The organism is Streptomyces sp. H27-H1 (assembly GCF_026627445.1).
Lineage (GTDB): Bacteria > Actinomycetota > Actinomycetes > Streptomycetales > Streptomycetaceae > Streptomyces.
The window spans coordinates 1-113,416 of the sequence record NZ_JAPNLJ010000015.1; the positions used below are offsets into that span (position 1 = coordinate 1).

The 113,416-nt window shown below is 72.4% G+C and carries 98 protein-coding genes and 5 pseudogenes (1 of these 103 cut by a window edge); 55 read left to right on the forward strand and 48 right to left on the reverse strand.

What is annotated here, in order from left to right; genetic code table 11:
* Positions 1 to 145: 145 nt before the first annotated feature.
* Together OTB20_RS17975 and OTB20_RS17980 are read left to right on the forward strand one after the other, a co-directional pair.
* Positions 146 to 1,870 (forward strand): family 43 glycosylhydrolase, encoded by a 1,725-nt coding sequence (locus OTB20_RS17975; protein ID WP_267818698.1) that lies wholly within the window; start codon positions 146 to 148, stop codon positions 1,868 to 1,870.
* 312 nt (positions 1,871 to 2,182) lie between these two features.
* A complete protein-coding gene (locus OTB20_RS17980) occupies positions 2,183 to 3,268 on the forward strand; it encodes a hypothetical protein (RefSeq protein ID WP_267818699.1) in 1,086 nt (361 codons plus the stop codon).
* A gap of 474 nt (positions 3,269 to 3,742) precedes the next feature.
* Here OTB20_RS17980 and OTB20_RS17985 read toward each other — a convergent pair whose 3' ends face one another.
* Positions 3,743 to 4,651, reverse strand: a complete 909-nt coding sequence (locus OTB20_RS17985) for a hypothetical protein (RefSeq protein WP_267818701.1) — start codon at positions 4,649 to 4,651, stop codon at positions 3,743 to 3,745.
* A gap of 196 nt (positions 4,652 to 4,847) precedes the next feature.
* On the reverse strand, positions 4,848 to 6,251 hold the full coding sequence (locus OTB20_RS17990; RefSeq protein WP_267818703.1) for a glycoside hydrolase family 43 protein: 1,404 nt from the start codon (positions 6,249 to 6,251) through the stop codon (positions 4,848 to 4,850).
* A 655-nt stretch (positions 6,252 to 6,906) separates the two neighbouring features.
* On the opposite strand from OTB20_RS17990, the gene OTB20_RS17995 reads away from it, so the two are divergent.
* Positions 6,907 to 7,665 (forward strand): transposase family protein, encoded by a 759-nt coding sequence (locus OTB20_RS17995; protein ID WP_267818704.1) that lies wholly within the window; start codon positions 6,907 to 6,909, stop codon positions 7,663 to 7,665.
* On the opposite strand, the gene OTB20_RS18000 is transcribed toward OTB20_RS17995, so the two are convergent.
* Entirely contained in the window at positions 7,599 to 10,787 is a 3,189-nt protein-coding gene (locus tag OTB20_RS18000; RefSeq protein WP_267818706.1) for a DUF3376 domain-containing protein, read from the reverse strand. The two genes, OTB20_RS17995 and OTB20_RS18000, sit on opposite strands and share 67 nt — an antisense overlap.
* A 20-nt stretch (positions 10,788 to 10,807) precedes the next feature.
* A complete protein-coding gene (locus OTB20_RS18005) occupies positions 10,808 to 10,951 on the reverse strand; it encodes a hypothetical protein (protein ID WP_267818708.1) in 144 nt (47 codons plus the stop codon).
* A gap of 185 nt (positions 10,952 to 11,136) precedes the next feature.
* Between OTB20_RS18005 and OTB20_RS18010 the strand changes: the two are divergent.
* A pseudogene (locus OTB20_RS18010) lies at positions 11,137 to 11,583 on the forward strand (glycoside hydrolase family 16 protein); the annotation flags it as partial.
* 271 nt (positions 11,584 to 11,854) lie between these two features.
* On the opposite strand, the gene OTB20_RS18020 reads toward OTB20_RS18010, so the two are convergent.
* Positions 11,855 to 12,235, reverse strand: coding sequence for a nuclear transport factor 2 family protein (locus tag OTB20_RS18020; RefSeq protein ID WP_267818709.1), 381 nt, complete (start codon positions 12,233 to 12,235; stop codon positions 11,855 to 11,857).
* A 334-nt stretch (positions 12,236 to 12,569) separates the two neighbouring features.
* Positions 12,570 to 13,478, reverse strand: a complete 909-nt coding sequence (locus tag OTB20_RS18025; protein ID WP_267818711.1) for a LysR family transcriptional regulator — start codon at positions 13,476 to 13,478, stop codon at positions 12,570 to 12,572.
* Between the two features lie 98 nt (positions 13,479 to 13,576).
* On the opposite strand from OTB20_RS18025, the gene OTB20_RS18030 reads away from it, so the two are divergent.
* Complete coding sequence (locus OTB20_RS18030; RefSeq protein ID WP_267818713.1) at positions 13,577 to 13,942, forward strand: YybH family protein; 366 nt, start codon at positions 13,577 to 13,579, stop codon at positions 13,940 to 13,942.
* 38 nt (positions 13,943 to 13,980) lie between these two features.
* Here the strand turns inward: OTB20_RS18030 and OTB20_RS18035 are convergent, their stop codons facing one another.
* The 4 genes from OTB20_RS18035 to OTB20_RS18050 are packed head-to-tail and all read right to left on the reverse strand — an operon-like array spanning position 13,981 to position 18,258.
* Positions 13,981 to 15,267 (reverse strand): ATP-grasp domain-containing protein, encoded by a 1,287-nt coding sequence (locus tag OTB20_RS18035; protein WP_267818714.1) that lies wholly within the window; start codon positions 15,265 to 15,267, stop codon positions 13,981 to 13,983.
* The gene (locus OTB20_RS18040; protein ID WP_267818716.1) at positions 15,264 to 16,355 is read right to left on the reverse strand and encodes a DMT family transporter; all 1,092 of its coding nucleotides are present in this window, start codon (positions 16,353 to 16,355) and stop codon (positions 15,264 to 15,266) included. Before OTB20_RS18040 ends, OTB20_RS18035 begins: the two co-directional genes overlap by 4 nt.
* Positions 16,349 to 17,638 (reverse strand): DUF6421 family protein, encoded by a 1,290-nt coding sequence (locus tag OTB20_RS18045; protein WP_267818718.1) that lies wholly within the window; start codon positions 17,636 to 17,638, stop codon positions 16,349 to 16,351. The genes OTB20_RS18040 and OTB20_RS18045 overlap by 7 nt, the downstream gene beginning before the upstream one ends.
* Positions 17,635 to 18,258: a bacilysin biosynthesis protein BacA gene (locus OTB20_RS18050; protein WP_267818720.1), complete on the reverse strand. Its 624-nt coding sequence runs from the start codon at positions 18,256 to 18,258 to the stop codon at positions 17,635 to 17,637. The genes OTB20_RS18045 and OTB20_RS18050 overlap by 4 nt, the downstream gene beginning before the upstream one ends.
* A gap of 289 nt (positions 18,259 to 18,547) precedes the next feature.
* Between OTB20_RS18050 and OTB20_RS18055 the strand changes: the two genes are divergently transcribed.
* The 3 genes from OTB20_RS18055 to OTB20_RS18065 all read left to right on the forward strand — a co-directional run bounded on the left by OTB20_RS18055 (position 18,548) and on the right by OTB20_RS18065 (position 21,851).
* Positions 18,548 to 20,110 carry an adenosine deaminase family protein gene (locus OTB20_RS18055; RefSeq protein WP_267818981.1) on the forward strand — a complete coding sequence of 521 codons (1,563 nt, stop codon included), beginning with the start codon at positions 18,548 to 18,550 and terminating at the stop codon, positions 20,108 to 20,110.
* Positions 20,111 to 20,668: 558 nt separating this feature from the next.
* Positions 20,669 to 21,094: a hypothetical protein gene (locus OTB20_RS18060; protein WP_267818722.1), complete on the forward strand. Its 426-nt coding sequence runs from the start codon at positions 20,669 to 20,671 to the stop codon at positions 21,092 to 21,094.
* 178 nt (positions 21,095 to 21,272) lie between these two features.
* Positions 21,273 to 21,851, forward strand: coding sequence for a DM13 domain-containing protein (locus OTB20_RS18065; RefSeq protein WP_267818723.1), 579 nt, complete (start codon positions 21,273 to 21,275; stop codon positions 21,849 to 21,851).
* 77 nt (positions 21,852 to 21,928) lie between these two features.
* Here OTB20_RS18065 and OTB20_RS18070 read toward each other — a convergent pair whose 3' ends face one another.
* Positions 21,929 to 23,140, reverse strand: coding sequence for an MFS transporter (locus tag OTB20_RS18070; RefSeq protein WP_267818724.1), 1,212 nt, complete (start codon positions 23,138 to 23,140; stop codon positions 21,929 to 21,931).
* Between the two features lie 71 nt (positions 23,141 to 23,211).
* On the opposite strand from OTB20_RS18070, the gene OTB20_RS18075 reads away from it, so the two are divergent.
* The 4 genes from OTB20_RS18075 (at position 23,212) to OTB20_RS18090 (ending at position 26,635) form a co-directional block, all read left to right on the forward strand.
* Complete coding sequence (locus tag OTB20_RS18075) at positions 23,212 to 23,970, forward strand: DeoR/GlpR family DNA-binding transcription regulator (RefSeq protein ID WP_267818725.1); 759 nt, start codon at positions 23,212 to 23,214, stop codon at positions 23,968 to 23,970.
* Positions 23,971 to 23,978: 8 nt separating this feature from the next.
* Positions 23,979 to 24,572, forward strand: a complete 594-nt coding sequence (locus tag OTB20_RS18080) for an HAD family hydrolase (protein ID WP_267818726.1) — start codon at positions 23,979 to 23,981, stop codon at positions 24,570 to 24,572.
* A gap of 248 nt (positions 24,573 to 24,820) precedes the next feature.
* Entirely contained in the window at positions 24,821 to 25,954 is a 1,134-nt protein-coding gene (locus OTB20_RS18085; protein WP_267818728.1) for an FAD-dependent oxidoreductase, read from the forward strand.
* 24 nt (positions 25,955 to 25,978) lie between these two features.
* Positions 25,979 to 26,635: an amidohydrolase family protein gene (locus tag OTB20_RS18090; protein WP_267818730.1), complete on the forward strand. Its 657-nt coding sequence runs from the start codon at positions 25,979 to 25,981 to the stop codon at positions 26,633 to 26,635.
* A 1-nt stretch (position 26,636) separates the two neighbouring features.
* On the opposite strand, the gene OTB20_RS18095 is transcribed toward OTB20_RS18090, so the two are convergent.
* The 5 genes and pseudogenes from OTB20_RS18095 to OTB20_RS18115 form a co-directional block, all read right to left on the reverse strand.
* A complete protein-coding gene (locus OTB20_RS18095) occupies positions 26,637 to 27,245 on the reverse strand; it encodes a hypothetical protein (protein ID WP_267818732.1) in 609 nt (202 codons plus the stop codon).
* A gap of 151 nt (positions 27,246 to 27,396) precedes the next feature.
* Positions 27,397 to 27,962 (reverse strand): annotated as a pseudogene (locus tag OTB20_RS18100) (GNAT family N-acetyltransferase).
* 32 nt (positions 27,963 to 27,994) lie between these two features.
* Positions 27,995 to 28,429, reverse strand: a complete 435-nt coding sequence (locus OTB20_RS18105) for a VOC family protein (protein ID WP_267818734.1) — start codon at positions 28,427 to 28,429, stop codon at positions 27,995 to 27,997.
* A gap of 190 nt (positions 28,430 to 28,619) precedes the next feature.
* Positions 28,620 to 29,432: a hypothetical protein gene (locus OTB20_RS18110; RefSeq protein WP_267818736.1), complete on the reverse strand. Its 813-nt coding sequence runs from the start codon at positions 29,430 to 29,432 to the stop codon at positions 28,620 to 28,622.
* An 82-nt stretch (positions 29,433 to 29,514) separates the two neighbouring features.
* Entirely contained in the window at positions 29,515 to 30,255 is a 741-nt protein-coding gene (locus tag OTB20_RS18115; RefSeq protein ID WP_267818738.1) for an SDR family oxidoreductase, read from the reverse strand.
* Positions 30,256 to 30,597: 342 nt separating this feature from the next.
* On the opposite strand from OTB20_RS18115, the gene OTB20_RS18120 reads away from it, so the two are divergent.
* From OTB20_RS18120 to OTB20_RS18130, 3 genes are read left to right on the forward strand one after another with little or no spacing between them, the layout of a single operon-like run.
* A complete protein-coding gene (locus OTB20_RS18120) occupies positions 30,598 to 31,506 on the forward strand; it encodes an oxygenase MpaB family protein (protein WP_267818740.1) in 909 nt (302 codons plus the stop codon).
* Positions 31,507 to 31,533: 27 nt separating this feature from the next.
* Positions 31,534 to 33,747 (forward strand): serine/threonine-protein kinase, encoded by a 2,214-nt coding sequence (locus OTB20_RS18125; protein WP_267818741.1) that lies wholly within the window; start codon positions 31,534 to 31,536, stop codon positions 33,745 to 33,747.
* Positions 33,744 to 35,315 carry a phytoene desaturase family protein gene (locus OTB20_RS18130; protein ID WP_267818742.1) on the forward strand — a complete coding sequence of 524 codons (1,572 nt, stop codon included), beginning with the start codon at positions 33,744 to 33,746 and terminating at the stop codon, positions 35,313 to 35,315. The genes OTB20_RS18125 and OTB20_RS18130 overlap by 4 nt, the downstream gene beginning before the upstream one ends.
* 20 nt (positions 35,316 to 35,335) lie before the next feature.
* Here OTB20_RS18130 and OTB20_RS18135 read toward each other — a convergent pair whose 3' ends face one another.
* Positions 35,336 to 35,779 carry a nitroreductase family deazaflavin-dependent oxidoreductase gene (locus tag OTB20_RS18135; RefSeq protein ID WP_267818743.1) on the reverse strand — a complete coding sequence of 148 codons (444 nt, stop codon included), beginning with the start codon at positions 35,777 to 35,779 and terminating at the stop codon, positions 35,336 to 35,338.
* A gap of 82 nt (positions 35,780 to 35,861) precedes the next feature.
* Positions 35,862 to 37,016 carry an FAD-dependent monooxygenase gene (locus OTB20_RS18140; RefSeq protein ID WP_267818744.1) on the reverse strand — a complete coding sequence of 385 codons (1,155 nt, stop codon included), beginning with the start codon at positions 37,014 to 37,016 and terminating at the stop codon, positions 35,862 to 35,864.
* An 86-nt stretch (positions 37,017 to 37,102) separates the two neighbouring features.
* Between OTB20_RS18140 and OTB20_RS18145 the strand changes: the two genes are divergently transcribed.
* Complete coding sequence (locus OTB20_RS18145) at positions 37,103 to 37,693, forward strand: TetR/AcrR family transcriptional regulator (RefSeq protein WP_267818745.1); 591 nt, start codon at positions 37,103 to 37,105, stop codon at positions 37,691 to 37,693.
* A 62-nt stretch (positions 37,694 to 37,755) separates the two neighbouring features.
* Here OTB20_RS18145 and OTB20_RS18150 read toward each other — a convergent pair whose 3' ends face one another.
* Positions 37,756 to 39,750 (reverse strand): serine hydrolase, encoded by a 1,995-nt coding sequence (locus OTB20_RS18150; RefSeq protein ID WP_267818747.1) that lies wholly within the window; start codon positions 39,748 to 39,750, stop codon positions 37,756 to 37,758.
* Positions 39,751 to 39,898: 148 nt separating this feature from the next.
* Here OTB20_RS18150 and OTB20_RS18155 point away from each other — a divergent pair, with 148 nt between their 5' ends.
* The 3 genes from OTB20_RS18155 (at position 39,899) to OTB20_RS18165 (ending at position 43,884) form a co-directional block, all read left to right on the forward strand.
* Positions 39,899 to 41,029, forward strand: coding sequence for an NAD(P)H-dependent flavin oxidoreductase (locus OTB20_RS18155; protein ID WP_267818749.1), 1,131 nt, complete (start codon positions 39,899 to 39,901; stop codon positions 41,027 to 41,029).
* The gene (locus tag OTB20_RS18160) at positions 41,026 to 42,579 is read left to right on the forward strand and encodes an acyl-CoA synthetase (RefSeq protein ID WP_267818751.1); all 1,554 of its coding nucleotides are present in this window, start codon (positions 41,026 to 41,028) and stop codon (positions 42,577 to 42,579) included. The genes OTB20_RS18155 and OTB20_RS18160 overlap by 4 nt, the downstream gene beginning before the upstream one ends.
* A gap of 165 nt (positions 42,580 to 42,744) precedes the next feature.
* Positions 42,745 to 43,884, forward strand: coding sequence for a calcium:proton antiporter (locus OTB20_RS18165; protein ID WP_267818753.1), 1,140 nt, complete (start codon positions 42,745 to 42,747; stop codon positions 43,882 to 43,884).
* Between the two features lie 85 nt (positions 43,885 to 43,969).
* Here OTB20_RS18165 and OTB20_RS18170 read toward each other — a convergent pair whose 3' ends face one another.
* Positions 43,970 to 46,480 (reverse strand): penicillin acylase family protein, encoded by a 2,511-nt coding sequence (locus tag OTB20_RS18170; RefSeq protein WP_267818755.1) that lies wholly within the window; start codon positions 46,478 to 46,480, stop codon positions 43,970 to 43,972.
* A 191-nt stretch (positions 46,481 to 46,671) separates the two neighbouring features.
* On the opposite strand from OTB20_RS18170, the gene OTB20_RS18175 reads away from it, so the two are divergent.
* Entirely contained in the window at positions 46,672 to 48,183 is a 1,512-nt protein-coding gene (locus OTB20_RS18175) for a fatty acyl-CoA synthetase (RefSeq protein ID WP_267818757.1), read from the forward strand.
* Between the two features lie 37 nt (positions 48,184 to 48,220).
* Here OTB20_RS18175 and OTB20_RS18180 read toward each other — a convergent pair whose 3' ends face one another.
* The 3 genes from OTB20_RS18180 to paaK all read right to left on the reverse strand — a co-directional run bounded on the left by OTB20_RS18180 (position 48,221) and on the right by paaK (position 51,148).
* Complete coding sequence (locus tag OTB20_RS18180; RefSeq protein WP_267818758.1) at positions 48,221 to 48,745, reverse strand: GNAT family N-acetyltransferase; 525 nt, start codon at positions 48,743 to 48,745, stop codon at positions 48,221 to 48,223.
* 72 nt (positions 48,746 to 48,817) lie between these two features.
* Positions 48,818 to 49,648 (reverse strand): YhjD/YihY/BrkB family envelope integrity protein, encoded by an 831-nt coding sequence (locus tag OTB20_RS18185; RefSeq protein ID WP_267818760.1) that lies wholly within the window; start codon positions 49,646 to 49,648, stop codon positions 48,818 to 48,820.
* 165 nt (positions 49,649 to 49,813) lie between these two features.
* Positions 49,814 to 51,148, reverse strand: a complete 1,335-nt coding sequence (gene paaK, locus OTB20_RS18190; RefSeq protein WP_267818762.1) for a phenylacetate--CoA ligase PaaK — start codon at positions 51,146 to 51,148, stop codon at positions 49,814 to 49,816.
* Positions 51,149 to 51,268: 120 nt separating this feature from the next.
* On the opposite strand from paaK, the gene OTB20_RS18195 reads away from it, so the two are divergent.
* Positions 51,269 to 52,147, forward strand: coding sequence for an alpha/beta fold hydrolase (locus tag OTB20_RS18195; RefSeq protein ID WP_267818764.1), 879 nt, complete (start codon positions 51,269 to 51,271; stop codon positions 52,145 to 52,147).
* Between the two features lie 98 nt (positions 52,148 to 52,245).
* On the opposite strand, the gene OTB20_RS18200 is transcribed toward OTB20_RS18195, so the two are convergent.
* Positions 52,246 to 53,874, reverse strand: coding sequence for an acyl-CoA synthetase (locus OTB20_RS18200; RefSeq protein WP_267818766.1), 1,629 nt, complete (start codon positions 53,872 to 53,874; stop codon positions 52,246 to 52,248).
* Positions 53,875 to 54,048: 174 nt separating this feature from the next.
* Here OTB20_RS18200 and OTB20_RS18205 point away from each other — a divergent pair, with 174 nt between their 5' ends.
* The 10 genes from OTB20_RS18205 (at position 54,049) to OTB20_RS18250 (ending at position 63,384) form a co-directional block, all read left to right on the forward strand.
* Positions 54,049 to 54,849, forward strand: a complete 801-nt coding sequence (locus OTB20_RS18205) for a crotonase/enoyl-CoA hydratase family protein (RefSeq protein WP_267818768.1) — start codon at positions 54,049 to 54,051, stop codon at positions 54,847 to 54,849.
* 212 nt (positions 54,850 to 55,061) lie between these two features.
* Positions 55,062 to 56,030, forward strand: coding sequence for a Zn-ribbon domain-containing OB-fold protein (locus tag OTB20_RS18210; protein WP_267818770.1), 969 nt, complete (start codon positions 55,062 to 55,064; stop codon positions 56,028 to 56,030).
* Positions 56,030 to 57,088 (forward strand): thiolase domain-containing protein, encoded by a 1,059-nt coding sequence (locus OTB20_RS18215; RefSeq protein ID WP_267818771.1) that lies wholly within the window; start codon positions 56,030 to 56,032, stop codon positions 57,086 to 57,088. The genes OTB20_RS18210 and OTB20_RS18215 overlap by 1 nt, the downstream gene beginning before the upstream one ends.
* Positions 57,085 to 58,260, forward strand: a complete 1,176-nt coding sequence (locus OTB20_RS18220; RefSeq protein WP_267818772.1) for a thiolase domain-containing protein — start codon at positions 57,085 to 57,087, stop codon at positions 58,258 to 58,260. The genes OTB20_RS18215 and OTB20_RS18220 overlap by 4 nt, the downstream gene beginning before the upstream one ends.
* Before the next feature lie 152 nt (positions 58,261 to 58,412).
* The gene (locus OTB20_RS18225) at positions 58,413 to 58,652 is read left to right on the forward strand and encodes a DUF397 domain-containing protein (protein ID WP_267818773.1); all 240 of its coding nucleotides are present in this window, start codon (positions 58,413 to 58,415) and stop codon (positions 58,650 to 58,652) included.
* Between the two features lie 215 nt (positions 58,653 to 58,867).
* Positions 58,868 to 59,020, forward strand: a complete 153-nt coding sequence (locus OTB20_RS18230) for a hypothetical protein (protein WP_267818774.1) — start codon at positions 58,868 to 58,870, stop codon at positions 59,018 to 59,020.
* Positions 59,010 to 59,480, forward strand: a complete 471-nt coding sequence (locus tag OTB20_RS18235) for a hypothetical protein (protein ID WP_267818775.1) — start codon at positions 59,010 to 59,012, stop codon at positions 59,478 to 59,480. Before OTB20_RS18230 ends, OTB20_RS18235 begins: the two co-directional genes overlap by 11 nt.
* 48 nt (positions 59,481 to 59,528) lie before the next feature.
* On the forward strand, positions 59,529 to 59,945 hold the full coding sequence (locus OTB20_RS18240) for an ACT domain-containing protein (protein ID WP_267818777.1): 417 nt from the start codon (positions 59,529 to 59,531) through the stop codon (positions 59,943 to 59,945).
* Positions 59,946 to 60,100: 155 nt separating this feature from the next.
* On the forward strand, positions 60,101 to 62,779 hold the full coding sequence (locus OTB20_RS18245; RefSeq protein ID WP_267818779.1) for an ATP-binding protein: 2,679 nt from the start codon (positions 60,101 to 60,103) through the stop codon (positions 62,777 to 62,779).
* A gap of 104 nt (positions 62,780 to 62,883) precedes the next feature.
* Positions 62,884 to 63,384 carry a hypothetical protein gene (locus tag OTB20_RS18250; protein WP_267755649.1) on the forward strand — a complete coding sequence of 167 codons (501 nt, stop codon included), beginning with the start codon at positions 62,884 to 62,886 and terminating at the stop codon, positions 63,382 to 63,384.
* Positions 63,385 to 63,433: 49 nt separating this feature from the next.
* Here OTB20_RS18250 and kstD read toward each other — a convergent pair whose 3' ends face one another.
* The 7 genes from kstD to OTB20_RS18285 form a co-directional block, all read right to left on the reverse strand.
* Complete coding sequence (kstD, locus tag OTB20_RS18255; RefSeq protein ID WP_267818780.1) at positions 63,434 to 65,248, reverse strand: 3-oxosteroid 1-dehydrogenase; 1,815 nt, start codon at positions 65,246 to 65,248, stop codon at positions 63,434 to 63,436.
* A 238-nt stretch (positions 65,249 to 65,486) separates the two neighbouring features.
* Entirely contained in the window at positions 65,487 to 66,917 is a 1,431-nt protein-coding gene (locus OTB20_RS18260; RefSeq protein ID WP_267818782.1) for a pyridine nucleotide-disulfide oxidoreductase, read from the reverse strand.
* Positions 66,914 to 68,122, reverse strand: a complete 1,209-nt coding sequence (locus OTB20_RS18265; protein ID WP_267818784.1) for an MAB_1171c family putative transporter — start codon at positions 68,120 to 68,122, stop codon at positions 66,914 to 66,916. Before OTB20_RS18265 ends, OTB20_RS18260 begins: the two co-directional genes overlap by 4 nt.
* Before the next feature lie 34 nt (positions 68,123 to 68,156).
* Positions 68,157 to 69,308: an MAB_1171c family putative transporter gene (locus tag OTB20_RS18270; protein WP_267818785.1), complete on the reverse strand. Its 1,152-nt coding sequence runs from the start codon at positions 69,306 to 69,308 to the stop codon at positions 68,157 to 68,159.
* The gene (locus OTB20_RS18275) at positions 69,308 to 69,895 is read right to left on the reverse strand and encodes a toxin-antitoxin system, toxin component (RefSeq protein ID WP_267818787.1); all 588 of its coding nucleotides are present in this window, start codon (positions 69,893 to 69,895) and stop codon (positions 69,308 to 69,310) included. The genes OTB20_RS18270 and OTB20_RS18275 overlap by 1 nt, the downstream gene beginning before the upstream one ends.
* 113 nt (positions 69,896 to 70,008) lie before the next feature.
* Positions 70,009 to 70,335, reverse strand: a complete 327-nt coding sequence (locus OTB20_RS18280) for a hypothetical protein (RefSeq protein ID WP_267818789.1) — start codon at positions 70,333 to 70,335, stop codon at positions 70,009 to 70,011.
* A gap of 383 nt (positions 70,336 to 70,718) precedes the next feature.
* On the reverse strand, positions 70,719 to 71,843 hold the full coding sequence (locus OTB20_RS18285) for an aminoglycoside phosphotransferase family protein (protein ID WP_267818791.1): 1,125 nt from the start codon (positions 71,841 to 71,843) through the stop codon (positions 70,719 to 70,721).
* A 230-nt stretch (positions 71,844 to 72,073) separates the two neighbouring features.
* On the opposite strand from OTB20_RS18285, the gene OTB20_RS18290 reads away from it, so the two are divergent.
* A complete protein-coding gene (locus OTB20_RS18290) occupies positions 72,074 to 73,555 on the forward strand; it encodes a hypothetical protein (protein ID WP_267818793.1) in 1,482 nt (493 codons plus the stop codon).
* Positions 73,556 to 73,705: 150 nt separating this feature from the next.
* Here the strand turns inward: OTB20_RS18290 and OTB20_RS18295 are convergent, their stop codons facing one another.
* Positions 73,706 to 75,127, reverse strand: coding sequence for a PP2C family protein-serine/threonine phosphatase (locus OTB20_RS18295; RefSeq protein ID WP_267818795.1), 1,422 nt, complete (start codon positions 75,125 to 75,127; stop codon positions 73,706 to 73,708).
* Positions 75,128 to 75,786: 659 nt separating this feature from the next.
* Between OTB20_RS18295 and OTB20_RS18300 the strand changes: the two genes are divergently transcribed.
* The 3 genes from OTB20_RS18300 (at position 75,787) to OTB20_RS18310 (ending at position 80,557) form a co-directional block, all read left to right on the forward strand.
* Positions 75,787 to 78,021 (forward strand): xanthine dehydrogenase family protein molybdopterin-binding subunit, encoded by a 2,235-nt coding sequence (locus tag OTB20_RS18300; RefSeq protein ID WP_267818797.1) that lies wholly within the window; start codon positions 75,787 to 75,789, stop codon positions 78,019 to 78,021.
* A gap of 15 nt (positions 78,022 to 78,036) precedes the next feature.
* The gene (locus OTB20_RS18305) at positions 78,037 to 78,492 is read left to right on the forward strand and encodes a (2Fe-2S)-binding protein (protein ID WP_267818799.1); all 456 of its coding nucleotides are present in this window, start codon (positions 78,037 to 78,039) and stop codon (positions 78,490 to 78,492) included.
* A 67-nt stretch (positions 78,493 to 78,559) separates the two neighbouring features.
* Positions 78,560 to 80,557 carry an APC family permease gene (locus OTB20_RS18310; protein WP_267818801.1) on the forward strand — a complete coding sequence of 666 codons (1,998 nt, stop codon included), beginning with the start codon at positions 78,560 to 78,562 and terminating at the stop codon, positions 80,555 to 80,557.
* A gap of 70 nt (positions 80,558 to 80,627) precedes the next feature.
* Here OTB20_RS18310 and OTB20_RS42460 read toward each other — a convergent pair.
* Positions 80,628 to 81,698: pseudogene (locus OTB20_RS42460) on the reverse strand (PucR family transcriptional regulator); the annotation flags it as partial.
* 142 nt (positions 81,699 to 81,840) lie between these two features.
* On the opposite strand from OTB20_RS42460, the gene OTB20_RS18320 reads away from it, so the two are divergent.
* The 9 genes and pseudogenes from OTB20_RS18320 (at position 81,841) to OTB20_RS18360 (ending at position 87,866) form a co-directional block, all read left to right on the forward strand.
* Positions 81,841 to 82,404, forward strand: a complete 564-nt coding sequence (locus OTB20_RS18320; protein ID WP_267818803.1) for a TetR/AcrR family transcriptional regulator — start codon at positions 81,841 to 81,843, stop codon at positions 82,402 to 82,404.
* Between the two features lie 72 nt (positions 82,405 to 82,476).
* Entirely contained in the window at positions 82,477 to 83,103 is a 627-nt protein-coding gene (locus tag OTB20_RS18325; RefSeq protein ID WP_267818805.1) for a DUF6461 domain-containing protein, read from the forward strand.
* Between the two features lie 135 nt (positions 83,104 to 83,238).
* Positions 83,239 to 84,192 carry a DUF4304 domain-containing protein gene (locus tag OTB20_RS18330; protein ID WP_267818807.1) on the forward strand — a complete coding sequence of 318 codons (954 nt, stop codon included), beginning with the start codon at positions 83,239 to 83,241 and terminating at the stop codon, positions 84,190 to 84,192.
* Positions 84,193 to 84,555: 363 nt separating this feature from the next.
* Positions 84,556 to 84,810, forward strand: a pseudogene (locus OTB20_RS42805) (helix-turn-helix domain-containing protein); the annotation flags it as partial.
* Between the two features lie 235 nt (positions 84,811 to 85,045).
* The gene (locus OTB20_RS18340; RefSeq protein WP_267818811.1) at positions 85,046 to 85,444 is read left to right on the forward strand and encodes a hypothetical protein; all 399 of its coding nucleotides are present in this window, start codon (positions 85,046 to 85,048) and stop codon (positions 85,442 to 85,444) included.
* Positions 85,441 to 86,214, forward strand: coding sequence for a transcriptional regulator (locus tag OTB20_RS18345; protein ID WP_267818813.1), 774 nt, complete (start codon positions 85,441 to 85,443; stop codon positions 86,212 to 86,214). Before OTB20_RS18340 ends, OTB20_RS18345 begins: the two co-directional genes overlap by 4 nt.
* Before the next feature lie 71 nt (positions 86,215 to 86,285).
* Positions 86,286 to 86,732: a roadblock/LC7 domain-containing protein gene (locus OTB20_RS18350; protein WP_267818815.1), complete on the forward strand. Its 447-nt coding sequence runs from the start codon at positions 86,286 to 86,288 to the stop codon at positions 86,730 to 86,732.
* A gap of 85 nt (positions 86,733 to 86,817) precedes the next feature.
* Entirely contained in the window at positions 86,818 to 87,192 is a 375-nt protein-coding gene (locus OTB20_RS18355; protein WP_267818816.1) for a hypothetical protein, read from the forward strand.
* A 191-nt stretch (positions 87,193 to 87,383) separates the two neighbouring features.
* Positions 87,384 to 87,866, forward strand: coding sequence for a VOC family protein (locus tag OTB20_RS18360; protein ID WP_267757680.1), 483 nt, complete (start codon positions 87,384 to 87,386; stop codon positions 87,864 to 87,866).
* A 26-nt stretch (positions 87,867 to 87,892) separates the two neighbouring features.
* Here OTB20_RS18360 and OTB20_RS18365 read toward each other — a convergent pair whose 3' ends face one another.
* Positions 87,893 to 88,624, reverse strand: a complete 732-nt coding sequence (locus tag OTB20_RS18365) for an SIR2 family NAD-dependent protein deacylase (protein ID WP_267818817.1) — start codon at positions 88,622 to 88,624, stop codon at positions 87,893 to 87,895.
* Positions 88,625 to 88,671: 47 nt separating this feature from the next.
* On the reverse strand, positions 88,672 to 89,460 hold the full coding sequence (locus tag OTB20_RS18370; protein WP_267818818.1) for an aminoglycoside N(3)-acetyltransferase: 789 nt from the start codon (positions 89,458 to 89,460) through the stop codon (positions 88,672 to 88,674).
* Positions 89,461 to 89,502: 42 nt separating this feature from the next.
* Between OTB20_RS18370 and OTB20_RS18375 the strand changes: the two genes are divergently transcribed.
* Complete coding sequence (locus tag OTB20_RS18375) at positions 89,503 to 90,369, forward strand: GNAT family N-acetyltransferase (protein ID WP_267818820.1); 867 nt, start codon at positions 89,503 to 89,505, stop codon at positions 90,367 to 90,369.
* Here OTB20_RS18375 and OTB20_RS18380 read toward each other — a convergent pair whose 3' ends face one another.
* From OTB20_RS18380 to OTB20_RS18390, 3 genes are all read right to left on the reverse strand, one after another.
* Positions 90,370 to 90,813 carry a subtilase-type protease inhibitor gene (locus OTB20_RS18380; RefSeq protein WP_267818822.1) on the reverse strand — a complete coding sequence of 148 codons (444 nt, stop codon included), beginning with the start codon at positions 90,811 to 90,813 and terminating at the stop codon, positions 90,370 to 90,372.
* A 184-nt stretch (positions 90,814 to 90,997) separates the two neighbouring features.
* On the reverse strand, positions 90,998 to 91,456 hold the full coding sequence (locus tag OTB20_RS18385; protein ID WP_267818823.1) for a Crp/Fnr family transcriptional regulator: 459 nt from the start codon (positions 91,454 to 91,456) through the stop codon (positions 90,998 to 91,000).
* A 163-nt stretch (positions 91,457 to 91,619) separates the two neighbouring features.
* Positions 91,620 to 91,922, reverse strand: a complete 303-nt coding sequence (locus OTB20_RS18390; protein ID WP_267818825.1) for a hypothetical protein — start codon at positions 91,920 to 91,922, stop codon at positions 91,620 to 91,622.
* Positions 91,923 to 92,308: 386 nt separating this feature from the next.
* Here OTB20_RS18390 and OTB20_RS18395 point away from each other — a divergent pair, with 386 nt between their 5' ends.
* Together OTB20_RS18395 and OTB20_RS42810 are read left to right on the forward strand one after the other, a co-directional pair.
* Positions 92,309 to 95,041 carry a LamG-like jellyroll fold domain-containing protein gene (locus OTB20_RS18395; protein WP_267818826.1) on the forward strand — a complete coding sequence of 911 codons (2,733 nt, stop codon included), beginning with the start codon at positions 92,309 to 92,311 and terminating at the stop codon, positions 95,039 to 95,041.
* A 152-nt stretch (positions 95,042 to 95,193) separates the two neighbouring features.
* Positions 95,194 to 95,477: pseudogene (locus OTB20_RS42810) on the forward strand (heavy metal translocating P-type ATPase); the annotation flags it as partial.
* On the opposite strand, the gene OTB20_RS18400 reads toward OTB20_RS42810, so the two are convergent.
* On the reverse strand, positions 95,465 to 95,911 hold the full coding sequence (locus tag OTB20_RS18400) for a DUF3224 domain-containing protein (RefSeq protein WP_267818827.1): 447 nt from the start codon (positions 95,909 to 95,911) through the stop codon (positions 95,465 to 95,467). The pseudogene OTB20_RS42810 and the gene OTB20_RS18400 overlap by 13 nt on opposite strands.
* A 143-nt stretch (positions 95,912 to 96,054) precedes the next feature.
* On the opposite strand from OTB20_RS18400, the gene OTB20_RS18405 reads away from it, so the two are divergent.
* Positions 96,055 to 97,110, forward strand: coding sequence for a helix-turn-helix transcriptional regulator (locus OTB20_RS18405; RefSeq protein WP_267818983.1), 1,056 nt, complete (start codon positions 96,055 to 96,057; stop codon positions 97,108 to 97,110).
* A gap of 37 nt (positions 97,111 to 97,147) precedes the next feature.
* Here OTB20_RS18405 and OTB20_RS18410 read toward each other — a convergent pair whose 3' ends face one another.
* Both OTB20_RS18410 and OTB20_RS18415 read right to left on the reverse strand, forming a co-directional pair.
* Complete coding sequence (locus tag OTB20_RS18410) at positions 97,148 to 97,549, reverse strand: S26 family signal peptidase (protein ID WP_267818829.1); 402 nt, start codon at positions 97,547 to 97,549, stop codon at positions 97,148 to 97,150.
* A 55-nt stretch (positions 97,550 to 97,604) separates the two neighbouring features.
* Positions 97,605 to 98,108, reverse strand: a complete 504-nt coding sequence (locus OTB20_RS18415; protein WP_267818830.1) for a hypothetical protein — start codon at positions 98,106 to 98,108, stop codon at positions 97,605 to 97,607.
* A 74-nt stretch (positions 98,109 to 98,182) separates the two neighbouring features.
* On the opposite strand from OTB20_RS18415, the gene OTB20_RS18420 reads away from it, so the two are divergent.
* Complete coding sequence (locus OTB20_RS18420) at positions 98,183 to 98,524, forward strand: hypothetical protein (RefSeq protein WP_267818832.1); 342 nt, start codon at positions 98,183 to 98,185, stop codon at positions 98,522 to 98,524.
* Here OTB20_RS18420 and OTB20_RS18425 read toward each other — a convergent pair.
* From OTB20_RS18425 to OTB20_RS18435, 3 genes are all read right to left on the reverse strand, one after another.
* Entirely contained in the window at positions 98,491 to 99,036 is a 546-nt protein-coding gene (locus OTB20_RS18425) for an adenylate kinase (RefSeq protein ID WP_267818833.1), read from the reverse strand. The two genes, OTB20_RS18420 and OTB20_RS18425, sit on opposite strands and share 34 nt — an antisense overlap.
* 44 nt (positions 99,037 to 99,080) lie before the next feature.
* Positions 99,081 to 99,917, reverse strand: a complete 837-nt coding sequence (locus OTB20_RS18430) for a MerR family transcriptional regulator (RefSeq protein WP_267818834.1) — start codon at positions 99,915 to 99,917, stop codon at positions 99,081 to 99,083.
* A 73-nt stretch (positions 99,918 to 99,990) separates the two neighbouring features.
* Positions 99,991 to 100,566 (reverse strand): hypothetical protein, encoded by a 576-nt coding sequence (locus OTB20_RS18435; protein WP_267818836.1) that lies wholly within the window; start codon positions 100,564 to 100,566, stop codon positions 99,991 to 99,993.
* An 843-nt stretch (positions 100,567 to 101,409) separates the two neighbouring features.
* Between OTB20_RS18435 and OTB20_RS18440 the strand changes: the two genes are divergently transcribed.
* Positions 101,410 to 102,639: an MFS transporter gene (locus tag OTB20_RS18440; protein WP_267818837.1), complete on the forward strand. Its 1,230-nt coding sequence runs from the start codon at positions 101,410 to 101,412 to the stop codon at positions 102,637 to 102,639.
* A gap of 878 nt (positions 102,640 to 103,517) precedes the next feature.
* Here OTB20_RS18440 and OTB20_RS18445 read toward each other — a convergent pair.
* Complete coding sequence (locus OTB20_RS18445) at positions 103,518 to 103,676, reverse strand: hypothetical protein (RefSeq protein WP_267818838.1); 159 nt, start codon at positions 103,674 to 103,676, stop codon at positions 103,518 to 103,520.
* On the opposite strand from OTB20_RS18445, the gene OTB20_RS18450 reads away from it, so the two are divergent.
* Positions 103,675 to 104,295 carry a peptidoglycan-binding domain-containing protein gene (locus OTB20_RS18450; RefSeq protein ID WP_267818839.1) on the forward strand — a complete coding sequence of 207 codons (621 nt, stop codon included), beginning with the start codon at positions 103,675 to 103,677 and terminating at the stop codon, positions 104,293 to 104,295. The two genes, OTB20_RS18445 and OTB20_RS18450, sit on opposite strands and share 2 nt — an antisense overlap.
* 47 nt (positions 104,296 to 104,342) lie before the next feature.
* On the opposite strand, the gene OTB20_RS18455 is transcribed toward OTB20_RS18450, so the two are convergent.
* Complete coding sequence (locus OTB20_RS18455; protein ID WP_267818841.1) at positions 104,343 to 105,086, reverse strand: SDR family NAD(P)-dependent oxidoreductase; 744 nt, start codon at positions 105,084 to 105,086, stop codon at positions 104,343 to 104,345.
* Between the two features lie 190 nt (positions 105,087 to 105,276).
* Between OTB20_RS18455 and OTB20_RS18460 the strand changes: the two genes are divergently transcribed.
* The 4 genes from OTB20_RS18460 to OTB20_RS18475 all read left to right on the forward strand — a co-directional run bounded on the left by OTB20_RS18460 (position 105,277) and on the right by OTB20_RS18475 (position 111,926).
* Positions 105,277 to 106,356 (forward strand): RNA ligase (ATP), encoded by a 1,080-nt coding sequence (locus tag OTB20_RS18460; RefSeq protein ID WP_267818843.1) that lies wholly within the window; start codon positions 105,277 to 105,279, stop codon positions 106,354 to 106,356.
* Positions 106,357 to 107,112: 756 nt separating this feature from the next.
* On the forward strand, positions 107,113 to 107,661 hold the full coding sequence (locus tag OTB20_RS18465; RefSeq protein WP_267818845.1) for an HD domain-containing protein: 549 nt from the start codon (positions 107,113 to 107,115) through the stop codon (positions 107,659 to 107,661).
* A gap of 651 nt (positions 107,662 to 108,312) precedes the next feature.
* The gene (locus OTB20_RS18470) at positions 108,313 to 110,856 is read left to right on the forward strand and encodes a glycoside hydrolase family 3 C-terminal domain-containing protein (RefSeq protein WP_420716436.1); all 2,544 of its coding nucleotides are present in this window, start codon (positions 108,313 to 108,315) and stop codon (positions 110,854 to 110,856) included.
* Between the two features lie 23 nt (positions 110,857 to 110,879).
* Positions 110,880 to 111,926, forward strand: coding sequence for a LacI family DNA-binding transcriptional regulator (locus tag OTB20_RS18475; protein WP_267818847.1), 1,047 nt, complete (start codon positions 110,880 to 110,882; stop codon positions 111,924 to 111,926).
* Between the two features lie 246 nt (positions 111,927 to 112,172).
* On the opposite strand, the gene OTB20_RS18480 is transcribed toward OTB20_RS18475, so the two are convergent.
* Entirely contained in the window at positions 112,173 to 112,688 is a 516-nt protein-coding gene (locus OTB20_RS18480; RefSeq protein ID WP_267818848.1) for a putative immunity protein, read from the reverse strand.
* A 109-nt stretch (positions 112,689 to 112,797) separates the two neighbouring features.
* Positions 112,798 to 113,416 carry the 3' portion of an ROK family transcriptional regulator gene (locus OTB20_RS18485; protein ID WP_267818849.1) on the reverse strand. The gene runs 710 nt beyond the window's last position, so only the last 619 of its 1,329 coding nucleotides appear in the window; its start codon lies off the right edge, out of view; its stop codon occupies positions 112,798 to 112,800.

Genomic DNA, 113,416 nt, shown 5'->3' on the forward strand with positions numbered 1-113,416 from the left:
CAGCCATGATGGCAGTACAGGCACAGGTCTCCCCGGTGATCACAGAGCGTCGCAACTCCATGATCGCCAAGACTTGTGCCTGCTCTGCTACCGAGATGGCGCCACCGCGCCTATCTGCGCGGCCTCTAAGGCAGACAATCCGGTCGTGCAGCACGTCTACACCGCCGACCCTGCCCCGCTGGTGCACAACGGGCGGGTCTACCTCTACACCGGGCACGACGAGGACGGCTCCTCCTCCTTCGTGATGAAGGACTGGCGGGTGTGGTCCTCCGACGACATGGTCAACTGGACCGACCACGGCTCACCGCTCAGCCTGAACACCTTCAGCTGGGCGGGCGCCAACGCGTGGGCGGGCCAGGCCGTCGAACGGGACGGCAAGTTCTACTGGTACGTGCCGGTGTCGGTCCGGGCGACCGGCCAATTCGCCATCGGCGTGGCGGTGTCGGACAGCCCCACCGGCCCATTCCGGGACGCCCTCGGCCACCCGCTGGTGGAGAACAGCGAGATCGACCCGACCGTCTTCATCGACGACGACGGTCAGGCCTACCTGTACTGGGGTAACCCGAACCTGTGGTACGTCAAGCTGAACGCGGACATGACGTCCTACGCAGGCAGCCCCGCCAGAATTCCGCTCACCACCGAGGGCTTCGGATCCCGCACCGACAACCCCGACCGTCCCACGCTGTACGAAGAAGCACCCTGGGTCTATAAGCGGAACGGCCTGTACTACATGGTGTATGCGGCCAAGTGCTGCGCGGAGTTCATCGCCTACTCCACGGCACCCAGCCCGACCGGACCGTGGACCTACCGTGGAACAGTCATGCCCGCCCAAGGAACCAGCTTCACCAACCACGCGGGCATCGTGGACTTTCAGGGCAACTCGTATTTCTTCTACCACAACGGCGCTCTGCCGGGCGGCGGCGGCTTCACCCGGTCGGTCGCGGTGGAGAAGTTCAGCTACAACGCCGACGGCACCATTCCAACGATGAATATGACGACGGCCGGGGCGCCGCAGTCCGGCACGCTCGATCCTTATGTCCGGCAGGAAGCCGAGACCATCGCGTGGGGCAGCGGCATCGAAACCGAACCCTCCAGCGAGGGCGGGATGAACGTCAGCTGGATTGAAAACGGTGATTACATCAAGGTCAAGGGCGTGGCATTCGGCACCGGTGCCGGCTCGTTCACCGCCAGGGTGGCCTCAGGCACCAGCGGCGGCCGAGTCGAGCTGCACCTGGACAGTCCTACTGGGCCAACGGTCGGGACATGCACCGTGTCGGGCACCGGAGGCTGGCAGACCTGGAGCACGGTCTCGTGCCCTGTCACCGGTGCGACCGGGACCCACGATCTGTACCTGCGCTTCGCCGGCGACAGCGGGTACCTGTTCAACATGAACTGGTGGCAGTTCACCACCGGCCGGCCCGCCTTCTCGTCAACCGCCGTCGCCCAGCACAGCGGGTACTGCCTGGACGACCCCAACCAAAGCACCGCCGACGGCACTCAGTACCGGCAGTACACCTGCGGCGCCGGTGAGGAACAGCGGTTCGACTTCCGCCCGGTGCTAGGGGTGGCGGACACCTACTCCCTGGTGAACCACCACAGCGGCAAGTGCCTCGACATCCGCGGTGTCTCCACCGCCGACGGCGCGGCGGTCCACCAGTGGACCTGCCACGGCGGCACGAGCCAGCAGTTCACGCTGCGGCGGGTCGCCGCCAACGACTACCAGCTCGTCGCGGTGCACAGCGGCAAGTGCGTGGACGTCAGCGGGATCTCCACCGCCGTCGGAGCACTGGTCCACCAATGGACCTGTGACTCCGCCAGCGCCCTGGCCACCAAGAAGAACCAGGTCTGGCGCCTGAGCGGCAAGAGCTAGAAGCTGGCCGCGGTAGCCGCCGAGCTGGGTCTCACCTCGAACGAGATGAACAAGATGCTCTTCGGGCTCACCATCACGATGGTCCACGGCGGTGGTCAGCATTCCGCCACAGAGCCGCGGCGTGCCTTGTCGCTGGTGCCCTGACCGACAGTCTCGGAGTTCATCGCTGCTCAGGGGGCCGTCTGAGGGGTGCCACAGCAGGAATTCGGTGCTGCGGCAACCGGCCTCGACGTGGAGTGCCAGGAAGCCTTTGACCTGCAGTGATGGGCTGAACGTCGATTCCGCCGCTGGCTTCGCAGCAGGACCCTCGATGTGGCCAAGCGGTGGTACCAAGCGAACATCGTCCCCCGCCGGGTGGCGTCGGCACAGCGAAGTACCCAAAGGCTGCTGGCGCCCATAGGGCAGGCTTTCCCCGCCCTGTTCGCGGCGAGGGCGGACAGCGAAAGGTGGCTGGCCGGCCAGTGGACGATGCGCTGGTTCTACTCCGCTCAGGTGATGGGCCCGGCCCTGCTCGCCTGGGTGGCTGCAGTCACGTTGTTCATCTGGAACGTGCGAGCACTGGAACCCGTCTGGCGATCGATGCGCAGCGGGTACTCGGCGATGAGGTGGATAGTCGGCAAGGTCGTGGGATTGCCCGAGATGGTCCGCTCATGGGAGAACGCAACGGACGTGTTCCACGGGATACGCCCAGTACTCGTCGCCGCCTTTGCATTGATGGTCTGGCCCGTTCTTCGGCGGGCTGGCATCGCCCTTGCCGACCTCATCGCACTTTCGCCCGCGGACCAAGGTCAAGGGTCGGTGGCAGAGGCGAAGTTCAGCAACTACGCGTCAGGTTGGCCCGTGGCTGCCCTGATGCTGTGCGTCTCGGAGTGCGGTAGAGCGCTCAAGAGGTGGCAGGAAGGCCCGCCAACGGCTCCGCCGCCCGTCATATCACTGGCTTCCGTTGAGCGAGTGGTATGGAGTGCCCATCTGGCGCGATACAAGGACGCCCGGCTACGACGACCGCAGAGGAAGCTGCTCCAGGACCATGCCGCACAGGTCGTTGGAGCACTGCGTGCTGCCGAGGCGCAGCAGCACATCGACCCCGAGACCGCACTGCGAACCCTCTCGGATTTGCTGTTGACCATCGCGGAACGATACGCGGAGGGGCGGTTGGGCGTACTCCTTGATGAAGAGCAGATCAACGATGCGGCACCCATCGTCCCGCACGCGGGCCTGCGGTTCACTGCGGTGGGTCTCGTGGTGGTTGCGGTGGTTGCGGGAGCGGTGTTCGCCGGTGTACCAGAGCCAGCGATTGTTGCGTTGCTCCCTCTGTCGGTTCTCGGCGGAGCAATGTTCCTTAATCGCGGCAAGGCCCCCACCCCGTCTGAACTGACTCATCTGCTGATTCCCAGGTAGCCGTAGTGTCCGGATCGCCGAAGAGCGCGCCGCCAAACGGTGTGGCGGGCTTGGTCGATAGGGCCCGGGGCCAGCCCATCGCTTCCCGTCACGGTGGCACCACCTCTTCATCCGCTGTGTGACGCGGGGTGCCTGCGGGAGTGCGGGCACCACCGCGGACCCAGCAGGCCGCCGCCCAAGGGGCGGCAAAAGGAGGCGCCGTGGACCGGACATGTGAACGTGTTGAGTGCGCTCGCGACCGGCCAACGCCGCCGGACCGGAGCGAAGAGCAACGGCCACCCTGCCCTGGGCTGGCCGTCTGGTACCCCCGTTCGCCATCTGCGACGGCATGGGCGACGAGACCGCGACGCTCACCCGACTGAAGTGCAGCACAGGGCGGCGGTCTCATCGAGCCGGGAACATAGTTCTTGAACAGAGCCCGCGTGGCGGTGCACCGGATAGTTGGGTGTGCACCACCTACCGCATGGTTGTCGGCTACTGCGGCTGGCCATGTTCCACATGTGAGGTGGACGGTGTCTGCCGGACAGCGTCGGCTAGGGCGTCCGTCACTCTGCCGCGCAATTGCTTCCTGTCCTGATCGGTGCGCAACCGCATCCGACCATAACGAGTCAGGTGTGGATCAAGGTGGTTGCGGACGAGCCGGTAGAGATCGGCGTGGCGGCGCGCGAGCTCCTCGCGGGCGTCGCGCGCGGCAGCGGTGAGGAGCGCCTTCTCGGGATGAAGGTGCTCCGCGATGCTGATGACGTCCTGAACGGCATACCGCAGGCGTCGGTTCTCGCCGTAGCGCTGGAACAGATTCGCCGGCAATCGACGTCGGCCCATCAACTCCCGCACTTCGCGAAGCGACTGCAGACGCAGTTCCTGCCAGGCCAGCGGCAGAAGGCCATGAGTGGATGGACTGAGCGCCCCAGGAGCGACCTCGGCCTGGAGAGACTTCAGGTGGCGTTGCCAGCGATGCAAGAGGGGAGGGTGGCACAGAGCGTCATCGCGGTCGGACTGATGGCTGGCGTCGTCGAGGACGTGAAGTCGGAACTCGTCTTCACTCATCGTGTGCATGCTCAGAGCTCTGCCATGGAGGGGAGCTTGCAGCAGACCGCGTGCCGCGGCGCGCTCGATGGCGGCATGCCTTGTCCGGATGGCCGTTGATGCATCGGGCGACAGTCCTGCGATCTCCGACCGCTCATTGAACAGTTGACGGAACTGAGGATCGAGGTGCTGGGCCAGCCAGAGCAGCGCTTGCTCGCGTGGATCATCTGTGGCGGGTGGAACGGGCAGGATCCCGGCAGCGGTTAGTTCGTCTCTGCGCCGCCGCTGGAACTCCTTCCTGGCCTCGCACACCCGCTGTGCGACGACGGTGTGCTGCCAGTGGAGGTACTCAGCCATTCCCGGCAGTTGGTTCAGATCGTTCGGCCGTAACGGCGGCACCGCCGCGTCCGAGCCAGATCCGTTGCGGACCGTGGGCGACCGCAGGCGCATGGCCGCAAACGCGGAACGGCGGGACGGGTGGGCCCCGTCCCGCCGTTCCGTCACACCCGGGGCTGAACGCGGTCCGTCGGCCGGACGGCGCAGGGCGCGCCGGTCAGTAGCCGACGCGGAACGTCGCGTCCTGCCGTTCGGTCGCCGTCGAGATCGGGTCGATGCGCAGGACGTAGTTGGAGTGCCGGAGGTAACGCGTCGGGAAGTTGTGCGAGCGGAAGGAGGACCAGCTGGAGTCCGCCAGGCCGGCCGTGCGGTGGAAGGTAGCGTCCGCCGCGAAGGTCGACGTGCCGTCGTTGACGTCGAGTCGCAGCTCGTAGTTGTAGTGCCGCAGGTAGCGGGTGGGGTTGTTGACGGACTGGAAGGACACGGCGGAGCTGTCGGCGAGGCCCGGGACCAGCTTCCACAGGGAGTCGGTGTACGGGTTGAACGGGTACGGGTCGATGCGGCCGACGCTGTCGGCGTGGCGGACGTAACGGTCCGGGAAGTTGTAGGACTTGAGCCGGTTCCAGCCCGGTGCACCCCACTTGGCGAGCAGGTTGTCGTACTCGGCGGCGGTGATGGTCGTGATGCCGCAGTGCTTGGAGTTGAGCGGCTGGGTGTAGGTCTTCTGGTCGAGGGCGGTCCAGGTGCCGGACGCGAGGTCGGACGTCTCCCAGGCGTAGAAGACGCCGTTGGGGGTGTAGGAGTCGCCCCACAAGTACCAGGTGTTCGAGGCCAGCGACTTCACGATGGTCGGGGCCTCGGTGCCACCGTGGAAGGTCGGGGTACCAAAGACGGTGAAGCTGCCCGGAGTGAGCGACGTGGACTTGGTACCGAGGAGCTTTCCCTGCCCGTTGTCCTTGAAGTACATGTAGTTGACGCCGCCGACACCGACGGTCACGTTGGCGTCGATGGCGTCGTAGCCGGGGTCGAAGAAGACCTGCGGGGCGGAGGCCGTGATGAAGTCGCTGGTGTAGTTCACCATGATCACGTTGTGACCGCTGGCGTTGGCCGCCGAGTAGAGGACCGCGTACTGGCCGCGCCCCGCGTCCCAGAACGACTCCGGCGCCCAGCTGTGGGTGGCCATGTCGTGCAGCTTCAGGCGCCGGTAGCCGGTGAAGGTGCGCAGGTCGACCGAGTCCCAGACGTGGATGTACTGGCTGTTGTAGCCCCAGTCGGTGCCCTTGAGATCGGTGGCGAGCACGACGAAGGTGCCGTCCTGCCTGCGCAGGATGAACGGGTCGCGCAGGCCGAGGGCGCCCGCCGTGGGGATCGCGACGGGGTTGTTCTGGTTCAGCGGCGTCCACTCCAGCGCGTCGCGGCTGACCGCGAGGTGGAGGCCGTAGTCGGTGCCGGCGCCGAGGTCGTTCGACTCGGTGAAGTAGCACATCACGTACGCCGAGTCGGCCGCGTGGGCGGCGCCCGCGCCGAAGCTCAGGATTCCGGTCATCGCCAAGGGAGTGGCGGCGGCCAGGCCGAGAATGGTGCGACGGGACGGCTGCGCCGGGTGGGGTGCTGCGCTCATCTGGACTCCATGGGGCGTGCGGGCACGGGAGAAACGGCTCGGTCGTTCGGGAGAGTGTTAACGCTAACACTCGGTCGGACAAGAGAGCTGACACGCCGTTATCCGATCGTGACCAGATGTCGGTACCGACCCTCTGCCGGTGCAGCGTGAGCCCTCCCCCGCTTCCGGTGGCCTGCCTCCACCTGGAGTTCGGCCACCCGGCCGGACGTGCCGCCCAGTCGGGCGATCTCCGGCGGCAGGGCGGCGACCTGCGGCTCCAGCCGCTTGATCAGCTGCTGCGGGGTTCGGGCTGGCCAGTTCGGCACGCAGGCCGAACCCGGTGTCCAGGCCGTACCCAGGCCTGCGGCACGGCGAGGCCGACCGGGGCGGCATTGCTACGAGCAGCGGCTTCCCCGCCCCGAGACTGCTTCGTCCAGGACGTTCTCATCCACTGAACCGTGATCTCCAAAGCACCTACCTCCGCGCCGAAGGACACGGAGACGAAGGAGCGGACGTCATCCCGCCTCGACGCGGCGGCAGGTGCTGCTACTTCTCAGGCTCTGGCACGAGTTCTGTGGTCGCTCACGTTGCGTGATTGTTGATCTTCTTGGCTGTACTCATGAGGTTGCCTGCAAATCGTCGGACGTCGTCATGCTGTCGCTGACACTTCTGGCCCGTGAACGAGGTATTGGTCCGGCTGGAGGCGTTGCTGCTTCCAGCGGTCGCGGACGTGGGGGTGCTGTCGGTCGACATGGATAGCGTGGTCATTCGGGTCGAGGTGAGGTCCACATCTGTTGGGGCGTCATGCCCGGGCTGCGGAGTCTGGTCGAGTCGGCTTCACGGCTCCTACTTTCGCTCTCCCATGGACACGCCGAGCGCGGGCCAGCGAGTGCAGTTGCGTCTGCATGTCCGCCGGTTCATCTGCGCTGGCGCATCGTGCGAGCGGCGGACCTTCGCCGAGCAGGTGCCGGGCCTGACGCGTCGACACAGCCGATGGACGGAGCGATTGCGGGCGGCGCTGGCCAGCATCGGCCTGGCGCTGGCCGGCCGGGCCGGCGCCAGGCCGGCAGGCACCCTCGGGGTCTCGATCAGCCGCAGTGCCGTGTTGCGACTCATCCACGCACTTCCCGAACCACAACCGCCGTCTCCGCGGGTGGTTGGCGTCGACGAGTACGCGATGCGCAAGGGCCGCGTCTACGGAACCGTGCTGATCGATATTGAGACGCGGCGGCCGGTGGACCTGCTGCCGGACCTGACCAGCGGAAACGCGCCCGCCACTATCGGAAAGACAACGGCTTCTAGGTCGGATGAGCCGCTCGTTGTGGTGACGAGCCTCGTGACCTGCGCTGTACTAATCGGCGCGGAGCGCTACGTCGAGCGCGGCCTCGGGTACAGCCAGGGGAGGACGAAGGTGACCCAGAAGAGTGCGGCGTAGAGGGCGAGAGCGGCCCACCACCCGCCGGTCTCCACCCGGCCGAGCTGTACGAGGCCGGCGAGGACTCCCGCGATCAGGGCGGCCGGCGGGAGCAACAACCACCGGTCCGTGCCGACATACAGCATGGCCGCGGCGGCGAGGGCGAAAGCGGCGCCGATGATCAGTGCGCGCTGCCAATTGCCGACGCCGGGGGTGTCCAGGTCACGCAACTGCCATAGGGCGATCGGCGGGCCGGCCACGAGCACGAACGCGGGGATCCGCGGCCAGAGCGGTCCGATGCGCTGCCGGACGAGTCCCACCAAGGCGATCAAGGCGTAGAGACAGACCGGGATGTGTCCGGGGAGCGAGGACCACTGCCCGGCGCTGAAGGCGATGCCGATCCACATCAGCACGGCAGCCCCGAGGGCGTAGGCGGGTGCCACCATCCCGAACAGGGGCGGGACGTAGACCAGCGGCTTCAGCGCTCCGAGCAGTCCCTGCACCAGGTGGGCCTTGGCCTTGCCGGTGGGCTGGAGCGCCGGCCAGGCGAGGAGACCGGTCCGCAGTGCCGCCCGGCGCGGGTCCCGCGCCCGGATCAGCTGGCCGACTTCCTCGGAGCCGATCTCCCCGAAGGACTCCATGGCCTTTTCGAAGGCCTCAGGTGTGCTCAGGGGTGGCGGGTCCGGCAGCTGGTCGGGCGGCCGGTTGCCGCCCTTGAAGCCCTTGCTGTGCAGTTGGGCGATGAACGGAAGCTCCTCGTCGAGGATCTCGCGCTGACGGACGGCGGTGAGTACGTTCCGTACCCGATCCCAGCGCTCCACGCCCGGGCTGGATATGACGTCCTGTGCCCAGAGGTCCATGAAATGCGGTCCGGGTGCCATCTCGGCGGTGATCTGCTCCCCGAGCGCCGTGAGGTCCGTGGGATCCCCGAATGCGGCCTGCAGGCGCTCGTCGGTGGCGACGACGGAGACGAGGGAGGCGGCCGTGTCGAGCCGGCCCCAGGTCCAGTCGCTCATCCGCCAGCGGGCGCTGAGGAACGCGGCGAAGTTGTTGAGCTGATTGCCGCTGAGCTTGGCCCTGACCAGTTCCTTCGGGGAGTCCGGGGCCACCTGCGGCAGCACGGTGCGGGTGGCCCAGCTGGTGTTGGAGGCCGAGACGGTGTGGAAGCGGATGTCCGGGGCCTCGGCCAGCGGATCCGGGCGCAGGGGGCCGAGCAGCACTTCGGCGAACGCCAGCGCGTCGGCCGTCGTCGGGAAGGTCCCGGGGGCGGCGGCCTCATGGAGGGCCTCGTAGCCGGGGACTTCGAGGGGCAGGTGCACACCGATGTCGTCGGCCAGGGCGGCCAGGCACTCCCACAGCCCCTCGTAGACATCGTCGGGCAGATCCCCGGTACCGGTGATGGGGGCACCGGGGAAGGTGCCGGTGGTGACGGCCTGGGCCAGGTTCACCGCCCAGGTCTCCCACTGGGCCGGCTCCGCGCCGGGCAGGGGAATCGAGGGCATGAGGGCGTTCAGCCGGAGCGTGGCCTCGTCGAACGGAGCGGTGGCGTCGGGAGGGATCAGCCCTAGGGACAGCGCGGTCCCGTACGTGCTGAGGAGCAGGCGGTCCCGTGCGGCAATCAGCGTTGCGACGGCGAAGCGGAACGCGTACAGCTTGCTCCGCCAGGCCGCCACCGACTCGGCGTCCACCGGTTCGCCCAGGGTCTCGTACCCCTGCACCCAGTCCATGAGCAGCCGGACCGTACGGGCCAGCGGCAGGGGCGAGCGTCCCGGCTTGGGAAGCAGGCCGAGGCCGTCGGGCAGCACCAGACTGCTCGACGTGTCGAGCAGGCGCTTGAAAAGGGATGCGGAGCCGTCACCGGCGCTCTCGTCCAGCCGCTCCAGCGGACCCGGCCCCGCCGGCAGCGGCAACGCGTCCGGGCCGGTCACCTCCGCCGGATCCTCCAGAAGCCGGATCAGCCGCGTCGCCTCGGCGCCACCGACCGTGGGGCGGTAGGTGTCCAGCCGGGCCAGTGCGGTGGCCTGCAGATTGCCGAGGTCCGGAGGCAGCAGCCGGGTGACGCCCCGTTTCTGCGGCGCCGTGGCTTCGGCGGCCCGGAGTTCGAGCGCGTCGTCGCGCAGGGACTCGGAACCGGCCTTCACGGACAGGGACTTCGCGGCCATCCGCAGCAGCCGGGTGACGCGTCGGCTGGTCCCCTTCTCGGGAGGCGGCGGGAAGGGCGGCACGGGCTGCAGGAACAGCAGCCACCGGTCGGCGTTGTGGGTCAGCGGTGCCCCCGCGATGGCCCGTACGGCCCAGGCGACGGGGATGTTGTCCAGCAGCCCGCCGTCCATGAGTTCGGTGCAGCCGGTCAGGTTCTCGTCCGGGTAGCCGGTCTCACTGCTGACGCCGCGCATGTCCACCCGCGGCGTTTCCTCGACTGGCTGCAATCCGGTGCCGACGAACACCCTCCCCGGTTCGAAGGCTCCCGGGAACGAGGACGAGGTGCGCGCGGCGTACGCCAGCCGGTCCAAGGCTGTTTCCCGGGCCGTGGCATCGGAGGGGAAGTCGGTCAGCGCGCCGCGGTGCCGGAACCGGAAGTAGGCCTGGGAGCGCCCGACCAGCAGTGGCCGGCCAAGGGTGGGCCGCACCCAGTCCCGGCGGGGCCGCAGCCGGGTCGCGGTCAGGATCAGGCGGAGGAAGGCGGGGGGCTGCCATCCCGCCTCGGCCTCCCCGATGAGCTTGGCCAGCGCACTGCGCAGCTCTTTGTAGAAGACCTCGTCCCCGCGCATCAGCGAGGCCGGCACGTGGAAGGGGGTGGAGCGGCGCAGCAGCCCTTCGAGGTCGCCCAGGCGCAGCCACACGTCCCGCACGCCGCGGCCGAAGGGCATCCCGTACACGAGGTGGCAGGCGAGCAACGCGCCGTTGAGCCCCCCGGCGCTGGTCCCGACGAGGACGTCGATGTCGACGTCCTCGTAACCGCACGAGTCCAGCAGCCCCGCGTAGACGCCCGCCTCGGGGGCGGGCTCCTGCCCCGCCGCCGCCCGGAGCGCCGCGGTCTCGCAACAGGCCCCGCCCATCCATACGGCGAGACTGACCCCGCCGCGCATGGCGAGAGCCAGCCGCAGCCCGGAGCTGAGCGGAACCGACAGCTCATCCGTCATGCCTTCAGCTTGACCCCAGATCAGGCGTGGCGCACGCGGTCGGCCGCCACTTCGCGGGTGCGGACGACGGAGGAGCGGGAGTTCCGTATCAGGCCGGAGAGTTCGCACCCCGGTTCCAGGGCGTGGAGCAGGCGCCGACGGCCCCGCTCGCGCTCCAGCAGCACCAAGTCGTCGTGCCGGCGCGGCAGTAGACCGAGCGTAGATCGAGCGCTTCGGCACGCCACTTCAGCGCCGAGAGGGTCTCGCCGTAGCTGCTTGAGAGCGCTCTCGACCTCTTGACCGGGGCGGGTCGCGGGGGGTTCACTCCTCCCAGGCTCAGGTCCGGACCAATACTGGAATAGAGGCGCCGATGCCCACCCCCTCACCCCGCCGTGCCTTACGGCTGGCGGCGTTACTCACCGCCGCACTGGCCATCACCCTCGGCTTGGGACCGGCCGTCTCGGCCGTGCCGGTGGAGCCCCGCCCGGCGGCCGCTGCCGCCGTCACCTTCGAGGACACCTTCGACGGCCCGGCCGGGGCCGCGGTGAACTCCGGCAAGTGGAACGTCGAGACCGGGGACAACGTCAACAACCACGAACGCCAGTGGTACACGCCCGGCGCCTCGAACGCCGCGCTCGACGGAGCCGGCAACCTGGTGATCACCGCCCGCCGCGAGAATCCGGGCAACTACCAGTGCTGGTACGGCCGGTGCGAGTACACGTCCGCCCGGCTGAACACCTCCGGCCGGTTCACCCAGACCTACGGGCACGTCGAGGCCCGGATGAAGGTGCCGCGGGGGCAGGGCATGTGGCAGGCCGCCGCGACCTCGGACACGCGGACCGCGTCGAATCCGCATTCCACGAACAACTCCTTTGCCGCGGAGGTCAGTTGCTGACGCATCAGCCGCTTCTTGCGCTCACGCAGCCCTTCGCCGCCGGTGCCCCCGCCCCGGGGGGAGTCCGGCGTGCCCCAGTGTCGAACTGCTCGACACCGTGCGGACCGTGGCGGCGGTCCTCGCTTCGCCACCTTCCTGGCCAGGGCCGCCGCCCGGTGGGCGGCCGTCCCCGGCGCGAAGGCCATGCCGCCGGTCAGAACATGCCGTTGGGGTTGGCGGAGGCCTCCGGCACCTCCTGGATGACGTCCCAGTGCTCGACGACCTTGCCGTCCTCCAGGCGGAAGAAGTCCGCGAGGGCCCGGCCCGGCTTCCCGGGTTCCAGGATCAGGTGCGAGTGGGTGACGACCATGTCGCCTTCGGCCAGTACGCGCTTGATGTCGAGCCGCAGCCGCGGGTACTCGCCGCGCAGCCAGCGCACGAAGCCAGTGAAGGCCTCGGGGCCGTCCTCGGCGTCGGGGTTGTGCTGTACGTACCGGGGGCCGAAGTGGTCGGCGATCGCCTTCTCGGGGTCGCCGCCGAAGGCCGTCTCGTAGTAGTCCACGACGACCTGCTTGTTGCGCTCAAGATCCGACACGAGTGATGTCCTTTACCGGGAGGGGGGAGCTCCGGGTTCCTGGAGGACTCGAGGGGAGAGCACGCGTAGCGGCCGGCCAGGAACCCAGGACGGCTCGACTGGGTTGCCTGGGTTGCCCACGCGTCCGAAAGGCTGCCTGGGCTGGCATGCCGACGCTGCTACGACTTTCTCTTGGCCGTCCCCGGCCTGTGAGGGGCGGCGGGGGACGGGAGCGGGATCAACCGCTACGGAGCGGCGATTTCCTGCTGCTCACCCAGGATGGCACGGCCCAGCCGATCCCCGGCGCCGCCGAACGGCCCGGCCGCACCGGACCGAAGTCCCCCCTCGGCGGCTGTCAGTGCGACGGCCGTCCGGCGGGTGGTGCCGTCGAGCCGAAGGCCCGCCGGCTGTGCACAAGCAGCTCACGCACCGCGGGGGCGTGCGTGCTCCTCCAGATCAGGGCGAGCAGGGCGGGTGTTTCGACATCGTCGATGGTGCGGTAGGTGAGCCGGCCGTGATGGCTCGCGGCCATCGAGGCGCTGAGAATGGCGACCCCGAGTCCGCGGGCGGCGAGGTCGGCAATGGCATCCGCGGCGCTGGCTTGCAACGCGATCGCGGGTCGCAGGCCCTGTGCGGCGCAAGCACGGTCGAACACCGTGCGCAGGCCGGTCCCGGGCGGCATGCACACGATGGGGTGAGCGACCACGTCGCGCAGGGCAACCTGCCGCTGCTTCGCCAAGACATGTCCGGCCGGAACTGCCACGACGAGCCGCTCACTGATGATCGTCAGAGCCTCCAGCCCGTCGGGGGTGGCGGTCGCGGTCCCGACGAGAGCCAGATCGAGCGCGCTGGAGCGCACTCCTTCGACGAGCCGGTCGGAATTGTCCTCCAACAGGGAGATCTCCACCCCGGGATGCGCCCGGTGGAACACGGAGAGTGCGTCGAACAGCGGTGTGATGGTGCAGCCGATGACCATCCCGACCGTGAGCCGACCCCGGATCAGATCGGCTACCTCACCCACCGCTTGGCCGACGGCCCCAGCCGCGGCGAGCGCCGCGCGGGCGTGTTCGAGCGCGGCCTTTCCGGCAACGGTAAGGGTTGCAGTGCGCGCCGACCGGTCGAACAGCTCGGCACCGAGTTCGCGTTCCAGCTGGCGGATCTGAGCACTGACGCCGGACTGGCTGATGTGCACCCGCTCGGCAGCCCGGGTGAAGTTCTGTTCTTCGGCGACCGCGACGAAGTATTCCAGCTGCCTCAAGTCCATGACTGGAAATTCTAGCTCCCAGCAGATTCATCTATTGGACTTCTGGCTATCGGGCGACCAGGCTGGGAATCACCGAAACCCGACGTCAGGAGGAACCCATGCCGGAGTACGAGAAGGCCATGCGCCCCGAAGACATCACCCGCTTGTTCGTCGAACGGTCCAACGCCGGTGACGCGGCCGGTGTCGCCGCGCTCTACGAAGAGGACGCGGTGATGGCCTACCCGCCCGGCGAGCGGACGGTGGGCCGGGAAGCGATCCGCGAGCTATGGGAGAAGGTGCTGGCCAACCGCCCCCGCTTCGAGCCGGAACAGCCACTGCCGACGCTGATCAGCGGCGACATCGCCCTCACTTCGACCCCGCCGAAGGACGGGGCCGGCGCCCGGGCGCAGGTCGTCCGGCGCCGGCCCGACGGAAGTTGGCTGCGCCTGCTCGACCAGCCCGAGTTCGTCCCGCCCACCCGCTGAACCGCGATCCCGGAGCCGGCCGTCGAAGGGAGCGGCGCTCACGAGGCGTCCTGCGGGCCCGGCCCGGGCGCGTAGTCGATGCGGACGGCCACCTCCAGATGGGCGTGGAACCCTTCCGCCTCCGACAGATCCGCGTGCCGGGACAGGACGAACGCCGGATAGCCGGTGAAGTCCGGGTACGGGCGGACCAGGTCACCGGGGACGAGCATCTGCACCACGTGGTCCACGCGCGCGTCGGCCCGCAGTGCGTCGATGCCGTGGACGGCCGTGATCGTGCCGTGCCCGCCGCACGGCACGATGTAGTTGGCGGCGGCCGCGACGGGCTCAGTGAGCCCCGCCTCGACGGCGCGGGCGGGCGGCAGTCCCGCCGCGAGGCGCAGTGCCTGCCCGGCGAAGTCGATGCCGGTGACCGCCTCGGCGATGTAGTGGGAGACGCCGGAGCCCCCGATCCGCGCCCCCATCTCCAGCAGGTACGGGTCGCGACCACCGCGCAGACGCAGCTCGGTGTGGGTGGGGCCGACGGCGACGCCGAGTGCGGCGTGGGCGGCGGTTACCTCGCGTACGATCTCGGCGCGGACGGCCTCGGGCAGCTCGGCCGGGGCCCGGTAGACGCTCTCCTCGAAGTACGGGCCCTGCGGGTCGCCCTTGAACCCGATCGCGAGGATCTGGACCCGGCCCTCGTGGACGAGGGACTCCACGGCGAACTCGGGACCGTCGAGGTACTCCTCCACGAGCAGGCCCGCGCCGCCGTCCGCGATGCCGGCGGACACCCTGCGCACCTCCGCCACGATCGCCCCGATGGTGGCGGGGGAGTCCGCCCGGGTCACTCCGAGGCTCGACATGCCGAGGGCGGGTTTGACCACGACCGGGTAGGCCAGGCCGGCGGCCGCCACGCTCTGGACCGGGTCGTCCGCCGGGTCCAGGCGTACGAACAGCGGCACGTTGAGCCCGGCCGCCGCGAGCCGCTCACGGGTCACCCGCTTGTCCTGAGTACCCCGTGCGACGTCCAGTCCGATGCCGGGCAGCCCGAGGAGCTCTGCCACCTGCGCGGCGAAGGGCACGAGGGGGTCGTAGAGGGTGACGATCCCGTCGAAGGGAGTGGCCGCGTGCCGCTTGCGGAGGGTCTCCAGCGCGTGGGCCGGGTCCGCGACCGGGTCGAGCGCGAGCAGCTCCACGACGGCCGGGGGCAGCCGGTCCGGGTCCACCTCCTCGTCGGGCCGGGGCACGAGGACCAGGTCGATGCCGGCGCGGGCGGCGCTCTCGAAGAGCCAGGGCAGGCCGACGCGCTGGTAGAGCAGGACGAGGACGGGACGGGAGGCGGTCACAGGTGGTTCCTCGGCGGGAGGGCCTCCGCGGGGGCGGAGGAGGGGCGGTCGGGACGGCCGCAAGCGGCAGATCGTTCGGCGGACTGCTGGAGTCCGGTGGACTCCGGGAACTCGGTGGACCCCAACAGTGCGGCGGACTCCGCGGTTTCGGTGGCGGGGAGGCGCCGGGGGGCGCCCACGGTGAGCCACACGCCGGCGGCGGAAGCGGCGATGAGCAGGACGGGGAGCGGGCCCGGCGCGCGGGCCGACCCCAGCGCCCATTCCCCGAGCCGCACCAGGAAGGGCACGGCCAGCCCCAGAGCAGAGGTGAACAGCGGGCCCTTGCGCAGGATCAGCTCGTGGGAGATGAGGAAGACCGGGGCGGTGAGCACCGCGCCGAGCACGGCGACCCCGCCCCAGTCGGCCGCGGAGATCGCCCCGAGCGGTACGAACACCACGGCCGTGAGACCGAGCATGAGCGTGGCGGCCCCGGTGACGGCCGGCAGGGCCGCGAGCGCGGGCACATCGGACATGCGCTGCCGGTAGACGTAGCCGTACAGGGCGTAGGCGAGGGTGCCTCCGAAGGCGAGGGTGCCCCCGGTGAGCAGGGTCCCGCCGCCCGTGCCCCCGCCTCCGCCGCCCGCCGTTCCGTCGGCGAGGAGGAATCCCACCGTGCCGGCGCCGGCGAGCACCGTGCCGGCCACCTTGCGGCGCGAGGAGGGCTCGCGGAAGGCGAAGTAGCCGATGACGAAGGTGACGCAGGGCAGCAGCGAGACGATCAGCCCGACCCGGGAGGCGCCCACGTACCGGGTGCCGAGCAGGGTTCCCGTGTAATAGGCGAAGAACCCCAGGAATGCCAGGACCGCTACGGTACGGGGCCTGGCCGCGGCGGTACGTACTCCCGTGCGGCCGCGCGGGGTCAGCGCGGCGATCAGCACGATGACGCCGAAGGCCGCGGCGGTCCGCCCCGCCGCCACCGCCAGCGGGGGAACTCCGGCCACCAGGTGCCCGGAGAGCAGCCAGCCCGTGGCGAGCAGGACCACCATGCACACCGCGAGGACGGGCACCACCAGGTGGCCGCCGCGGCCGGGCGCGGTCGGGCTCACCACTGGGCCCGGGTGAAGTCCAGCGGCGGCAGCCGGTCGAGCCGGCTCTTGGCGCGGCGCAGCACGAGCTGGTCCGCGGTGAAGGAGTACCGCTGCTTCGGCTCGCCCTCGGGGAGGTAGCGGCGGACCAGCTCCTTGGCGGCCGCGCGGTAGCCGTCCTCGTCGGTGACCTCGGCCTCCAGCTTCTCCACGGTGGTCACGAAGGCGCGCAGTGCCTCCAGGGCCCGTACGCGGTCCAGGCGCAGCAAGCCGGCGTCCGCGGGGGAGCCGACGAGGGCGCCGTGTTCGCGGAACCAGGAGTAGAGGAAGACACCGGTGCCGGAGTCGAAGTTGCGGGTGGCGTCCTCGGCCTGCGGGTAACGGAACACCCGCTCCAGCAGGATCATGTCGATCTGCTCGTCGGCGAAGGGGACGAGCGCGCTGTCGGCACAGGCGAGCACGGTTTTCGCGTCGACCTTGATCTCCTCCAGCAGGCCGACGAACCAGTTCATCTTGAGGGAGATGTTCTCGTCGAACGGCCACAGGCCCTGGTAGTGCATCGAGTCGTGGAGGTAGCCCCAGATGGCGCGCGCCTCGAAGCACGCGTCGGCGGCGAGGCCGGTGGAGGCCCGCGGCAGGGAGTCCGGAGTCAGCACGGCCTCGGCGGCGGGCAGTGCGTACGTCTCGTGGATCCTGCGCATCTTGTTGTAGAAGAACATGGCGTACGGCTGGTCGGTCACCTTGTCGTGCGCCGCCACGTTCTCCGGGAAGAAGACGAGGCAGGACCCGAGGGTGAATCCGGCGCTGCCGGTGACCAGGACGAGGGACTGGCAGTTGTTCTTCGGGTGCGGGAAGTCCCCCGCCATGGCCGCGAGGGCGGCGGGCTCCTTGCGCAGGGCGAGGAAGCAGTCGAGCCGTTTGCCCGCGGGCGGGGCGCTGTTGGTGCTCTGGAGCGGGGCGAGGAAGAAGACGACCTCTCCGTCGGCCGGGACCCGCAGGGCGTCGCGGGAGCGGGCGAAGTGGGGGCGGGCGCCAAGGCCGGCCGCCAGCCAGCCGTCGACGTCCGCGACCAGGGCGTCGGCCTGCCCGGCGAGGCCGTTGGCCCGGTACCAGGCCGCGGCCTCGTCGCGTATCCGGCCCAGCAGGGCGCCATCCTCGGCGGTCGGGGCGGCAACGGTCCCGTCGTCCTCCTGGCGGGCCCGGAAGCGGTTCACCATCGGGATGAGGGAGGCCGTCAACGCGTCGGCCTGGGAGCGGACTTCGGCGGACACGGGGGCCGGCTGGGGGAGGAATCGACCGGTACTCATCGGGCGACTCCCGTGACCCCGGCGAGTCCGGTGGCGCCGGATGTCCCGGCGGCTCCGCCGGATCCGGCGGTGAGCGGCTCCCGGGCTCCGGGCCGGACGGTCAGTACCTGGTGGACGGTGAAGACCATCGGCACGGGGCCGAAGTCCCGCAGCACCCGTAACCCGTTGTTCTCGGCGGCCACGATCGTGGTGACGCATCCCTCGACGAGGCCCTCGGCGCAGTCCCTGGCGGCCTGGGAGTTGCTCAGTACCTCGCGTATCTCGGCGTGCTCCGGCACGAGCCCCTCGGGCGCGGGGTGGGAGGCGACCGTGGCCGGAACGGGTGTTCCGCTGCTGGCGAGGACCATCCTGTGCGTCGGCATCACGAAGCTGTCGATCATGTGGAGCCGGTGCAGGTTGGAGAAGACCAGGGTGTGCAGGGTGGGGTAGACGGCGCAGGCGGTCAACGCGTGCCGTCCGTCATCCGGTACGGCTTCCAGCGCCGACTCGATGGAGGAGTGGAGCTCGACGGTCCCGTCGATGCCCCGCCTGCTCAGCCATTCGTGCGAGGCGGCTTCCAGATTGGTGCCGTGCGGTCCGAGCGTGTGCAGATGACGGACCTCGTCGGGGCGCGCATACATCGTCTGCCTTGAACCTTCCTGTGCGCGTGCGGAATTGACGCTCCCGGGAGGGGTGGACGATGAGACCCGTCACGGAAGCGGGGGCAAGGTTCTTCTATCACCGAATCCCGCGCGCTGGGCCGTTCGAGAACGGGGGCGAGCGCCCGAAGGGTTAGATTCTCCGCACCGATTCGAGGGTCGAGGAGAATGCGGGCCGTCCCCGGACACGGCTCGCCGCGGCCGGTCTCCGGCAGGAGGAACGATCCTCTGGGGAGCCTCTCGGGTGACAACGGGCGGCGCCCGGCCCGGCATGCCGTCGTCGGGGGGCTCGGGTCACCACCATGTGGCCGTGATCCCATCTCACTTGATCGGTGCGCTCTCCGCCCTGGCCTTGCTCGCACCCGCCTCCGCGTACGCCGCTTCCGCTCCCGCCGCACCTGCCGCCCCCGGCCCGGCCCGGTCGGGGGAGTTCTTCGCCGAGCTCCCCAAGGGGGGTGACCTGCACAACCACCTGTCCGGCGCCGTCACCACCGAGTTCCTGATCGAGCTCGGCGCCGGGGACGGCCTGTGCATCACCACCGACACCACCACCGCGGTACCCCCGCCCTGCGGACCCGGTACCCGCCCCGCGGCCGACGCCGTCACCGACCCCGCGTTCCGCCGGCAGGTCATCCGCGCCTGGTCGATGCAGGACTTTCCGGCCGACGGCAACGGCCACGACCACTTCTTCGACACCTTCGGCAAGTTCGGCGAGGTGACCTGGCGCCACCCCGGCCGGATGCTCGCGGAGGTCGCCAACACCGCGGCCCGGCAGAACCAGTTCTACCTGGAGACCATGGTCTCCCCGGCCTCCGGACCGGCCCGTGCCCTCGCCGACCGGGTCGGCTACGACGCCGACCTCGACCGCATGCACGACAAGATCCTCGCCGAGGGCGGCCTGGACGCGGTCGTCCGGCAGGCCCGCGCCGACGCCGACGCCACTGACGCGGAGTTCCGTAGCACCGCGCACTGCGACACCCAGACGCCCGATCCCGCCTGCTCCCTGCCGTACCGCTGGATCTCCCAGGTCGCCCGTCTCGGCACCCCGGAGCGGGTGTTCACCCAGATGGCGCTCGGCATGCGGCTGGCCGAGCGCGACCCGCGCTTCGTCGCCGTCAATTTGGTGCAGCCGGAGGACGGCGAAGTCGCCCTGCGCGACTACCGCCTGCACATGCGGATGCTGAACTACCTCAAGACCCAGTACCCGAAGGCGCACATCACCCTGCACGCGGGTGAGCTGGTGCCCGGCCTGGTCAAGCCGGAGGACCTGACCTTCCACATCAGGGAGGCCGCCCAGACGGGCCGCGCCGAGCGGATCGGGCACGGAGTGTCCGTCCTGAGCGAGGACCGCTGGGAGTCGCTCATGCGGTACATGGCCGAGCGGCGGATCGCGGTCGAGGTCCCCTTCCACAGCAACGAGCAGATCCTGCGCGTTTCCGGCGACGCGCACCCCTTCGCCACCTACCGCCGGCACGGCGTCCCGGTCGTCCTGGCCACCGACGACCCGGGCGTGTCCCGGATCGAGATCACCGACGAGTACCGCCGGGCCGCCGAGATGTACGGGCTCGGCTACCCGGAGCTGAGGGACCTCGCCCGGGCCTCCCTGGAGCACTCGTTCCTGCCCGGCCGCGGCCTGTGGAACCGTAACGTCCGTACCGGCTACCGGCCGACCGGGCCGTGTTCCGACGAGCGCCCGGGCGCCGAACACCCGGGCAAGCGGTGCGCCGGCTTCCTGGCCGCCAGCCCGAAGGCCCAGGTCGAGTGGCGCCAGGAAGCGGCCTTCCACCGCTTCGAGACCGCCCACGCCCGAGCCACCCACTCCGCCCCCCACTAAGGACCGGGACCAAGGCCGCCTTGGCCGGCCCGCCCCGACCGTACGACGCCGGACCCCGGCCCGCGCCCGCGATGGGTGCGGGCCGGCGCGCATCCCGCCGACGTCGGCGACGGCGGACACGCCTGCTCGAGTGCCGATGACGGCGGTGACGTCGGTGCGTCGCCGGTCCGGCCGGTTACGCGCGGAGGGGCTGCGGCCGCGAGGCCGGCCGGTCAGGTTCGCGCCCTCCATCTGCCGTGAGATGGCACGGGCGGCGGAGCGGCCCGCCGGGACGTACGCCGTCGACCGGCCCGCCGATCCTCCGGCGGGGCCCGGGGCCGGACCCGGCTCCCTCCACGTGCGGAAGCGAGCCCCGGCCGGGCACCGGTCGTGCCACTCAACGGAACGGCGACGGGGAGCGTCTGCTTGAGGCTCATGTACGCCACTCGCTACACCCGTTGGGGTGAAGGACCCGATGAGACCCTCCTCGTCGTACCCCGAGGCGGGCCATGGTTCTTCAGGAGAAACGGACTCGAAGAGGGGTATGGAACTTTGCGTTTGAGGCGCACTGGAACGATCTTGGGCGCAGTCGCGCTCACCGTGCTGACGATCCCGGCCAACGCCCATGCCGCGGCGGTCGCCTGTGGTGGAGGCGTGTCGACCGGCCGTGTGGCCGTCAACGGCTGCATCAGTGCCGAGCGCGGATCCGCCGGGAGATTTCCCACCCGCGAGATCACCGCGTACATCAAGGCGCGCAACACCGGAACGAAGGGCCTCAACATCTCGTACGAGGCGTTCTTCCGTGTCGTCGACGGCGGGCACTGGGAGAAGCTCGGCAACGGCCGCTCCTACGCCGGTGCGGGCCAGGCCATCGGACCCGTCGAAGTGGGGAGCACGACCCGGGTGTGCGGCCCAGTGAAGGTCGAGATCCGGGTACATGCCCGCGCCGACGGTGGCGTCTGGAGCGGCTGGTCTCCCGCGTCCACGAAGCAGTGCCAGACCTGAGTCGCCGAACGCTCCGGGGCGGCGGGCCGGGCGCGCTACAGGCGCGACCGGCCCGCCGTGACCGACCGGCCGTAAGACATTCGTCATCAGCGATGGGATGGCTCCGCGGGCTCCCAAGACGTTGACTGTCCGTGACGGATCGGACGATCGCGTCGAGGGTGAGAACGAGGGAGCCGGCATGGGAATCGGAAAGAAGCGCGGAGGGCTGCTCGCCGGTCTGCTGGTCCCGGCCGTCGCACTGCTGGGCCTCGGCCTGTACTGGTTCCAGCCGTGGAAGCTCTGGCAGAACGAGACGGTCAACGAGACCCTGCCGACGGCCCAACTCGCTCCGGCGGCCTCGGCGTCCCCGGGGACCCCGGCGCCGAGCGGCACCGAGACGGCCACCCCGCCCGCGCAGACCGGTCCGCAGACCCTCGGCCAGGGTGGGCTCATCAGCCACGAGCACACCACCACCGGCACGGCCAAGCTCATCCGCCTCCCCGACGGCTCCCGCACCCTGCGCCTGGAGAACCTCGACACGAGCAACGGACCCGACCTGCGCGTCTGGCTGACCGACGCCCCGGTGAAGGAGGGCACGGCCGGCTGGCGCGTCTTCGACGACGGCAAGTACGTCAGCCTGGGCAAGCTCAAGGGCAACAAGGGCGACCAGAACTACGAGATCCCCGCCGACGTGAACCTGTCGGACTACACGAGCGTCACCATCTGGTGCGACCGCTTCGACGTCTCCTTCGGCGCCGCCGAACTGGCGAAGACCTGAACGAACCGGATGCCCGGAGCCCGGATACCCGGATGACCGGATGCACCGACAGGGTCCGGGGCTGGGTGCGCGGGGGATCAGGCGGATGCGGTCTGCGGTGAGGGCTGCTCCCGGGTGCCCGGGGCGGGGCGGAGCACGCCGGCGGTGGCTGCCGCGACCAGGCAGAGCGCGACCGGCAGGAAGAAGGTGAGGTTCAGCGGCATCAAGTGGGTGAGCGGTCCGATGACGGCGGGTCCGGCCAGCATCCCGAGGTAGCCCAGGCCCGCGACGCGGGAGACGTTCACGCCGGAGGCTTCCGGATCGATGTGGCCGGCGGCGCTGAAGAACTGCGGGACGCAGCCGGACAGGCCGATGCCGAACAGGGTCCATCCGGCCAACGCCAGGGGGATGGTGGGGGAGAGGGCCGCTGCGCTCAGGCCGAGGGCTGCGAGGCCGGCCCCGCAGCGGACGACGAACACCGGGCCCCGCCGTGCGGCGAGCCGGTCGGTGAGCAGCCGTCCGACGGTCATGGCGGCGGCGAAGGCTCCGTAGGCGAGGGCCGCCGTCGCCGCGGGTGCGTCGAGTACGTCCTTGAGGTGCAGGACGCTCCAGTCGTTGGCCACCCCCTCGCAGAGCATGAGCATCAGGGCGAGTACGGCCAGAGCCCACACGCGTCGGGGGGTACGGCGCCCGGCAGCGCCGGAGGTGTCCTTGTCGGGCGCAGTCGCGGTCGCGGTCGCAGTCGCGGTTTCGGGCGGCAGGAGTGCGGTCGTGGCGAGTGCCGTGACGAGGAGCCCCGCGGCGCCCACTCCCGTCAGGGTCGGGGTGATGCCCCAGCCCCATCCGATCGCGGCGGCGCCGGCCAGGGCGGCCCCCACCCCGCCGAGGGAGAAGACGGCGTGGAAGGCGGACATCACCGGACGCCCGTAGGCGCGCTCGACGTGTACGGCATGGGTGTTCATGGCGACGTCCAGGCAGCCGTTGCCCAGGCCGAGTACGAAGAGGGCGCCCCCCAGCGTCCAGGCGTCCGTGGCCAGCGCGGGCAGGACCAGGGCCGCGCTGCACAGGGCCGCGCCGGCCGGGACGATGCGGCGGGCGCCGAGCCGGTCGGTCAGCGGCCCGCACACCTGCATGCCGATGAACGCGCCCGCACCCAGCAGCAGGAGCAGCCAGCCCAACGTCGCGTGGGTGATTCCGGTGCGTTGTTCCACCGCGGGGATGTGGACGATCCACATTCCGAGGACGAAGCCGTTCAGGGCGAAGAAGGTGAAGGTGGCCAGACGCGCGGCCGAGGGAGGTCGACGATGCATACTGCGACCGTAACAAACATCATCTGTGTTCGTAAGTTGCGTTTCGAACATCAATCCTGTTCGATGTGGGTATGGTGAGTATCGACAGACTGAAGCAGATCACCGAGGCCGTGCGTGCGGCCGACCAGCTGAGCGTGGCGGAGCTCGCGGCCCTGACCGGCTGCTCGGAGATGACCATCCGGCGTGATCTGGAGACCCTGTCCGAACAGGGGGTCCTGGAGCGGTTCCGCGGTGGCGCCCGGAGCCTGCTGTTGCGCGGCGAGGAGCCCCCCTTCGCGCTGCGGGCCCAGGAGGGCGTGGACGTCAAACGGCGGCTGGCCGCCGAGGTCGCCGCCCTGATCGCCGACGGCGAGTCGGTCGTCATCGACAGCGGAACCACCTGCCTGGAGGTGGCGCACGCCCTCGCCGGCCGAAGGCTCACCGTCATGCCGCTGTCCCTGCACGCGGCCAACGCCCTGACCGGCGGTGCGCAGCTGACGCTGCTGATCCCCGGCGGTCAGCCACGGCCCGGAGAGCTGGCGTTGACCGGCCCCCTGGCGCTGGCCTCCCTCTCCGCGCTGCGGTTCGACACCGCGGTGATCAGCTGCTGCGGACTGACGGCCGAAGACGGCCTGACCGCCTACGACTTGGGTGACGCCGCGATCAAGCAAGCGGCGATCGCCTCCTCCCGACGCGTCATCGCCGTCACCGAAGCGGGCAAGCTCTCCCGCACCGCCCTGGCCCACGTGGCACCGCTGTCCGCACTGGACGCGGTCGTGACCGAGGAATCGGCCTCCGGTGCCGCAATCGAAGCACTGGCCGCGGCCGGTGTGACCGTACGAAAGGTATGACCCCCTCCATGGACACCGTGCTGTTCGACATGTTCGGCGTGATCGCCCGCCACCAGTCCCCCCAGGGCAAGGCCCGTCTCGTGGCCGTCGCGGACCACGCACCGGAGTCCTTCTGGGAGGCGTACTGGGAACTGCGCCAGCCCTACGACCGCGGCGACGTGGACGGGGTGCAGTACTGGCGCACCGTCGCCCGGAGGCTGGGCACGGCCTTCGGCTCGGCGCGGATCGCCGACCTGATCGAGGCCGACCTGGACAGCTGGAGCGCCGTCGACCCGTCTATGGTGGACCTCCTCGGAGAGCTCGCGGACGCAGGCCGGAACATCGCCCTGCTCTCCAACATCCCGGAAGAGCTGGCCGCCTACTACGAGAACCGCTACGCCTGGCTGAAGCACTTCGCGGTACTCGGCTTCTCCTGCCGCATCGGCCACGCGAAGCCCGAGGCCGGCGCCTACCAGTGGTGCTGTCAGGCACTCGGACTCGAACCCGGCCGGATCCTCTTCGTGGACGACCGCGAGGACAACATCGCCGCCGCCCGGGCCCTCGGCATCCGCGGGCACCTGTTCACCACACCCGACCGGTTGAGGACCGCCCTGGGCCTCTGATGCTGCCGAACGGACCGACGGCTCGACGGCTCGCACGGTTATGGATACTGAACACGCAGTTTGCGTAGGTTCCTTCCGCAGTCGGACCCATTGCGGGTCCGAGGCACAGACCGAGCACATCGAGGAGCCGAATTCCGTCATGATCGTTCGCCCCCACGAGGCGGGAAGCCGCCTGCTGGCCGAGTACCTGGCGTCCAGGGGAGGCTCGTGGCTGCGCGGACGGGTACGGGTCCGGTCCGGGTTAGTCTGTGCGGGTCGACCGGGTCGCGGGATTCACCACCGACCGCGGATTCCAGGTGTTCAACACCTCCTATCCACAGGTCAAACGCCGTCTCGACCTACGAGAGCTGCAACTGCGGGCCTTTACCCCGGGGCTGTTGGTGTACGTCGACGGCCGACTGCGCCGGATCACCGACCCCACGCGCCGCCCCGGCGCGAGCCGCGACATGCTGCCCGGCGGACTGTTCTCGGCCCGCGACCTCGCGGCTCTGGGCCTGCTCTCGGCCCGCGACATGTTCGGGCCCGCCGTCCGCCCGCGCACCCGGCCCGACACCACCACGGGCGCCGCCCTGGCTGCCGCAGGCTTTTCATCCAGGGCCGCGGAGACCTTCTTCCGGCCCTTCCTGTCGGGGATCTTCCTGGAAGACGAACTCGACACCTCGGCACGCTACTTCCACCTGGTCTGGCGCAGCATGCTGCGCGGCACGCTGTGCCTGCCCGCGAACGGCATCGGCGCCGTACCGGCGCAGCTCGCCTCGGGCCTTCCCGACGGAGTCCTCGGCACGGGCAGCCCCGTCGCCGCGCTGACCTCCGGGGGCCTGGCCCTGACCGGCGCCGGAGAGCTGCCCGCGCGCGCCGTCGTCGTCGCCACCGGGTCGGCGGCCGCGGCGCGGCTCCTCCCCGGACTCGACACCGGGCGCTCCCCGCGTACGGTCACCACCCTCTACCACGCGGTCGACCGCTCGCCGCTCACGGAACCGACCCTGGTGATCGACGCCCGGCGCCGGTTCCTGAACACCTGCGTGCTCACCGAACTCCACCGCGGATACGCCGCGGACGGCCGCTCGCTCGTCTCGACCTCCGTGCTCGGCGCGCCCGGCCCGGCGCAGGAGGGGGCCGTACTCGCCGCACTCGGCGAGGTGTACGGCGCGGACACCTCGAACTGGCAGCCCGTCCACCGCGTCACCGTCCGCGACGCGCTCCCCGCCATGCCCCCGTCGCCGGCACTGTCCCGGACGACCCGGATCGCCCCCGGCCGGTACGTCTGCGGAGACCACCGGGCAACGGGCTCCCTGCAGGGCGCGCTCGCGTCCGGTTCCCGCGCGGCGCGCGAGGTGCTCGCCGATCTGCGGTCGGGCGCGCCGCACCGCAGCGAGCGCTGACTACTGGCCACTGATCCGGACGGGATGCCCGGCCGGCCCCGGTGGAGCGCGGCGGGGCACCTGGAGCTGATGGACGAGTTCGCCGCCGCTCTCGGCCAGGCGCACCCCGGCCGCGTCGGTCACTTCGCGACACTCCCGCTGCCCGATGTCGAAGGCGCGCTGGAGGAGGCCTCGTACGCGCTGGACGTGCTCGGAGCGGACGGGCTCGCGGCCGAGAGCAACCACCACCGGATCTACCGGGGCGCCGCACGCTTCGAGGAACCGTGGCGGGCCCTCGACGAGCGCGGCGCCGCGGTGTTCGTACCGCCCCGCGGCCGGGCCACCTGTTCCCGGCTCCCCGGACACCTGGCGCTCGCCCACCACCCGCAACGCCCGGCAGCTGCTGGGGGCCGGTGCGCTGACCTCCGGGACGCAGCGGCGGGCCACGTGGCCGGCCGCGGCGTCCGGAAGCTCACCGGTTTCACGTCCGCTCCCGTGGACCGTACGGGACCTGGTGACGCGTTCGCCGAGGCCGCCGGGGCGGTGTGCGCCCAGCGTTACCGGGGGCTGCTGCTGCCCCTGGATCCGTCCGGTCCGTCCGGTCCGTCCGGTCCGTACGGTCCGGTCACCGGCGGGGATGCCGGCCCCGGCCCGTGCAGCGCTGATGCGGCTCGGCCACGCCGTGGTAATCCCGGTCGCTGAGCTACGACCCCAACTCCGGTACCTCAGCCGCCGATCGGCCCCGCCGGGCCCGGGCGCGGTCGTGGACCCAGGCGGTCGCCCCCACCAAGGCCGCCGCCCCCACGCCGTACACCGGCAGCCACAGAGTCGTCGTGGCCGCCAGGCACTCGGCGACGGCCTTACCGGCTTGGACATCCTGAGCGAACGCGAGGGCCGCGCCGTCGCCCCCGGCCAGGCTTCCCAGTGCGGCCTTCACCTGGAGGGCCTCGTACCTGCCCATCAGCTCGCACTTGTCGCGCGTACCCGGCATCGGGAACAGCCAGGACCACCGCTGCAGCAAGGGTGCGAGGGCTACCGCGACGCACAGACCGACGACGAGCGCGTACGCCACCAGCCCTCGTACATACGCCGAGCGGATGTCCGGCGTCCACCGCGTCCGTCGCTGGAAGGCGAACATCACGGCGATGAGCGTCACGCCGATGAACGTGGCGAACCACTGCCAGGAGCCCTGGGCGAGCGCGAACGTCAGCACCGCGGCGAGTCCGATGCCGATGACTCCGGGTGCGGGAATGTCCTCGCCTGCCGCGCCGGCCGTCGGCCTCTGGGTCACTCGGGGGTCGCAATCACTCACGGGCCTCTCCTGCGGCTGGAGGCATCAGCATCCGCCGTGGGCCGCCGCCGTCCCGGGAGCCATGCCCAACGGGCCCGGCGCCTCGCCCGGATGGCGCGCACCTGGCCGGCCGCGCGAGGCGCAGGCCGGGGCGGGCGTTGCCCGGGCGGGGTCAGGCGGCCGCGCGCCGTACGTGCAGATGGCCGTCGAGGGGGTACGAGGGAGGGGCCGCGGGCAGGGTCCGGTCCAGCCGGTAGCCGTTCTTCTCGGCGACGCGGCAGGATGCCGGGTTGTCGACCTGGTGGAGGAGTTCGAGGCGCTCCAGACCTTCCGCCCGGAATGCGTCGAAGGACCAGGCGGTGAGGGTTTCCAGGGCCCGTGGGGCCACGCCTCGCCCGCGGGCCCGTGCTGCCGTCCAGTAGCCGACCTCGGCGGAGGGCTTGCCGGCCGCGACCTCCTTGAGCACCACATTGCCCACGAGCCGCGGCGGCTCCCCACCGGGGCCGTCTCGAGGACGGCGAAGCCGAACCGGTGGCCTGCCGCCCAGGCGCGCTCCTGATCCCGTACCCACCTCAGTCCGTCGTCCTCGTCGTCCAGAGGAGAACTCGCCCAATGCCGCAGCTCGGGATCCCGGTACACCTCGACCAGCTCGGCAACGTCCTGCGCGGACCAGGGGCGAAGGACGAGAGCGGGAGCGGTCGGCGTGCCGGCGGCTTCCAGTACGACGGGAGCGGTCATTGCGGAACCTTCTCGCAGCCGGGGCCCTGCCCTCAGTCCAGGCAGAATTCGTTTCCCTCCGGGTCGGTCATCACGATGATCCCCTCGTCCAGGTCATTGGGCTCCAGCCGGTACTGCCGCTTCGCTCCCAGCGCCTCCAGCCTGGTGGCCTCCTCTTCCAGGACGGCCATCCGCTCGCCGCCGGTCAGGCCGGGCGCCGCGCGGACGTCCAGGTGCAAGCGGTTCTTCGCCGTCTTGCCCTCCGGGACCTTCTGGAAGAACACCCGCGGGCCCTTGCCGTCCGGATCCGCGATGGCAGCCCGGTCGTTGTGGTGCTCGGGCGGTACACCCCGCGCCGTCAGCGCAGCCGTCCAGTCGGGGAAGCCCTCGGGCGGCGCCGGGAGGCGGTAGCCCAGCGCCGCAGCCCAGAACGCCGCCTGGGCGCCCGGATCGGCGCAGTCGTAAGTCACTTGGAATTCCTTGGCCATGCCGCCTCCGACCGCTCGAAACACCGCACGTTCTCGTCCGGGTCGACTCCCGGAGCACCCGGTCATCTTGCACTGACCCCGGACGATCCGCAGACCTTTTTCCTGGTGCCAGGCAGCCGCCCGACGGCGCACGCGCCACGCGTCCCTTGCCCGTTCCGGGGGTGCGGGCCCCGGGCGGGAAAGAGACGGCCTAGTGCGCAGCGGACTCGGCGTGCCGGGTCTCCATCGCGCTGATCACCCGCTGCCGGGCCACTCGCCGGGCCTGCCTGAGCTTCGCGTCGGCCAGGAGGACGGGCGCGTACCAGATCCAGCCCCACAGACTGAAGGAGACGGCCCCGCTCAGCACCAGCGCCTTGTTGGTGGCGAGGACCAGCACGAAGGTGGCGACGTACGCGGCCACCCGGTGGCGGACCATGAGGCGCAGCGGGGCCCGCCAAGGGCCGGCCAGCAGTTCCAGCGCGGCCGCCACCTCGGCGGCCCGCAGGTCCTCGGGAGGGGCGGCCGCCACCCGGCCGCCCCGCTCCAGTGCTTCGGCGACGTCGGCGCTGTGGGACGTCAGGGCGGCCCGCTCGGCCCGCGCGCCGACGGCCCGCTCCCGTACGTCCTGCCAGTAGCTACGCCCTGCCCGGCCGAGCACCGCCTCCACCCGTGCCGCCTCGGGCGACCCCGCCGGAGCCAGCTCGGCGATCCGCTCCTTGAGCCGGACCGCCCCATCGGTGCGCCAGGGGTAGGTCCAGCCGTCGGCCCGCAGGCACAGTTCCAGGTAGGAGACGAGCAGTCCGAGGTCGTCGGGCCACCGCGCGAGCCCGGCCTCGTAGGCCTTCTCCGCCTCGGTGTCGTGGTCGTCCTCGTCCTCCGCTGCGTGTGCGAGGCCGAGCCACCGGTAGAGCACCGGATCGGGTCCGAGTTCGGACAGCGCGGATTCGGCCAGCTCCCGGACCTTTGCGAAACCGCCCACGGCGAAGAGTTCCTCGCAGCGTTCGGCGTATTCGTCGTGCGTCATGCTTCCCGCCCCAGTTGATCAGTAGCGCTACTTTCAGCCATACGAATCCGCTGGTCAAGGCGTTTCGGCGGGTGCGCGGGGCTCACACCTGGCCGGCTCCGCCGTCCACGAAGAGTTCGATCCCGGTGATGAAGCTGCTCTCCCCCGAGGCCAGGAACAGGGCGGCCGCGGCGACCTCCTCGGGGCGTCCGGCCCGGCCGAGGGGGACCCCGGCGGTCGCCCGTTCGCGTACGGACGCGGGCGCATCGGCCAGGGCCGGGGTGTCGATCGGCCCCGGGCTGAGGGTGTTGACCCGGATCGCGCGCCCCGCGAGCTCCAGTGCCAGGCTGCGCGCGAGGGACCGTACGGCCGCCTTCGTCGCGGCGTACACCCCGTACCGGGTGGACGCCGAGGAGCCGGCGGCCGAGCCCAGCAGGATGACCGAGGCGCCGTCGCGCAGCAGGGGCAGGGCCCGTTGGACGGTGAAGTAGGCGCCCCGGAAGTTGAGGTCCGAGGTGGCGTCGAACTGCTCCTCGGTGACGTCGGCGAAACCGCCGGCCGGGCCGCCGCCCGCGTTCACGACCAGCACGTCGATCGCCTCGCAGCCGGCGGCCGCGACCGCCGCGTAGAGCCGGTCCAGGTCCGCGACGCGGGACGAGTCACCGCGGACGGCCACGGCGTCCGGGCCCAGGTCGCGGACCGCCGAGGCGAGTTCCTCGGGCCGCCTTCCGGTGACGAAGACCCGGGCGCCCTCCCGTACGAACCGCCGGGCCGACGCCAGACCGATGCCGGCCGAACCGCCCGTGATGACGGCGACCTTTCCTTCGAGCTGTCCCGTACGCATGACCGTGCCTCCGCGTCCCGAGGGAGGCGGGTGCGGTCCGCCGGCGGGAAAGCCTAGTGCTGTGACCGGGAAGGTTCACCGTGTCGCGGCGCCCGGCACGGCACCTCGCGGCGTTGTCGGACCGGGCAAGTACGTCCAGTACGAGCCTCGGCCCTCCGCCTTGCGATGCACCGCACCGGACACCGCGACCCGGCAAACCTTCCCGGCCACAGCACTAGTGGCGCATCCGCGCGTGCGTGCGGCCGTTCGGTGGAATGCTGGAAGAGCCCGCAGGGTGCACCGGAATGCAAGGAGAGCCCGCACGGTGCACCAAGGCGAGCGAGCGACGGGGAGGAAGCGGTCATGGGTGAGAGCACAGGTCCCGATCCGGGGCTCTACGGCCCCGACTCCGTGACCTGGCAGTGCCATGGCGACCCGATCATGTGGATCGCCGGGGTCCGCGCGCTCTACCTCCAGGCCCTGCACCCGCGCGCGGTCCGCGGGGTCATGGAGAACAGCGCCGCGTTCAGCGGGGAGAACGGCGGGGGCGACGCCTGGGGCCGGCTGCTGCGCACCGCCGACTTCGTCGGCACCGTCACCTACGGCACCACCGAGGCCGCCGAGCGGGCCGGCGCCCGCGTCCGCAAGATCCACAGCATGCTGTCGGCGACCGATCCGGCCACCGGCGCCCGGTTCCGTGTGGACGAGCCCGAGCTGCTGCTCTGGATCCACTGCGCCCAGATCGACAGCTTCCTGCACGTCCTGCGCCGCTCCGGGATCCCGCTCAGCCCCGCCCAGGCGGACCGGTACGTGGCCGAGAACCGCGTCAACGCACGGCTCGTCGGCCTCGACCCGTCCGGGGTGCCCGGGGACACCGCGGCCCTCGCCGCGTACTTCCTGCGGATCCGCCCCCAGCTCGCCGCAGGCCCCGACGCCCGCGCCGTCGACGCCTTCCTGTGCGCCCCGCCCATCCACCCCCTCCTCGTCCCTGGCCGAAACCTGGTGTGGGCCCCGCTGGCCGCCCTCGCCTACGGATCCCTCCCGGGGTTCGCCCACCAGCTGTACGGCCGCCCCGCACCGGCCCCACGCAGCGTCACCCGCCGCCTGCGTCTCACGGGTAGCCTGCTGCGCAGCATTCCCGCAGGTCTGCGCTGGCAGCTGCCTCCAGGTCACATCTTGAAAGCGATGCGCCGCATGGGCCCCGGGAGCCGCCCCGCGCCGTACACACTGCGTACATCAGCGGCCATACTGGACCGGCCGGGGAGGGCGTAGCACGACACACGGGGGCGACTTCAAGACATGGCGGAGTCCAGACTGATCCACGGCCGGTACCGGTCGCTCGACCTGATCGGCCGCGGCGGCATGGGCGAGGTGTGGCGGGCCCGCGACGAGTCGCTGGGCCGGCAGGTCGCCGTCAAATGCCTCAAGCCCATCGGGCCCGAGCAGGACACCCACTTCACCCAGGTGCTGCGCGAGCGCTTCCGCCGCGAGGCGCGCGTAGCCGCCGCCCTCCAGCACCGGGGCGTCACCGTCGTGCACGACTTCGGCGACGACAGTGCCGCCGGCGGTCCCCTCTACCTCGTCATGGAGCTCCTGGAAGGCCGCAACCTCAGCCAGCTCCTGGAGGACAACGACGCGCGCCCGCTCCCCGTGGACGTGGTCCTCGACATCGCCGAGCAGATGGCGGCCGCCCTCGGCTACACCCACGAGCAGGGCGTGGTCCACCGCGACCTGAAGCCCGCCAACATCATGCGGCTCACCGACGGCACGGTGAAGATCTGCGACTTCGGCATCGCCCGGCTGGCCGCCGACATCGGGTTCACCGCGAAACTGACCGGCGGCGGCATGGCCATGGGCACCCCGCACTACATGTCGCCCGAGCAGATCGCGGGCGGTGAGGTGGACCACCGCAGCGACCTCTACTCCCTCGGCTGCGTCCTGTACGAGATCGCCACCGGAGCCCCGCCCTTCGACCTCGGCGACTCCTGGTCCGTGCTGGTCGGCCACCGCGACACCGCGCCCGTGCCGCTGCGGGAGCACCGCCCCGAACTGCCCGTCTCCTTCGAGCGGTTGGTCCTCGACCTGCTCGCCAAATGCCCCGAGGACCGGCCGGGCGACGCCCTCCACCTGCACCGCCGGCTCGTCGAAGACCGGCTCGGCCCCGGCGCGGCGCCCGGCGCGCACCCGCCGCTGCCCGAGTGGGCCGGGGGGATGACCGCCGGACGCAAGGCCGGCATCGAGACCCGTCCCGCGAGCGGGGAGTGGGCCGTCCTCACCGGCTCCTGGACGGCGGCGCGTCCGGGCGGAGAGCACCCGGGCGGAGAGCACCCGATGGGGGAGCACCCGATGGGGGAGCACCCGATGGGGGAGCCGACCGTCCGGCACCCGGGCGGTCCGGCCCCGACAGGCGCTGCCCCCAGAACACGCGCCGTGACGGCTTCCGGCGCCCCGGCCCCGGCGGCGCTGCCCCTCGTACGCCCGCGTCCGGCCGAAGACCCCCGGCTCACCGCCGCCTACGGGTTCCCGCACGGCCCCGGCACCGCCCCCACGGGCCCGGCCGCGCTCGACGCCGGCCACACGCGGGCCTTCGCCCTCAGCCGGGCCGGCCGCACCGAGGAGGCCCTCGCCGGCTACGCCGCCGTGGCCGAAGGGCGGGCCCGGGTGCTCGGCCCCGACCACCCGGACACCCTTGCCGCGCGGCAGGAGGCGGCGTACGAGACGGGCCTGCTCGGCCGCCACCGGGAGGCCTACGAGGGCTACCGCGCGGTGCTCACCGCCCGCGAGCGGACCGTGGGCCGAATCCACCCCGACACCCTGCGCTGCCGGCACAACCTGGCCTGCGCCCTCGGCGCCCTGGGCCGCTTCTCCGAGGCCCACGCCGCCGCCGCCGAAGTGGCAGCCGACCGGGCGGCCGTGCTGGGGGCGGAGCACGCCGACACACTGCTGACCCGGTACGAGGTGGCGTACGCGCTCGGCCGCCTGGAACGCTGGGAGGAGGCCCTCGAGGCCTTCCGGCACATCGCGGCCGTACGGGAGCGGGTGCTCGGCCGCGACCACCCCGACACGCTGGCCGCGCGCTACGAGGCCGGCATCGCGCTCGGCCGGACCGGCAGCTCCGCCCAGGCCCTGGAACTGTTCCAGGACCTGGTCCGTGACCGGACCCGCGCCTACGGCGCCGTCGACCCGGAGACGCTGCGGGCCCGGCACGTCCTCGGGGTGAACCTCGGGCGGCTGGAGCGCTGGGAGGAAGCGGTGTCCGAAGCCCGGCAGGTGGGCGAGGCGCGGGCCCGGGTGCTCGGCGCCGAACACCCCGACACGCTGGTCAGCCGCCGCGAACTCGCGGTGGGACTCGGCCGGCTGGGCCGCTGGGACGAGGCGCTGCCGCTCTACCGGGAACTCTCCGGCATCCGCGAGCGGTCGCTCGGCGACGGCCATCCGGACACGGTCGCGGCCCACGCCGACGAGGCGCACTGTCTGGAGCGGCTCGGCCAGGTGTGTTACCAAGAGCCATGACGACCTCGCGGGGTTTTGGGCACGACGTGTACGACGCGGTGATCGTCGGCGGGGGCCACAACGGCCTCGTCGCCGCCGCCTACCTGGCCCGGGCCGGCCGCTCGGTCCTGGTCCTGGAGCGGCTCGGGCGCACCGGCGGGGCCGCGGTGTCCACCCGGCCGTTCCCGGGTGTCGACGCCCGCCTGTCCCGCTACTCCTACCTCGTCTCGCTGCTCCCGGCGAAGATCGTGCGCGAGCTGGGGCTCGAGTTCGCGGTGCGCAGGCGCACGGTCTCCTCGTACACCCCCGTCGAGCGCGCCGGACGCCCGGGCGGACTGCTGGTCGGCGGGGGCGGGGCGCGCACCCGGGAGTCCTTCGCGCGGCTGACCGGCTCGGACCGGGAGTACGAGAGCTGGCGCGCCTTCTACGGGACCACCGCGCGGGCCGCCGAACGGCTCTTCCCGACGCTGACCGAACCACTGCCCACGCGTACGGAACTGCGCGCGCGCCTCGACGACGAGGCTGCCTGGCGGATGCTGTTCGAGGAACCGATCGGGCGGGCGGTCGAGCGGGAGTTCACCGATGACCTGGTGCGCGGGGTCGTCCTCACCGACGCGCTGATCGGCACCTTCGCCGACGCCCACGACCCGGGCCTGGCCCAGAACCGCTGCTTCCTCTACCACGTCATCGGCGGCGGCACCGGGGACTGGGACGTACCGGTCGGCGGCATGGGCGCGCTCACGGACGCGCTGGCGGCGTCCGCGCTGGCGGCCGGGGCGGAGATCGCCACCGGGCACGAGGCGCTGCGCATCGACACGGACGGCACTACGTCCCCGGCCGAGGTGACCTTCCGGACGGCGACGGGGGAGGGCCGGGTGGCCGGCCGGGTGGTCCTCGTCAACGCCTCGCCGCGGGCGCTGGCCGAACTCCTGGGGGAGGAACCGGCGCAGCCGGCCCCCGAAGGGGCCCAGCTCAAGGTCAACATGCTGCTGCGCCGCCTGCCCCGGCTGCGGGACGCCTCCGTGGACCCGCGCGAGGCCTTCGGCGGCACCTTCCACATCGCGGAGGGCTACGAGCAGCTCGCCCGGGCCCACGCGGAGGCCGCCGCCGGTGAACTGCCCTCCGTACCGCCCTCGGAGATCTACTGCCACTCGCTGACGGATCGGACGATCCTGGGGCCCGAGCTCGCGGAGCAGGGCTACCAGACCCTGACCCTCTTCGGACTGCACACCCCGGCGCGGCTGTTCGAGAAGGACAACCAGGGGGCGCGGGAGGTGCTGCTCGCCGCGACCCTCGCCCAGCTCGACGCCCACCTGGCCGAACCGCTCACCGACTGCCTGGCCTTCGACGCCGACGGCCGCCCGTGCATCGAGGCCAAGACCCCGCTCGACCTGGAGCGCGAACTGCGCCTGCCCGGCGGCCACATCTTCCATCGCGACCTGTCCTGGCCGTACGCCGACGAGGGTGGCCGCTGGGGCGTGGAGACCGCCCACCGCAACGTACTGCTGTGCGGCGCGGGGGCGGTCCGCGGCGGCGGCGTCAGCGGGATCCCCGGCCACAACGCCGCGATGGCGGTGCTGGGGCACTGACGCCGGGTCGTCGCCCCGGCTCAGGCCTTGGGATCGATCACGACGATCGGGATCTCCCGGCTGGTCTTGGTCTGGTACTCGTCGTAGGAGGGCCAGTGCTTCACCATCAAGGGCCAGAAGGCGGCGCGTTCCTCGGAGGTCGCGGTGCGCGCGATGCCCTGGAGGATCTTGGGGCCGACCTGCACCCGGACCTCGGGGTGCTCGGTGAGGTTCCGGTACCAGAGCGGGTCCGCGGGGTCGCCGCCCTTGGACGCGACGATGAGGTAGCGGCCGTCGTCCTCGCCGTAGATGAGCGGAGTACGCACCGGCTTGCCGGACTTGCGGCCGAGGGTGGTGAGCAGCAGGGTCTGCGTGTTGTTCCAGTACTGCCCCTCGGCCCCGTCCGAACCGACGTACAACTTGACGTGGTCCAGGGTCCATCCGGGCTTGGGGTCGATCGGGTCGTCCCAGTCGATGTCGGTCATATGGCTCAGCCACCTTCGTGTTGAACGGTCAACGAACCACAACAACGAGCGTCAACGCCTCGGGGCACGGCCCTGTTCCGGTCTACCGCGCAAGCGCGAACCCGTCGAACAGGTCGTCCAGGGCGCGCCGCGCGACACGGGCCGGGGTGGCGCGTACGGCGAGGTCCCGGGCGGCCACCGCGAGGGGGTGGGTGAGCGCGGCGACCCGGCCCGCGCGGCGGGAACGGATGCGCAGGGCGTCGGTGCGGGGGCCGCGGGCCGCGCTGTAGGCGGCCAGGGCGGCAGGTACGTCGGCCCCGTCCAGCAGGTGCGCGAGGACGGCGGCGTCCTCGACGGCCTGGCAGCCGCCCTGGCCGAGGTTGGGGGTCATGGCGTGCGCCGCGTCGCCGAGCCAGGCCAGCCGGCCCCGGTGGAAGCGGGGGAGCGGGGCGGCGAGGTCGTACAGGTCGTGCTGGAGCACGGCCGCCGGGTCGATGTGCTCCAGCAGGGCGGGGATCGGGTCGTGCCAGGCGCCGTAGCGGCGCAGGAGTTCGGCGCGGACATCGGCGGGCCGGTAGCCCTCGGGGACGACCGCGGTGGCGTAGAGGTACACGCGGCCGTCGGCGAGCGGGACGACGCCGAAGCGCTCCCCGCGGCCCCAGGTCTCGGCGGCGGCGCGCTCGGGCGGCCCGCCGTCGCCGCCGTCCAGGACGGTCCGCCAGGCGGTCTCGCCGCTGTAGTGCAGGCCGGGGTGGGCCGGGAAGTACCGGCGGCGGATCGCGCTGTGGATGCCGTCGGCGGCGATGACGACGTCGGCGGTGAGATCGCCGTCCGAGGTGCGGACGACCGGCTGGCCGTCCGCGTCGTCGACGCCGCTGACTTCCGTGGCGTACTGCAGGGCGCCTTCGGGTAGCGCGTCGGCCAGGGCGGCGACGAGGGCCGGCCGGTGCACGGCGAGCGGGGGCCGGCCGTACCGGGCGGTCAGCGCATCGGTATCGGCGCGGCTCAGCCGGCGGCCGCCGGGGCGGCGCAGGTCCATCGCGGCAGGGGTGGCGCGACCCATCGCGCGGGCGACGTCGAAGCCGATGGAGTCGAAGGCGCGCAGGGCGTTGGGGGCGAGGACGATTCCCGCGCCGACGGGGGACGGTGCGGTCGCGCGTTCGCAGACGGTGACGTGCCAGCCGCGGCGGTGGAGGGCGACCGCGGCGGTGAGTCCGCCGATCCCCGCACCCGCCAGGACCGCATGACGTTGTGACATGACATTCCCTCCCCGTACCCCAACCCCGCATCCTCTACAGGTGTAGAGAATGACATGCCCGCACTCTACACCTGTAGAGTGCGGGCATGCACTCCCCTGAGCGTGGAAGCGACCGCAGGACCCTGATCGCGGACAGCGCGATCGGCCTCGTTGCCGCCGCCGGCCTGCGGGGCCTGACCCACCGGGCGGTCGACGGCGCGGCGGGGCTGCCGGCGGGCAGCACCTCGTACTACTTCCGCACGAGGACGGCGCTGATCGGCGCCTGCTACCAGCGGCTGGCCGAGCTGGACCTGGGCGACTTCGACGCAGGCTCCCCTTCAGTGCCGCCGGACCGGGACGCCGCGGCGGCGGCGCTGGCCGCGCTGCTGCACCGATGGCTGACCACCGGACGGGCGCGACAGCTGGCGCGCTTCGAACTGAGCCTGGAGGCCGCCCGGAACGCCGAGCTGGAGACGGAGTTCCACCGAGCGGGCCAGGGCGCGCGGGCTCTCGCGGCCGGCATCCTCGCCGCACTCGGCGCCGCCCGTCCGGAGCAGTCCGCCGAACTCCTGGTCGCCTGGACCGACGGACTCCTCTACGACCGCCTGGCAGGCGCACTCGCCCGCTCCCGCCCAACGCCGGACCTGACCGAACTGACGTCCGTGACCCGCAGGATGATCGACGCGGCCCTTGAGTAGACCGTCGCTCTGGTGGTGGGCCTCTTGCCGTTGCGGGCCGCTTCGGTCCGTTTCAGTCCGTTTCAGTCCGCCGAGCGGGACCAGCCGGTGGCTTCGATGCGGGATGCGTCGGCGGGGCGGTCCTCGGCGAAGAGGAGGCGGGCCGGCTCCGAGACGCGCAGGACGTCCACGTAGACCCCGCGGCCCACATAGCGGCCCTGTGCGGTGTGGCGGAAGCGGAGGCGGACCTCGCGGCCGGCCCATGGGGTGAGCGGGGCTTCGAGGCGGTGCCAGATGCGGCCCGACCAGCCTGCGACGGAGCCGGCCTGCCAGTGTTCGGCGGCTCCGCCGGTGGCGCGCACGGTGGTGAAGGGGAGCGGCTCCCAGGTCTGCCCGTCGGCGGAGGCCTCCACGTGCAGCGCGCCCGCGCCGGGCACGGTGTCCCACCACAGTGCGCAGCGCAGCCGGGCGGCGTCGGTGGACGGGGTGAGGGGAGGCAGGGTCAGGGTGCCCGAGCCGCCGGTCTCCATGCCGGAGTACCAGGCGGGGCCGCCGTGCTTCGTGCGGACGGGGACGGCGCGGGCGAAGCGGTTGCCGACGGCGACGCGGGGGGCGCTGCCGGCCCGCCAGGTGCGCACGGGGTGGACGGAGTTGCCGAGCAGGATGAGGAAGGAGTCGGTGGAGGGGTCCAGGACGAGGGAGGTGCCGGTGAAACCGGTATGGCCGGCGGAGTGCGGGGTGGCCATGGCGCCCATGTACCAGTGCTGGTAGAGCTCGAAGCCCAGACCGTGGTCGTCGCCGGGGAAGGCGGTGTTGTAGTCGGTGAAGAGCAGCTCGACGGAGGCGGGGCGCAGGATGCGCTTGCCGGCGTAGACCCCGCCGTCGAGCAGGGTGCGGGCGAGGATCGCGAGGTCCCAGGCGGTGCCGAAGACTCCGGCGTGGCCGGCGACGCCGCCCAGGGCGTACGCGTTCTCGTCGTGGACCTCGCCCCAGACGAGCCCGCGGTCGAGCCCGGACCAGGGCGGGCGCTGCACCTCGGTGGCGGCCGTGACCCGGCGCCAGGAGAGCGGTGGGTTGTAACGAGTGCGGTGCATCCCGAGTGGAGCGGTGATCTCGTCGTGGAGCAGGAGATCCAAAGTGTGACCGGTGATCCGTTCCAGGAGTAGCTGGAGGGCGATGAGGTTGAGGTCGGAGTACCGGTAGACCGTCCCTGGAGTCTCTTGTGGCTTCACCGACCACAGCAGCCTCAACTGACCCGCCCGGGTCGGCTCCTGGTAGAAGGGGGCCCAGGAGCGCAGCCCCGAGGTGTGCGTGAGGAGCTGACGTACGGTGACCGCCTCCTTGCCCCCGCCGGTGAACTCGGGCAAGTACCGGCTCACCGGCGCCTCCAGCTCCAACTGCCCGCGCTCCATCTGCTGCACGGCCAGCAGGGAGGTGAACAGCTTGGAGAGGGAGGCCAGGTCGAAGACCGTGTCCTCGGCCATCGCGATGCGCTCGGCGGCCGGGAACTCCCGCACCCGGTCGGTGCGGCCGTCGTAGTCGCGGTACCGGACGGCGTCGCCCATCGCCCGGTGCAACGCCACGGTGCGGCCCCGCCCCGCGAGGACCACGGCCCCGGCGTAGTAAGGGTGTTCGGGGGAGGGGCCGAGGAACCGCCGCGCCTCGTCCGCCACCCCTTCGAGATGCCTCTCCAGCAGCCCGGCCTGGCGGGCGGACCCGTACCGCAACCGCAGCCCCTGCAGGGCGCGCCGCTCGGCCGGACCCCCGGTGGCCCCCACGGACCCGGGCAGCGCGGCCTGGAGTACGAGCACGCCGCCCAGCGCCAGCAGCCGCGCCCCCAGCCGCCGACGGGACAGGCCGCTGGTGAGGCTGCCGTCGCTACCTCCGCCCCTGCTGCTGCCGTCGTCGTTGTTGTTGCCGCCGGCACCGCTCCCACCGCTTGCGGGCGCCGCCGTCGCCGCACCCGCGCGGGCAGCACCGTTGCCGCCGCAGACCCCGGCGTCAGCCGCGCCGCCGCCGAACCCGCCGCCGGAACGCTCCACCCCACCGTCGTTCCCCGTCTTCGCCCGTTCCGCCATGACCGGTCCTCCCGTCCGCCGTCGCGCACCCTCCCGAAGTATCTGCCCGCCCGCCCGGCACCTGCCGCGGTGACCGGCCGGCAAAGAATCTGACGCTGCATCAGAAAACCCCTTCCCTCGGCGGCCGGGCTGCGGCATCCTGCCGCCCATGGAGACGGAGCTGAGCAGAAAACTGGGAATAGAGCACGCCATCTTCGGCTTCACGCCCTTCCCGGCGGTCGCCGCTGCCATCACCCGCGCGGGCGGGTTCGGGGTGCTCGGGGCGGTCCGCTACACCGACCCCGACGACCTCAAGCGCGACCTCGACTGGATGCAGGAGCACACCGACGGCAAGCCCTACGGCCTCGACGTGGTCATGCCCGCGAAGAAGGCCGTCGACGGCATCAGCGAGGCCGACATCGAGGCGATGATCCCGGCCGCGCACCGGGAGTACGTCCGCGACACCCTCGCCAAACACCACGTACCCGAACTTCCCGAGGGCGAGGCCTCGGGCTGGCGCATCACCGGCTGGATGGAACAGGTCGCCCGCAACCAGCTCGACGTCGCCTTCGACTACCCCATCAAGCTCCTGGCGAACGCCCTCGGCTCCCCGCCCGCCGACGTCATCGCGCGCGCCCACGAGCACGGTGTCCTCGTCGCCGCCCTCGCCGGCAGCGCCAAGCACGCCCGCCGGCACGCCGAGGCCGGCATAGACATCGTCGTCGCCCAGGGCTACGAGGCGGGCGGGCACACCGGCGACATCGCCACCATGGTCCTGGTGCCCGAGGTGGTCGAGGCCGTCGCCCCGCTCCCGGTCCTCGCCGCCGGGGGCATCGGCGGCGGCGAGCAGATCGCCGCCGGACTCGCCCTCGGCGCGCAGGGCGCCTGGCTCGGATCCCTCTGGCTGACCACCACCGAGGCGGACATGCACTCCCGCGCCCTCACCGAGAAGCTGCTCGCCGCCGGTTCCGGCGACACCGTCCGCTCCCGCGCGCTCACCGGCAAGCCCGCCCGTCAGCTGCGCACCGAGTGGACCGACGCGTGGGACGACCCGGAGGGCCCCGGCGCACTGCCGATGCCCCTGCAGGGACTCCTCGTCGCGGAGGCCGTCTCCCGCATCCAGAAGTACGAGATCCAGCCGCTGCTCGGCAGCCCCGTCGGCCAGATCGTCGGCCGGATGAACAGCGAGCGCAGCGTCCAGGCGGTCTTCGACGACCTCACCAGCGGTTTCGAGCGCGCCATCGACCGCATCACCCGTATCGCCGGCCGGGTCCCAGGATCTGAGGAGTGCACAGGATGACCGACACGCCCCCCAACGGCTTCTGGGCCCAGGCCACCGCCGACCCCGAGCGCACCGTCCTCGTCACCCCCGAGGGCGAGACGTGGTCCGCCGCCCGGCTGCACGCCGACGTCAACCGCCTCGTCCACGGCCTGCGCGCCGTCGGCCTGCAGCGGGGCGACGTCTTCGCCGTCGTCCTGCCCAACAGTGTCGAGTTCCTCACCGCCTACCTGGCCGCCTCCCAGGCCGGGTTCTACCTCGTCCCGGTCAATCACCACCTCGTCGGCCCCGAGATCGCCTGGATCGTCTCCGATTCCGGAGCCAAGGTCCTCATCGCCCACGAGCGGTTCGCCGACGCCGCCACGGACGCCGCCGACGAGGCGGGCCTGCCCGCGAGCCACCGCTACGCGGTCGGAGCCGTCGCGGGCTTCCGCTCGTACGGCGAGCTGCTCGACGGGCAGCCGGACACCGCCCCCGCGGACCGCACGCTCGGCTGGGTCATGAACTACACCTCCGGCACCACCGGCCGGCCGCGCGGCATCCGCCGCCCGCTGCCCGGCAAGCTCCCGGAGGAGACCTACCTCGGAGGCTTCCTCGGCATCTTCGGCATCCGCGCGTTCGACGAAAACGTCCACCTGGTGTGCTCGCCGCTCTACCACACGGCCGTCCTCCAGTTCGCCGCCGCGGCCCTGCACATCGGACACCCGCTGATCCTGATGGACAAGTGGACGCCCGAGGAGATGCTGCGCCTGATCGACGGCCATGCCTGCACGCACACCCACATGGTCCCGACCCAGTTCCACCGGCTCCTCGCGCTCCCGCAGGAGACGAAGGACGCGTACGACGTCTCCTCCATGCGGCACGCCATCCACGGCGCCGCGCCCTGCCCCGACCACGTCAAGCGGGCAATGATCGACTGGTGGGGCGGGTGCGTGGAGGAGTACTACGCGGCGAGCGAGGGCGGCGGCGCCTTCGCGACGGCCGAGGACTGGCTGAAGAAGCCGGGCACCGTCGGCAAGGCCTGGCCGATCAGCGAGCTCGCCATCTTCGACGACGACGGCGAGCGGCTGCCCGCCGGCGAACTCGGCACCGTCTACATCAAGATGAACACCGGCGGCTTCAGCTACCACAAGGACGAGGGCAAGACGAAGAAGAACCGGATCGGGGACTTCTTCACCGTCGGCGACCTCGGCCTGATGGACGAGGAGGGCTACCTCTTCCTCCGCGACCGGAAGATCGACATGATCATCTCGGGCGGGGTGAACATCTACCCGGCCGAGATCGAGTCGGCGCTGCTCACCCATCCGGCGGTCGCCGACGCCGCCGCCTTCGGAATACCGCACCCCTCCTGGGGCGAGGAGGTCAAGGCGGTCATCGAACCCGCCGAGGGCTTCGCGGCGAGCGACGCGCTGGCGGCGGAGATCCTCAACCACTGCGAGCGGCAACTCGCCGGGTACAAGCGGCCCAAGACCGTGGACTTCATCGAGACGATGCCGCGCGATCCCAACGGCAAGCTGTACAAGCGACGGCTGCGCGAACCGTACTGGGAGGGCCACGAGCGCGCGATGTGACATCCGGGCCGGCCCCGAGGGGCCGGCGCCACGGCGCCGACTCGGCGGGGCCTGCCCTTCGGCGCCGGCCCGCCACGCCCGGAGTTTCGTGAGAAGTGCCACGTCAGAGCCGTGAAGGCGGCTGTTGCAGCGCACAGGCGGGACAGTTCTGGCAAGTTGGCTGATATGAGTACGGCAACGCACAGAACCCCCCTGACCGACTGGACCGTCATGGTCCCCGTGGTGGCGCTCGTCGCGCTCGCCTTCAGCTGGGGACGCGATCTGCCCGCACTCGCCGTCGCCCTGGTGGCACTCTGCCTGGCCGGTGCGGTGCTGGCGGCGGTCCACCACGCCGAGGTCGTCGCACACCGGGTCGGCGAACCCTTCGGCTCGCTCGTCCTCGCCGTCGCGGTCACCGTCATCGAAGTGGCCCTCATCGTCACCCTGCTGGCCGACGGCGGCAGCAAGACCTCCTCGCTCGCCCGTGACACCGTCTTCGCCGCCGTCATGATCACGTGCAACGGCATCGTCGGCCTGTCCCTGCTCGTCGGGGCCCTGCGCAACCGCGTCGCCGTCTTCAACGCCGAGGGCTCGGGCGCGGCCCTGGCCACCGTCGCCACGCTGGCCGTACTCAGCCTCGTACTGCCCACCTTCACCACCACCAAGCCCGGCCCGGAGTTCTCCACGGCCCAGCTCGCCTTCGCCGCGACCGCCTCGCTCGCCCTCTACGGCCTGTTCGTCGCCGTCCAGACGGTCCGCCACCGCGACTACTTCCTGCCCGTCGACACGAAGCGGATCCGCAAGGAGGCCGCGAAGGCCGCCGCCGCGGCCGCGGCCGGAGAGGACGACGAGCACGCCGAACCGCCCACCGCCCGCGCTGCCCTGATCAGCCTCGGACTGCTGCTCGTCGCGCTCGTCGCCGTCGTGGGCAACGCCAAAGCCGTCTCCCCGACCATCGAACGGGGAGTCGCGGACCTCGGCCTGCCCTACGCCGTGGTCGGTGTGATCATCGCCCTGCTCGTGCTGGCACCCGAGACCCTGGCCGCCGTCCGCGCGGCCCGCCGGGACCGCGTACAGACCAGCCTCAACCTCGCCTACGGCTCCGCCATCGCCAGCATCGGCCTGACCATCCCGGCCATCGCGCTGGCGACGATCTGGCTCTCCGGCCCGCTGGTCCTCGGGCTCGAACCGGTCCACATGGTGCTGCTCGCGCTGACCATCGTCGTCGGCGCCCTCACCATCGTCCCGGGCCGCGCCACCCTGCTCCAGGGCGGCGTGCACCTCGTGCTGCTGGCCGCGTACCTCTTCCTCGCCGTCAGCCCCTGAGCCCGCCCCCGCCCCGGCCCCGCCCCGGCCCCGTACGGCCGGCCGCCGCCCTCCCGGCAGCGGCCGGCCCCACGGATGGCGGAGGTCAGCGCCGCTCGCTCGGCCAGACGACCTTCAGTTGGGGCGAGGTGAGGATGTCCCACTCGCAGAACCGTGCCTTCACCCAGCGCTCCTGGGAGAAGAGCCGGGTCTGGTCGGCCGAGTGCGGGGAATTGGGGTTCGAGGACTGGCTGTACGTCAACAGCGTGCGGGCCACCGGGCAGCGGCCGCCGTCCCAGCCGACCGCCTGGATGTGGCTGGAGCCGTGCACCACCTCCGGATAGCCGCCGGCCGCCGCGTTCCACGGAGCCTCGATCTTGTTCCAGACACCCAGGGCCTCGGTTCCGCCGCCCACCGGCAGCTTCTGCCCGCCGCGCACCACGAACTGGTGCTCCCCGAGCGGGGCGTCCAGCGCGATGCCCGCCGCCCTCAGCTCCGCCACCGTGTCGGCGAGGGCCCGCCCGATACCGGGCGCCGCTTGACTGAGGGTGCGGGGCGTCCGTACCGGATCGGCCGCGTCGAAGGGCACCAGCCACAGGTCCTTGGCCGGCGTGCTCGCCGTCAGCTTCCGCCAGAACCGGTCGAAGAACAGCGCGCCGCGGCTCGTACCGTCGGCCGTGCGGTCCCAGGCCGCCAGCACCCCGCAGGCCGCCGAGACGTCCACGGCGGCGCCGTCCGCGCCCGTGGCCGTACCGCCCGGCAGAGCCGCGCAGGCCTTCGCGGCGTCGGCCGCCGCCAGATCACCCGCCGGGACCCGGTTCGCGAACTGCTGCTTCTGCAGGTCCGCCACCGTCAGCCCGCCCCGGGCGGCCATGGCGGAGACATCCTCCAGGGCGCCGCGGGTGCGCAGCGAGCGCGGGGTGGAGACATTGCCCCAGATCCGCTCGTAACCGGTGAGCGGCTCATCCGCGTTGGCCAGCCAGGCGCTGTCGTTGGAGTTCTCGGCGTACGGGGCGTCGCGCAGCGTCGGCGCCCTGCCCGGGCCGAAGACACCGGGCTGGACCGCGTCGGAGTCGGAGCCGAGCGCGCACTCGCCGCGCGAACCGTCCAGTACCGCCAGCCCCGAGGAGGGGTACGTGGCCCTGCCGAGCGGGGTCGAGCAGCGCGCGACGAGCTCGTCCGTGATCCGGGGGAGCACCTGGGACTGGGTGAAGAGGGTGCCGCCCGCCGAGTCGGCGGCCACCGTGTTGACCCAGGGCAGGCCCTGGGTGCGCCGCAGGGCGTCCTGTACGCCGCCGACCGAGCCGGCCCTGCCCACGGCGAGGGCCGTGTCGGAGCCGCGCAGGTTCGCCGCGTTGGGGTCGGCCAGCGCGTAGGCGGTGGCCGTGGTCCAGGGCAGCGGGAGGCCGCCGCCCAGGCCGGACAGGACCGGGCCGTAGCGGGTCCACCACTGGGTCCGGGTGACCGGGGCGCCGCCCGCGACCTGGACGCTGACGGTGCGCGCGGTCATCCTCTCCGGCTTGCCGTCCACCAGGTAGGCGGTCGGGTCGGCCGGGTCGAGGATCAGCTGGTGCAGGTTGAGGGGGGTGCCGGTGGCCACGGTGTGGCTCCAGGCCACCTTCTCGTTGAAGCCGATGTTCACCACGGTGGTGCCGAGCAGCGAGCCGCCCGAGACGTTCAGCTCGCCGGGGATGGTCTGCTGCGACTGCCAGAACCGGCGGCCGCCCTGCCACGGATAGTGCGGGTTGCCGAGGAGCAGGCCGGAGCCGTTCGCGGTGGTGGAGCCGGCGAAGGCCACCGCGTTGGAGCCCATGTCGTAGCGGGTGGTGTCGAAGAACTCCCGGGCGGCCTCGGCCGCGGCGGCCGGATCGATGCCGGCCGCGGCCTCCGCGCCGGTCTTCGCGCCAGTCTCCGCGCCGGCCTTTGCGCCGAACTCAGCGCCGGTCTTCGCGCCGGGCCCGGCGGCGGCCGGGGCCGGGGGCCTGGCCGTGGTGATTCCGTCGACCGCGCGGCCCTGGCCGCCCAGCACCGAGACGGCGAACCCGCGGGCGGCGACGTCGGTGACGGTGACCGGGCGCACCCACCCGGCGCCCTTGCAGGCCGGGTCGGTGATCTTGTTCTGGGCCAGCCAGGCGTTGTAGCCGGCGGTCCAGCCCCGCATCAGTTCCCGGACCTCCTTGCTCGGACCGGCCGGCGCGGGCGTGGCCAGCAGCTTCTCCACGGTGCCGGAGTCGCGGACACCCTTGAAGTACAGGTCGCTGGAGAGGTTCCCGGCGGCGGAGGAGAGCGAGCCGTCGGGCACGGCGTCCGGGCCGAACCACCGCGAACGTTCTCCCGAGACGGTCAGGAACCCGTCGGCGAGCACGCACACCTGGTCGGCGGCCTGCGCCCAGCCGGTGCCGAAACCGAGGTGGGCGTAGTCCCTGGCCAGGATGTGCGGGATCCCGTTCTCGGTGTACCGGATGACCGCGGAGAGGCCGCCGCCGGACGGTCCGGAGCCGCGGTCCTGGGCGGCGGCCTCGGGTATCGCCGAGGCGGCGGCCAGCAGTGCGGCGCCGGTGAGGGCGACACGACGGAGGAGCGGGCGGGCGCGACGGCGTCCGTGGAGAACTCGCAACTTACCTCCCAAGTAGCCTGCGGACGGGCGCGATCGACCGACCGGTTGGGTGGTGCTCGTGTGCCCCCACACTCATGCAGGCCACCTGACGTCGTGTCAACATGCCGTTTGGTATCCCCACGGCATCCGGCCGGGCATCCACGGTGCTGCGGTCATTGACCTCGGGCGTACGGGCAGACGAGGATCCCGCCATGACCCCGGTGCGGAAGAACACGGTCGACGGACTGGTCCACGACAGCGCGCGGCGCGTCCCGGACCGGGTGGCGGTCCGCTACCGGGAAAGGACCTGGACCTACGCGGAACTCGACGCGGCCGTCTCCGTGGGCGCGGCCGTGCTGCGCGGACGCTACGGGCTGGCCGAGGGGGACCGGGTCGCGACCTTCGGGCACAACTCCGACGCCTACCTGCTCGCCTTCCTCGCCTGCGCGCGGGCCGGGCTCACGCACGTCCCCGTCAACCAGAACCTCACCGGGGAGGACCTCGCGTACATCCTGGAGAACTCCGGGACCTCGCTCGTCCTCGCGGACCCGGAACTGGCCGGACGGGTCCCCGGGGGATTCGCCGTACGCCCGCTGCGCGATGCGCCCGGCTCCTTCCTCGCCGAACCGGCGGAGCCCGCCGGGGCCGAGGCCTTCGCCCGCTCCGCTGACCCCTCCCGGCTGGCGCAGCTGCTGTACACCTCCGGGACCACCGCCCTGCCCAAGGGGGCGATGATGACGCACGAGGCGCTCTGCCACGAGTACGAGAGCGCGATCGCCGCCCTGGACCTGGCGGAGGGCGACCTGCCGGTGCACTCCCTGCCGCTGTACCACTCGGCCCAGATGCACGTCTTCCTGCTGCCGTACCTGGCGGTGGGCGCGCGGAACACGATCGTGGACGCGCCGGTCGCGGTGGAGATCTTCGACCTGGTGGAGGCGGGGGAGGCGGACAGCCTGTTCGCGCCGCCGACGGTGTGGATCGGGCTGGCGAACCACCCCGACTTCGCCGTCCGCGACCTGTCCGCCCTGCGCAAGGCGTACTACGGGGCGTCGATCATGCCGGTGCCGGTCCTTGAAAGACTGCGCGCGCGGCTGCCCGGACTCGGCTTCTACAACTGCTTCGGCCAGAGCGAGATCGGCCCCCTGGCCACGGTGCTGCGGCCGGAGGAACACGAGGGGCGGATGGACTCGTGCGGGCGGCCGGTCCACCACGTGCAGGCGCGGGTCGTCGACGAGGACGGGGCGCAGGTTCCGGACGGCACGCCCGGCGAGGTGGTCTACCGCTCCCCGCAGCTGTGCCTGGGCTACTGGAACGACGCGGAGGCGACGAAGAAGGCCTTCCAGGACGGCTGGTTCCGCTCGGGCGACCTGGCGGTCCGGGATCCGCAGGGGTACTTCACGGTCGTGGACCGGGTGAAGGACGTCATCAACTCGGGCGGGGTGCTGGTCGCCTCCCGCCAGGTCGAGGACGTGCTGTACACCCACCCGGGCGTGGTCGAGGCGGCGGTGGTCGGACTGCCGGACGAACGGTGGATCGAGGCCGTCACGGCGGTGGTGGTCCCGCGCGACGGGGTGACGGAGGCCGAACTCCTGGCCTACGCCCGGGAGAGGCTGGCCCATTTCAAGGCCCCGAAGCGGATCCTGTTCGTGGACGCCCTCCCCCGCAACGCGAGCGGCAAGATCCTCAAGCGCACCCTGCGCGACCGCTTCTCGCCCCCCGCCTGAGCGGGGGCGGCGCGGAACCCCGGCGGAGCCTGCGAAATCAGCGGAGTTCGTCCGCCAGCAGCCCCATGGTGAACATGTCGAACCAGCGGCCGTCGCGGCGGAAGACCTGGCGAAGGCGGCCCTCCTCGACGAAGCCGACCTTCTCGTAGGCCTTGCGCGCGGCATGGTTCTCGGTGGCCACGGTCAGGGTCACCTTGTGCAGGCGCATGTCCTCGAACCCGTAGCGACAGACCGTCCGCACCGTGTCGGTGGCGTACCCGCGGCCCCAGTACGCCTTCTCGCCGAGGTAGACGTCGAGTGTCGCGATGCCCTTCTCCGGTTCCGCGTCGCGCAGGGCGACCAGCCCGATGAGTACGCCGTCGGCGAGCGCCTCCACGCCCAGGAGCAGGTCGCCGTAGGAGTTGCGGGGGCGATCGGTCAGCCACGTTCGGACCCGCTCCACCGGCTGGGCGTACGAGTCGTCCATCCACCGCATGACCTCGGGGTCGTGGTTCCAGCGCCACAGGGCCGCGGCGTCCTCGGGGCCCATCGCCCGCAGTTTCACCAGTTCTCCGAGCGCCATGCCCAACCATCCTTGGTCCATCTCGTGATCATTTCGCGAACACGAACTACTACCACGGCCGGGATCGCACGCTCAATCGATTTCCGGAAGCTCCGCGTCCTGATCCTGGAGGCGGCGCAGGACCAGGTGTTCGTGGAAGAGGCGGCCGACCAGAGCGCCGCCGTAGACCACGAAGCCGACGCCGACCAGCCAGGACTGGACCACCAGGAGGGTGCCGAAGGGGCCGTAGGTCACGGCGTTGGAGGCGATCAGCGGGGAGAACACCAACTGCGAGAAGACCCGCAGGCCGAGGAGGCCCAGGCTGGTGCACGCGGCCCCGGGCAGCAGGGCGCGCCAGCGGACCCGGCCGCCGAGGAGGATCCACTGGGAGGTCCAGAAGAACAGGCAGGTGCCGATGAGATCGCCCGTGGTGCCGAGGACCGTGCCGGTGGCGTCGTCCGAGGGGGCGGGGATGGCGACCAGCAGAGCGAGATAGCAGACCAGCAGGGCGAGCCAGACGACGTGCCGCCACATGGTGTGCCAGCGGGCCGTCGGCAGGTCCCAGACCTTCTCGTACCCGGTCTGCACGGCGGAGCCGAAGGTCAGGCCGAAGACGGCGAGGGCCGCGAGACCGAAAGCGGTGGTCCGCTCCAGCGCGAGGTCCGCGGCGCCGAACAGCATCTCCACCCGCTCCCGGGAGAACTCCGCCACCCCGAGGGCCTGGCCGAGCCAGCGCCCGAAGCCCGAGCCGCTGCCCGGCGCGGCGGCCGCGACGACGACGAGCAGCGGCACCAGGGTGAGGAAGCCGAGGGCGGCAAATCCCATGGCCCGGTGCATCAGCTCCATCTCCCGGCCACGGCTCCACGCCAGCCCGGCCTGGGAGCCCTGGAGCCGGTCGTGGAACCGCCGGAAGATCGAGGTCACGCCTCTCTCCCTACCCGGATGGGTCCGCGGCTTCCCGGGAGGCCCCCCGAGTGGCCCCGAAGGGGTGGATCCGGCGGCGGGACGCTCCGGGTGTTCCGGGCGGGCTCCGGGTACGCTCCGGGCGATCCGGGAAGCCCGGCGGCGGTCAGCCGGCCGGTGCGCGGCTCAGGCCCCCCGGAGGTCCACCAGCCGCTTGATCTTGCCGACCGAGCGCTCCAGGGTCTCCGGATCCACCACCTCCACCGTGACCGAGACCCCGACGCCCTCCTTGACGGCCCGCACCACCGAGGCCGCCGCGGCCGCCCGCTGACCGGCGTCGCTGTCCCGGCGCGCCTCCACCCGTACCGTCAGGGCGTCCAGTCGTCCCTGCCGGGTCAGACGGAGCTGGAAGTGCGGAGCCAGGGCCGGGATGCGCAGGAGCACCTCCTCGATCTGGGTGGGGTAGAGGTTCACCCCACGCAGGATGATCATGTCGTCGCTGCGTCCGGTGATCTTCTCCATCCGGCGGAAGGCCGGCCGGACGGTGCCGGGCAGCAGCCGGGTCAGATCCCGGGTGCGGTAGCGGACGACGGGCATCGCCTCCTTGGTGAGCGAGGTGAAGACCAGCTCCCCGGCCTCGCCCTCCGGCAGTACGGCACCCGTCAGCGGGTCGACCACCTCCGGATAGAAGTGGTCCTCCCAGATGTGGAGGCCGTCCTTCGTCTCGGCGAACTCCTGCGCGACGCCGGGGCCCATCACCTCCGACAACCCGTATATGTCCACCGCGTCGATGGCGAGGCGTTCCTCGATCTCGCGGCGCATCTCCTCGGTCCACGGCTCGGCGCCGAAGATCCCCGTACGGAGGGAGGTGGCGCGGGGGTCGATGCCCTGGCGCTCCATCTCGTCCAGCAGGGTCAGCATGTAGGAGGGGGTCACCATGATGACCTCCGGCTGGAAGTCCTGGATCAGCCGGACCTGGCGGTCCGTCATCCCGCCCGATGCGGGGACGACCGTGCAGCCCAGGCGCTCCGCGCCGTAGTGCGCGCCCAGGCCGCCGGTGAACAGGCCGTACCCGTAGGCGATGTGGACGATCTGGCCGGGCCTGCCGCCCGCCGCACGGATCGAACGGGCGACGACGTCCGCCCAGGTGGACAGGTCCCTCTCGGTGTATCCGACGACGGTCGGCCGGCCCGTGGTGCCGCTGGACGCGTGGATGCGGCGGACATCGGAGCGCGGCACGGCGAACATCCCGAAGGGGTAGTGGTCGCGCAGATCGGATTTGGTGGTGAAGGGGAACAGGGAGAGGTCGGAGAGGGAGCGGCAGTCGTCGGGATGCAGGCCGGCCTTGTCGAAGGCCTGCCGGTAGAAGGGCACCCGGTCGTACGCCCGGCTCAGGGTCGCCCGCAGCCGGGTCAGCTGGAGCGATGCCAGCTCGTCCCGGCTCAGCCGCTCGCCCTCGTCCGCGGCGCCCGCTTCCCGACGGCCCTCGCCGTCCTCCTGAGCGTTCGTGTACGTACCCATGTCGGCCACCCCTTGTTCGAATCAACCGAACGATCATTCGGTAGACTGCCGGACCCGGGCGGCCAAATCAATTACTCGAACGAGTGATCGTCTGCTGGGATTGCCCCCATGCCGACCTCCATGCCTTCCACCAGCACGTTCACCTTCACCTCTTACGACGGCACCGAACTCGCCTGCCACGTACAGGGCGAAGGGGAGCCGCTGCTCTGCCTCCCAGGCGGCGCCATGCGGGCCTCCGCCTACCTGGGCGACCTCGGCGGACTGTCCGCCGGGCGCCGGCTGGTCCTGCTCGACCTGCGCGGCACCGGGGGCTCCGCGATCCCGGCCGATCCGGCCACGTACCGGGTCGACCACCAGGTCGCCGACGTCGAGGCACTGCGCGCCCACCTCGGCGTGGAAAGCGTCGACCTGCTCGCCCACTCCGCCGCCGGCAACCTGGCCCTGCTCTACGCGGCCGCGCACCCGCGGCGGGTACGCCGGATGGCCATGATCACGCCGACCTGCTGGGCGGTGGACCTCACGGAGTCCCCGGAAACCCGGCTCGCAGAGGTCCGCCGGCGCGGTGGCGGCGAGCCCTACGACACGGCCATCGCGGCCTACGAACGGGCGCTCGCCGCCTTCGCCGCCGGAGGAACCCCCGACGAGACCGACTGGGCGGCCTCGGTGCCGCTCTTCTACGGGCGCTGGGACGAGGCGGCGCGCGCCCACGCGGCCCTCAGCCCGGCCCAGAAGAACGCCGCGGCGGCCGCCGCCTTCGCCGGCCCCGGCGCCTTCGATCCGCCCGCCACCCGGGCCGCGCTGGCCCAGGTCACCGCAGAGGTGCTGGTCCTGGCCGGGGAACTGGACACCAACCCCTCCCCGGCCCTTGCCGCCCGTCTCGCGGAACTCTTCGCACACGGCGTCGCCGACGTACAACGGGGCGCCGGGCACTTCCCCTGGCTGGACGAAGCACCGTGGTTCGCGGCCCGCGTCGAGCGCTTCCTGCGCACCGGGGCCTGAGCGCCGACGGCCCGACCGGCCCGACCGGCCCGACCCGACCGACGCCGGCGGGCCGGAACCCGGCAGGGTCCCGGCCCGCCGGCAGGTGGTGTGCGGGGTCAGTTCGCGTCCGCGTCCGTGGCCACCGACTTCGCCCACCGGTAGTCCGCCTTGCCGCTCGGGGAGCGCTGGATGGCGGGGGCGATGACGAGCTGCCGGGGGATCTTGTAGCCGGCCAGCTTGGTGCGGCAGTGGGTCTGGATCTGGTCCAGCGTGGGCTCGGCGGCGCCCTCCCGGATCTGGACCACCGCCGCGACGTGGCTGCCCCACGTCGGGTCCGCGACCCCTGCGACCAGGGCGTCGTACACGTCCGGGTGGGACTTCAGCGCCTGCTCGACCTCCTCCGGGTACACCTTCTCGCCGCCCGTGTTGATGCACTGGGAGCCGCGGCCGAGGACGGTGACGATGCCCTGCTCGTCCACGGTCGCCATGTCACCGAGCAGCACCCACCGCTCGGATCCCTTCTGGAAGAAGGTTTCGGCGGTTTTGACGGGGTCGTTGTAGTAGCCGAGCGGAACGTACCCGCGCTGCGCGAGGCGTCCGGGTTCGCCTATCGGCACGGGCTCGTGGGTCACCGGGTCGACCACCTGCGTCCGCTCGTTGACCTCCAGGCGGAAGCCCTTCTCCGGGCTGGAGTCGTTCGTGGCGCGGCCGTTCGAGCCGGACTCGGAGGAGCCGAAGTTGTTCAGGAGCATCACGTTCGGCACGAGCCGCTGGAATTCGGCGCGCACCGTTTCCGACATGATCGCGCCGGAGGAGGAGACGCTGAAGAGGGAGGACAGGTCCGTTCCCTTCAGGGGACCGTTGAGGGCGTCGATCAGCGGCCGCAGCATGGCGTCGCCCACCAGCGACACACTGGACACCCTTTCCTTCTCGATCGTGCGCAGCACTTCCTCGGGCGCGTACTTGCGGTGGATGACCACCCGCTGCCCGTAGTTGAAGGCGATGAAGGACGTCAGCGTGGACGTGCCGTGCATCAGCGGCGGCGCGGGGAAGAAAGTGAGCCCGGCGCCCTTGGACGCGACCCTCTCGGCCAGTTCCTCGGGCCGCTTCACCGGCTCGCCGGTGGGCTCGCCCCCGAAGAGGCCGGCGAAGAAGAGGTCCTCGGCGCGCCACATGACGCCCTTGGGCATACCGGTCGTGCCGCCCGTGTAGATGATGAAGAGGTCGTCGGGGGAGCGGGGCGGGAAACCGCGGCCCGGCGAGCCGGCCGCCTCGGCGTCGGCGTACGCGACCGGCGCGATCGAGGGCTCCGGGGCGCCCTCGGGGGTCGGCCCGACGCGGATCAGGTGACGGAGTTTCGCCGTCTGCGGGAGCGCGGCCGCGACCCGTTCGGTGAACTCGCCCTCGAAGACGAGCGCCGCGAGGTCGGCGTCGTTGTAGAGGTAGACCAGCTCCTCCTCCACGTACCGGTAGTTCACGTTCACCGGAACCAGGCGGGCCTTCAGGCAGGCGAGCACGGTCTGGAGGTACTCGACCCCGTTGTAGAGGTGCAGGCCCAGGTGCTCTCCGGCCTTCAGGCCGCTGTCCAGCAGGTGGTGCGCGATGCGGTTGGACGCCGCGTCCAGCTCCGCGTACGTGAGACGGCGCTCGGCGCCGGTCCCGGGGTGGTCCACGTACACGAGGGCCTCGCGGTCCGGGACCACGTCCACGACCGACTCGAACAGGTCGGCAATGTTGTACTCCACCGGTCCTCCTGACCCAGAAAATCCCATGGCTGGTCTGCTCGGCGGTCATTAGAGCGTCGCCAACCCCAACAAGGAAGGGGACCGTCCAAGAAATCTGACTGGGTGTCAGAAAACTATTGAACTGCACCCGCCCCTACTGCAACCTGTTCTAGGTCTTGAGACGGGAGGACGGCAATGGGTGGGACAGAACACCTGACCGTGGAACGCCACGGCGCCACGCTGGTGCTCACCATGAACAGGCCCGAGGCGAAGAACGCGCTCTCGCTGCCGCTGTTGGTGGGGCTGTACGACGGCTGGCTGGAGGCCGACGCGGACGACACGATCCGATCGGTGGTGCTGACGGGGGCCGGCGGGGACTTCTGCGCCGGCATGGACCTGAAGGCGCTGGCAGGCAAGGGCATGGCGGGCGACCAGTACCGGGACCGGCTCAAGGCCGACCCGGACCTGCACTGGAAGGCGATGCTGCGCCACCACCGGCCGCGCAAGCCCGTCATCGCGGCGGTCGAGGGCTACTGCGTGGCCGGCGGGACGGAGATCCTCCAGGGCACGGACATCCGGGTGGCGGGGGCGGGCGCGACCTTCGGCCTGTTCGAGGTCAAGCGGGGGCTCTTCCCGATCGGAGGCTCGACGGTACGGCTGCCGCGGCAGATCCCGCGGACGCACGCACTGGAGATGCTGCTGACCGGGCGGCCCTACGCGGCGGAGGAGGCGGCGCGGATCGGGCTCGTCGGGCGGGTGGTGCCGGACGGGACGGCGCTGGAGGCGGCGCTGGAGATCGCGGAGCGGATCAACGCGTGCGGGCCGCTGGCGGTGGAGGCGGTGAAGGCCTCCGTCTACGAGACGGCCGAGATGACGGAGTCGCAGGGGCTGGCGGCGGAGCTTCTGCGGGGGTGGCCGATCTTCGACACGGCGGACGCCAAGGAGGGGGCGCGGGCCTTCGCCGAGAAGCGGCCCGCGGTGTACCGGCGGGAGTAGCCGGCTCTGCCCGTGGCCGGGCCTCGGCTCGCGTTCCGGTGGTGCCGGTCCGTAGCGCGGGTGCGGCGCCGTTGCCGGGGGCCAGCTAGCCCCCGGACCCCCGCGCTCCAATCGCCGGCGGGGCCGATATCGCCCGTCCGGGCCGGATTCGCCGGGCGGGGCTGAGATTGCCCATCGACCGTTCTCGGAACCCACACATCGGAGACCCATCCATGACAGCCGCGTCCCCACCCGAGATCCTCCGGGCCCCCCTCGTCGTCGAATTCCCTTTCACCCGCTCCCTCGGCCCCGTGCAGAGCGCCTTCCTCACCGGGCTGCGCGAAAAGGTCGTCCTCGGGGTCACGACCGCCGACGGCAAGGTGATGGTGCCGCCGGTCGAGTACGACCCCGTCACCGCCGAGGAGCTCCGCGAACTGGTCGAGGTGGGTTCCACCGGGACCGTCACCACCTGGGCCTGGAACGCGTCGCCGCGACCCAACCAGCCCCTCGACACGCCCTTCGCCTGGGTCCTCGTCCGGCTGGACGGCGCCGACACCGCCATCCTGCACGCCCTCGACGCCCCCGGGCCCGAGGCGGTCGCCACCGGTATGCGGGTCCGCGTGCGCTGGGCCGGGGAACGGATCGGGGCGATCACCGACATCGCCTGCTTCGAGCCCGCAGAGTCCGGAGAAGGTGACGAGGGGGTCCGAGCGGCCCCGCACGGCGGGGAGTTCGAGGACGCCGTCACCGGGATCATCGCCGAGGCCCGCCTCGACTACTCCTACAGCCCCGGCCGTGCGCAGACCGCGTACATCGCCGGGCTCTCCGAACAGAAGACCATCGGCGAGCGCTGCCCCTCCTGCCACAAGGTGTACGTGCCCCCGCGCGGCGCCTGCCCCACCTGCGGGGTGGCCACCACCGACCGGGTCGAGGTCGGTCCGGCCGGCACGGTCACCACGTACTGCATCGTCAACATCAAGGCCAAGAACCTCGACATCGAAGTCCCCTACGTCTACGCCCACATCGCCCTGGACGGCGCCGGACTGGCCCTCCACGGCCGGATCGGCGGCATCCCGTACGACCAGGTGCGGATGGGGCTGCGGGTCGAACCGGTCTGGACCGAGGGCGGCCGCTACCCCGACCACTACCGCCCCACCGGAGAGCCGGACGCGGACTACGACGTGTACAAGGAGCTCATCTGATGGCCCGATACGCCCGCGAGGTCGCGGTGGTCGCCTTCGCGCAGAGCGACCACCTGCGCCGTACCGACGAGCTCAGCGAAGTCGAGATGGTCATGCCGGTCCTGCACAAAGTACTGGCCGCCACCGGACTGAAGGCGGGCGAGATCGGCTTCACCTGTTCCGGTTCCAGTGATTACCTCGCCGGCCGGGCCTTCTCCTTCACCATGACCCTCGACGGGGTCGGCGCCTGGCCCCCCATCTCCGAATCGCACGTGGAGATGGACGGCGCCTGGGCCCTGTACGAGGCCTGGGTCAAGATCCAGACCGGCGAGGCCGACACCGCGCTCGTGTACTCGTACGGGAAGTCCTCCCCGGGAGCCGTACGCGACGTCCTGACCCGCCAGCTCGACCCGTACTACGTGGCTCCGCTCTGGCCCGACTCGGTGGCACTGGCCGCCCTGCAGGCCCAGGCCCTCATCGACGCGGGGGAGACCGACGAAACCAGGCTCGCCGCGATCGGCGCCCGCAGCAGGGCCTCCGCGAGCACCAACCCGCACGCCCAGCTCACCGGCGCCGTCGCGCAGGGCGACTACCAGGTCGCCCCGCTGCGCACCGGCGACTGCCCGCCCATCGGTGACGGCGCCGCCGCCGTCATCCTGGCCGCGGGGGACACGGCCCGGCGGCTGTGCGAGCGGCCCGCGTGGATCACCGGCATCGACCACCGCATCGAGGCCCACAGCCTCGGGCTGCGCGACCTCACCGACTCCCCGTCCACCCGGATCGCCGCCCGGCACGCGGGCGTGTTCGAAGCCCCGGTGGACACCGCCGAACTTCACGCGCCGTTCTCCTCCCAGGAGGTCGTGCTGCGCAAGGCCCTCGGACTCGGCGCGGACGTCGCCGTCAACCCCTCCGGGGGAGCGCTCGCCGCCAACCCGATCATGGCCGCCGGCCTGATCCGGATCGGCGAAGCGGCCGCCCGCATCCACCGCGGCGAGTCCGACCGGGCCGTCGCGCACGCCACCTCCGGCCCCTGCCTCCAGCAGAACCTGGTCGCCGTCCTGGAAGGGGACCGAGCATGAGCACGACGGGCAAGGAGCCGGTGGCTGTCGTCGGCATCGGCCAGACCAAGCACGTGGCCGCCCGCCACGACGTCTCCATCGCGGGACTGGTGCGCGAGGCGGCGACCCGCGCGCTCGCGGACGCCGAACTCACCTGGGCGGACATCGACGCGGTCGTCATCGGCAAGGCCCCCGACTTCTTCGAGGGCGTGATGATGCCGGAGCTGTACCTGGCGGACGCCCTCGGCGCCGTCGGCAAGCCCATGCTCCGCGTGCACACGGCCGGTTCGGTCGGCGGGTCCACGGCGCTCGTCGCCTCCAACCTGGTCGCCGCCCGGGTCCACCGCACGGTGCTGACCCTCGCCTTCGAGAAGCAGTCCGAGTCCAACGCCATGTGGGGCCTCTCGCTGCCCGTCCCCTTCCAGCAGCCGCTGCTGGCCGGGGCCGGCGGGTTCTTCGCCCCGCACGTACGCGCGTACATGCGGCGCACGGGCGCGCCCGACGAGGTCGGCTCGCTGGTGGCGTACAAGGACCGCCGCAACGCGCTGAAGAACCCGTACGCGCACCTGCACGAGCACGACATCACCCTGGAGAAGGTCCAGGCCTCGCCGATGCTGTGGGACCCGATCCGCTACTCCGAGACCTGCCCGTCCTCCGACGGCGCGTGCGCGATGATCCTCACCGACCGCGCGGGCGCGGCCCGTTCACCGAAGCCGCCGGCCTGGCTGCACGGCGGCGCGATGCGCAGCGAGCCGACCCTCTTCGCCGGGAAGGACTTCGTGTCCCCGCAGGCGGGCAAGGACTGCGCGGCCGACGTCTACCGGCAGGCGGGCATCACCGATCCGCGCCGGGAGATCGACGCGGTGGAGATGTACGTACCGTTCTCCTGGTACGAGCCGATGTGGCTGGAGAACCTGGGCTTCGCCGAGGAGGGCGAAGGCTGGAAGCTCACCGAGGCCGGAGTCACGGAGCTCGACGGTGACCTCCCGGTCAATCCGTCGGGCGGCGTACTGTCCACCAACCCCATTGGCGCCTCCGGCATGATCCGCTTCGCGGAGGCGGCCCTCCAGGTGCGTGGTCAGGCCGGGGAGCACCAAGTCCCGGACGCCCGGCGGGCGATGGGACACGCCTACGGCGGCGGCGCGCAGTTCTTCGCGATGTGGCTGGTCGGAGCGGAGCCGCCGGCCTCCTGAACGCGGGGCAGTGGGGCCGGCGCATCGGACGGCCGCGCCGGCGGAGGTTACGCACAGGCCACGAGTGACGCACCGTGGCCTGTGCGGCACGGCGTGCGATGGCTAACCTGGCCCCGGGACGACGTACCGGGAGTACCGGGAGGAGCACGCACGTGGCAGAGAGCACGACTTCGCAGGCGCCGGTCGGCTGGGGAAAGCCGGACCTCGATCTGACCGAGGCGGACTGGCAGTCGAGCAGCCGGGGGGCGGGTGACGTCCAGATCGCCTTCGTGGAAGGGTTCATCGCGATGCGCAACGGCGACCGCCCCGAAAGCCCCTCGCTGATCTTCGCGCCGGACGAGTGGCGCAGGTTCGTCCTGAACGCGAGGGGCGGGGAGTTCGACCTGACCTAGTGCTGTGACCGGAAAGGTTCACCGGGTCGCGGCGCCCGGCACGGCACCTCGCGGCGTTGTCGGACCGGGCAAGTACGTCCAGTACGAGCCTCGGCCCTCCGCCTTGCGATGCACCGCACCGGACACCGCGACCCGGCAAACCTTCCCGGCCACGGCACTAGTCCCGTGACCGGCACACCTGCCGGTCGCAGCCCCGGGGCGCCGACGGTACGGGCGTGCGGCGCACCACCGGGCGCGGAGCCGCCGCCCCGCTGGTGCGCCGGGCCCCGTACCGGGCGCCCCCCACGGCAAAGTCCTTGCCGGACCCGGAGGGGCCCGGCATCATGACCGTCATGACGATCACCCGCCGAAAGGGCGATGCCGCGTAGACGGCCCGGCGCGCTACGCGCCGAACGAGGAACCTACGAGGACCGGCGGCCACCCGCCTGGGCGCGGGAACTCCCGCCCGTGGACCGGCTGTCGCCCGATGCCGCGGCAGCCGCGCACTGGGCCGGGCCCGGACGGGCCGACGAGGTCGCGGACCTGCTGGGCAGGTACCGCAACTTCTTGCGCCGCTCCGGCAGCCCCCTGCTCCTGAGCCCCTCCCCGTGCCCGGCCTGCCCCGGCTGCGCACTGGACGACGTCGCCGTCGTCCGGGACGAGCTGGGCGACCTGTACCGAGCCCTGCCGCCCCTCACCCGCACCGCACTGGGCCGCGCCCTGCGGGAACTGGACTCGCGGTTTCGCCGCCGCACCCTCCCGGACCCGGATCCGCCCCCCGCGGGGTGGGCCGACTGGAGCGGCCGGCCGCGCGCCTGGTGGCACCGGCGGCTCTACGAGGACGGCTGACCCGGGGTGTCGTACCGGCCATAACGGGACGGCCGGTACGGTGGCGGCATGAGCGGAGAAAACGACCTGCGGAAACTGCTGAGCGCAATGCGGCCCGAACTGCACGACGGGCTGTACGTGTTCTGCACCATCCCCTCGGACACCGACCCGCAGGCGCTGGCCGGGCTCACGCCCATCGCCTCCGTCCTGGAGCCCGAGGGCCTCACCCTCGTACTGAGCCAGGAGGACGCCGACGAGGCCGGACTCCCGTACGGCTACACCGCCGGCTGGATCACCCTGCGCGTCCACTCCTCCCTGGACGCCGTCGGCCTCACCGCGGCCTTCGCCACCGAACTCGGGGCGCACGGCCTGAGCTGCAACGTCATCGCCGGATATCACCACGACCACCTCTTCGTGGACGCCGCGCGGGCGGACGAGGCCGTGGCCGTCCTGGAAGCGCTCGCGGCCCGCTCCGCGCAGGACTGATCCACCGGGGCGACCGGCCGGCGGCCCCCGAAAGAAGATCAGCTCGATTTGCCGCACCGGGCTTCCCGTGCACGTGCGCGGGCGTACGCTGATCCCCCGAACAGGCCTGGGGGATACCAGCCATGACGGACCGTCGGACCCGCAAAAGGCGCACGATGTTCGAACGCGACACTGAGCTCACCGCCGTCGACGAAGCCCTGGAGCAGCTCACCGACCCGGGGCCCGAAGCCGGTGGAGCCCTGCTCGCCTTCTCCGGGCCCGCCGGCCTCGGCAAGACCGCGCTGCTCGGCGAAGTCCGCCGCCGCGCCCACTCCAAGGCCTGCAACGTCCTCGCCGCCCGAGGAGGCGAACAGGAGCAGAGCCAGCCCTTCCACGTGGCCCGCCAGCTCATCCAGCCCCAGCTGGCCGGTACCTCCGACGAGGAACTGCGCTCCGCCCTCGGCAGCTGGTACTCCATCGTCGGCCCCGCCCTCGGCCTCTGCGCGGCCGAACAGGGCGCACCGCCCGACCCCCAGGGCCTGCGCGACGGACTCGACTGGGTCCTCACCCACCTCGTCGTACAGCGCGCCCCCGTCGTCCTCGTCCTGGACGACGCACACTGGTCCGACCCCGAATCCCTCTCCTGGCTCGCCGCCTTCGCCCCGCGCGCCGAACACCTCCCGCTCCTCCTCGTCGTCGCCTACCGCCCCGACGAACTCCCCGCGCACGCCGAGGCCTTCCGTACGCTGCCCGGCCGCGCCGGACACCGGCCGCTGAGCCTCGCACCGCTCACCGCCGAAGCCGTGTCCACCCTCGTGCGCGAAGCCGTCGGGGACCACGCCGACGACGCCTTCTGCCGTGAAGCCTGGGCCGTCACCACCGGCAACCCCTTCGAAGCCGTCGAGCTCGCCGCGAAGGTGCGGGACAAGGGCCTCGCCCCCGTCGAAGCCAGCGCCCCGCTCCTGCGCGACCTCGCCGCCGCCCAGCGCGGCAGCGGACTCGTCGCCCGCCTCCACAGCCTCGGCCCCTCCACCGTCCGCTTCGCCTGGGCCTGCGCCGTCCTCGGCACCGACACCCCCAGGGAGCTCGCCGCCCGGGTCGCCGGACTCGGCACCGAGGAGGCCATCGACGCCACCGGACGGCTGCGCGACGCCCGCATCCTGTCGGCCGCCGCCGAAGAAGCCGCCGAGGAAGAGGAAGAGGCCGGGCTGGAGTTCGTCCATCCCCTCATCGCCACCGCCATGTACCGGGGGATCCCCGACGCCCTGCGGGTCGCCCTGCACGGAAAGGCCGCCGCCGCCGTGGTCGACGCGGGGCTCGGACCCTCCGCCGCGGCCCGGCACCTGCTGGAGACCCACCCCGAGAACGACCCCTGGGTGGTGCGCAACCTGCGCGAAGCCGCCCGCGAGAACCTCCGCGCCGGCGCCCCCGAAGCCGCCCGCCGCCAGCTCGCGCGGGCCCTGCGGGAGCCCCCGGACTTCGACGAGCGGGCGGCCGTCCTCTACGAACTGGGCTGCGCCTCCCTGCTCACCGAGCCCGCCAACACCGTCAACCACCTGCGCGCCGCCCTCGCGGAGCCCTTCGAGGACCAGGCGCTGCGCCAGGGCATCGTCATCCGGCTGGCGCAGGTGCTCTCGCACAGCGACCGCCTCGCCGAGGCCTCCGAATGCCTCGCGCGCGAGATCCTCCACACCCAGGACCTACGCGGCCGGCTGCGCCTGCAGTCCGAGCAGTTCATGTGGGACGCCTTCAACGCCGCCGAGCCGGACTCCCCGGCGCGCTCCCGGCGGCTCGCGAAACTCGCGGACCGGCTGACCGGGCGGGACCTCACCGAGCGGTACGTCATCGGGCTGCGCGCCTGGGACGCCTGCCTGCGCGGGGAGCCCGTCGACGTGGTCCTGCACCATGCCGGGCGGGTCCTCGAAACCGGGTTCAGCTGGGCGTACGAGGACCGGGGCTTCGAGGTCCCCGTGCTCGTCGCGATGGTCCACTTGTACGCCGACCGGCCGGAGCGGGCGGAGGAACTGTTCGAGGCCGGCACCGCCGAGTTCGAGCGGCAGGGCTGGCGCGGGGCGCACCTGTCCTTCGCGTACAGCCTGCGCGCGTACATCCGCTACCGGCGCGGACTGCTCGTGGAGGCGGAGGAGCTGGCGCGGGCCGGCCTGCGCCTCGCCGAACGCGTCGGACGGCGTACGCCCGTGCACTGGTACGCCATCGCGATCCTCGTCACCACGCTGCTGGCGCGGGGCCGGGTGGACGAGGCCTGGGAACTGGCCCGGGAACACGAGTACGGGGAGCCCTTCCCGGCGGCCGTCGTCTTCCCCGACTCCCAGACCGTCTACGCGGAACTCCTGCTGGCCCGCGGCCAGGCGAAGGCCGCGACGGCGGAGCTCGAGGCGGTCGACCGCAGGCTCTCCCCGAGGGGCATCCAGAACCCGTCCTGGTGCCCGTGGCGGCTCCACCTGGCCCGTGCGGTGTCCGCGGAGCATCCGGCGCGGGCACGGGAACTGTCGGCGGACGCGGTACGCAGGGCCCGCGCCTTCGGTGCCGCGTCGGGCATCGGCCAGGCCCTGCGGGTGGCCGCTGAGGTGGCCTCGCCGCAGGACCGGCCGGGGCTCCTGGAGGAAGCCGTGGCAGTGCTGTCGGATTCGCCCGCGGGCTACGAGCTCGCGCTCGCCCTGGCCGCGCTGGGGGAGGAGCGGGGAGACCCGGACGTACTGCTCCGGGCGGTGCTTGCGGCCCGGGAATGCGGTGCGGACGGCCTGCTGCGCACCGCCACGACGGCGCTGCTCCAGGCCGGCGGCGCCCTGCCCCGCGGCTCCGCGCCGGCAGACGACCCGACCCCCGTCGGCTGACAGGCCCCGCCGGCGATCTGGTCCGGTCCCCGGGGGGCCGGAGCCGGTGGCCCGTGGTGGGGGTGGAGGGCCGGGAAACGCGGGCGGGCACGTACCATGGCGGCATGTCCTTCCTCCGCCGCCACCGCGCCGCCACACCCGACGGCCCGGACTTCGACGTCCTGGCCATGGACCCGGGGGACTGGCCGGGCAATCTCGGGGCCGGGCTGCTGCCCGCGCCCGACGGCAGCTGCCAGGGTGTCTTCCTCCGCTACGACCTGTTCGGCGGACGCGGCCCCGCGATGATCATCGGAAACCTCCCCGAGGGTTCCCCCGCCCGTGACCTCTCCGAGGGGCAGGTTCCCTTCGAGGTGGCCCAGCTCCTCGACGCCCTCGAGAACGACGAGGACGTCGAGGTCACCGGCGCCGAGGACTGCCCCGTCATGCAGGGCGACAACCTCCTCATCGTCCGGAAGGTCAAGCTCTCCGAGAGCCGGATCAGCTGCGTGCAGTTCGACCGCAGTGACAACGTGCTGGTCACCATCGCGAGCTGGGACCGTCCGATCACCGACGACCTCTACGCGCTGCTGAAGCCGCTCCCGGCCGAGCTCTTCCAGCAGGGCTAGCCCGAGGCCCCGAGCCCGGCCGGTCCGGTCGGCTCGGCCGGTCCGGCCGTCACACGCCGTCCGCGATGTCGTTGGCGGCCACGTACCCGAACGTCATCGCGGGACCGATCGTCGACCCGGCCCCCGCATAGCTGTGCCCCATCACGGCCGCACTCGCGTTGCCCGCGGCCCACAGGCCCCGGATCACGGATCCGTCCGCCCGCAGCGCCCGGGCCCGGGTGTCCGTGACGATGCCGCCCTTCGTGCCCAGGTCACCCGGCACGATCTTGAAGGCGTAGAACGGCGGCGCCCAGATCGGGGCCAGACAGGAGTTCGGCGTCACGCCCGGGTCCGTGTAGTAGTGGTCGTACGCGGTGTCGCCCCGGTGGTAGTCGGGGTCGGTGCCGTTCCACGCCTGGGCGTTGAACCGGTTGAGCGTGGAGCGCAGGGCGGCCGCCGGCACTCCGATCTGGTTGGCCAGCGCGTCCCAGGTCCACGCCTTCTTCGCCGCGCCCACCTCGTACCAGGAGTCGGGGAAGGAGATCGTCGGCAGGACGTCCTTGAACAGGTACTTGCTGCGGTAGTTCTGATCCACGATCAGCCAGGCCGGAATGTGCGAGCCAGTCGCAACCCGGTCCTTCTCGTACATCACGTGCACCACATCGCTGTACGGGGCAGCCTCGTTGACGAAGCGCGCGCCCTTCGCGTTGACCATCAGGCCGCCGGGCAGGGTCCGTTCGGCCAGGCAGAAGTACGGCTCCGCGGGGAGCGGGATCGACGGGCCCCACCAGGCGTCCTCCATCAACGCCAGCGCCGCACCGGCCCGTTGGCCCGCCCGGATCCCGTCGCCCGTGTTCTCCTTCGCGCCGACCGACCACTGGGTGCCGATCGGCTGCTGCTGGTACTGGGCCCGCATCTCCGCGTTGTGCTCGAAGCCGCCCGAGCCGATGACCACGCCCTTGCGGGCCCGCACCACGCCCCGTACGCCCCCCTTCTCCACCACGACGCCGGTGACCGCGCCGCCCTCCTGGACCAGGTCGACGAGCGGGCTGTTCAGCCACACCGGGACCCCGGCCTGCATCAGCCCGGCCCGCAGCCCGGTCGCCAGGGCCTGCCCCATGGTCAGCGGCTTCTGCCCGCACAGGGCGGCCGCCGTACCGCGCGCCAGGCACGCGGTGGACACCGCGAGCCCTTCGGCGCTCACGGCGGCGAGGTTGAGCCACTTGTAGTCCTGGCTGAACACCACCATTCCGGCGGGCACGGGCATGTACGCCGGGTTCAGGTGGGCCAGTTCGGCGCCGAGGATGTTCCCGTCGATCTGGTCCGGCTCGATGGAGCGGCCGTTCGGGAGCCCGCCGGGGAGGTTCGGGTAGTAGTCGCTGTAGCCGTCCATGAAGCGGAAGCGCAGTGGGCTGTTGGCCATCACGAAGTCCAGCATCCGGGGCCCGTTGGCGAGGAAGGCCGCCTGCCGGTCCGCGGAGGAGCCGTTGCCGACCACGGCCGACAGGTACGCCGCCGCCTTGGCCGGGGTGTCGGGGACGCCCGCGCCCAGGATCACCGAGTTGTTGGGCAGCCAGATGCCGGCGCCGGACCGGGCGGCCGAGCCGCCGAAGGTCGGCGCCTTCTCGGCCACGAGCACGCTCAGGCCCCGCTTGGCCGCGGTGAGCGCGGCGGTCATTCCGGACGCGCCGGAGCCGACCACGACGACGTCGTACTCGCCGAGCACCGGCCCGTTCGCTCCGCCGTCGGCGTACGCGGCGGTGGACGGCAGCACGGTGGCGGCGAGCGCCCCGGCGCCGGCGAGGACCTTCCGGCGGGAGGGGAGGGCTGCGCTCGGTTCGGAACTCGCATCGGAACTCGCGGCGGAGGCGGTTCTCGCGGTCATGGGCAGGCTCCAGCGGAGAGGGGAGTGAGGGGACGGATCCAGCATTCTGATGCTGAGTCAGAAAAGGTCTTCGGGGGATCATGTGAAGTCAAGGCATACGCGCCAGTCGACCTGCTCGCCGGACAGCGGCCCGGACACGAGAATTCCCGTGGCCCGCACACCTGGTGTGCGGGCCACGGGATCTCGCAATCCCGGGACCGCTGCCCGGCGGGAATCCCGCCGGGCCCCGTCCCGCACCTCAGACCGTTCGGCTCTTCTCGGCCCGGACCAGGGGCTCGCGGTCCAGGACGCTCCGCTCCCGCTCGGTCAGATCCGGCCCTTCGAGCAGCGGCCTGCGCAGGCCGCGGGTAGCGGCGAACAGGACGGCGGGGCCGGCGAGCACCGAGGCGGGCTTCTTCATGGTCATCACGTCCGTCAACGCCTTGACCACGAGGAAGTTGCCGATCGCGGTGCGGCTCAGCCGTTGTACGTACCGTGCCGCGAGCTTGTCGCCCAGGGTGGGCGCCTTGGTGACGGCGCCCGGGTAGAACCGGTCCTGGCCCACGGCCAGCAGCCAGGCGGCGGTGGCCGGCCGCGCTACGGCCTTCTGGGCCCGGGTGGCGAACTTCGCGGAGGTCACGGGCATCTTCGCGGCCGTGTCCCGCAGGGCGACGGCGCCGAGAGCGGCCGCGGACATGCCGTGGCCGTAGACCGGATTCAGGCTGGTGGCGGCGTCGCCGAGGACGACGAACCCGGCGGGCATCGCGGCCTTCTCGAACCGGCGCTGCCGGTTGGCGGTCCGCCCGTACACGACGACGTCGCTGACCGGCTCCGCGCGGGCGAGGAACTCGGCCGCCAACGGGTGGCGTACTCCCCGGGCGAACTCCTCGAAGAGTGCCTCGTCGGCGCTGGGCTCGCCGCCGCGGGTGCCGGAGAGGCTTATGTGCCATTGGCCGTCCTCGATGGGGATGATCGAGACGACCTGGCCGGGCCGTCCCTCCCGCGGGTCCGCCTGGATGTGGATGACGGGCCAGTTGGTCTCGGTGCCTTCCGGGGCGCGGTAGCGGCGGCTGGCGTACCGCACGCCTGCGTCCACGACGGTCTCCTCGACCACGGGGCCGCCGATCTCCCCGAGCCACTGGAGGATCTTGGAGCCGCGGCCGGTGGCATCGATGACGAGATCCGCGTCGATCACGCTCTCCTGGCCGTCCTTGTCCTGGACGCGCACCCCGCTCACCTTCGATGCGTTGCCGACGAGCGAAATGACCGTCGCACCCGTACGCATACGGATGTTGGGGATCTGAAGAACAGCGGCCCGCACACCCCAGTCGACGAGATCGCGGCTGGCTCCGATCAGGTAGTGGGTCTCGGTCCAGCGCCGGAACCAGCCCGCGGGCGCGAAGGAGACCATCCCGTTGGGGATCGGGATGCGGTGTGCGCCGGCCTTCAGCCAGCGGTCGGTCGTGCCGGGGAGCAGCTCCTCGATGGCGTCGGCGCCACCCGCCCACAGCATGTGGGCGTGGGCGGCCTGCGGAAGTCTGGGCCTGGGCACCGGGGTTTCGGGGAGGACCCTCTCGCGCTCGAGGACGAGGACCTCGGAGACGTGCGGCGCCAGGGCGGCGGCCGCGAGGGTGCCGGCCAGGCTGCCCCCGAGGATGAGGACGCGGGTCGTGCCGGTGGGCTGGGTCATCGGGTGCTGCTCTCTAGGACTGCGGCTACGCGGGTGGCTCGAACGATGGGGGACTTCGCCAGGGCCTGGGACAGGAGTACGAGGCCGGCGGCATTGACGGCGGAGGAGAGCACGGGGCCGTCGCCGGACCGCTCATCGGGCACGGCGCTCTGATCGGCGGTCCTCGTGGCCCACACGACGACGGCGTGTGCCACGGCCGCGGCGTCCGCGATGACGGCCGCGTCCTCGTCGGTCCGGGCGGTCTTGCGGGCTTCGACGAGGGAGAGGGCGTGCACTTCGGGGTCCAGGTAGGGATGAATGGTGAGTATTCCGTCGTAGATCTCCGACTCCAGCTGGCACACTCGCACGTCGATCGGGGTCCGCAGACCGCCCACCAGGTTGATGCTGTGCGGGGTGGCGACCCGCAGCTCCCTCCACGCGGGCTGTAACTGGTGGTACCGGCGCCAAGGGCCCACCAGTTCCATGAACCGCTGGGACAGCCGGGGCAGCACGAAGCCGATGCCGATGAGCAGCGCGGAGAGCGCCGCGATCGGCGGTGCGACGGGCCAGCTCAGACGGTCCAGGTCGTGGCCGGTCCAGCGGGCGCCGACGGCCGTGAACTTCAGGGCGTCGTAGACCAGGCTGAGGACGTAGCCGATGAGGATCAGGACCAGCCCGGCGCGCAGGGGCCCCTGGACCACCCGCGCCCAGCGGGTGCACAGCACGGTCATGGTGACCGCGGCCGTGGTGTGCGCGACCAGGTACAGCACGATCATCTCGCGGATGTACGGGGTGTTGGCGTAGTACGTGTCGAGGTCGACCAGCCGCTCTGCGGGGGCGTCGCCCAGGGCGAAGAGCCCGATGACGGCGGTGATGACCGCGAGCGTGGCCCAGTGGCAGCGCCGGGACCACCGGGCCGCCTGCTCCGCCTGGGCGGGTCCGCTGCTCCAGTGGATGACGAGCACCAGGCTGGAGCCCGAGAACGCGGTGAGGATCGTGTACACGACCGGGGCGGCCGCGTTCGGGATGCCGGTGATCCGGTTGATGGCCGCGATGGACGGAACCGCGGCGACGGCGAACACGCCGGCGGCGACGAAGAGCAGCACACAGACGGACCTCAGCAGCTCGTCCTTGGGGATGCGCCAGACAGCGGGCAGCTTCAGACAGCCCGCCAGCAGCAGGAGCGCGCCCGGTACGTAGAACGCGACGCCGTTGGGATTGCTCACGAAACGACCTGATCCATGGGGGGTGCCTTTCTCACTAGGCAGCCACGGAGTCGTGGCGAAGGGCGCCGTACTCGCGGGAGATCCGTGCGATCCCCCGCGTTCCGGTGCCGAGCACGGCGCCGAGGGCGGCGGTGCCCGTCTCCTGGGGTTCCTCGCCGGAGCCGGCGGCGGATTCCTTCGCCGTGATGGCCACCGCGATCATCGTGGCCGCGGCCACGGCCCAGGCGTCGTCGGGGCTGACTCCGGCCTCGAGCGCCCGTTCGTGCCGTGCCGTCATGGTCCGGAGGTCGCAGTACGGGGCGAGGGCCAGCAGATCGTCGTGGATGTCCGTCTCGCGGTCGAGGAGGCGGGAGCCGAAGGGCTCCCACCAGCTGGTGGGAGTCGGCACGCCCATGACGGTACGGAGCCCGCGCCACAGCGGCCCCATCCACCGGTAGGTCTGCCAGGCCTCCCAGGCCGTGGTTAGGCGCCGGCCCTGAGGCAGCAGGAAGCCGGAGGTGGTCAGGACCGCGCCCATGCCGGCCAGCGGCGGGGCTACCGCCGTACTGAGGAAGTCCAGGTCGCCACCCGCCCAGCGGGCGATGACGGCGACGGCCTTCACCAGGCCGAAACCCGTGCTGAAGGCGAAGCCGGCCACGAGCGTCAGCAGCCCTGCCCGCAGCCACCCGTCCACCACCCGCGACCACCGCCAGCACATGGCCGGCACGACCACACCGATCATGATGTGCCAGCCGAGGTAGACAACGATCATCTCGCGGATCCACGGCGTGGACGCGTAGTAGGTGTCCAGGTCCCGGAGGCGTTCCACCGGAGCATCGCCCAGGGCGAAGCACACCGCGAGCAGCAGGACGACGGACCCGCAGGCGCCGAACCACCGTCTCACGCGGCGCTGGACGGCCGCGCCGAACCCTTCGCGCCAGTACGCGAGCAGCACGATGCAGCACGTGTTGAAGACGCTGAGGATCGCGTAGACCAGTGGCGCGGAGACGTTCGGCACCCCCACCACCCGGTTGACCACGGTGATGGTGGGGGGTGCGGCGAGCGCGAATCCGGCGCCGGACATGAGGAGCAGTCCGGCGACGGACCTGATCATGGGGTCGCGCCGGCGCCGCAGGAGTCCCGGGAGCCTGAAGAGGAAGGCGATGCCGAGGGCGGCCGCCGGTACGTAGTAGTCCGATCCGTTCATCAGCCGTCGCCGAGGGAGGCCTGAATCCTGGCGGCGGGTCCCTCGAGTACACGCTGCGCGGGGTCGAATTCGACCAGGTGGCGAAAGCGCCGGCCGAGCATGCGGCCGTACTGCTCGGCCTCCGCCTCGTCGCCGGCGAAGGCGTGGGTCCGCGCGGCGACCAGGCGCACGGCTTCGTGGAGCTCCCCGGGGCTCAGGACGTCGTCGCCGAGCAGGCGCGTGGCGACCTGAGCTCCCAGTACGTGGGTGCCGTGGTGGCCCCGGACCATGTGCCAGATCTCGTGGCCCAGGATGACGAGGGCATGGAAGGGGCTGGTGCTCTTGGCGACGACGATGACGTCCTCGGTCTCGCGGTCCAGCCAGAGTCCCGACACCGGCCCGAGGCCCTGCGGGAAGTCCCGGCGCACGATGCGGACGGGACGCGAGGGATCGCCGCGGTACACGGTGAGGTGATCGGAGATACGGGCGATCAGCTCGTCGATGTCGCTGGGCGCGGGCCTGCCCAGGCCGGCGTACAGCTCATCGCACAGCCGGACCATCTCACCTTCCAGCTGCTGGCCACGCCGCCGGTTCCACACGATCCCCACCCCTGACTCCTCACCCGCGCACCGCGTGTAGTCCCCTGCGCCCCTGCGCCCCTGCGCCCCTGTGTTCCTGCGTGTGCCCCTGCGTCCCGGTCGCCCGTGCCGGCGCCCTCCGCTCACGTCGTCAGCGGCTGGTCCTCCACGATCGGGTTCAGCAGGTCCTGCGTCGCGGCCAGCGTCTCGGGGGCGCCCCTGAAAGCGACCGAGCGCAGCTGGAAACGTTCCTTCAACTCGCGCAGGCCGGTGAGCTGCCGGGCCTGCTCGTGCGCGAGCCTCTCCTCCAGGGCGCGGCCCAGAGCCTGGGACGGCGTCGCGGTCAGGAAGCCGCGGGGCACCTTGAAGAGGTCCTCGATCCGGGAAGCGAGTTGCAGGCTGGGTACTTCCCCGATCAGTTCTTCCAGGAGACGCAGACTCCTCAGGTGTGGGTCACCCTCGTCGATCACGGACGCTCCTGGCGGGTCGGTGGCACTGCGGCGGCCGGAGGACGGCGCCCTTACCGGCGAAACCACTAGACCAGAGCGACGATCGATCCCACAACTGAAACGATCGTCGACTTCCCCAGGCCAAGGGCCGAGGGCCCGGCCATCCAGAGGGACGAGGTCTCCTAAGGACGACCAACCGTCCGGAGCCGGGAAGTTCGGTCCGCCCGGCCGGCGCGCGGACGCACCGAAGTCCCGCGGCCTGATCGCCGCGGGACTTCGGTGCCAAGGGATTCAGGTGCTACGGGACTTCGCTACTACGGGACTTCACTACGGGACTTCAGTACTTCGGGGCGAGCGAACCGGGCGTGGGCCACGGGACTGCCGGACCACGGACCCCGCGCGGTTCAGCGCGTGCCCACCGCCGCACGGACCGCTCTGCGGGCCATGCCCGCGTCGTCGTGGAGGCGTCGCAGCAGCAGGCGCTGCTCCTCGCCCGAGGACAGGGAGCCCGCAGGCTGGGCCTGGGCCGGGGCGACCGTCAGCATCGAGCGCTGCACGGCCGTCTCCGACATCCGGATCTCCCGGGTCAGCACCAGCATCAGGTTGACCAGGAACGCGTCCCGCGCGGCCGGTCCGGCCGCCTGCGCCAGGCGGCTGATCTGGGCGCGGGCGGCCGGGGCATCGCCCAGTACCGTCCACACGGTGGCCAGGTCGTAGCCCGGCCGGTACCAGCCCGCGTGCTCCCAGTCGAGGAGCACCGGACCCGCCGGGGAGAGCAGCAGGTTCGACAGGAGTGCGTCGCCGTGGTTGAACTGCCAGGGGTTGCCCGACAGCTTCACCCCGTGCAACAGCTTCTGCAGGTCACCGAAGTCCCGGTCCGTCAGCAGGCCCAGCTGGTAGTCCCGGGCGATCCGCCGGTCGTAGTCCAGCGGCCGCCCGAACAACTCGTCGGCGGGCCGCCAGCCGTTGACCTGGCGCACCGCTCCGAGCGCCGCCCGCAGGTCGGCCCGCGGCGGGGCCTCCACCGGATGCCGCTGAAGCGCGGCGACCCGGCCGGCCATCCGTTCGACGATCAGTACGCAGTTCTCCGGATCGGCGGCGATCAGCCGCGGCACCCGGACCTGAGGACGGTGCCGGACGAACGTCCGGTACGTCGCTATTTCGTGCCGGTACCGCTCGCGCCACTCGGGCGAGTGATCCAGTAAAACCTTCGCAACGGCCGTCATCCGTCCCGTGGTCCCCACCAGAAGGACGGACCGGCCGCTGCGGCGCAGTACCTGGATGGGCGCGAACTCCGGACAGATGCGCTGCACGGAGGCGAGCGCGGTGCGCAACTGCGCCCCTTGGGGACCCGAAAGGTCGATTCTCCCGCTGAGCGGCTGCGATCCGGTCCCCGGCATCCGCCGTGCCCGGACGGCGCCCGGCGCCGATGCCGCGGGGCGGCCGGGTTCGAGGTAGGGGCCGCCGCCCGCGGGGAGTGTGCGGTGCGACCGGACCGGGGCGGACACGGAGGACGTTGATGCGTACATGGCGTTACGGATCCCTTCGTGCGCCGACGAGCTGCATACGCCGCCCCGCCGGATCCCGTGCATCACCCTGGGGAGTTCCGTCGGTGACCGGGTCGGGGAGGCGCATTCCTACCTGACACCCGGGCGTGGGTGGCGGACCACATTGCGCGCCCTGGCGAACCCTGGCGAATAGTCGCTCGGCATCTGACGGGGGGTTACTGTCAACTCAGCCGAGAACCTGGGGGCTTGACGTGAGCAAAGGTCCAAACACCCGTCTGAACGACCTGTTCGGCCTGGCCGGCTGGTCAAAGGGCGAACTGGCGAGGATGGTCAACCGGCAGGCGGCCTCTATGGGCCACCACCAGCTGGCGACCGACACCTCGCGGGTGCGGCGCTGGATCGACATGGGGGAGACCCCGCGCGAACCGGTGCCCACGGTACTGGCAGCACTGTTCACCGAGCAGCTCGGTCGTGTCGTGACCATCGAGGACCTCGGGTTCGTACGACAACGGCGCACCGCCAAAAGGCAGTCGGACGGGGAGCAGGAGAACCCCGACGGAATGCCATGGGCGCCCGAACGCACAGCCGCGGTCCTCACCGAATTCACGGGAATGGACCTCATGCTCAACCGTCGCGGTCTGATGAGCGCGGGTGCCGTGCTCACCGCCGGCTCAGCCCTCAGCAATGCCATGCACGACTGGCTCCACACCGACCCCGCCCGCGCGAAGGGCGCGCAGCGCCACGCCGACGGCTTCCAGGCCGACACGGCGGGCTACGACCGCTACGAGGCCGCCCCCATCGGCTCCCAGGAGATCGAGGCGCTCGAGCGTTCGGTGGACGTCTTCCGCGCCTGGGACGCCTCCAGAGGCGGCGGCCTCCAGCGCAAGGCCGTGGTCGGGCAGCTCAACGAGGTGGGCGGCATGCTCGCGTACCACCACCCCGACCACCTCCAGCGCCGGTTGTGGGGGGTGGCGGCCAACCTGGCGGTCCTGGCGGGCTGGATGTCCCACGACGTGGGCCTGGAGCCCACAGCTCAGAAGTACTTCGTCATCGCCGCGCACGCGGCCCGCGAGGGCGGCGACCGCCCGCGCGCGGGCGAAGCGCTCTCCCGGGCGGCCCGTCAGATGGTTCACCTGGGCAAGCCGAACGAGGCCCTCGATCTGATGAAGCTGGCGCAGTCGGGCTCCGGCGAGCAGACCCTGCCCCGGACCCGCGCCATGCTGCACACCATCGAGGCCTGGGCGCAGGCCGCACTCGGCAAGGGGCAGGCCATGCGCCGCACCCTGGGCGAGGCCGAGGACCTGTTCGTGTCCAGCTCGGGTGACGTGCCGCCGCCGTCCTGGATGCAGCACTTCGACGAGGCCGATCTGCACGGCATGCAGGCACTGGCCTTCCGCACCCTCGCCGACCACGATCCCTCGGCGGCGCCCATCGCGCAGAAGCACGCGAAGGAGGCCCTGCGGCTGCGGGCCGACGGCCACCAGCGCTCGAAGATCTTCGACTACATCTCGATGGCCTCCGCCTGCTTCATCGCCGACGACCCGGAGCAGGCCGACCGCTACGCCCGCCTGGCCCTGGTCTCGATGAACGAGACCTCCTCGCACCGGACATGGGACCGGCTGCGCGAGATGTACCGGCTGACCGGCCACTACTCCGGTTTCACCGGCATCGAAGAGCTCCGCGAGGAGATCAAACTGGCCCTGCCGGACAGTTCCTTGGCGCGTACGGTCTGAGGCCGGTGGCTCCCCGGGTCCGCGGGCGAGAAAGGCCGCGCCCTCCGGCGCGGCCCTGACGTGATGCGAACTGCCTTGTGCTCCTGTGAACCGACTCCTGCGAGGTACCTCCCAGTGCTGCTCCCGTACCTCGTGCGGTCCCGAAGGCCGCTACGAGCCGATCCGGGCCACCAGTACGCAGGCGTCGTCCTCGCGCTCGCCCTCGCCGAACTCTCCGATCACCAGGCGCACGCAGTCCTGCGCGGACCGGGCGGCGGAGAAGTGCGGTGCGAGCGCGAGCAGTCGCTCCGTTCCGTCCGCCCTGCTGAACTCGATGCTGCGCGGCGTCAGTCCGTCGGTGTGCAGTACGAGTACGTCGCCCACCTCGAGCCGCTCCTCGGCCTGCCCGTACGAGGCTCCGGAAGTCGCTCCCAGCAGGATGCCTTCGGGCGGCAGCAGCGACCGGCCCTGTCCGCGGCGGAACAGCAGCGGGGCGGGGTGGCCGGCCTGGGCCCAGGTCAGCACCCGGCGGGCCGGATCGTAGAGGCAGCACACCGCGGATCCCAGCGCGGGCTGGACGGAGGTCTCCAGGAGCTGGTTCAGCCAGCCCATCAGGGGGCCCGGCTCGATGCCGGCCATCGCCATGCCGCGCAGGGCGCCGAGCATCATCGCCATGCCGGAGGTCGCGGCCACCCCGTGACCGGTGAGGTCACCCACCGTCAGCATCGATTCGCCGTTGGGCAGTTGCAGCGCGTCGTACCAGTCGCCGCCGATGAGCGCGCTGGTCGCGGAGGGCAGGTAGTGCGCCGCGACGTCCAGTGCCCCGGTGTTGTCGTGCGGGAACCGCAGGGAGCCGCGCCACGGGGGGAGCACGGCTTCCTGCAGCTCGACCGCCATCCGGCGCTCGGTCTGTGCGATCTCCTGCCGGCGCTGCAGCGAGTCACGGGACTCGCGCACCGCCCGCTGGCTCCGGCGCAGTTCACTCACGTCCCGCAGTACGGCCCACATGGAGGCCGTGCAGCCGTCGGAGTCGAGTACCGGCTCGCCCCTCATGTGCAACGTCCGGACCCGGCCGTCGGACCGGACGATGCGGAACTCCCCGTCCATCGGCCTGCCGTCCACCAGACAGGCCGTCACCATCGCGGTCAGCAGCGGCTGGTCCTCGGAGAAAAGGGTGGATCCCAGTTCGTCGAGGGGCAGCGCGCCGGCCTCGGGGGAGCGGCCGAAGATCTGGAAGAGCTCGTCGGACCAACTGACCTCATCGGTCAGCAGGTTCCACTCGGCGCTGCCGACCCTGGTCTGCTCGGCTCCCGTCTCGGGGGCGGCCTGCGGGAGCCCGGCGGACTCGGAGATGGTGGGCGGCAGACCCTCTTTGAGCTGACCGAGGTGCTCGCGGAGATCGTCGAGGTGGTGGACTGCGAGGTCGCACAGTGCGCGCTGCCAGCGTCCCTGCGCGTCGTCGTCGTCGACGACGGTGTCACGGCGGACCGCGTCGACTTCTCCCCGAAGCCGTCGGGTCTGCGAGATCAGCGCGTCCACCGACCCCGGCTCGGGGGGTTGCGCGGGGCGGTCCGCGTACAAGTGGGACGGCATCTGAACTCCGATACAGGCGCGGCACGGCCAAGTCTGAGGAGGGACCGGTTCTGAAGGAAGGGCCGGTAACGACTGTGGCACAGCCTGCGACGGCCTGTAAGGCGTTTGGCAACATCTGAGGAGGACTTGCTTAAGGCATATGCCCGAGGCCTTCCGGGCTCTCCTGGAGTGTGCGAACGAATCCGGTCAACTCCTGTCGGGGGCCGACGCCCGGCCCCCGCCGGCCGTTGCCGCTTCCGGGCCGTGGCGCGGAGGCCGGTACCTGTCGGCCCTCGCCGCAGGGCGCCCCGTGCGCTCACGGATGCGCCGTGTTCCGCCCACCACTCCGCCCCACCGGCCCGTCCACCGTCCGCCCGCGGCCGGAAAACGCCCTGCGGACGAGAGTGGTCGATCGTACGGCCGAGGTGTACGAGGCGTGCCCGGGCCGTGCGGGCGCGAAGACGAAGCGGGCCCCGGATCAACACGGCCGGACCGGTACCCCCGAACGGAGGAACCCGCGCTCCGGCCACTCGTGTCCCCGCCGGCCGGCGGCGTGTCCGGGATTGCGCCCGGGATGTGATCCGAACTTCCCACCACACCCCCGGATCGCTACTCTACGTGCCGGTAATAAGTCGGGGAGGCCCTCAGGCGGGCCGCGCGCAGGGTGGGGACACAACGACATGACCGGGCAGAGCCACGCGCCGACCGACGGGCGGACCCGGCGGTCCTTCCTGACCTACCTCGTCGCCGCACCCACCCTCGCCCTCGTCACGCGCGCCGGCGCCGACCTCCTCGCCCCGCAGCCCGCGCATGCCGTGATCCCGACCCTGCCCGCCCCCGCCGACCTGGTCGACCTCGGCGACCTGTTCATCCTGGCCGGCGCCCCCACCTCCGCCCTGCTCGCGCTCGTCGTGGAGGCCGACGGGAGCATCCGCTTCCGGCTGCCGCGCGAGGAGGTCGGCCAGGGCCTCACCACCGCCGTGGCGATGCTCGTCGCCGAGGAACTGGACGCGCCACTGGCCGCCGTACGCGTCGAACTGGACGATGCGCGACCCGAGCTGCTCTTCAACCAGCTCACCGGATCCTCCAACTCCATCCGCTCCCTCTACGGCCCGGTCCGCCAGTGCGCCGCCACCGCCCGGGCCCGGCTGGTCGCGGCCGCCGCCATCCGCTGGAGCCTTCCGGCGTCCACCCTGACCACGGCGAACGGCGCCGTCCGCGCTCCTGACGGCCGCACCGCGCACTACGGCTCCCTCGCCGCGGCCGCCGCCGACCCCGCTCTGATCGTCCTCGGCGCCACCCCCAAGCCGCAGGCCGAGCACGCCCTGGTCGGCAGGCCCACCAGCCGGATCGACGCCCGTGCCATGGTCACCGGGGCCCTGCGCTACACCCTCGACCTGGACGTGCCCGGGGCCAAGCCCTGCGTGGTCCGCCGCCCGCCCACCCTCGGCGGCGGCGTCCGCTCCGTCGCCAACCTCGCCGCCGTCCGAGCCATGCCCGGCGTCCTGCATGTGGTCACCGTCGCCACCGGTGTCGCCGTCGTCGCCGAGACCTTCGGTCAGGCCCTCGACGCCAAAGCCGCCCTCCAAGTCACCTGGGGCCCGGGCCCCGCCGACCAGCTCTCGGACGCGCAGGTGCGTACGAAGCTGCGCGCCGCCACCCTGCCGCTGCTGGTGCCGCCGCTGCTCACCGCGCACGTGGACGCCGAGTTCGACTTCGCCTTCGTCAGCCACGCGCCGATGGAGACCAACTCGGCCGTCGCCGACGTGCGCGAGGACCGAGCCGAGATCTGGTCCGGCCTCAAATCGCCGATCGTGGCCCGCGAGACGATCGCCGCCGACCTGGGCCTGCCGCTCGACAAGGTCACGGTCCACGTGGTGCAGGCCGGCGGCTCCTTCGGCCGGCGGCTGTTCTTCGACGCCGCCCTGGAAGCGGCCCGGATCTCCAAGGCCTGCCGGCGCCCGGTCCGTCTGATGTGGACCCGGGTCGACGACACCCGGCACGGCCGGATGCGCCCGGCCACCCACCACAAGATCCGCGCCACCCACGCGCTGGGTGAGGTGCTCAGCTTCGAACACCGGGTCGCCGCGGCGGAGACCGACTTCCGGCACGGACTCGGCGAGATCATCACCGCGACCGCGGCCGGCCTTCCGCTCGGCATCGGCAACGCCACCCTCGCCCAGACCCTGTTCCTCACCACGATCAAATCCCCGTACCACTTCGGGCTCACCACCCAGGCGCTCACCGAGGTCCCGACCGGCGTCCCCACCGGGTCCTGGCGGTCGGTGTACTCGGCGAACACGCGGGGCGCCGAGGAGATCGTGGTCGACGAGCTGGCCGCGGCGACGGGCCGGGACCCCTACCGGTTCCGGCGGACCTTCCTGAAGACGGCCGCCCAGCGCGCCGTGCTCGACAAGGCGGCCACGGAAGGGGACTGGGGCCGGGCCATGCCCGCCGGGTGCGCCCAGGGCATCGCCTTCCACGAGGAGTACAAGTCCCGGACGGCCTGCCTGGTCGAGATCGACACCAGGGATCCGGAGCACGTCCGCGTCACCAAGGCGGTCATCGCCGTCGACGTGGGGCTGCCCGTCAACCCGCGCGGTCTGGAGGCCCAGATGATCGGCGGCCTGACCGACGCGATCTCCACCACGCTGAAGGCCGGCCTGCACCTGGACAAGGGGCTTCCGCTGGAAGGCAGTTACAGCCAGTTCCACTGGGCCCAGCAGCGCGACACCCCGCGGGACGTACGCGTCTTCGTGCTCCCGGCGACCGGAACCGAACCCGGCGGCGCCGGCGAGCTGGGTCTGCCCGCCGCCGTGGGCGCGATCGCCAACGCCTACGCGCGGGCCACCGGCACCAAGCCGCGCAGCTTCCCCCTCGACTTCGACGTCGACTTCACCCCCTACCCCCGCTAGTCCAGGAGCCGAGCCGTGCCCTCGCACACCTTCACCGTCAACGGGCAGAGCGTCACCGTGGACGCGCCCGACGATATGCCCCTGCTGTGGGTGCTCCGCGACATGCTGGGCGTGCGCGGCCCGAAATACGGCTGCGGAGTGGACGTCTGCAAGGCCTGCACCAGTCATATCGACGGGGTGGACGTCCGCCCGTGCGTGGTCCCGGTCTCCGCGTGCGCGGGGAAGACGGTGACCACGATCGAGGGACTGGCCGACGGCGAGGAGTTGCACCCGGTGCAGGAGGCCTGGCTCGAACAGGACGTCGCCCAGTGCGGCTTCTGCCAGCCCGGCCAGATCATGGCGGCCGTCGCCCTGCTGAAGCGGACGAGCACGCCCACGGACGAGGACATCGACGCGATCGCCAACATCTGCCGTTGCGGCACGTACTTCCGCATCCGGGAGGCGATCCGCAGCGCGGCGGCCAAGATGTAGGCGGTTCACCCCACGACACAGGGTTCATATCGGACGAATCCGTATAGTTTTGGCTGATCATGCCTGAATGAGGCGTATCAATGCGAAACGTGTGCTGGTCGGCGAACCGCTCGACACAGCGCGTCTGGGCGAGACCCTGCTGCCCAAACGGCTCGCGCTCCCGATCTTCTGCAGCGACCCGCTCTCCTCCGTGGCCTACGCCACCGAGGAGATCCTGCTGATCCTCGCCCTCGGCGGGGTCGCGCTGCTCCACCTCGCCTGGTACGCGGCCGCCGCCATCGTGTTCCTGCTCGTGGTCGTCGTCGCCTCCTACCGCCAGACCTGCTACGCCTACCCGGGCGGCGGCGGCGCCTACATCGTCAGCTCCAAGAACCTCGGCCCGACCGCCGCCCTCACCGCCGCGAGCGCCCTGCTCGTCGACTACGTCATGACGGTCGCCGTCTCCGTGGTCTCCGGAGTCTCCGCGATCACCTCCGCGATCCCCTCCCTCTCGGACCACGAAGTCCCCCTGTCGGTGGGTTTCGTGGTTCTGCTGACCCTCATGAACCTGCGCGGCGTACGCGAATCGGGCCGGGTCTTCGCCGTCCCCACCTACGGCTTCGTTCTCGTGATCTACCTCATGTTCGCGGTGGCGGCCTACCGGCTGGCGACCGGCGACACCATCCGCGCCGAGTCCGCCGCACTGCCGATCACCGAGGAGGGCACCTACGCCGGCCTCGCGGTGGTGCTGCTCGTGCTACGGGCCTTCGCCTCCGGCTGCACCGCGCTCACGGGTGTCGAGGCCATCAGCAACGGAGTCCCCGCCTTCCAGAAGCCGAAGAGCGAGAACGCGGCGAACACCCTCGCCGTGATGGGCGCGCTCGCCGTCACCATGTTCGCCGGGATCACCTTCCTCGCCATGAGCTACAAGGTGCACGTGGCGGCGGACCCGACCGAACTGGGCCTGGCCCCCGGCACCCCGATGTCCACCGCGCTCGCGCAGATCGGCCGGGCCACCTTCGGCGACTGGCACTTCCTCTTCTACCTGCTCCAGGCCGTCACGGCCGGCGTCCTGGTCCTCGCCGCGAACACCGCCTTCAACGGCTTCCCGATGCTCGCCTCGATCTTGGCCAAGGACCGGTACGTACCGCGCCAGCTCTTCAACCGCGGCGACCGGCTCGTCTACTCCAACGGCGTCGTCCTGCTGGCCCTCGCGGCCATCGGTCTGATCATCGCCTTCGACGCCCAGCTGACCCGCCTCATCCAGCTGTACATCATCGGCGTCTTCGTCTCCTTCACCCTCTCCCAGGCGGGCATGGTCCGGCACTGGCAGCAGGAGCTCGCCTCGCCCGAGACCCGCAAGGAGGAGCGGATCCACATCCACCGCCGCCTCGCCATCAACGCCGTCGGCGCGGTCATGACCTCCGTGGTCCTGGTCATCGTCCTGATCACCAAGTTCACCCACGGCGCCTGGCTCGTCGTCATCGCGATGCCGCTGCTCTTCCTCGGGATGAAGGGCGTGCGCCGCCACTACGACACCGTGGCCCGGGAAGTCGCCGTCGCCCCCGGCGTCAAACCCCGCAAGCCCGCCCGCCACCACGTCGTCGTCCTCGTCGCCGCCGTGCACGCGCCGACGCTCAAGGCCCTCGGCTTCGCGATGGGCCTGCGCCCCGACACCCTGACGGCCGTCTCGGTGGCCGCCGACGAGGAGGACGCGAACCGGCTGCGCGCGGCCTGGGCGGAACACGACCCGGGCATCCCGCTCAAGGTGCTGCACTCCCCGTACCGCGAGGTGGTCGGGCCCGTGCTGGCCTACGTGCAGGAGCAGGCGGCCGCCGAGGGCACGGACATGCTCTCCGTGGTCATTCCGGAGTACGTGGTCGGGCACTGGTGGGAACAGCCCCTGCACAACCAGAACGCGCTGCGGCTCAAGGCGCGCCTGCTGTTCACTCCCGGGGTCGCGGTGATCGACGTGCCGTACCTGCTGGAGTCCGCGAAGCCGGGGGAGCCGGGGGAGCCGGAGAAGGGGGCCGGTCGGGAGCGGCCGGCGCAGAAGGGGACGGGGACCCGGCCGGGCGCTGGGTGACCGCCGTGTGGGCCAGCGCCAGCTCCACCACGTGCGCGGGATCCGACAGCGAGCGGCCGGTGAGCTGCTCCAGGCGGCGCAGCCGGTTCGAGACGGTGTTGCGGTGGCAGTACAGCCGCTGGGCGGCGTACGTGGTCGAGCCCCGGCAGCTCAGCCAAGTCCCCAGGGTGGTCAGCAGCACCCTGCGGTCCTCCGGGGCCAGCGCCAGGACCGGCCCCAGCACCACCTGGCGCAGCCGGCCCGCGAGTTCGGGCTCGGACGCGACCAGCGCCGCCGGCAGCCGCTCGTCCAGCAGGGCGGTGTGCGGACCCTCGGCTCCCGGCGCGGCCCGCAGTGCGAGGACGGCCAGCCGGCGGGCCCCGGGCAGCTCGCCCGGCGTCTCCACCACCGGGCTCACCCCGGCGCGTAAGCCGAGGGGCGCGAGCAGGTCGGTGACGGACGCGAGCGGTAGCCGGCCCAGCTCCACGAGGCCCGTCTCCCCGTCGGCCCGGATCCGCCACAGCACGCGCGGGACGCCGCCGGCGGGGGGCGCCCACGCACCGTCCCCGGGGTCCAGGACCACCACGGCGAACCGGCCGCGCTCCGGCAGCCCGAGCCGCCGAGCCGAGTGGGCGGACCGGCCCGCCGGACCACCACCGTCGAACAGGTCGTCGAGCAGGGCTCCCCGCAGCTCCCGCTCGCGGTCGCCGCGTACGGCCTCGGCCCGGCGGTAGGACTCGGCCGCCGCGTCCGCCATCCGGTCGACCACGTCCCACAGCGCGGGCGCCCCGGGCAGCAGCCGGGGCAGCGCCGCCCGGTCGTGGGCGGCGACGGCCTCGGTCAGGATCTGCCACAGCAGCCGGCCGCCGAGCCGGTAGACGCGCAGCAGGGCGTCGAGCGGCAGCCCCTGCCGGGCCCGGAGTTCGCCGTCGGCGCGGGCCTCGCCGAGCTCGGGCGGAAGGCCGCGGGCGTCGCGGACCAGGCCGTCGACGGCTTGGCGGAGGATGTCGTGCACCCGCTCGCGCAGCGCGGCCCGGCCGAGCAGGGCGGCGTAGGCGGCGCAGGCCGGATCCTCGACCGGTGGCCGGTCGGCGAGCCGCTCCGCGGCCACGGCGATCCGGCGGTTCAGGTCCTCGCGTATCTCCCCGATGATCCGCTCCATGACGGGCAGGGTGGCACGACGGAGGGGGCGCTGGGGAGGGCCGTGACGAGCCGGCCTCCGCTAGCGTGTCCGAAGCACTGCACGCGCAGTGCATATGCGGCGGTCATACCGGCGGCCGCGCCCACACGGTCAGGGACCCCCCATGCGCCAGAACCCCGAGCGCCGCGCCGCGCTGCTCGACGCCGCCATCGAAGTCCTCGCCCGCGAGGGCTCGCGGGGCCTGACCCTGCGCGCGGTGGACACGGAGGCCGGGGTTCCGACCGGCACCTCCTCCAACTACTTCGCCAACCGTGCCCAGCTCCTCGTGCAGATCCTGCACCGCACCCGCGAACGGCTGACCCCCGATCCGGCCGACCTGACGGGTCCGTTCGACACGAAGGTGCTCCTGCGCCGGCTCCTGGAGCGCATGCGCCGCGAGCGCAGCGTCCACACCGCGATGCTGGAACTGCGCCTGGAAGCCACCCGGCGACCCGAACTCCAGGAGGCGCTGGCCGGGTTCCAGGGCGCCGAACTGGAGGCGAACATCGCCTGGCACCTCGAGGCGGGGTTGCCGGGGGACCGGCAGGGAGTGGTCCTGATCTACCTGGCCATGCTCGGGCTGATCGTGGACGACCTGACCGCACCCGGACTGCTGGACCCCCATTCCGTGGAGGGACTCATCGACACGATGGTCGAACGACTCCTCCCGGAGCACCCCGTCGACTGACTATCGTGCCGGTAGGGATGGTTCCGGCGAGGCCGGCGCCACCGGCGCGCATCGCGGGAGGGGACCGTGGCAATGGCGGACATCACCGGGCAGGGCGCGGGCGACGGCGGCATCCAGTGGCTGGCGGACTGGACCGCCTGGTACGTCAGCCTCACCTTCGCCCGGGGCATCGGCCCCGAGGAACTGGCCGCCCGGCTCGGCGCCCTGCCGGACGTGCACCCCGGACCGCTCGGGGCCATCGACGCGTGGAGCATGGTCACCGAGACGGTCGACGGCGACGGGGTGGCCCGGGTCGGCAGCTGGGGGGAGTGGTCCTTCGCCGTGGAACACGGGGTGCCGGCCGGTGCACAGCGGCTCGCGGAGATCTCCCGCTCCGGGGTCGAGGCCGTGCACCTCGACCCGCAGCCCGATCACCCGCCCAAGCAGTTCGCGTACGCCCGGGACGGCGAGCTGGTCTGCTGCTTCGGCATCGGAGAGGAGCACTGGCGCGGCGGTCACCGGCCCGACTTCCTCCTGCCGGAGCTGGTCGAGGCCAAGATCCTCACCCCGGACGGCTGCTACGCCCGCCCCGAGGACGAACCGGACGAGGACCGCGACCGCCTCACCCTCGCGGTCCTGGAACACCGCTTCACCCTGGCCCTGCCCCGCCGCCTCGTCGAGGAGACCCCCCTCCCGGCCTTCGTGACCTGCACGCAGTAGACACGGGGCGTACGGAACTCCGCCCCAGCGGACAGAGTCCCGGATCGCGGCACGCGCAGACCCGGCATGGCCACCGCGACCGCCTCGGCATGCGCGGTTTTGGCCGGGGAGTATGCGTCTTGTGACACTACGGGGGTGAACGCGACCGACTTGTTCCACCAGACGCTGCGCGAGCGGATCGCCCCGGTGCTGCGCGACGCGGGTTTCACCGGAACGGGCCTGGAGTACCGGCTCCGCGACGCCGCACCCGACCACGCGCTGCTCGGCTTCCAGCGGAGCGCTTCGTCCGGGGCCGCCGAGTGCAGGTTCACCGTGAACCTGCGCGCCGTCCCGTACGAGGAACACGAGGCCCTGCGGCGGCTGCGGCCGGCCCTGGGGACCCGGCTCAGCGCCAACCGTGTCGGCCCCGTCGGCTGGCACGCCAGGATCGGACGGCTCCTCGGCCACCCGCACGACCACTGGTGGAGCATCACCGACGAGCTGACCGCCGCCCGCGTCGCGGACGAGGTCACGGACGCGGTGCTGCGCACCGCCGTCCCCGCCCTGTGGGGCGAGCTGGCCGACCGGCCCCCGCTGCCGGGGCCCGTGGTGGATCCGGTGCCCGACTGTCTGGATCCGGTGTGCCTGCGCGTGGACAGCAGTCCGTTCCCCGTCGGGAACGGGGCGGCCCCGCAACCCGTGGACGTCGAGGGCACCCTGGTCTTCGAGACGGGCGAACGGCGCCGGGCCTCACCCTTCCTCACCGTCTACGACGAACTGACGGACGCGGAAGCCCGGATCGTCATCGACGCCCCCTGGCGGCTGGAGCAGCCGCTCTTCGGCTCGGTCCGGGTCGGCATCGCCGCCGACGGCGACGTCCGAGTCTCCGCCAGCCCGGGCAGCACGCTCCCCGGCCATCCGCTGGCCCTCCTCGGCGAACTGGCACTGTGCCGGATCAACACGGCCGAGGTCACCGGCAACGGAGCGCTGCTGCTCACCTTCGAACAGGGCACCCCGCGCGAGGCCTGCCTCACCGTCTCCGGCGCGCCGCACGCGCTGACGGTGGGCGCGCCCTGGCAGATCGAAGGCTGGACACCGGCGCGCATCTGACGGCGGACATCTGACGGTGCGCATCTGACGGCGCGCAGTCGACGGCTCCGCATCGGGCAGTCCGGACCGGCCGGTTCAGTCGCCGAGTTGGCGTGCCAGGTGCCGGATCATCGACTCGGTCGCCCGGCCGCGGTCCCCGGCCCGGACGGTCGCGTGGATGTCCCCTACGAGACGTCCGCGGCGGAGGCGAACGTGGCGACCCGCAACTGCCCGTCGCGCAGCCCCGCGATATCGCGCAGCGCTTTCCGGGGGTCGAGCATTAGTTGATCTTATGCTCAGGTTTACGCGAGTCCGCTGGTTTTGCGGCTGGTGAGCGACTTTGATGGGTTTGCCAGGCCTCGTACCGGAGCAGGGGGACTACTCATGGGTATCGAACACAGTCCGAAGGGCAGCGCGGAGAGCGCGGACAGCGGCAGCGCCGCCACCACCACCGCACCCACCCTCATCGGATCCGTGCAGAGGGCGTTGCGGCTCGTGGAGGCGATGTACGCGGAGGGCGGGGCGACCGCCAAGCGCCTTTCCCGGCTCACCGGTATCCCACTGCCCACCGTGTACCACCTGCTGCGCACCCTCAGCCACGAGGGCTACGTACAGCGCGAGGGCGGGGCCTTCCGGCTCTCGGACAATCTGCCGCTCGCCTCCTGACGGCCGGTCCGTGGGGGCGTTCGACTCGTGTGATCCAAAGCAATGATCAAAATGGGTTGGGTTCCGGCCAAGCTGTCACGTGCCATCGCGCATGTTCCAGCGGAAAATGCCAGAACCCCCTTCCACACTGTGGAAGTTGAGTAAGTTCCCTTCTGTCGCGCTGTACGACCGTGCACCACGCACGGTGACGGCCGGGAGGGGAGCCCGCGTGCCCGGGATCGACGAATGCCTGCTCGAAGCCATGGCCCTGCCTGGTGCGAGGGGGGCCGCGCTGGTCGACTGGAGCAGCGGACTGGCCCTCGGCACGGCCGGGGACTCGCCGGTTGGAGACCATGAGACCACCGCGGCCGAGACCGCCGAGCTGGCCAGGGCGGCCGCCGAGTACGAGTCCTTCGCCCCGGCACAGGCCGGGGAACAGGGCTCCGCCGGGCCGCCCGTGGAGGACCTGATCGTCACCACCCGGACCGGCTACCACGTGCTCCGCTTCGTAGAGACCAGCTTCGACAGCAGCGTCTTCCTGCACCTGTGGCTGGACCGGACCGACGGCAACCTCGCCCTGGCCCGGCACAGACTCCGGGCACTGGCCGAGGAGCTGGTGCTGAAGTGACCGCGGTCGCCGCAGTCTCCCCGCTGCTCACCCGCCTCGCCGCCGAGCGGGCGACCGGCGCCCTGTTCCGCGAGCGCGGCACCCTCTTCCTGGAGGACGGCCGCGTGGTGCACGCGGAGAGCCCGGCCACCCCCGGACTCGACATCCTGCTCACCACCGGCGGGGGCCTCACCCCCGAGCGCTGGACCGACGCCGTGAACCAGGCCGGCGCCCGCCGCCAAGTCGCCCGCTTCCTCGTCGACAGCGGAGGCATGGCCGGCGGCGAGCTGGAGATATGCCACCTCGCGGCGATCTTCGACGCCGCCTTCTTCGCGCTCTCCCCGGGCAGTGGCCCCTCCCGGTTCCGGCGCGGGGCCACCCACTGGATCGGCTCCGTCCGCTCCGTTGCGGCCGCCACCGTCGAGCGGGAGACCCGGCGCCGCCGGGAACTGCTCGACGCGGTCTGGCCCTACCCGCTGGTGGACACCGCTCCGGTGGCGCCCCGGGCGGCCGCCCCCGGCCAGACCGTCACCGCCCGCCAGCGGATCCTGCTCGACCGGGCCGACGGCGTACGGACACCGGCGGACCTCGCCTGGGTGCTGGGCCGGCCGGCCTTCCACACCCTGCTCGACGTACGACGCCTCGCGGCGGCCGGGCTGGTCGAGACCCCGCACGCGCCGGCACCCGCCGCCGCTGTGGAGACGCCGCTGCCCGACTGGATGACGCAGGCGCAGGCCCCGGACGTGGCGTTGCTGCGCCGGTTACGCGACGCACTGGAGGCAAGCCTGTGAGGCTCCCGCTGCGAGCTGCCCAGCGCGGCGACCGCTCCGAGCGGAGGCAGCCCGAAAGGAGAAGGTCCGACATGAGCACGGTGCCCGCCGAAGCCGAGGCCGAGATACTCGCCGAGCTCAGACGGCTGCGGGCCCGTGTCCCGCAGCTGGGCGGGGCCCTCGCCGCGAGCGTCGACGGTCTGGTACTGGCCCACGACAGCGCTGCCACCGAGGCGGAATCCGTCGCCGCCCTGACCGCCGCGGCCCTCGGAGTGGCCCAGCGGCTGAGCGACTGCACCGGCCAGGGCGGGTTCCGCGAGCTGCTCGTGCGCGGAGAGGACGGTTACGTCGCCACCTATGCGGCGGGCGACACGGCCGTACTGACGCTGATCGCGGAGTCGCGGGTCAACGTCGGCCGGCTCCACCTGGAAGCCCGCCGTTCCAGCCTGCGCATAGCGGAGCTGATCGACCACAGCCTCGGCCGTCGGGGCCCGGACCCGGCAGCGGGCCCGGGCCCCGGCCCCGGCCCGGGCTTCTGATCCCCTCGACCCCCGTACATCCGTACATCCGTACATCCCTACCGAACGAAAACTCCCAGGACACCCAAGAGAAAGAGGTATCGCCATGGCCAACGTGGAAGCCGCGCTCAAGGAAGCCAGCACCAGCATCGACGGCGTGCTCGGCGTCGCCCTGGTCGACTGCAGCAGCGGTATGGCCCTCGGCACCATCGGCGGCGGAAAGGACCTCGACCTCACGGTCGCCGCCGCGGGCAACACCGACGTGGTGCGGGCGAAGCTCCGCACGATGGAGATGCTCGGCCTGAAGGACGAGATCGAGGACATCCTCATCACCCTCGGAGGCCAGTACCACCTGATCCGGCTTCTGAAGAGCCGGGGCTCCGCGGGGCTCTTCCTCTACCTCGCGCTCGACAAGACGCGGGCCAACCTCGCGATGGCCCGGCACCAGCTGAAGAGGATCGAAGCCGAGCTGGAAGTCTGAGCCGATGACGCCGAAGTGGCGGGCGGCGCATTGTCTTGCCGCCCGCCCCGGCGGGGTCTGCGGCCGTAAGCCGCATGAGTGCATGTGCGGACCGGATCCGGAGTGGTCCCGGCCCCACCGATGAGTTTCGGGGCCCGGGCCGGTCTGTATGGGCGGGAGGGATTTTTCCCCCACGCACTCTGGAGGCAGTCATGGCGAGCAACCCGTTCACCACGTGTCTGTGGTTCGACGGCGCGGCGGAGGCCGCCGCCGACTATTACCTGTCCGTCTTCAAGGACGGCAAGCGCGGCCGCGTCGGGTACTACCAGGAGGGGTCCCCGGGTACCGCGGGCGAGGTCATGGTCGTCGAGTTCGAGATCAACGGTCAGAAGTTCTGCGGCCTGAACGGCGGCCCCCAGTTCCCCTTCACCGAGGCCGTCTCCTTCCAGATCCACTGCGCCGACGACGCGGAGGCGGACCACTACTACGACACCCTGACCAGCGACGGCGGCGAGGAATCCGCCTGCGGCTGGGTCAAGGACAAGTTCGGGCTGTCCTGGCAGGTCATCCCGGCCGGGGCCATCGAGCTGATCTCCGACCCCGACCCTGGGCGGGCCGCCCGGGCCACGGCGGCGATGATGAAGATGAAGAAGCTCGACGTGACGGAAATGCGGCGAGCGGCCGACGCGGGCTGACCGTCGGCCCCGGCCGGCCGCCTCTCCTAACCGTCGGCGGCGATCCGCGCCAGCAGGGCCGGCAGGGCCGTCCCGATCGGCTCGCGGATCACCTCGTCGGCCAGGGAGTCGTACGGGGTCTCCTGCGCGTTCACGATGATCAGGCGGGCCCCGGCCTCCGCGGCCATCCCGGCCAGTGAGGCCGCGGGCTGTACCTGGAGCGTCGACCCGACGGCGACGAAGACGTGGCAGCCCTTCGCCACGGCCACGGCCTGCGCCAGCACCTGAGGGTCCAGGCGCTGGCCGAACATCACGGTGGCCGCCTTGAGGATCCCCCCGCACGCGAGGCAGGCGGGATCCGGCTCCCCGGCTGCGACCCGGGCCAGGGCGTCCGCCATGTCCGTGCGGGCATCGCAGACCGTGCACACCACCGCCCGCGCCGTGCCGTGCAGTTCGAACACCTTGCGCGGAGAGGTACCGGCGAGCTGCTGCAGCCCGTCCACGTTCTGCGTGATCACCCGCACGGGGGTCCCGCCGCGCTCCAGCCCGGCCACGGCGAGGTGCGCGGCGTTCGGCCGCGCACCGAGGGCGCCGATCTCGGCGCGCATCAGCCAGGACCGCCGCCGGACCTCGGGATCGGCCATGTAGTACTCGTAGGTCACCAGCTTCTCGGCGTCGGCCTCCCGCCGCCAGAGCCCCTGCGGCCCCCGGTAGTCGGGGATCCCGGAATCGGTGGACATCCCGGCCCCACTGAACACTGCGACGAGCGGCTTTCCCATGGGCCCGACTCTAGGGACCCCGGACATCCTTCTCCACGGGGTTTCGGCTACGGCCCCGCGTCCGCGTCCAGCAGCTCCTGCAGGCGGGGGACCGAGAAGTCGACCAGGGCCGGGACGGAGAGCAGCCGGCAGACGGCGTAGCCGACCACGGACTCCCGGACGGCCGCGTGCCGTTCGAACTCGGCGCCCACCGTCGGGAAGTGCGTGCCGTTGTCGTTGCCCACGTCCGAGGTTTCGATCCAGACCCGTTCGCCGTCCACCTCCATCGGGAACCGCCGCACCCTCAGCCGGGGCCGGGGGACGAGGGACTCGGCGTAGTGCAGGAACGAGTTGCGGTCGTGGCCTACGCCGAACAGCAGGATCTGCGCGCCCAGGTCGTGCAGCCGCCCGAACGGTGAGGTCCGGCTCAGCGCGAAGCCCAGCGAGTGCCCGGCAGTGACCTCGGCCGCGCGGGCGCCCACCGCCGCCACCGAAGCCTGCGGGTGTCCGCTGCGCATGCTGTCGGGCAGGACCCGCAAGGCCTCCGGAACGGCGCCGAGCGCCCGGGTGACCGGCAGCCCCGGGTGGAACAGCGGCACCGCGTCCCGCCGTGCCGCGACCTCCGGGTCCGCCGCGCCCACGTGCTCCGGGTCCGGATCGGCCACCTCCCAGGTGAACGCCGGCACGGCCACCGTCCCGGCCGGACCCATGGCCTCGCGCAGGCTCGCCACCACCGTCGCGGCCCCGCCGTCCACCCGCCCGAGGCTGGACAGCGAGGCGTGCACCATCAGCGCCGTGCCTTCGGCGACGCCGGCTCCCCGCCAGCCCGCGCCCGGGGCCGGGTCGGAGCAGGCCACGCACGTCGGTACGAGCGGAGGGCGTCTGGTACAACACCGGGCATGACGGGATTCGCTGGATTCGAGATCAACGGTGCGAGCGCCGCCGACATGGCGCTGATCCGGGACTGGGCCGACGAGGAGGGCTGGAATCCCGGGGAATCCGACCGGTTCGCGTTCGGCGTCGCCGATCCGGGCGGATTCCTCGTCGGGCGGCTCCGGGGGGAGCCGGTCGCCTGTATTTCGGCCGTTCGGTACGGCGCCGGATTCGGCTTCATCGGTTTCTACATCGCCCGCCCCGCCGTCCGCGGTCAGGGCTACGGCATCCGCCTGTGGAAGGCCGCAATGGAGCGGCTCGGCGGCCGGCTCGTCGGGCTGGACGGGGTGGTCGAGCAGCAGGACAACTACCGCAAGTCCGGATTCCGCCCGGCCTGGAACAACGTCCGCCACGAGGGGGCGCCGCGGTGCGCGGAGCCCGGGGGAGCGACGGTGCCCGGGGTGGAGATCGTGGACGCGGCCACCCTGCCCTTCGGGCAGCTCGCCGCGTACGACCGGAGGTTCTTCCCCGAACCGCGCGACGCCTTCCTCGCCGCCTGGGTCGGACTGCCGGGCCGCACCGCGCTCGCCGCGGTCCGGGAGGGCCGGATCGAGGGGCTCGGCGTCGTCCGGCCGGGCAGCGGCGCCTCCCGGATCGGCCCGCTCTACGCCGCCTCCCCGGCCGTCGCCGCCGCCCTGCTGCTCCGGCTCGCGGAGCGGACCCCCGACGGCAATGTCGCCGTGGACGTCCCGGACACTCATCCGCGAGCCGCCGCCCTGCTGGGCGGGCTGGGCCTGACCCCGACGTTCGAGACCGCCCGGATGTACACCGGCCAGGAGCCGGACCTCGACCTGACGGGCATGTACGGGGTCACCAGCCTGGAACTGGGCTGATCAGATGAGGAAGGCCGTACCGGTGCTGTGCCACAGGGCGCACGGGTTGGCGTAGGTGTAGGAGTAGCTCATCCGGCTGCCCTGCCACACGCCCTCGGCGGTGACGGTCACCGGGCTCCACTCCCGGGTGCACGCCGCGTCCGGGCGCGGCTCGGCGAGCGCGTCCAGATCGGGGGCGTGGGCCTGTAACTCGGCGCACGCCGCAGCGGGGTCCGGGTGGGTTCCGCCCGGCCGGGGTGCGCAGACGAGCGTGACCGCGCGCAGCACCGTACCGCTCGTCGGGTCGTCGCCGTCCGTGACGCTCAGGACGAGCGCGGACGGGGCGTACAGGCTTTCGCCGCCGAAGGGCGCGGCTCCGGCGGCGCCCGAGCCGGCCAGGGCGGTGAGGGCGGTCAGCCCCATGGCGGCTGACGACAGTCCCAGGGTCCTGGGGATGGATCGCATGTCGAACACTCCTCGCGTCGTTGGATCGGATAACGGACGCGAGTCTTGCCCATGCGGTACCGGGACGCCCGTTCGCACAGCTACTTCTCGTCACGCAGTGCGCACGCATGACCGCAGACCGCAGTGGTGCGGGGTCGCTGACCTGTGGGGGAGCGGTCGGCGGAATCGGCCGAACACCCCCGGGTCAGCTCGCGGCGAGGCGCGGGGCGTAGGTGTCCATGAGGCGGGTACGGGTCTGGTGCAGGCGCAGCGCGAGGACCCGGCCCACCCAGTGGCCGAGGGCGGACCCGAAGGCCGGATCGGCGTCCATGAGCATCCGTACGGTCGTGGCGTCGAACTCGTACGCCCGGACCGGTGTCATCGCCTCGGCGCCCAGCTGCCACACGTACGGGGCGAACAGCCACGACCAGCCGACCAGTTCCCCGGGGCCCAGGCTCTCGATGGGGGTGGGCCGGCGGCCGGGTACCGGGATCTCCAAGGTCACCGTGCCGGAGCGCACGATCCAGAAGGAGTCCGCCCGGGTGCCCTCGTCGAAGATCCGCGCGCCCTCGCGGAAATTGACCTCGCGGGCGTGGGACATGAGCCGTCCGCGGTGTTCGGTCGGCAGGACGGCAGCTATCCGGATGGGGGAAGGTGTGCTCACGACGGCCTCCGATCGGGACCCCCCGCTCCCCCAGTGTCGCCGACGCCGGACCGAATGCGGGGCGTCCGTCTCCGGACGATTTTCCGACTTTCCGTGGAGCAAACCCCGCCGGGGCACGAGCGCCGGTCGAAGGCGCGGTCCTGCCTGATCCGAAAGGCCCGACCTACTCCTCGGGGCCGACCTCCAGACAGGCCAGCTCCATGGCGTCGAGGACGGCCTCGTGGCTGCGCCCGCTCAGCTCGGAGACGTTTTCGATCTGAGCCGTCGCCCAGGCCGCGAGGGTCATGACCAGCACGCGGAGCCCGTCGGTGCCGTACTCGGCGAGGACCGCGTCGGCGGCGCTCATCGCCTCCTCGGGCACCTGCTCCGGTGGTTCCAGCCCGGCCAGGCCGCGGAGCAGGGTCAGGGTGCGGCGGGAGATCTCGGGGGTCATCCTCGCCAGCCCCATGTCTTCTTCCTCGTTCATCCCGCCCGCCCCTCCGGTCCCGCGCCCGCGTACGTCCCCGGGCGTGCGTTCCTGCCCGCACCTTGGCCATTCCCCCAGGGCACCGTAGAGGGGCGCGGCCCCGGGTGGGGCGGCAATCGCGAGAACCGTCGACTCCTGCGGGTGAGCCGGGTCCGGGCCTCGGTGAGCACGCGTCGGCGAGATTTGGCATCCGATGCGTCAAGTGAGGTGAATGGAACCGGGATTCCCCTTAGGGTGCGCCCGTAGTCACGGCCGTGGACGTCCGTACGATAGTTTCCGGCCATTCGGTACTCCGTACTTCGTACTCAGTACTCCGTACTCCGAAATACGCGCCCACCGCGTCGCGCACCACGGCGCGGCGTCGCGCACACCGAACTGGGGGGTTCATGCACAGATCCAGAGGGCTGGCCGCCGCTCTCACCCTGGCCCTGGCCGGCACCGGCACGGCCATGGGCCTCGGCCTCGTACAAGAGGCCGCGGCCATCACACCGCCCGTGGCCTTCACCGCCGACGCACTGTCCACCTGGCAGGCCAACGGCGTCGTCTGGGCCCTGGCCGAGGCGGGCGGCCAGGTCTTCGTCGGCGGCACCTTCTCGGCGGTCCGCCCGCCGGACGGCGCCGCCGGAAGCGAACAGGAGGCGGTGAACTTCGCGTCGCTCGACGCCGCGACCGGCGCACCGACCTCCTGCGAACTGTCCTTCACCGTGGGCTCCGGCACCGCCACGGTCCGCGCGCTCGTCCTCTCGCCCGACAAGACGACCCTGTACGTCGGCGGCTACTTCGGCGCCGTCAACGGCACCGCGGTTTCCAGCCTCGCCGCCATCGACGTGGCGACGTGCACCGTGAAGACCGCCTTCCGGCCGGCCTTCGCGGCCACCGTACGGGCGCTCGCCGTCACCGGCGACACCGTGTACGCGGGCGGTGACTTCCTCACCGTCGCGGGCCAGCCGCGCGAGCGGTTCGCCGCCGTCGGCGCGGCCGACGGCGCACTGAAGCCCTTCACCGCGAACGCCGACGAGCCGGGCCGGGCCATCGAGGTCACCCCGGACGGCGCGCACGTCGTCCTGGGCGGCGACTTCTTCACCGTGGGCGGTACGAACAGTCACGCCCTCGCCGTCGTCGACGCGACGAGCGGCGCCGTCACCAAGGCCTACCCGGGGTTCATCGAGACCAACTCGGTGGTCAAGGACATAGCCACCGACGCGACCGGCTTCTACACGGCCAACGAGGGAACGGGCGGGGGCGTCTTCGACGGCCGGATCGCGCTGAACCTGGGCGACCTCGGCCAGCGCTGGCGCGACACCTGCCTCGGGGCGACCCAGGCCGTGCTTCCGTACGAGAACGTGCTCTACAGCGCCTCGCACGCGCACGACTGCTCCAGCGTCGGCGAGTTCCCGGACGGCCAGCGCCACCACCTGCTCGCCCAGCCCACCACCGCGACCGGCAAGCTGGGCTGGGCCCCCGACACCAACGACGGCATCGGCGAGGGCATCGGCCCCCGCGCGATGACGGTCGGATCCAAGGGCGGGGTCCAGTACCTCTGGGTCGGCGGCGAGTTCACCACCGTCAACGGCTCGGCGCAGCAGAGCCTGACGCGCTTCGCCTCCAGCGGGGACACGGGCGCTCCCACCGTCCCGGTGGCGAGCGCCGTGAGCTTCAAGCCGGGCGAGGCACAGGTGCGCTGGCGCACCGGCCTCGACCTGGACGACAGCGCGCTCACCTACAAGGTCTACCGCAACGGGTCGGCCACCCCGATCGCCACGGTCCAGGCGGACTCGCTGTTCTTCCGCCGCCCGCAGGCCTCCTGGACCGACACCACCGTCGCCGCCGGGCAGTCCTACACCTACCGGGTGACGGCCACCGACGCGGCCGGAAACGCCAGTGCCCTGTCGGCGACAGCGAGCGTGACGGTGCCGACCTCGCCCGACGCGTACCCCAGCGCCGTCCGCGCGGACGGCGCCCAGCTGTTCTGGCGCTACGACGAGTCCGCCCTGCCCTTTGTCGCGGACTCCTCGGACGGCGGCAACCAGAGCGGAGTGCACCTGAACGCTCCCGCCCTGCGCCAGACGCCCGGCGCGGTCTCGGGCGCGAGCACGGCCATCGGTTTCGACGGCACGGACGCCCAGGCATACGGGGACCGCCGCCAGTCGGTCGGCTCCGCGTACAGCATCGAGACCTGGTTCAGGACGAACACCACCAGGGGCGGCAAGCTCTTCGGGTTCGGCAACAACCAGTCCCGTGCCAGCAGTCAGTACGACAAGCACATCTACATGACCAATGACGGCCGGCTCGTCTACGGCGTCTACACCGGCGCCACCCGCACCGTCACGACCGCCGCCCCGTACAACGACAACCAGTGGCACCACGTCGTCGCCACCCAGGGCGCGGGCGGCATGGCCCTCTACGTGGACGGTGTCCAGAAGGGCGCACTGGGCGTCACCACGAACGAGAACTTCAGCGGCTACTGGCGCGCCGGCGGAGACAACCTCAATGGCTGGCCGGACCGCCCGATCAGCGACTACTGGGCGGGTCAGCTCGACGAGACCGCCGTCTACCCGACGGTCCTGAGCGCGGCCCAGGTGCAGAACCACCACACCCTGGCCACCGCCCCGGCCGACTCGGTCGTCGAGGTCCCGGCCGCGGAGGACACGTACGCGAACGCGGGCGCCCCGGGCACCAACTACGGAACGTCCGGTTCGCTCGCCGTGCGCGGAACCTCGTTCTACGCGAGCTACCTGCGGTTCAACCTGCCCGCCGCACCCGCCGGCACGGTGCTCAAGTCGGCCGCGCTGAGCGTGAAGACCAGCACCATGAGCGGCGCCGGCACGGTGGACACCATCTCCGTGCTCCCGGTCACCGGCTCGTGGACGGAGGCCGGGACCACGTACGGCAACCGTCCGGCACTCGGCGGCCCGTCGCTCGGAGGTTTCGCGGGCGTCGCGGAGGGCTCTGCGGTCCAGACCACCGGTCTCGACAAGGCCGCCGTGGCCGGGGCGCTCGGCAGCGCCTACAGCCTGGCGCTGAGCAGCGCCGGTACGGACGCGCTGTGGCTGTGGTCCTCGGAGGCCCCGGCCAACGAGGGCACGCCGCGGCTGACGCTCACCTTCGGCGCGCCGTAGCCGGAGCGGGTCCCGTGCCCGGCGGCCGGACACGGGACCCTTGCCCGGCCGCCGGGCTGGTTGCTACGCCCGGTCGCCGTGGTGCACGTGCGCCAGCACCTGCTGGAGCAGGGCGACGACGTCCGCGTCGTGGAGCTCGTAGACCACGCTGCACCGTCGGCGTGGCGATGGGCGCGGCCGGCTCGGCCGTGGCCCTGGAGACGGCCGACATCGCCCTGATGTCCGACGACCTGCGCCGGCTCCCCTTCATCACCGGCCTCAGCCGCCGCGCGAGCCGTGCCATCCGCCAGAACCTCTGGCTGAGCCTCGGCATCGTGGCGGTACTCGTCCCGGCCACCGCCCTGGCCTCGGCATCGGCCCGGCGGTCCTGGTCCACGAGGGCTCCACCCTCGTGGTCGTCGCCAACGCGCTGCGCCTGCTGCGCTACGCGGACTGATCCGGGGCCGCGAGTTCGTAGTCGAAGGCGTACTCGACCGACGTCTCGCCGTAGCGGTGGGCGAAGGAGCCGGTGCCGCTGAGACCGGTCAAACCGCCGGTACCCGAGCCGGGGACCACTTCGAACCGGCAGTGGGTACCGGTGGCGTCGAAGGTGCCGCGTTCCTCCAGTACGAAGCCGCCCTCGCGGCCGTCGACGGTGCCGGTGACGAGCTCCATGCCGGCGAAGGTGCCGACGCTCTCCCCGGTGTAGGCCACGGTGTAGGAGCAGGTCGTCGCGGGGGCGGTGAGGGCGCCGGTGAAGGAGTTGGTGACCGTGGCGCGGGCCAGGCGGGGGAAGACGTCTTCCGGGCCGACCGGGTGCTCCTCCCAGCCCTTGAAGGTGAAGCCGTTGGCGGTGGGTGCGGTGGCGGGAGTGGCGGTGGGCGTCTGCACGGGGCCTCCTGGGGCGGGGTGTGTCGGATCGTGCGGGTACGGGACGGGTGTGGGGCCGTGGTCGTTCGGACCGGCAGCCCGTCTGCGCACAGCCTGGACGGCAAACCTGCCATCTCCTGTCAGGTATGCCGGACAATGACGCCATGCGCGCCGACCGGCTCCTCTCCCTCCTCCTGCTGCTCCAGAACCGCGGCCGGATGACCGCCCCCGAGCTCGCCGCCGAGCTGGAGGTCTCCGTCCGTACCGTGTACCGGGACGTCGAGGCGCTCGGCGCCTCCGGGATCCCCGTCCAGGCGGACCGCGGGCCGACAGGTGGGTTCCGCCTGGTCGACGGCTACCGGACCCGCCTCACCGGGCTCACCGACGTCCAGGCCGGCTCCCTGTTCCTCGCGGGCGCCCCCGGCCCCGCCCGGGACCTCGGACTCGGCGCGGACCTCACCGCCGCCCAGCTGAAACTCCAGGCCGCCCTCCCCGCCCAACTCGCCGACCGGGCCCGCCTGATCCAGCAGCGCTTCCACCTCGACGCGCCCGCCTGGTTCCGCGACGCAGACCCCGTACCGCACCTCGCGCAGATCGCCCAAGCGGTCTGGGACCAGCGGATTGTGCGGACCCATTACCGCCGCTGGAGCGGCGCCGTCCACCGTGTGCTGTGGCCGCTCGGCCTCGTCCTCAAGGGCGGCATCTGGTACCTGGTCGCACGGGCTGCGGAGGGCGGGGAGGACGCATCGGCTTCGGGGCAGGCCGAGGGAGCCGTGCGGACCTACCGGGTGGGCCGGTTCCTCGCCGTGGACACCCTCGGCGAGGGCTTCGAACGCCCCGAGGGCTTCGAACTCGCCGCGTACTGGGAGGAGTCCGCCCGCCGCATGGAGGCGGCCACGCGCCGGAAGACCGCCGTCGTACGGCTCTCCCCGCGCGCCATACGCCTGCTGCCGATGTGGTTCGGGGCGGCGGGAGTCCGGGCCCTGGCCACCGCCGGGCCGTCCGACGCGGAAGGCTGGGTACGCGTGGAACTCGCCGTCGAGTCGGAGCCCATGGCCGTCGGCGACCTGCTCCGCCTCGGCGCGGAGGCCGAGGTGCTCGGCCCGCCGGAACTGCGCCGGGCCCTCGCGGACGCGGTGGCCGAGCTGGCCGTGCGGTACCGCGCGGGATCCGATGGCCCCGGCTCCGGCACTGACCCCGGAACTGACCTCCGGCACTGACCCCGGCCGGGAGGACCGGGCACGGTAAGAGGAAGAACTAGGAAGGCCCGCGCGTACCGGTTGCTCCCGGCGCTTCGTGCCTTCCCGGCGGTCCGGTCGCGCGGACCTTGGCCACCGCAGCGGGGCGGGGGACGCCGTCCACCGCCAGGCAGATGCCGAAGACGCGGTCGTGGCCGGTCCAGCCGTTGACACGGCCCCGGTTGTTGGAGATCTGGACCCGGCGGCGCGAGGCGTCCACGGCCGTGACGAGGTGCAGGTACACGGTGCCGGACACCCGGGCCAGCACGATGTCCCCCGGCTCCAGCAGGGCGGGGTCGGCCGGGGCGACGCGGACGCGTTGGCGGCTGTGGACGAGCGGGACCATGGACGTGCCGGTGGGCCGGAACTCCACCGTCGCGCCCGCGCGGACACGGTCTGCCTGGACGTCGAGCATTCCCATCCGGCGAGTGTGCCCCGATGCCGTGGCCCAGGGGTACCGGATTTCGGGGGCCCCCTCAGAGCGCCGCCGGCGGCTCGACCTCCAGGAAGCGGCGGCGCCGGGGACCGCGGTACAGCAGGCAGACCCAGCCGAGTTCTTCGAGCGCGGCCGCGCAGACCGTGAGGCGTTCCTGCTCCTCCTCGGCCGCGCCGCCGCCCGCCGGGCCGAGCCAGGTCACCTCGACGCGGCCGTCGCCGGACGCGGAGGGGCCCACCCGGTACCCGGTCCGTGTGCGACGGCCGCCCGGGTCCTGCGGATCCCGCGCCGACGGCGGGAGACCCGCCGCCTCCAGTACGAGGGCCACCGCGCGTTGCATCAGCCGGAGCTCCCACGGGGCCGGAACCCCCGCGCCCGACGGGCCGTTGACGAGTCGGCGGATCTGCAGCAGGCCTTCGTGGGCGGTACGGAGCTGCGCCGCCCGCCCCGCTTCGGACGGTGCGGGGCCGTCGCCGCTCGCGGGTTCGAAGCCCTGCCCGGGTGTGTTCACGTACGGCTGCCCCTCGTCCGGTCCGGTCCGCATCTGAGTACCTCACACCCAACGGTCTGAGTACCCGGCCCGATTCCCGCAGCCGCCGCGGCTGATCGAATGGGGGCATGACCTCAGAGAGCGCCACCGTTACGGCGATCGCCACCGCGCCCACCGCGAACCGCCCGCGCATGCAGCAGCGGGTGACCACCGCCGGCTCGGCGCTGGCCGTGGCCCTGGTCCCGCTCGTGGTCGGAGTCCTGGTGGCCAAGGGGCTCGCCGCCGATCCGCACGCACCGGTCAACGCCCTGATCACCGGCGGCGGCCAGCGCGCCGGGCTGCCGCGGTCGGAGTGGCGCCGCCGCGGGCACGCCACGATGCGCCGCCTGCGCACGGCCCGGCGCGGAACCGTGCGCGGCGCCGCACTGGGGCGCGCCTACGTCAGGGGCGGGCGCCCGACGGGTTGCTGAGCACGCAGCCAGACGTCGGTGGCCTTCGGAGAACGCAGCCGGACCACCCGCAGCGGGGCGTACCGCGCGTCCCCGGCCAGCCGGCCGATCTCCCCGCGCCGGGACGCGTACTGGGACCAGGCCCACCACGCGGGATGGTCGGCGAGCAGCCACTCGCGCCACCGCTCCCGGTTGCCGCCGAACAGCCGCTCCCGCAGCAGGCTCCGGCGCAGCGAGCGCAGCAGCACCCGGCGCATGACGGTGCGGCGCGGTTGGTCCAGCCACACCACGGTGTCGGCCCGCCGCCACAGCAGCTCGCGCGCCGCCTCGGGCCCGTGGGAGTCGAGGATCCACCGGTCGCCCTCGGCGATCCGGGCCAGGTCCGCGACGTAGGACGGGCTGACGGCCCATCCCGGCCCGGAAAAGTGCAGCACATCCATCTCGTGGTACGGCAGCCCGTGCAGTCGCCCCAACTCCCGGGCCAGGGTGGACTTGCCGGCTCCGCTGATGCCGACGACGAGTACGCGTTGCATCAGCGGAGCCTAACCGGTGGGGGGAACGGCCCCTGGGGTGTGCCCTACACGCCGAGCGGCTCCTGGAGTTCGGTGACCCACTGGTCGCGGTCCTCCGGGCAGGCCAGGGACAGCTCGCGCGCGTAGCCGGCGGAGCGTTCCCCGTTCGCGCCGATCCACTGGGCCAGGGCCTGCGCGGTCGGCAGTACCGAGTCCATCGACCCCCGGTGCACGACCGTCGCGGCCCGCTCGACTGCGGGCAGGACCACGATCCGTACGTCGCCCCCGAGGTCCTCGGCCCGCACGGAGGCGGCCACCGGGACCCCGGCGTGGACCAGGACGGCGCCGGGCCGCGCCGAGTCGCCGGCATCCTCGTAGTAGGCGATGCCCGGGGCGGTCGGCGTGACACCGGCGGTCCGGATCCGGTGCAGCAGGTCGTCGTAGAGCGGGCCGATGACCGGGCCGATGTCCTGCGGCTCGTAGCTGCCCGCGACCCCGCTCAGCTCGGCGAGGCGGACGGGCGGAAGGCTCTTCACGACGATGTCGATGGAAGACATGGATCCCTCGTTCTCGATGATCCGGAGCCTCGTCTCGACCTGGGTCAGCCGGGCCGCCGCGGCGGCCATGGCCGACTCCAGTTCCGCCTGCCGCAGCCGCAGCATGCCGCGCAGTTCCTCCGCGCCCACCAGCTCGTCGAGTATCGACCCCACCTGTTCCAGGCTGAAGCCGAGCTCTTTGAGCGCGATGACACGGTTGAGGCGGGCGAGTTGCCCGGCCTCGTAGTAGCGGTAGCCACTGGCGGGGTCGACACGGGCCGGGTGGAGCAGTCCGAGGGCGTCGTAATGGCGCAGCATGCGGACCGACACCCGGCCGTGCTTGGCGAAGTCTCCGATGGTGAACATGACGCCTTCCAGTGGAGGCCCTGACACGGTGTGAGGGTCAAGCCCACCCAGAATATGCGTCCATCGGGCCAGGTCAGCGGGTGGACTGGCGAATACAGAGATCCACGATGGAGGGCGGTACGGAACCTTCCGCGGCCGCGCACAACTCGTCCGTGCGGGACGCAGGCGGTCCGGGGTTCCGTGCGGGGCGGACCGGGCGGGCCGGACGTGCGGAGGCCTTCTCGGGCGGGTGCGCGCGGCGCGGTGCGGCCGGCTTCGCGCGCCGTTCGGCGGCGGGTCGGGGGGCCTTGGCGGAGCGCCGGGCGGGCTCGCGTCCGGCATCGGAGCCGTCGGCGTCGTAGCCGGCGTCGGATCGGCCGGTGCCGGTTCGGGTGGCGTCGGGTCGGCCGGCGTCGGGTCGGTCGGTGCCGGGCCGCGCCGGGAGTTCGACGAGGGGCAGCGGCGGCTCGGCGGGGAGCGCGAGCGGATCGGGCGCGGGGGAGGTCACGGCGGAGGCGGCGTCCTGCGGGTGGTCGAGCTCCGGCGCATCGGCGGGCGGTACGGAGCCGCGTGCGGGCACGTCGGGAACGCGTGGGCCACCGGACGACACACAGCCGGCGCTCGCGAGGAGGGCGACGAGGGAAAGGGGCAGGACCCGGCGCAGCTGCATCGGACCACCATGCCGCACGCCGGGCGGCCCGGTTCCCGCGCTCAGGCGTGTGGGTGAGGCGGCGGCGAAGCGGGAGCGGATTCGGCACGGGCGGGGAGGACGGGTGGGGCGCGGAGGCGCCTACGCGGGCTGGGCCGGGCGCGAACGAGGGCCGGGAGGGCCGAGCAGGGCGGGGAGGGCCGTGGAAGCGGGCCGGGAGGGCTGCCGGAGCGGGCCGTCACGGGTCGGGAGGGTTGCCGGAGTGGGCCCGGAACGGCCGCGCAGACGTCGCTGGAACGGTTCTGCGCGCTCACTGTGATCGTTTCTTCCGCGCCGGGAGGTTCACCGGACCGGGAGGACGCGCACGTGGACGGGGGTGGACCTGGCGGGGAAATCCGGACAAGGTTCGGATGGGAACGACAGTACGGATGCCGGGGGAGGCGCGACCCCCGGTGCTCCGCATTGCCGTGCCGGCTCCCCGGACCGGACCCGCCCGACCGGCGGGAACGCTCCGGTGGGCCACCCGCCTGCCCGTCTGCCTCGCCCCGTACGGAGTCCCGCCCCATGACCGCAGCCCCCGCGCCCGGCAACGACGCACGCCCCCCGACCCCGGACCGCTCGCCGCCCCCCTCCCCGGCCTCTGTCCCCGGCCAGGGTTCCGATCCGGGTTCCGGTCCGGCTGCGGACTCCGGCCCCGTGCCGGACGCGGGCTCCGGGAGTGACTCCCTCCCCGGGGGCCCGCCCCCTGAGCCCGTCTCCGCGTCGGCCGAATCGGCAACGCCGGTCGCGTTGGCCGCGTCGGCCGAGGCCAAACCGCCGGGCAACCCTGTCGCCGGGTGGCGGGGATGGGGGGCCGTAGGCGCCGTGGCGCTCGGCATCTTCTGCCTCATCACCTCCGAGTTGCTGCCCGTCGGCCTGCTCACCTCCGTGGGCGCCGATCTCGGTGTGTCCGACGGCACCGCCGGGCTGATGGTCACCGTGCCCGGACTCGTCGCGGGATTCTGCGCGCCCCTCGTCACGGTCGGCGCCGGCCGGATCGACCGGCGGTGGGTGCTGGTGGTGCTGATCGCCCTGATGGCCGCCGCCAATCTGGTCGCCGCCCTCGCCCCGGGCTTCGGGGTGCTGCTGGCCGCCCGGCTGCTCGTCGGCGTCAGCGTCGGCGGGTTCTGGGCCATAGCTGGTGGGCTCGCCGTCCGCCTGGTCCCCGCGCACCACGTCGGCCGGGCCACCGCGCTCGTCTTCGGCGGGGTCCCCACCGCCTCGGTGCTCGGCGTCCCCGCCGGGACGCTGCTCGGTGAACTCGGCGGCTGGCGCTTCGCCTTCGCGGCCGTGGGCGGGCTCGGAGCCCTCACCCTGGCCGCACTGCTCCTGCTGCTTCCCCCGCTGCCGCCGACCCGCACCATCACCTTCGGGCAACTCCCCGCCCTGCTCCGGCGCAACCCTGCGGTCCGGGTCGGAGTGGCCGTCACCTTCCTTGTGGTGACGGGGCAGTTCGCCGCGTACACGTTCGTCCGACCGATCCTGCAGGAGGTGTCCGGTGTGGACGCCGGCTACGTGAGCACCCTCCTCCTCGGGTACGGAATCGCGGGCGTGGCGGGCAACTTCCTGGCGGGAGCGCGCGACCCGTACCGCACGCTGCTCACGGTCGGCGCCGCGCTAGCCGTGATCCTGGCGTTGATCGCCACCGTGCCGGGCGGGGTCGCCGGGACGGTGCTGCTGCTTGCCTGGGGGCTCGTGTTCGGCGGCGTCTCGGTCAGCCTCCAGAGCTGGATGATCAAGGCCGCTCCGGACGATGCGGAGGCCGCCTCCTCGCTGATGGTCGCGATGTTCAACCTGGCCATCGCCGCGGGCGCGTTGTCCGGCGGTCTCGCGGTCGACGGGATCTCGGTGCCCGCCGCCCCGTTGGCCGGAGCCGCCCTGATGGCCCTGGCGGCCGTCACCGTCCGCGTCACCTCGACTTCCCGCACGGGCACGGGCACGGACACCGGCACCGGCACCGGCACCGGCACGGGGCTTGGCATGGGCAAGGCGGCCGACGTCGGCATCGAGGGTCTCGCCGACCCCCGCGAGGCTTCACCGGTCGATCAGCGGTAGACCGGCCGTGGGCCGTGGGGCCGGAGTTGACCGTCCGCTGGGCGGACGGTCAGCCGTTCAGCCTGGCAGGGGGACTACCCCGCCGGGCCTTTCCGATGAACGCGCCATCCCCAGACGGTGCGGATGGGGCGAATCGGACATCCGGCTTGACCTGGGGCATCTCCTGGGGAAAGAGTGCGCCGGTCGAGCACCACCGTCCGGACCGACCCCGCCCGCACCCTCCGGACGCCAAGCACCACCGCACGAGCCGCACCTCGGAGACATCTCGCATGCTGCCCATATCCGCCCTCTCTCCGCTCGCTGCGGCCGCGGTCGGCGGTCACGTCCCGGTCGCCCCCGGCGCACCGGCCCCGGCGCCCCGCGCCCATGGCGCCCCGCTCGTGGCCCCCGCAACCTGCACTGGTGCGCTCGGAGTCGCCGGCCCCTACGGGCAGTCCATCGAGAACGACGGCGGCCGCCACACCTCCTGGGTCGAAGCCCGACACGGCGGCGCAGTGGCCGAGGCCCCCTCCCTACCCGTCACCGCCCCTTCGCGGGCGGCCTCCCGGGCAACCAGGCCCGCGCGCCGCACCCCCGGAGCGCCCCCGCGGTCGCACTCCGGGGGGCGTGCGGCGGTTCCGGAGCGGGCGGTCCGGTCGGCGGGCTCGCCCCGGCCGGTGCGGGCGCGCCCCCGGCGATCGGCGGCGCCCGTGTTCCGGCCGCCGGTGTCGGCGCCGGCAGAGTCCTGACCGCCCGGCGGCGCAGGACTTGACCGACTGGGTACGGGGGCGGACACCGCACCGCCGCGCCCGCCCCCGTACCCGCCGGAAGACAACCGTGTCCCCTGACCCCGATGAGAGTGGGATCGTGCCCGACGAGGATCGCTTGCTCGTACGCCCCTACGTAGCCCCTTCGGACCCGCCGTCGGGCTCCTCGGCCCCGGCCTGGCCCGAGGAGTCCGGGCGGATCTTCGTACCGACGCGCTTCGGGCCGCCCGCCACGGTGGCAGAGCCGGCGCGCGGGCCCGGGTCTGTGCGCCGGCCCGAGCGTTCGTTCATGCCCGAGCGTTCGTTCATGCCCGAGCCGATGCGCATGCCCGACCCGGAGCCCGCGCCGCGGACGGCGCCCTCGGCGGGCCGTGCCGGCGACCGGCGTGCCGGCCGGCTCCCGTTCGTCGTACTCGCCCTGCTCGCGCTCGCCGCAGCGGGGGGCCTCGCGTTCCTCATGAGCAGCCCCGACCCGGAGCCGCCGCGGGCCGTGGCCCCGCCGGGCCTGTCCGTGCCGGTCCTCCCCCAGCGCAGCCCGGGGGCGGGCGAGGAGCCGACGCCGGCCGCGGAGCCCGTACGCCCGACCGCGCCCGGCGCCTCGTCCACGACGGCTCCGCCGGCCGCCGGTCCGACCGGCCCGCAGACGGGAACGAGCCGGGCACCGAAGCCGACGGGCCCGACGGGCACGCGCCCGGGACCGGGCGGGACGCTGAGCCCGGGGGACCGCGGGGCCGAGGTGCGCGCCCTGCAGGAACGGCTCCACGCGCAGGGGTTCACGTACGTCTCCGCGACCGGGGTCTATGACGCGCAGACCCGGCGCGGTGTCCATCAGCTCCAGCAGAACCGGAGCATCGAGGGCGACCCGCCGGGCGTCTACGGCCCGGCCACCCGGGCGGCCTTCGGAGGCTGACGAGGCCGGTCCCGGCGACAGGACGAGAAGGGGCCGGCGGCGGCCGCTCAGCGCCCGCCGGCGACGCGCAGGACCGTCCCGGTGGTGTACGCGGCGTCCGGGGACAGCAGCCAGGCGATGGCGGCGGCGACCTCCACCGGCTGCCCCGCCCGCCCGAGCGGGATCTCGGCGGCCGCGAGGGCCGGGCGGTCGGGGTCGCCCATGGCGGCGTGCATATCGGTGTCGATGATGCCGGGGGCCACGGCGTTGACCCGGATCCCGTTCGGGCCCAGTTCCTTGGCGAGTCCCAGGGTCAGGGTGTCGGTGGCGGCCTTGGTCGCGGCGTAATGGACGTAGCGGCCGGGGCTGCCGAGGGTGGCGGCCGCGGAGGAGACGTTGACGATTGCTCCGCCGCCCGACTCGGCCATGTCCCGGGCGGCCCGGCGGCAGCAGAGCAGGTACCCGAGGAGGTTCACGTCGAGGACCCGGCGCAGGTCCTCGGTCCGGACGTCGGCGAGCCGGCCCGGAGCGCCGGTCACCCCGGCGTTGTTGACCAGACCGGTGACCGCACCGAACTCGGCTCCGGCGATGTCGAAGAGCCGGTCCACGCCGCACTCCTCGGAGGTGTCACCGCGCACGGTGACGCACCGGGCACCGGCCTCCCGTACCCGCTCGGCCGTGGCCTTGGCGGCCGCGTCGTCGCGGAGGTAGCCGAGTACGAGATCGTGCCCGTCGGCGGCGAGCCGGATGCACGTGGCGGCGCCGATGCCGCGACTGCCTCCCGTGACGATGGTGACTGGACGGCGTGGCATTGAGCCTCCTGGGTGATGCAGTACCCCGTGTCGTGCCCACACCTGGGATTGCCGCAGGCTAGCACCCGGAAATGCCGTGGACCAGCGGAAATGGCGTCCTGCAGAGTGCTGGCGGAGCCCCTGCCCGAGGCCTTGCCCGAGCCCCTGGTGGAACTCCTGTCCGATGCCACCCATTTAGAGGAGCACCGTCATGTCGACCCTGCGGGTCGCCGTCGAAGAACTCGTAGTCCATCCGCACCCGAACGCCGATGCCCTGGAACTCGCGCAAGTCGGCCTCTACCGGGCGGTCGTCGCGAAGAGCGCATACCGCACCGGCGACTTCGCGCTCTACATCCCCGAACAGGCCGTACTCCCGGATGAGTTGATCGCGGAACTCGGACTCACCGGTCGCCTGGCCGGCGCCGACGCCAACCGGGTCAAGGCCGTTCGGCTGCGCGGCGAACTGTCCCAGGGCCTCGTCTGCCTGCCGCGCGCGCTGAACGGCGTGGACCTTGCGCGGGCGGCCGAAGAGGGTACGGACTTCGCCGAGAAGCTCGGCGTCGTCAAGTGGGTCCCGCCGGTCCCGACGACCATGAGCGGTGACGTGGAGGCCGCCGCCGAGCTGCTCCCGTGGGTGGACATCGAGAACATCCAGCGCTACCCGGACATCTTCGAGCCCGGCGAGCCCGTCGTCCTCACCGAGAAACTGCACGGCACCGCCTGCCTGTTGACCTACCTCGCCGAAGACGGCCGGGTGCTGGTCTCCTCCAAGGGCTTCGGATCCCGGGGTCTGGCGCTCCGCGAGGACGAGCGCAACCTCTACTGGCGGGCCGTCCGCGGCCACGGCGTCCCCGAGGCCGCCGCCCGGCTGGCGGAGCGGCTGGGGGCGACCCGGGTCGGGATCTTCGGCGAGGTCTTCGGGCAGGGCGTCCAGGACCTGGCCTATGGGACCGACGTACGCCGCACGGCCGACGCGCCACCCGGGTACGCCGTGTTCGACGTCTCCGCCGAGATCGACGGGCAGGTGCGGTGGCTGGACCCGGAAGAGGTGCTGGCCGACGCCGAACTCCCTTTGGTTCCTCGCCTGTTTGAGGGGCCGTGCGACCTCGACACGGTCCTGGAGTGGGCGAGCGGCCGGGAGACCGTATCCGGCCGGAGCCTGCACCTGCGCGAGGGCGTCGTCATCCGCCCGGCAACGGAACGCTACAGCGGGCTGCTCGGAGGGCGAGCCATCGCGAAGGCGGTCAGCCCGGCCTACCTGACGCGCAAGGGGGGCACGGAGTACGAGTGAGGCCCGGGGGCGGGGGCCGGCCCGGATCGGGGACCCGGCCGCCGGGTGCATCCCGGTCGGCCGGTCCCCATGCCCGGCCGTCCGTCCGTCCGAGACGGCCGTCGGGGCCTGCATGGACCGAAAGAGCGGGCCGGAGGCGTTCAACGATGGGATGAATGATCCTGTGTGGGGACGCCTCTCGGCTGAGGCGCGGCGAGAAGTGGGCCTTCTCGTTGCTGCCGGTCGCAACGTGCAGGCCATCGCCGTGATGTGTGAGCGTGCAAGCGAGCCAAGGCCGGTGATCCATGAGTGCGTGGACCTGTTGGATCAACGTTTCACGACACTTCGGGGCCGGGGCGGTGGAGAATCACGCCGCTGATCAGGGAGCGCCGGCGCAGGGTGGATTCCCTGACGGGGTGGTGCCTGTGAGGTCGGCCACCATCGCAGGCTCGACCATGTCCTCGCGGTGGCGTGGGCGGATGTCGTAAGCGCGGGCGAGGCAAGCAGGCACTCGGTTCGGCGTCCGGGCGCCGACTCTCCCAGGAATCGGGGAGGCGGCTGTTGAGCTGCCCGAACGCGCCATCTTGCCGTCATACGGCGAAGCGCCCGCACACCGTGCCCCACAGGCTCCCTTCCCGGGCCCTTGTGCCTGCCGGATGCGGGCGCCTGACGGCTTCGGGCAGTGCGCGGGCGGTGCACGCACCCCCATGGCCAGTCTGGCCCGATGCCTCGACTCGACCTCCTCGCCCGGGCGCTCGACGCCCCGGCGACCCGCCGTTGCGGCCCCTGCCCGAGGCCGTGGGCGCGCTGCTGCGCGAGTTGGCCGCGCCGCCGCGGCTCGCGGCGCATCTGCGGCTCGTGCACGACGTGGCGTACGAACTCACCCAATGGCTGGCCGAGTTCCAGCCGGCACTGGCCTTCGACCGTGAGGCGGCGCTCTTCGGCGCGGCCACGCACGACATAGGCAAGGTGGTGCACACCGCCGAGCTCGAGGGGCCCGGGTCCGCGCACGAGCCGGCCGGGCGAGAGCTGCTCCTCGCGCACGGATTCACGCCGGGTGAGGCCCGCTTCGCCGCCACTCATGGCTCCTGGGGGGAGCCCGCAGTGAGTGTCGAGGAGTTGCTGGTCAGCACTGCCGACAAGGTGTGGAAGGGCAAGAGGGTCACTGACCTGGAGGACCTGCTCCTGGACCACCTGGTACGCGTTTCAGCGCCCGGCACCGAGCGTTGGGAGGCCTACCTCGGACTCGACGAACTGCTCGCCCGGCTCGCGGGGGGCGCGGACGCCCGCCTTGCCTTCCAGGCGGCCTACCCGGTCCGCGTCTGAGCCCACTGGATCGGGCAAGGGGCTTCCAGCTTTGGGAGACGCGGCTGGAGATCGTTCCGGGCGACGCCGCGGGTGAGTCCAGCGGGTGGCCCCGTATGCCGGAGCCGCTCCGAGGCCGCCACCGGCAGTGCCGGGCATCAGCCGGTGCGGGGGCAGGGTGTGAGGGGGTGTCTGGGGCACATGGATGTGCGCCAGTCCACCGGTCGGCCGCGGTGAAGTGGTCGACGGGGCTGTCGTCATACATCTGGCGGCTGACCGACGGCCCGTTCAGGGACGGGCCGAGATCGCCCTGCACAATGAGGAAGGGTTCCCGCCCGAACAACTCCGGGCTCGCGGCGAGGGCCTGCAATGCCGCTGCCCGGCACTTCTGCCTACTCGTTCGGGCCCCCACCGGGAGCTGCCCCCCGGTGAGCGGATCCGCGCACACGCAAGCAGCGAGCGTCCGAACGCAGCCACCCGCCGCGCGTGCAGGGGTTCACGGGCAACGGGCGGGCTGTGGCCCAGCCCTGCCCGCCCTGGTGTTCGGTTCTGCCCAGCGCCATGCCCGGCTTTGTCCTGCCCAGCCCGGCGCCCTGCCCAGAGGTCCCCGCCCCGCCCTCCCGGCCCGCTCCGGTCCGGGCCCGTTGACAGTCCGTCCAGTGCGCCGGGATCATGTGGGAGAGCGCTCTCCCAACGATCCGGACGGCTGGTGTGCAAGAGGTGGTCATACGTGACGGTGACGTGGAACGACTGCTGGACAAGCTGGATCCCGGGCAGCGGGTGAGCCTGCTGACGGGTGCCGATACCTGGCGGACCCGTCCGGAACCGGACGTGGGGCTGCGGGAGATCGTGTTCTCGGACGGTCCGGCCGGGGTACGGGGGCCCGGTTGGGACGAGCGGTGCACCTCGGCCCTGCTGCCCTCGCCCACCGCCCTCGGGGCCCTGTGGGACGAGGACCGGGTCCGCCGGCTCGGCGAGCTGCTCGGCGACGAGGCCCGGCGCAAGGGCGTTCACGTGGTCCTTGCCCCGGCCCTCAACCTGCACCGCAGCCCGCTCGCCGGGCGTCACTTCGAGTGCTTCTCCGAAGACCCGTTGCTCGCGGGTCGTACGGGGGCGGCCCTCATCCGCGGAATCCAGTCGCGCGGAGTGGCCGCGACGGCGAAGCACTACGTGGCCAACGACTCCGAGACGGAGCGGCTCACCCTCGACGTACGGCTCGACGAGCGGGTGCTGCGCGAGCTCTACCTCGCACCCTTCGAGGCCGCCGTCCAGGCCGGGGTATGGCTGGTCATGTCGGCGTACAACAAGGTCAACGGCGTCACCATGAGCGAGAGTTCCCTGCTCCGCGAGCCCTTGAAGGGGGAATGGGGATTCGACGGCGTGATCGTCTCCGACTGGGGCGGCGTCCGTTCCACCGTCGCCTCGGCCGTCTCCGCGCAGGACCTGGCGATGCCGGGCCCCCGGGGTCCGTGGGGCGAGGAGCTGCTGGAAGCCCTGGCGAGCGGCCGGGTCCCGGCGGAAGCGGTCGAGGACAAGACGCGCAGACTCCTGCGCCTGGCCTCCCGCGTGGGCGCCCTCACCCCCGGCGGCGCACCCTCGGACCGGGTGCCGGCCCCGGATCTGGCACCGGCCCCGAACCTGGAACCGCCCCTCCCGCCCGGCCCGGGCCCCGGAGCGTTGCGGCAGGAGCTGCGGGCAGCGGCTGCCGCCGGGTTCGTGTTGCTGGAGAACCGGGGGCTACTACCCCTGGAACGCGGGGCGTTGGACCGGGTCGCCGTCATCGGGGTGCACGCCGGCGACCCCCGTGTCCAGGGCGGCGGCAGTTCCGAGGTGTTCCCGCAGCACGTGGTCAGCCCGCTCGACGGGCTCCGCGACGCCCTGGGGCCGGGCATCCGGGTCGCCTACGAACCGGGCCCCGCGCCCGAGGGCGGCGGCGGGCAGGCTCCGCTGGGCGCGCGGTACGGCCGCGATCCGGAAGGCGGCGCCCCCGGCGTGCGGTTGCGCGTGCTCGATGCCGTCGGGACGGTGCTGAGCACCACCCATCAGCCCTCCGGCCGGGTACTGGAACCGGAGCTGCCGCCCGGAGCCCGCACCGTCGAGCTCGCCGCCGTCCTCCACCCCGACACGTCCGGACCCTGGACCCTCGGACTCGGCGGTTTCGGCGCACTGAGCCTCACCGTCGACGGAACGGCGGTCCTCGAGGGCGTGTTCCCGCCCGAGACCGAGGATCCGGCCGTCATCCACGTCCGCCCGCCCCAGCACACCGCCCGGATCCCGCTCACGGCAGGCCGCACGGTCCATGTCGTGGCCCGGCGCGAACTCGCTTCCGGCACGGGCCGGGCGACCGTCCTCACCGCCGCCCCACCCGTCCCCGACCCCGCCGAGGCGCTCGCCGCCGCCGTCGCCGCGGCCGGGTCGGCCGACGTGGCCGTCGTGGTCGTCGGCACCACCGAAGGCGGCGAGTCCGAGGGCTTCGACCGGGCCTCGCTGCGACTGCCCGCGCCGCAGGACGAGTTGGTGGCAGCGGTCACCCGCGCGAATCCTCGTACCGTCGTCGTCGTCAACTCCGGCGGCCCCGTCGAGCTGCCCTGGCGCGAAGCCGCCGGAGCCGTCCTCCTTACCTGGTTCCCCGGCCAGGAGGCCGGGCACGCACTCGCCGACGTCCTCCTCGGCAGCGCCGAGCCCGGCGGGCGGCTCCCCACCACCTGGCCGGCCACCCTCGACGACGCCCCCGTACGCACCACGCAGCCCACCGGGGGCCGGCTCCCGTACGAGGAGGGCCTGCACATCGGTCACCGCGCCTGGCTGCGGACGGGCGCAGCCGGCCCGGCTCCCGCGTACTGGTTCGGGCACGGACTCGGCTACACCACCTGGGAGTTGGAGCGGCTCGGCACGCCCGAACCGACCCGCGGCGGGGGCTACGAGGTCCCGGTGACCCTCCACAACACCGGCACCCGGCGCGGCCGCGAAGTCGTCCAGATCCACCTGTCCCGACCGGACTCCGCGATCGAGCGCCCGGTGAGCTGGCTCGCGGGCTGGGTGGCGGCCGAGGCGGAGCCGGGGGAGCGGGCGACCGCGTACGTACGGATCCCCGCGCGGGCCCTGCAGCACTGGTCGGAGGGGGCCGCGGGCTGGACGGCGGAGCCGGGCCGGTTCACGGTCCTGGCCGGTCGCAGCGCGGGCGACCTGCCGCTCCGGGGGGCGATCGACGTCTGAGCGCGGGCGGCTACAGTGCGGCCATGGACGCAGCGAGCACGGCCACCGGCACGGGGCCCGGCACCGGAACGGCCCCGACCCTGGAGGACGTGGCCCGCGCCGCCGGGGTGTCCCGGGCCACGGTGTCCCGCGTGGTCAACGGGGTCCGTAATGTCGACCCCGCCATCCAGCAGGCGGTCCAGCAGGCCGTCGCCGCGACCGGATACGTGCCGAACCGCGCGGCCCGCTCCCTGGTGACCCGGCGCTCGGGGGCGGTGGCGCTCGTGGTCTCGGGCGCGGGCGCGGACACCGGCCGGGTGTTCCAGGACCCCTTCTTCGGGCGGGTCGTGAGCGGGGTCGTACGGGCCCTGCGCCCGCGCGGAGTACATCCGGTGCTGCTGTTCGCCGACGGGGAGGCGGACCGGGCACAGGTGCTCGCGTACCTCACCCAGGGCGGCGCGGACGGAGCGCTGCTCGTGACCACCGACGGCCGCGACCCGCTGCCCGGCCTGCTCGCGCACGCCGGCCTGCCCGCGGTGCTCTTCGCCCGCCCGGCGCCCGAGGTTCCGCTGGACTGGGTCGACCTGCGCCACCGCGAGGGCGGGGCGCTGGCCGCGCGGCACCTCCTCGACCGGGGCTGCGGGCGGCTCGTCGCCATCGGCGGCCCGGCGGACGTGCCGGCGAGCCGGGACCGGGTGGCGGGCTTCCGGGAGGCGTTGGCCGACACGGCGGTACCGGTGGCCGAGGCCGACTTCACGCTGGACGGCGGCGAGCAGGCGATGCGCGTGCTGCTGGCCGAACACCCCGATCTGGACGGAGTGTTCGCGGCGAACGACCTGATGGCCCAGGGCGCCTGCCTGGTGCTGCGCGAGCACGGCCGCCGGATTCCCGAGGACGTGGCGGTGGTCGGCTTCGACGACTCCGGCGCGGCGGTGGCCGCCAGGCCCCGTCTGACGACGGTCCGCCAGCCGGTGGAGGAGATGGCGGCGGAGATGGTCCGCCTCCTCCTGGACCGGGTGGACGGCACGGCCGCACCCGAGTCGGTGGAGGTGCTCTTCGACCCGGAGCTGGTGGTGCGCGACTCGGCGTGAGCGCCGGCCGCTGCCGAGCCAACTCGGCAGGGAGGCGAGCTGTGTCCCGGAAGGACGGATCGGCGCGCCCGGACCCGCCTGCCCGCAGCCGGTCCTGGGCCTCGTCGTCGAGCACGGCTGCCACGGTGGGTGGTCCGTGACCGAGGAGGTTCCGCTTCCGCTGCGCTCGGCCGAGGGCCCCTTCATCCCGCGCGCCGGTCCGGCCGGGCGGGGTGAAGGGGCCGCCCGCACCCGGTGGGACCGGGCTCAGTCGTCGAACACCGACCAGCAGATGTCGTTGCGCAACCGCTGGTCGTCGAGCACGAGTTCGCGGATCGCCTCCGGGAGCCGCTCGCGTTGCCACCGGCACTCCCGTCGCCCCGCGGCCTCGCTCTCGCCTTTCGGCACGGCGGCGCGGGCGGCCTTGATCGCGTAGGCGGCCGCCCCGAGCTCGTGCGCGGCGACGTGGGCGACGGCCCCCGCCTGCCCCGCGGCGTAGGCGGCGTGCCGTGCTGCCCCGCGCAGGTCCCTGGCCGCGCCCATCGCATGCCCGCCCGCCGCGCGAGCGCGGGTCATCGTGACCTCGCCCCGCACCCAGGCCCGGGCGTGCTCGATGGCCTCGCGCGGCCGCGGGTCCGCGGGCCGGGCCGCCTCGAACAGGCCGAGGACGTGCTCCGCGCACGCCGCCGCCCAGAGTGCGAGCAGTCGATGGTCCGCGTCGGTGAGGACGCCGCCCCGGCGGATCGTCACGAAGCGGGGGTCCCGGACCTTCGGGAGGATCACGGTCGGCACTCCTTCGGTCGCGGACGCCCCCGCACCCTACCCGCGCCGCTACCCCCGCCCCCTGCCCGCGCCGCTACCCCCACCCCCTGCCCCACCGCTCCCTCTGCCCCTAACGCTCCCTCTGGCCCCCCGCCGCCGCCACGGAGCCGCCGCGGGTCTGCAGGGAGGTCTGCCAGCCCGGGGCTTCCGTCACGGGCTCCGGCGGGGTCCGGCGCCCGCCCGTCGCGAAGAAGGCCGCCAGCGGGAGGGTGGCCGCACCCACCGTGACCGCGTCCGGGCCCAGCGAGCCCATGTCGATGGTGACCCGGGCGGCCGGGTGGCGCAGCGAGTAGCGCGTCGCGTGTTCCCGTACCGCCGGGAGGATGTGCGGACCCAGCATCAGGCCCGCCCAGCCGCCGATCAGGATCCGCTCCGGCTGGAAGAGGTTGATGACGTCCGACAGGCCAGCGCCCAGGTACTCCGCGGTCTCCTCGAGGACGTTCAGCGCGACCTGGTCTCCGCCGCCGGCCGCCGCCAGCAACGCGGCCAGGGCCTCTTCCTCGTCGCCCGCGACCGAGTCCCCGCCGCCGCCCCGCTCCGCCCACCGCGCCAGCAGGGATTCCGCCCCCGTGTACGCCTCCAGGCAGCCCAGTGCCCCGCAGCGGCAGCGCCGCCCGCGGACCTGCACCGTCAGGTGACCCCACTCCAGCGGTGCGCCCTCGGTGGTGGCGCCGTCCGGGGAACCGTCG

Excerpts from the sequence above, each read along its gene's own strand:
- OTB20_RS17985 (WP_267818701.1), bottom strand. The coding sequence starts at position 4,651 with ATGGCTGAGTACCTCCACTGGCAGCACACCGTCGTCGCACAGCGGGTG.
- OTB20_RS17990 (WP_267818703.1), bottom strand. The coding sequence starts at position 6,251 with ATGAGCGCAGCACCCCACCCGGCGCAGCCGTCCCGTCGCACCATTCTC.
- OTB20_RS18000 (WP_267818706.1), bottom strand. The coding sequence starts at position 10,787 with ATGACGGATGAGCTGTCGGTTCCGCTCAGCTCCGGGCTGCGGCTGGCT.
- OTB20_RS18025 (WP_267818711.1), bottom strand. The coding sequence starts at position 13,478 with ATGGACTTGAGGCAGCTGGAATACTTCGTCGCGGTCGCCGAAGAACAG.
- OTB20_RS18030 (WP_267818713.1), top strand. The coding sequence starts at position 13,577 with ATGCCGGAGTACGAGAAGGCCATGCGCCCCGAAGACATCACCCGCTTG.
- OTB20_RS18045 (WP_267818718.1), bottom strand. The coding sequence starts at position 17,638 with ATGAGTACCGGTCGATTCCTCCCCCAGCCGGCCCCCGTGTCCGCCGAA.
- OTB20_RS18050 (WP_267818720.1), bottom strand. The coding sequence starts at position 18,258 with ATGTATGCGCGCCCCGACGAGGTCCGTCATCTGCACACGCTCGGACCG.
- OTB20_RS18055 (WP_267818981.1), top strand. The coding sequence starts at position 18,548 with ATGCCGTCGTCGGGGGGCTCGGGTCACCACCATGTGGCCGTGATCCCA.
- OTB20_RS18065 (WP_267818723.1), top strand. The coding sequence starts at position 21,273 with ATGGGAATCGGAAAGAAGCGCGGAGGGCTGCTCGCCGGTCTGCTGGTC.
- OTB20_RS18070 (WP_267818724.1), bottom strand. The coding sequence starts at position 23,140 with ATGCATCGTCGACCTCCCTCGGCCGCGCGTCTGGCCACCTTCACCTTC.
- OTB20_RS18075 (WP_267818725.1), top strand. The coding sequence starts at position 23,212 with ATGGTGAGTATCGACAGACTGAAGCAGATCACCGAGGCCGTGCGTGCG.
- OTB20_RS18080 (WP_267818726.1), top strand. The coding sequence starts at position 23,979 with ATGGACACCGTGCTGTTCGACATGTTCGGCGTGATCGCCCGCCACCAG.
- OTB20_RS18090 (WP_267818730.1), top strand. The coding sequence starts at position 25,979 with ATGCCCGGCCGGCCCCGGTGGAGCGCGGCGGGGCACCTGGAGCTGATG.
- OTB20_RS18105 (WP_267818734.1), bottom strand. The coding sequence starts at position 28,429 with ATGGCCAAGGAATTCCAAGTGACTTACGACTGCGCCGATCCGGGCGCC.
- OTB20_RS18110 (WP_267818736.1), bottom strand. The coding sequence starts at position 29,432 with ATGACGCACGACGAATACGCCGAACGCTGCGAGGAACTCTTCGCCGTG.
- OTB20_RS18115 (WP_267818738.1), bottom strand. The coding sequence starts at position 30,255 with ATGCGTACGGGACAGCTCGAAGGAAAGGTCGCCGTCATCACGGGCGGT.
- OTB20_RS18120 (WP_267818740.1), top strand. The coding sequence starts at position 30,598 with ATGGGTGAGAGCACAGGTCCCGATCCGGGGCTCTACGGCCCCGACTCC.
- OTB20_RS18125 (WP_267818741.1), top strand. The coding sequence starts at position 31,534 with ATGGCGGAGTCCAGACTGATCCACGGCCGGTACCGGTCGCTCGACCTG.
- OTB20_RS18130 (WP_267818742.1), top strand. The coding sequence starts at position 33,744 with ATGACGACCTCGCGGGGTTTTGGGCACGACGTGTACGACGCGGTGATC.
- OTB20_RS18135 (WP_267818743.1), bottom strand. The coding sequence starts at position 35,779 with ATGACCGACATCGACTGGGACGACCCGATCGACCCCAAGCCCGGATGG.
- OTB20_RS18140 (WP_267818744.1), bottom strand. The coding sequence starts at position 37,016 with ATGTCACAACGTCATGCGGTCCTGGCGGGTGCGGGGATCGGCGGACTC.
- OTB20_RS18145 (WP_267818745.1), top strand. The coding sequence starts at position 37,103 with ATGCACTCCCCTGAGCGTGGAAGCGACCGCAGGACCCTGATCGCGGAC.
- OTB20_RS18150 (WP_267818747.1), bottom strand. The coding sequence starts at position 39,750 with ATGGCGGAACGGGCGAAGACGGGGAACGACGGTGGGGTGGAGCGTTCC.
- OTB20_RS18155 (WP_267818749.1), top strand. The coding sequence starts at position 39,899 with ATGGAGACGGAGCTGAGCAGAAAACTGGGAATAGAGCACGCCATCTTC.
- OTB20_RS18160 (WP_267818751.1), top strand. The coding sequence starts at position 41,026 with ATGACCGACACGCCCCCCAACGGCTTCTGGGCCCAGGCCACCGCCGAC.
- OTB20_RS18165 (WP_267818753.1), top strand. The coding sequence starts at position 42,745 with ATGAGTACGGCAACGCACAGAACCCCCCTGACCGACTGGACCGTCATG.
- OTB20_RS18175 (WP_267818757.1), top strand. The coding sequence starts at position 46,672 with ATGACCCCGGTGCGGAAGAACACGGTCGACGGACTGGTCCACGACAGC.
- OTB20_RS18180 (WP_267818758.1), bottom strand. The coding sequence starts at position 48,745 with ATGGCGCTCGGAGAACTGGTGAAACTGCGGGCGATGGGCCCCGAGGAC.
- paaK (WP_267818762.1), bottom strand. The coding sequence starts at position 51,148 with ATGGGTACGTACACGAACGCTCAGGAGGACGGCGAGGGCCGTCGGGAA.
- OTB20_RS18195 (WP_267818764.1), top strand. The coding sequence starts at position 51,269 with ATGCCTTCCACCAGCACGTTCACCTTCACCTCTTACGACGGCACCGAA.
- OTB20_RS18205 (WP_267818768.1), top strand. The coding sequence starts at position 54,049 with ATGGGTGGGACAGAACACCTGACCGTGGAACGCCACGGCGCCACGCTG.
- OTB20_RS18210 (WP_267818770.1), top strand. The coding sequence starts at position 55,062 with ATGACAGCCGCGTCCCCACCCGAGATCCTCCGGGCCCCCCTCGTCGTC.
- OTB20_RS18215 (WP_267818771.1), top strand. The coding sequence starts at position 56,030 with ATGGCCCGATACGCCCGCGAGGTCGCGGTGGTCGCCTTCGCGCAGAGC.
- OTB20_RS18220 (WP_267818772.1), top strand. The coding sequence starts at position 57,085 with ATGAGCACGACGGGCAAGGAGCCGGTGGCTGTCGTCGGCATCGGCCAG.
- OTB20_RS18235 (WP_267818775.1), top strand. The coding sequence starts at position 59,010 with ATGCCGCGTAGACGGCCCGGCGCGCTACGCGCCGAACGAGGAACCTAC.
- OTB20_RS18240 (WP_267818777.1), top strand. The coding sequence starts at position 59,529 with ATGAGCGGAGAAAACGACCTGCGGAAACTGCTGAGCGCAATGCGGCCC.
- OTB20_RS18245 (WP_267818779.1), top strand. The coding sequence starts at position 60,101 with ATGTTCGAACGCGACACTGAGCTCACCGCCGTCGACGAAGCCCTGGAG.
- OTB20_RS18250 (WP_267755649.1), top strand. The coding sequence starts at position 62,884 with ATGTCCTTCCTCCGCCGCCACCGCGCCGCCACACCCGACGGCCCGGAC.
- kstD (WP_267818780.1), bottom strand. The coding sequence starts at position 65,248 with ATGACCGCGAGAACCGCCTCCGCCGCGAGTTCCGATGCGAGTTCCGAA.
- OTB20_RS18260 (WP_267818782.1), bottom strand. The coding sequence starts at position 66,917 with ATGACCCAGCCCACCGGCACGACCCGCGTCCTCATCCTCGGGGGCAGC.
- OTB20_RS18270 (WP_267818785.1), bottom strand. The coding sequence starts at position 69,308 with ATGAACGGATCGGACTACTACGTACCGGCGGCCGCCCTCGGCATCGCC.
- OTB20_RS18285 (WP_267818791.1), bottom strand. The coding sequence starts at position 71,843 with ATGTACGCATCAACGTCCTCCGTGTCCGCCCCGGTCCGGTCGCACCGC.
- OTB20_RS18295 (WP_267818795.1), bottom strand. The coding sequence starts at position 75,127 with ATGCCGTCCCACTTGTACGCGGACCGCCCCGCGCAACCCCCCGAGCCG.
- OTB20_RS18300 (WP_267818797.1), top strand. The coding sequence starts at position 75,787 with ATGACCGGGCAGAGCCACGCGCCGACCGACGGGCGGACCCGGCGGTCC.
- OTB20_RS18310 (WP_267818801.1), top strand. The coding sequence starts at position 78,560 with ATGAGGCGTATCAATGCGAAACGTGTGCTGGTCGGCGAACCGCTCGAC.
- OTB20_RS18320 (WP_267818803.1), top strand. The coding sequence starts at position 81,841 with ATGCGCCAGAACCCCGAGCGCCGCGCCGCGCTGCTCGACGCCGCCATC.
- OTB20_RS18325 (WP_267818805.1), top strand. The coding sequence starts at position 82,477 with ATGGCGGACATCACCGGGCAGGGCGCGGGCGACGGCGGCATCCAGTGG.
- OTB20_RS18350 (WP_267818815.1), top strand. The coding sequence starts at position 86,286 with ATGAGCACGGTGCCCGCCGAAGCCGAGGCCGAGATACTCGCCGAGCTC.
- OTB20_RS18355 (WP_267818816.1), top strand. The coding sequence starts at position 86,818 with ATGGCCAACGTGGAAGCCGCGCTCAAGGAAGCCAGCACCAGCATCGAC.
- OTB20_RS18360 (WP_267757680.1), top strand. The coding sequence starts at position 87,384 with ATGGCGAGCAACCCGTTCACCACGTGTCTGTGGTTCGACGGCGCGGCG.
- OTB20_RS18365 (WP_267818817.1), bottom strand. The coding sequence starts at position 88,624 with ATGGGAAAGCCGCTCGTCGCAGTGTTCAGTGGGGCCGGGATGTCCACC.
- OTB20_RS18375 (WP_267818820.1), top strand. The coding sequence starts at position 89,503 with ATGACGGGATTCGCTGGATTCGAGATCAACGGTGCGAGCGCCGCCGAC.
- OTB20_RS18380 (WP_267818822.1), bottom strand. The coding sequence starts at position 90,813 with ATGCGATCCATCCCCAGGACCCTGGGACTGTCGTCAGCCGCCATGGGG.
- OTB20_RS18390 (WP_267818825.1), bottom strand. The coding sequence starts at position 91,922 with ATGAACGAGGAAGAAGACATGGGGCTGGCGAGGATGACCCCCGAGATC.
- OTB20_RS18395 (WP_267818826.1), top strand. The coding sequence starts at position 92,309 with ATGCACAGATCCAGAGGGCTGGCCGCCGCTCTCACCCTGGCCCTGGCC.
- OTB20_RS18405 (WP_267818983.1), top strand. The coding sequence starts at position 96,055 with ATGCGCGCCGACCGGCTCCTCTCCCTCCTCCTGCTGCTCCAGAACCGC.
- OTB20_RS18410 (WP_267818829.1), bottom strand. The coding sequence starts at position 97,549 with ATGGGAATGCTCGACGTCCAGGCAGACCGTGTCCGCGCGGGCGCGACG.
- OTB20_RS18415 (WP_267818830.1), bottom strand. The coding sequence starts at position 98,108 with ATGCGGACCGGACCGGACGAGGGGCAGCCGTACGTGAACACACCCGGG.
- OTB20_RS18420 (WP_267818832.1), top strand. The coding sequence starts at position 98,183 with ATGACCTCAGAGAGCGCCACCGTTACGGCGATCGCCACCGCGCCCACC.
- OTB20_RS18425 (WP_267818833.1), bottom strand. The coding sequence starts at position 99,036 with ATGCAACGCGTACTCGTCGTCGGCATCAGCGGAGCCGGCAAGTCCACC.
- OTB20_RS18430 (WP_267818834.1), bottom strand. The coding sequence starts at position 99,917 with ATGTTCACCATCGGAGACTTCGCCAAGCACGGCCGGGTGTCGGTCCGC.
- OTB20_RS18435 (WP_267818836.1), bottom strand. The coding sequence starts at position 100,566 with ATGCAGCTGCGCCGGGTCCTGCCCCTTTCCCTCGTCGCCCTCCTCGCG.
- OTB20_RS18450 (WP_267818839.1), top strand. The coding sequence starts at position 103,675 with ATGCCCGAGCGTTCGTTCATGCCCGAGCCGATGCGCATGCCCGACCCG.
- OTB20_RS18445 (WP_267818838.1), bottom strand. The coding sequence starts at position 103,676 with ATGAACGAACGCTCGGGCCGGCGCACAGACCCGGGCCCGCGCGCCGGC.
- OTB20_RS18455 (WP_267818841.1), bottom strand. The coding sequence starts at position 105,086 with ATGCCACGCCGTCCAGTCACCATCGTCACGGGAGGCAGTCGCGGCATC.
- OTB20_RS18460 (WP_267818843.1), top strand. The coding sequence starts at position 105,277 with ATGTCGACCCTGCGGGTCGCCGTCGAAGAACTCGTAGTCCATCCGCAC.
- OTB20_RS18470 (WP_420716436.1), top strand. The coding sequence starts at position 108,313 with ATGTGGGAGAGCGCTCTCCCAACGATCCGGACGGCTGGTGTGCAAGAG.
- OTB20_RS18475 (WP_267818847.1), top strand. The coding sequence starts at position 110,880 with ATGGACGCAGCGAGCACGGCCACCGGCACGGGGCCCGGCACCGGAACG.